This is a genomic window from Pseudomaricurvus hydrocarbonicus, from assembly GCF_011602365.1.
GTDB classification, from domain to species: domain Bacteria; phylum Pseudomonadota; class Gammaproteobacteria; order Pseudomonadales; family Cellvibrionaceae; genus Pseudomaricurvus; species Pseudomaricurvus hydrocarbonicus.
In genome coordinates this window covers 230,686-344,795 of sequence record NZ_JAAONZ010000002.1, presented here as the reverse complement: position 1 = coordinate 344,795, position 114,110 = coordinate 230,686, and the positions used below count along the sequence as shown (strand labels likewise).

Genomic DNA, 114,110 nt, shown 5'->3' with positions numbered 1-114,110 from the left:
AACTGAGTAGCACCAGCACCTGCACCGTCTGGATGATGACTTCTACCCACAAATTGCGTTTGACGTGACCGGCGGCAACCAGCGATAAGCTGTACAGCGAGTAAGGGGTGACCAGCATGGCGTAAAAGCAGATTAACATGGCCAGCGGGACTGAGCGCTGCCATTGCTCACCGAATAAAAACAGGATTAACGGTTCAGAAGTAATGGCCATCACTGCCAGGGCCGGACCCGTAATGGCGACCAAATAACACATAGAGCGGCTGTACAGCTTGGCTCCATCCGCGCCATTGCGAAGTTCATTGGCAAACGTAGGGAAATATACGCCACGTACCAGTGCTACGACCCGGGTCAGCAACATTTTGTTGAGGCCATTGGCACGACTCAGAAACGCCACCTCGGAAAACCCCAGGGTTCGCCCGAGAATTAAATCCGAGGAGCTGGTGCCCACTTCGCGGATGATGGAAGCCAAACTGGCCAGTGAGCCAAAGTGCAGGGTGCTTTTCAATCCCCGTAGCGTAGGCCAGATGAAAATTTCACCGGGACGCATGATGTTGAGCCAGACCAGTTTGGCCAGGTGAGCGGCCAGTGCACCCCAGGCCATACTCAAAAAGCTTTGGCCCGCGTAGGCGCAGGCAATGGTCACGGAGGTTTGCACCAGGGTAGAGAGGCCCAGGTTGAGAGCCAGAAAGTGAAATTGTAATTCCCGTTGCATCATGGACAGCAGCGGCGTACCAAAGGGCAGCACAATAAAGTTGATACAGAGGATACCCAGTACCTGTGACACGCCATCGTGTTGATAGAGAGTCGCCAGGGGTTCGCGCACCAAAAACAACACCAGAGCAATCAGCCAGGACGCGTACAGAGTGATGGAAAGGGCAGCGCGAAATTCGGTCTTGCCAACGGTTTGGGCCTGAACCAGATATTGCCCGACGCCAAAGTCACGGAAAATATGAGCCAGTCCCAGTATGGCAACCGACACCGAATAGATGCCAATTTCTTCGGGGGTTAACAACCGCGATACGACAATGACACTGGCAAAATTTAATACAAAGGCTATGAAGTGGGCCAGCCCCATCATGCTGAGATTCTTGCGCACCGCCATCAGTGCCGGCCTCGCTCACAGGGGTCGGGAAAGCCCCGTAAAGGCCGCGGGCTGGTGCGATTAATGGCCATGTGCCGCCGCTCTCCCTTTGGTGGCTAAAAGCCTCAGGAAATTGGGCAGGACGTGCAGGGCAAAGGCGGGATCGGCACGCAAGGTATCCCACAGACGTGACCACTCAATGGGCTTGCCGGCTTTCAGCAAATGCAGGCAACTGGCCAACATGGCATAGCGACTGTCGTTCAGCTGGCGGTTTACGTACTTGCGCTGGGCCTTGTTTAAACTCAGGTGCTTCAATATGTACTTGGACAGTTTGATGTAGTTTGGCAGGAGCACCAGTGCCTGCGGGCTACCCCACTGGGAATTGTCAAAGATGTTGATGCCACGTCCTTCTTCCACCAATACCGTCGGACAAAAGGCGATGTTTTGCACCGTCTGACACAGACTCAGCTTAAAGAGCCGGTCCTGACCGTTAAACAGGTGAGTATTGAAGCGCAAGTCCGGGTTACTTGCGCGTCGGTAAACCAGCGCCGAGGTGCTGATGATATTGCTGCGGTGGATGGCGTAGTCAAAAAAGTCTCCCTCAAAAGCATACAGGGATCGATGGGCATCAATGGCTCGATGGGCCTGCTCGTCGAGGTTGAGCTGCTCCTCGGACTGCCACTGAAAGCGGGAATGTTCAAAGCCACTGCGTTGACTGTTGGCAAAAAATACATCATGGCCGGCGTCGAGAGCTGCCTGGGCCTGAGCGAGAAACTGAGGGTGCCAGCTGTCATCGGAATCAACAAAGGCCACATAGGTGGTGTCGGCCGGCAGGGCATCCAGGCCGGCATTGCGGGCGGCTCCCGGTCCGGCATTGGCTTGACGCAAGATGTGTAGCCGGGGTTCCGAGACCAACAGATCCGCGAGTTCTTCTGTTGCGGGGACAGGTGAGGCGTCGTCAACAATCATGATCATGAAGTGACTGACGCCCTGCTGTTCCAGAATGGACTTGATGGTCCGCCTGAGGATACCCCGTTCTCTCTGGAAATACGGAATGACTATGCCGAACAAAAGTGGGTCTTTCATCGGTGTGTCGGCAATCGGCGTGATGGCTTTCACTGCTTGATGGTCCTCGGGTTGCAGACTGAGATCGGGAGGGCTGGCAGGGTCGGAAATTCAGCAAACAGCTGTTGTTGCATTCCCTTATTCACTGAATGTTCCTCACACATATCCCTCACACTTGCCTCGATGATGGTCGGTAGAAATTTTCAATACTTGCCTTGAGCGCTGGGTCTTTGGCAGATAAGGACAGAAAAAAATTGATTGACCACCAGACAACGAACGTGGAGCCCAGATCAACTGGCGCCAGTTTCCTCATCAATCAACAAAAATGTTATGTAACAGAAGTATTTTAGTTCATAAACAGATAAATAATTTCACGACACCCACTTTTTATGTTCCATTGTAGAATAGTCCATATTTTTTTTAATTCTCATTAGTTTTTAACTGGGCGATGTTTGTACAGCAGTGTTTTATCGTCCACAAACAGTATGACACCCAGCTCGGGAATGGCCGCCGGAACCGGCATTTCGTATTTCCCCCAGGGAGGGCGAAAGTCACTGACAGCCCGGTATTGATTGGTTTGACTGTCAAATTCATGCAGTGTGCCCTCATTAAAAATTAAATAGAGACCGGTGTCGGGGTCCACGACGACCTGTCCGTGTCTGACGGTCATATCGAAGGGCAGGTCGCTCTTGCGGGTCAGTGTGCCATCGCGACTCAGGGTGATCACCCGGCGATCATTGTTGCCGGCAATAAAGAGCATCTCATCCAGCCTGGGGTTGTAATGCACAATGGCGTGATGACCAGAAAATGGCAGGGTGGCAAACGGTTCCCAGGCGTTGATGTGGGGTTGTAACGGAGACTGATGCTTTAACAGAGTGAGGGGAAACTCATGTTTATTGCGACCCGGACGAGTGGCAAGCGACAGCAAGCCCAGCCCTGGGAAGTACTCAATGGTCATACGGCTGCCGCCGGGAGTGCGCGACCAGGTGCCGTCTTGCAGTTTGTAGGCGTAGGTGTAGCCACTCAATGAGACATAAAAGATTCCGTGCTCAATATCGAAGGCGTTGCGACCATACACATGCCCGAACTGGGTTTTACGCGTGTCTTTAAACTGACCCGGCTCCGGACTTTGCCAGCCAAATGGACCGGGCAGTATCTGCCATTGATTACTGTCTTCTGAGTAGGCAATAAACTTGTTTTGTATGCGGTAGCCCATATACAACCACTGTCGTGTTTTGGGGTCCCACTTGGCATCATCGGTCCAGCCGGCAATGTGGTGCCAAATTTCTTTGCCGGAATCCCGGCGACCGACAAAGACCCGCATCAATTTGTAAGGGCGTTTGGCGTTGAGCTCTTCCCACTCACCGGGCTCCATCGCAGTGGCCAGTTCGGCTAATTTGGAACGGGGTGAATCTTCGGCGGCCTCAACGGCCGACACGTGGGCAGTGACGCCAAACAAGCCGACCATCACCAGGGTGAGGGTCGCTCGGGCAAACAAAAACAAGGGTAGGCCTAAAGGGCTGTGCACACTGAATTCCTGTGTTGGTATTAATCTCTTGGCGTTGCTGGGCTGGCGGTGTGTTTGGACCACTGTGGCCAGAGCGTGAAGCGGTATAGCACCGGCCATGAGCCCGGTATTGAGTCAGGGCGAGGTGTCCGGTGTCGGGTTCAGGCCAGCGGCTTGACGATTGGTAAACATGGCATTGTTATGGGATTCCTCCTCGAGGGTGGTGTTGCCAATTTCCTCGTCCAACAGATTGTTGTTGCCGCGGTTGACAATAATGTTGTTGCTCAGGGACAGGTGGTTAACACCGGTTCGCCAGGTGAACAGGCGGTTCTTGTTGGCGGCGGGCGTGTCCCGATCAAACACGATGACGCTGTCCTGAATGTCGACATGGCCATCCAGCAAGCCCTGACGGCAATTTTGTGGCTGTTCGACACCGACCGAAATCATGTCCTGATTGTCGGTCAGGGAGCTGCTTTGCAAGACAGAATTCTTAACGCTCAGACTGCCACCGCAAGAGAGGTCAATGACCCGGCTGTGGCGGCTCTGCAGGCCCAGTAATTGGGTATTGCTGATGCTGGTGGATTTGGCGCGAGACTTGAGCAGATGCCCCAAATGTAACGCCCTCTGCATGCGGGAATTGGTGACGGTCAAAGAGTCGATGGCCCCGGCGTAAATAACGTGGCTCAAACCTTTGCGTTTGTAGTAGCCAATATCTTCAAACACACTGTCGTTGATGGACAGTTGACCGCCGCGATTGTCGGTCATGACGCCGATGGCTGTTTTGCGAATGGTGACGTTTTCCAGGCTGACGTTAAAGTTGACTCCGGTAATGCGAATGCCGGCCAGATTGCCGGATTGGGCCGCACCGGTTTCACCGCTGGCCTCAAAATTGCGGATGGTGACCGGCTCGCCACTGCTGAGGATGTTAAGGAACCCCTTGCTGCCAGAGACTTCCATCAGTTCTACGCCTTCGAGATCCAGCGTCAGCGGCTTGGCGATTCGCAGTCCGTAGGGATAAAGTCCGGCCGGGAGTTTTAAGGTTGAGTGTGGTTCGGCCCGGTCAATCATTTTTTGCAGATTTGTGTCCGAGAGTGTGCGCCCCAGATCGGGGGCCGTGGGGTGCTTGTAAATCCAGACACCGTGGCTGTAGCTGGAAATACCGGCAAAATAATTGTTGCCCAGGTGCACCCACTTGCCATACACGCGCCGTCTCATGCCGCCGTAGGGGCCGTCATCTACCCAGTTGATGGTGCGCCACTGAGGACTGGGCGCATCGGGATCCAGAGTGAAGATACGGGTGTTACCATCCCAAAGGACAATATTGCCATCCTTATCAAACGCCAGGGACTTGTCGGTTTTCATTGGCAATTTTAGGTCCAGCATGGACTTTCCGGAAGTGTCGACGGCAACCAGACTGTCCAGATAGATGCTCCAGACCCAGTCACGGTGTGCGTCATAGACTGCGTTACCGCCACGACTCTTGTGGTCATCGTAAAACAGTTTTGGATTTTGCAGTTGACCGTCACTCCCCTGGCTGACCTCGTATAACTGTTCATTGTTGCCCAGCAGCAGTTGGCCGTTGGGCAGCTGCACACTGCGAGCGGTGGGCCAGGGGAAATCGCCAATGCGTCGCCAGCTTAAGGGCGCGAGACCATGACGGGTTTCGGTCTCCGAGGGGTTAAATTCATATTGGTGTGGGTCGTTGCCGTCTTCCAGGTAGAGATCCGGTGAGGCTTTCTCGTCGTCCCTCACCTTGGCGCCGTTGGCTGGAGGGCTGGCCAGTAAAATGATGGTGCCGGTGTCGCGGTTGAAGACCAGCCCGTCATTGATGTATGACGCCGGCGGCACGGAGCGCACATCCGGAATCCAAAATTGACGTTGTTTAAAGCGGGTCCAGTGATCCAGTGGGCTGGGGCTGGTGAGTCGCGTCCACTTGCCGTCCTTTATTGAAAAACGGTACACCTCGTTGCCGGCGTAGTCGCGACCGCCGCCACCCATAAAATAGAAGGTTTGATTGTCGCTGTCCCAGGCAGCACTGCTCCAGGCAATGAGCACCGCCTTGGGCCCCACCGAATGTTGGATGCGAGGTTCTTTGGCTGGCCAGACACTGGCAATGCCGGGGGTGTCGGCGCTGACCCGGAGTTCGCACCAGCCACCGCGGGTATTTTTTAAGGCCGACATGCAATCTGCCAGGTTTTGACTGGTATACGCTTCGGTCGCCAGTACGGGCTGCGCAGAGGGGCCGGAAATGACATCGCTGCTCACCAGTTTCATGGCGAGCAGTACCATTACGATTAGGCCTCCGCCGAATAATGTGCTTCTCATACCTCGTGGACTCCAGGTGTGTCCTTTCGCTGGGTTTATGGCAGAGTGTAGTCGCCTCGACTAGAATTACCGCATCGTTGCCGAAAATTCTTAAGAGTCTATGCTGTGGGCTTCGCGTCGTTTTGTGGGTCAAAAAGTCGACGTGGGTCGAGACCGCTGGTTTTCGAGGCAATGACAAGAACTTCTCTTGGGGCGACAACATTTTTTCTGACCACCACTCAATCACAGCACCTTCTACGATAAACACAACCGCCGTTTTGGACGGATATGGGAGACAGCTCTTTGGCCACGGACGCAACCGCCGCACCGGCAGAAAATTTTAACTACCTTGGGCACATACTCTACCACCCGCTGTTTATTCCCCTGTGTATCGGTTTGGGGTTGTTGTTGCGCATAGCCGTGGCTCTGATGTTCCCGATTGAACCGGCATCAGATGCCGCCTGGTATGTCGCTCGTGCCCATGAGCTGCTGGCGGGCATGGGGTATCAGGAGGGGGGGCACCCCACCGCCTACTGGCCCATTGGCTGGCCGGCTATCCTGGCGGGAAGCCTGGCGATATTTGGATCTGTTCCCCTGTCGATTCTGGTGATTAATACGGTCTCCGCGGCGTTGGTCATGTGGCTGATTGTCTGGTTTGCCCGGACACTCACAGGCAGCGAATGGGTGGCGCGAGTGGCGCTGCTGGCCTATGCCATCTATCCCAATCACATTGCCTACCATGGGGCCGCCAATTGTGAAACCCTGTACCTGGCCATTGCCATGTTGGCGTTTATGCTGTTGATTAAAGGCAGGGATAATCTGTTGGGCCTGGTGGTGTGTGGGCTGATTTTTGGCGTGGCAACATTGGTTAAACCACAGACTTTGGCGTTTCCGTTGGGGGCCGTTATTGCCTTGGGTATTGTGTATCCCGCGTATTCCTGGTTAAAGGTGTTGCGCTCCGCAGTGATCGTCTATCTGTTTTTGCTGTTGCTGGTTTCGCCCTGGTCGCTGCGAAATTTTAATGTGTTTGGCGAGTGGATTCTGGTGTCAACCAATGGCGGCGTCGCCCTCTATACGGGGGCCAATGATGACACAACCGGAGATTATTACGACCATGAAAATCCGGACACCTTTGAATCGAACTATGGCATTCCCTGGGAGCAGCGGGTCGAGCGACAAGTCGAGCTGAATAAAAATTATAAAGCCCTGTCGCATGAGTGGATCGGCAGCCATAAACTGGAATGGTTGTCCTGGATGCCGAAAAAAGTGTTTATCCTGTGGCAGAAGGACACCGATGGATTTTGGAGCTTTCAGCGGGATTATCCCGCCTCGACGGGCACTATTTTTTACCTGCAACTGCTCAATCAGTTGTATTACCTGGCCATGTTGGCACTGGCTCTAATGGCGGCAGTGGCGATTGCCCGGGCTATTCTGGTGAGGGATGAACGCCTCATGCCGCTGGGGCTGTTATTGTGCATGCCACTGTTTGTCTCGCTCATCTCTGCCGTATTTACCGGTCAAATACGCTACCATCATCCAGCCATGCCGTTCGTGATGATCCTGGCGGCCTGGTGTCTGAACCGGATGATCGAATACAAATTTAACTTTTCGGGCAGAATAAAAAATGACTAAACCATCGCGGCGTCTCCGCTCTACCGGTTGGCCTGGCGTTCGGTTTGGCTCGCCCTCGGAGTCGCAGTGGCGGTGTCGAAACGGTTGTCGATCTGCTGTTCAAAACGGTCGGCCACCGGCGCTGTCTGATGATCGGCCTCGGGTTCTTCAATACGGCCCTGTTCTTCAATACTGTCTGCAATAAAGTACTTGGGCCGGCGTTTGGTTTCCAGATAAACTTTTGCGACATATTCACCGACCACGCCCATACCTAACAGTTGTAGCCCCCCCAGCAGATAGATGGGCAGGACGGAAGAGGCCCAGCCGGGAACGGCAGTGTCGGTAAACAGTCGCACCCACAGTGCCCAGAGAGAAATTAACATACTGAACGCAAACACCAGAATGCCCAGTATGGCAATGGCCCGCAAGGGCACCGCGGAAAAAGAGGTGATGCCATCAAACGCCAACGCGAGCATCTTTTTCAATGGGTATTTCGATTCTCCGGCGAAGCGTTCATTGCGTTTGTAGGTGACTTTGCAGGAGTTGAACCCCAGAGTGGGTACAATGCCACGTAAAAACAGATTGACTTCCTGGTGTTGATTGAGCGCTTGCAGCGCCCGTCGACTTAACAGACGATAGTCGGCGTGGTTGATGATAATATCAATGCCCATCAGCCGCAGCAGTCGGTAGAAGAGGATTGCGCTGTGGCGCTTGAAAAAGGTGTCTGTGCTGCGGTCGTCCCTGACGCCGTAGACGATATCGTTGCCTTCCTTAAAGCAGTTGACCATGTCTTCAATGACATTGATATCGTCCTGCAGGTCAGCATCAATGCTGACAACGGCATCTCCCCGGGTGTTGGCGAGCCCGGCCAGTAACGCATTTTGGTGGCCTCGGTTCCGGGAGAGTTGGATCCCCCGGATGTGTGGGTATTGCCTGGATAACTCGGAGATCAACTGCCAGGTGGTGTCGGCACTGCCGTCATCCACAAACAGGATGCAGCTGGTGGCGGCGACGGTTTTGTTGCGGATCATCTTGCACAACAGTTCGCTGATGCGACTGGCGGTTTCAGCGAGTACCTCTTCTTCGTTGTAACAGGGGATCACAATGTCCAGGGCGGGGCAGGTGTTGATCATTGCGGTTGCTCTTTTCTCGAGGGGTTGAAGGCGAAGTGTTTGCTTAAAAAGAAACCGGATAAGAAATAACTGACGTTGGCGATTATCTGGGCCAGATCCACCGGTGTTTGGGTGTGTGTCAACAACAGGTGCAGAGTCAACAGGTTGAGGCTATAGCTGATCAGCGCCACCGATAAAAACCGTAAGGCGGCGGTGCTGGTTTTTCCGCTGTAATTAAAGGTCCAGCGCGCATTGAGCGTGAAAGAAAGGCAAAATCCCACTAAATAGCCAATCGCGTTGGAGAGGTATTCGTTGAATCCCAAAATGTGGAAGCTGAAGAAAATCACAGACAGGCCAACTATGGTATTGGCTACACCCACGATGGAATATTTGGTGATGTTTAAATCAAGCAGTTTTCTTGGCAGCAAGATAATATTGCGCTCCCAGAGGCAGTTTGGTTAAAAACATTTCGGCAGGCCGAAGGCGTTTAAACAACGAAGGAAAAAATATTCGATAGCACAGCTTGATGTCCGAAAAGTGGGCGTGCGTTAACTTCTTTTTAATTCTCCCGGAGATAATCAGTTTGGCATTCTCATCAAATGGGCAGGTGTTGACAGCATGAACCGTTAACGGGTTGAGCGGGTTGTGTTCAAAAATCACAAACATTCCGCCGGGCTTGAGACATCGATAGATTTCTGTAAATAACGACTCGTGCTCCTCTTCGTCTATGTGATGGAACACGCAGGCGGTAAAAATAATGTCAAAGGATGCGTCTGGGTAGGGGATCTGTTGGCCATCAAAGTGCTGAAATTCAGCGATGGGGGCGTGATGGTGGCGGGCAATGTTCAGGCTTTTTTGAGAAACGTCGAGACCGGTTAGGTGGCTTTGGGGAAAATACTTGTGCATATAGGGGATGGACTTGCCCACACCGCAACCAAAATCCAGGATGTCGAGACTTCGGCTGTCGTGACCGTCGATCAATTTGGCCAGATCCTGTATTTTGTATTCCGAAAAGAAATCCGAGTTCTCGCCCGAAAGCCTGATGTTGGCATTGTGAATGTTCGAATATTCTTCCGCGAACTTGTCAAACTCTGCTTCTTCCATACCGGAGGCCTTTATGCTCTTTCTTAGCGTAGGTTTTTGGCGAACTTGTTTAGCGAGCTCTGTTGTAGAGAGTTTTGTTGTAGAGAACTTTGTTGTAGAGAACATTGTTGTAGCGAAATTGGTTGCAGTGAATTTTGTTTAGCATAAGTGCGCTGATGTTGAGGTTACACCACCAGTTCGATGGCCTCGGGGTGCCCCAAAAAATTCTGCGGGCTGGCACTGAAACCATAGGCACCGGATTGGTACAGCGCAATCAGGTCGCCGGGTTGAACCTTGGGCAGCGTCATTTTGCTGGCCAGAATATCCAGCGGAGTGCACAGCGGGCCGACCACCGAGACCGTCTCCATGCTGTCTGACGTCATCCGGTTGGCCACGCACACCGGGTAATTTTTGCGAATCACCTGGCCAAAATTGCCCGAGGCGGCCAAATGATGGTGCAGCCCGCCATTGGTAACGACAAAGGTTTCCCCCCGGGACGATTTCACGTCAATGACCTCGCACACGTACAATCCGGCTTCGGCGACTAAATAGCGCCCCAGCTCCATCACGACTTCGCTGTCGCATGTTATGTCACTGTAGTGTTCTAGCAGTGATTGCAGATTCTCGCCAATCGCGCCCAGCGCCAAACGCTGTTCACCGGGGAAGTAAGGAATGCCCAGGCCGCCGCCGATATTGAGCCAGCGCAACGGCATGGGGGCGGCGTCGGCGAGTTGACGGGCCAGGGCAAAGGTCTTGTTCTGCGCATCAATGATGGCGTCGCTCTTGAGGTTCTGCGAGCCGCAAAAAATGTGAAACCCCATAAAGTCCAGCTCGCGCTGGTGAATGTCCTGCAGCATGGCGGGCACCTGCTCGGCATCGACGCCAAACGGTTTGGGGCCGCCACTCATTTTCATGCCCGAGGTTTTCAGTTCAAAGTCCGGGTTCACCCGCACCGCCACTTTGGGTCGTATGCCCATCTGCAGCGCCAGCTCAGTGATGCGCTGCAATTCGCCGGAGGATTCCATGTTGATGATGACACCGGCTTCAATGGCGGCGCGCAGGTCGGCGCTGGATTTGCCGGGGCCGGCAAAGCTGATGCTGGCGGGGTCGATGCCGGTGCCGAGCGCAATGGCCAGTTCACCGTGCGAGGCGACATCCAGACCGTCGGTCTGCGCCGCCAGATGGCTCACCACCTCGGGCATGGGATTGGCCTTCATGGCGTAGTGCAGGTGGATACCGGCGGGCAGCTGCTCGCGCAGGGCCTGTACCTGGCGATTCATCACCTCGCGGTCGTAGACGTAGAACGGACGCTGCCCGTGGTGTTGCCGGACTTGCCGGGCAATGTCGGTGAGCGGCTGGCCGCCGACCTGCAGGATATTGCCGGCTACCGGAAATTGCGTCATGGGGGCGTGTTGCGGTGTGGCCGGTGTCACGATCTGATTCATGTGCGTGGCTCGGCAGGCGGGGTAAACAGGCTTTCAAAGGACTGTGACAGTGCTTTGCGGTCAATTTTACCGTTGGGGTTGCGGGGCAGGTTGTCCATGAAAATCACATCTCGGGGGATCATAAAATTGGGCAAGTGCTGGCGGCAATACTGCACGATGGCGTCTTTGTCCGGGGTGGCGCGGGCACTGGCCACCAATACAATGGCCTGGCCGAGATCCGGGTGGGGCACACCGATGGCCACCGCTTCTTTAATCAGTGGCGACAGAAACAACACTTCTTCCACTTCTGTGGGGCTGACTCGATAACCGGAGGTTTTGATCATTTCGTCTTTGCGGCTGACGAAATACAGAAAGCCGTCGTCATCGCGGTAGGCCTGATCGCCCGACCAGACTGCAATTTCGGTGAAGGGCAGTTCCGGGTGGGGATTGGGCGCCGGTTTAAACCGTTCTGCGGTTTTGACCGGATCGTTCCAGTAGCCCTGGGACACCAGCGGGCCGCGATGCACCAGTTCACCCACCTCATTGGCGTCGCATTCGGAGCCGTCCTCGCGCACGACCAGAATCTCGGCGTTGGGGATGGCCTTGCCCATGGAGGTGGGCCGAACGGCCACCTGATCGGGCGGCAAATAGGTGGAGCGGAAGGCTTCGGTCAGGCCGTACATCAGGTAAATGTCCGTGTGCGGCAGGGCGGACTGCAATTTCTCGGTGGTGGCCTGCGGCATGGCGCCGCCGCTGTTGGTGATGTAGCGCAACCGCTGGCTGACATCCTGTGGCCACTCCAGCGCCGCCAATTGATTCCACAGCGGCGGCACCGCCGCCAGCCCGGTAATGTCGAAGCGCGACAGCGCCCGGATCACATCGCGGGGCAGCAGGTAATCCATCAACACCACACTGGCGCCGACCCGAAACGCCGTGGTTAACTGGCTTAAGCCATAATCAAAACTGAAGGGCAGCACGGCCAGCAACCGGTCCTCGGCGGTGTTGCGCAAATAGGTCGACACGCTCTCTGCCCCGACCATCATGTTGCGATGCGACAGCACCACCCCTTTGGGCTGGCCGGTGCTGCCCGAGGTATACAGGATGGCGGCAATGTCGGAATCCAGCCCCGGGTGGTGTGTCGGTTTAGAGCCATTATTTGCCAACCCGTGCGTGCCGGAACCGGTTGCGCGAGGGCTGGCCGCTGGCGGTGATGAGGGATCGGGCACCAGCTGTTCCCAGGACAGAGTGCCAGTGGCAGGGGAGCTCGCAGGCGGCGGCTCTTTTAAGCCTGTCAGCACCGTGCAGGTCAGGCTTTCACAGTCCACCACGGCAGATTGCACCTGCGACCAGCGGTCTGTGCTGGTGACCAGCAGCCGGGCGTGGCAGTCGCGAATGATGTGGGCGACTTGCGGGGGCTTTAACAGCGGATTGATCGGCACAAATACCGCACCACACAGAGACGCTGCAAAAAAGCTGACCACGGTCTCAATTTGCTTGGGCAGATAGACCGCCACTCGCTGTCCCCGGCTCAGGCCGGCCGCGCTAAAACCGGCCGCTACCTGCTCAATGAGGCCGTACAGCTCCGAATAACTCCAGCGGTGGTCACCGTGGACGAGGGCCGTGCGATCAGGGGCAGAGAGTTGGTTCTGAATCAGCTCGTGGAGTAAAACTGGCATCTTTCACTTCCTGTGGTTGAGATATCAGTATAGACAATTCTTTCTGAGCTGAAGGCTAGCAGGAGATCGGGGAAATGCCATTTAACCGCCCATAAATGGGCAGAGCTTATTCACCAAGGCCTATACTAAAAGAAGGAGCTTTTTAAAGAAGGAACACCGTTGCACTGGCAAGGAGAAACGCTGGCAAGCTTTCTGGCAGGGATGAGCCAAGGCAGGGAGGAACGTGGTAGACCGTTCGAGCGGTAGATCGTCTTAACGTTAGGTCGTTGTAACAACCAATCATTCTTACATGAGGTGCCATATGTTAATGAAGCTGCAAAACACCGGAGCCCTGGTCGAATTAAGCGCCCCCGAAGGCTTGTGGGACCCTTACGTCACCGAGGTGATGGGGTGCCGGCTGGCCGGTGAAGAAATGCAGGAGCAGGAAGCGTTTAAAAAGTCTGAGTTGGCCTTCCTGTCCGGAGAGCACCTGCCACGCTGCTGGCTGAATGTGCACTATCGGGATCAGGAGTGGGAAACCTACAAGAGCGACCCGCTGGCCGCTGCCGCCGTGGCTGGACCTACGTCCTATTATGGCGCTTGAATTGAACCCAGGCGCTTGAATCGAAGCCAGGAGCTTGAGCCTAACCAGGGCGGTTGAATCCAACCATGGCACTTGCTGCGCAGCCCACATCCCGGCCCAGTAGGGCTGGGGGTGTCTGGCGGTAGTGAACAACGTATCTGAACTCTACACCTAGTAGCTAGAACCTAGTAACTAGTAACTAGAACCTAGTAACTAGTATCTAGAGCCTAGTATCTAGTAGCGATCGAATCGCAACTACCTGTCCCCCCGCCAAGTGCGTATAATCACCGGCTTTGATTTTCCGGTTTAGCACCTGCTACCTATTTCACCTGCTATGAGAATTCAACGTCGATGACTGTCCGTACCCGCATTGCCCCATCGCCCACCGGTGACCCGCACGTAGGCACCGCTTATATTGCCCTGTTCAACCTCTGCTTTGCCCGTCAGCATGGCGGACAGTTTATCCTGCGCATTGAAGATACCGATCAGGTGCGCTCGACCCCCGAGTCGGAACAGGCGATCCTCGACAGTCTGCGCTGGTTGGGGCTCGATTGGGACGAAGGTCCGGACAAGGGCGGCGATTTTGGCCCCTACCGTCAGAGTGAGCGCAAGGACATCTACGTCAAATACGCTCAACAGCTGATCGACAGCGGTCATGCGTTCCATTGCTACCGCACCCCCGAAGAGTTGGACGAGCTGCGCAACGCCCGTCGTGAAGCCGGTGGCTTTGCGGCCCTCAAGCCCAGTGAACTGAAGTTGTCCGATGACGAAGTGGCCAAGCGCAAAGCCGCCGGTATGCCCTATGTGATCCGCATGAACGTGCCGGAAGGCGAGGGCCCATGCCCGGTCGATGACATGCTGCGCGGTACCATTGAGTTGGACTGGGGCCAGGTCGACGCCCAGATTCTGCTCAAATCCGATGGCATGCCCACCTACCACCTGGCCAACGTGGTGGACGACCACCTGATGGGCATCACCCATGTGCTGCGCGGCGAAGAGTGGATCAACTCAGCGCCCAAGCACAAATTGCTGTACGAATACTTCGGTTGGGACATGCCACAGCTGTGCCACCTGCCGCTGTTGCGCAACCCGGACAAATCCAAGCTCAGCAAGCGCAAAAACCCGACCTCGATTCTGTATTACAAAAAAATGGGCTATCTGCCCGAGGCCCTGCTGAATTACCTGGGGCGCATGGGCTGGTCCATGCCGGACGAAAGCGAGAAGTTCTCGCTGCAACAAATGATGGACAACTTTGACGTACAGCGCGTGTCGCTGGGCGGTCCGATTTTTGATGTGGAAAAACTGTCCTGGCTCAACAGTCTGTGGATTCGCGAAGACCTGACCCAGGAACAACTGGCCGATCGTCTGCAGGAGTGGATGTTCAACCGCGACAGTCTGATGGCGGTGTTGCCGCACGCCCAGACCCGCATGCACACCCTCAGCGACTTTGCGCCGCTGACGTCTTTTCTGGCCTCGGGTCAGTTGCCCTTAACGGTCGCCAGTTTTGACGAAGTCAAACTCGACGCCGAACAGCTCAAGCAGGTACTTCAGTTTGCCCTGTGGCGTCTGGAAGCGTTGCGCAGCTGGACCCGCGATGACATCTTTGCCGAGCTGAAAACCCTGGCCGGGCAAATGGACATCAAACTGAAGGATTTCCTGGCGCCGCTGTTTATCGCCATTGCCGGCACCACCGCGTCCTTTTCGGTGATGGACTCCATGGTGTTACTGGGGCCGGACATGAGCCGTGCACGCTTGCGTCACGCGCTGCATGTGCAAGCCGGTGAGCTGGGCAAGAAGCAAATGAAAAAGCTGGAGAAAGCCTACGACGCACTGGGTCGGGGTGAGTGATTCACCGGACGTCGATGTTACCAACCTAAGTTGTTGACCCGCTGAAAAAGCGCCGCAAGGCGCTTTTTTTGTGCCCGAATCTTGTGACTTTCACCACGCTGCTCGCCTCGCTGGGCGAGGCGGACGTTATCGGAGATTCACCTAAAAAATGCTTATCAAAAAACTTGCTAATAACTAAAGTGAATCAATATGGGGGATATATAATTATTTTGAAACATGCGCCAACTTTTTAAGAACAAAAAGATTTAGAAAGTGATTGTTTTATGACTTGTTGAATGAAGTCTGCTTTCTATACTTGATGCGTAAGGGACTTGTTGGGCGCTTCAGACGGGAGTCTGATTGGGGGGAAGCCAGTAATTAGCCCACAGAAATCACTCGGCCATGATGGCAAGAAAATAACGATTCCACCGTCGCAGTGGTGTATACGCGTGTAACGACATCCTGTTTGTGTCATCTACTCAGCGTGCCTCTGCTGTGATAATCAATAGACGTTTTAACACAATCCCTCCTCTACAAGTCTCGCAAGCTAACTGATCAGAGTACAGAGGCATGCGGACAATGTTATTTCGTTTCTCAAGCGGTTTACGTTTTGCCATTGCAGGCTTTCCGACCCACTACCGTCACCTTTTGGTGTCAGTCAGTCGCGCCGCGTCTGTTGCGTCGTGGTGGGCGGCGAGTCGATCATGGACGAGGAGTCGGTCATGGATGAGGCGTGGGTCACTACCGGGACTGGCCAAACGGCTGGCGTCGAAAAAGCTCAGCAGCCTGCTCTTGATGGGGGGCGGCGTGCTGTTGATCGGCACCAGCCTAATCGCCGACAGAGCACTGGCCCTGAGTCTGGGGTTTGCCGATGTGACCTCGCAATTGGGGCAACCGTTACGTGCGACAATTCAGGTGATCGACGATCGACCGCAGGCCGACAGAGGGGATTTTCGGATTCGCACAGTCAGTCAGCAAGAAGCCGGGGCGCTGGGCTTTGAATTAATCTCTCCCGCCCGTGGTCTTCAGGTGATCCCCAAAGAGACCCGCGAAGGGTTGCTGCTCGAAGTCAACTCCGCCGACCCCGTCAAAGAACCTTTTATGAATTTCCTGGTGGAGCTGCAAAAACCTAACGGCAGTATTTATCGGGAATACACCGTGCTGCTGGATGTCCCGGCGGTTGATTCGGGGCCGTTTTTAAGCACGCCTTCAGCGGTATCTTCGGTGGCACCCTCAACCATATCTTCAAGAACGTCTTTAACAACATCTTCAAAAACGTCTTTAACAACATCTTCAAAAACGTCTTTAACAACATCTTCAACAACTTCTTCAAGAACACTCCCAACAACCGCCTCAGCAAAACCTTCAACAGCTCGCCTTGCGCCAGAACTCAAGACACCGTCTGACACCAACCGCTCGCGAAACAACGTCATTGTGCCTCACCGTCCGGTGGCCGAGGGGCACTACCTGGTTCAGCTGGGGGACAGTGTGTCCGCTATCGTGACGGGCTGGATGTCGGATTACGGCGACAAACGGCAAGCCGCCAGCCAGTGGGTTTTTGAGCATAACCCGCTGGCATTTTTGCGCGGTGACATCAACCAGCTGCAGGCCGGGACTGTGTTGGTGATGCCCCAACGCTCGGATTTATCTCAGCCGCTAAACGAGCCTCAAGAATCCGTTGCGGGACAAAACGGGAATGCGGTTGTCGCTTCGAAACCCTCGCAACGACCCGCTGATGTTCACACCAGCCTTAACCGCGCCAAACAGATTTTAACCGCGCAAACGGTAACGGATCTGGAGCAGAAAGCGGGCGGACTGCTGCGGGTGGCACAAACGCAATTGCTGACCGGTGCCGAGCAGGCCCAATTGACCGAGAGCGCCAGTCAGTCGCTGAAAGCACATCTGGTGGCGACCAACGAAGTCATCGATCAACTGCGTCGGGATAACACCGACCTCCGGCGTCAGGTTCACGCGCTTGAGAATTCGGATTACCTTGAGTTGTTGAACCAAATGATCACGCTTCAACAAGAGCAAATTGCCGCGCTTAAGGCTCAGTCAAACGCTCTGCAAGTTGCACGCGATGAGCCCGTGACAGACGCTGTTCAATCGCCCACTGCCTCTCAGACGTTCACTCCACCGCAAGTGACAGGCGACACCCGGCAGCGGCCTGCGTTCATGAACATCGCCGAGCCGGTCCCGGTTGGGCAAGCGTCGGCTTCGTGGTTCTCCCGGGACAATCTGTTGGGATGGCTCGCGGCGGGCCTGTTGTTGTGTGCCGGCCTGCTGGCGGCGGTTGTCGGGGTGGTGTGGGTCAAGCGCCGCGATAACGTGCGTGCCGCCGAAGCGGCTCAGGAGGCCATGATACCGACCTCCCTCCGACTGGTAAGGCTGGAGGATGGGCTGATTGCTCAGGTGGAAGCTGGCCCGGGCTTGCCAACTCCGAACCTCTCAGACCCGAACGCCTTACACCGCGAAGCATCGGTGCTGAGCGCAGCCCAGGATGTCCATGTCGAGACCGACCAGTTGGTGGTCGATCTGAATACGACCCACGTTGAGTGTCAACTGCAACCCAAGGCGGCCGATAAACCGGTTCAGCTGCTGGACTTTGCCAATATCAAACCCTTAAGCGAGATGGGTATCGAGCTCGAACTGGAGGACTGCTTTCCGGGTCGCGAGCAGGCAAGCCTGAGCGGTACCGAGGGCAGTGTGTGGGGCAATATGATCCCCCACGGGCCGTCACACCGCAGCGAGGAAGAGGTTAAAAAGAGCATTCAGGAGAAATCCCAGCGCTATCTATCAACCCACTCGGGCGCAGAGTATGGTCTGCGGGAAGGGTCTTATGGCGTGAATTCCTTTCTGAACCTGAGGCGCCACAGCCAATCGGCGATCAAAAAGGCGCAGCAGCCCGAAAAGCCGGTGGCACCGCAGCCAGAACCCCTGGCCAGAGACTAGGCGGGATGGGCTTTATGAACCGTTGGCCTATCCCCCCGGCAAATCAATCTAAGCCACTGATAAATAAACGGTTGACTCTTAAGAACGGGGTGATAGAATGCGCCCCGCTTTCAACGAAAAGCACTTGTTTGGGGCCTTAGCTCAGCTGGGAGAGCGCAACACTGGCAGTGTTGAGGTCAGCGGTTCGATCCCGCTAGGCTCCACCAATATCAAGGGTTTGCAGGTTTGCAAACACTATCCGGACAAGAACCGGACAAAAACAACGGACAAAAACTCCGTTGGCTTAAAAAGCGGCCTCCCAGCCGCTTTTTTTGTGCCTGTCTCATTTAGAAAAATCCCGCCCGATTTGATCAGCCGTCAGCTTCACCTGCACTTCTTCATAGGGCAGATCGTGGTTGCCCAGGTACATCAGTGACTGGGCGGCGTCTGAGTGGGCCATCGCCGATTGAATCGCTTTGATGTCGTAGCCTGCCTCTGCTGCCAGTTTGTCGGCCAGTGACCGGCACTCGTGGAATGTGGGCGGCTTTTTGCCGGCCGGCAAGTCTTTCCAGTAGCCGGTGTGGTCTCTGGCGTCATTCCACATGTCCTGCAGGCGCCGGGGTAGTACCTGGCAGATGTGCTCCTTTCCTTTGCCTTTGCGGCGCTGTGCCGGCATATGGCTGATTAAGTACGGGCAGCGCTGGTTGCGCAAGCTCAATTCGCGGGCGCGTTTGATCAGTTGGCGCAGTAGCTCGTAGTTGCCAACATCCCATTGCAGTCGGGCGGCCTTGCTTTGGCCCTTCTGTGCTGCGCTCTTGCCGATCACTCGCTTCAGCAGCTTGCCTTCCACGTGTTCATCCAGCCGAAGGGTCAGGATGTCGGTCTCACGCATGAACGTCGTCAAGGCGACGCCCATGGCGATCTGCAGGGCCTCATATCCCAGCTCTCCGGCTGAGTCATAGACTAGCCAGAAGCTTTCCCGGGTGAGTCGTTCTTTGCTTCTGGCGGGTGATTCCTTCGCGTAGAAGCGGGGGCGGTCGTCACTGGTGGTGAAGGGGTTGTACTCAAAGTTGGGCAGTACATTGCGCCCCATCAGGTAGTTGAAGAATTTGCGAAACTCCGCGTGCCTGGCTTTCTGCTGGTGATGTGTAAGCCCGCGCCACCAGTCTTCGATGTGGTGACGCTGCAGGCGGCTGAAAGGGGTGCTTATCTCGCGGCCAAACTTTTTGAGGGCATAACTGCGGTTTCGCCAGCTCGCTTTGTTCTTGAGCCCCGGGTTCTCGGCTTGACGCTCATCGATGAAGTCGCAGGCGTATGACTCCAGCATGGTCATCTGTGGGCGCGTCGGTTTTTTGGCCGTGTACTCGGCTCGGCGGCTATTGGCATCGGCGGCGAAGCTGTTGGCCTGGTGGACAGTTTCAGCGGTGAAGTGGCGAAACGTGCCGTCTGGCTTAAGGTACCGGTAGTGGCCGGTACGCTTTTTGTTATCCGGATACAGGTTTTCTTCCAGCTTGACGCCGTCAACCATTCTCTCTTTTTTGGGTCTTGCCATGGTCTTAATCCAACAGGTCCATCTTCGGTGCGTGTGGGTCATTGGCCGCGGTAAACTGGTCCCGTGACAGAAAATCGTCTAAATCAATATAGACCTTATTCTGCCCGGGCCATATCTTGCCATTGATCTCACCCTGAAGCACAGCGGTAGTCCACTCAGCTTTTGAGGGGCCTTGGCCTCTGGCAAAGTATCTGCGGTTGATTGTGCTCCAGGTGATCAATTGCATGGGTGGCCTATGATAAATATTTTTAGCAATAAGTGTTGATTTTGGGTTTGTGAGCAGTTTTTTTAGCAGCTACTTCTGATTTAAAAGTTTTGCTATATTGGCTGAGTAGCATTTTCTTTGGGCTGAATCGGCAAAGTCGCCGGTCACCTTCAGCTGAACATCATGGGTGAAATCTGCGCTTTCAATGATCATTCCGTCCGGCGTTACGCTCCACGGGCCTTTGTCGTGCTCTCCGTATTCTGGAGAAAGCATGTCCTCAACCACATTGTCAGAATCCGAGAGCATGTGCTCGATCATTTCGCGGGCCTGATCGGCAGTGAAGAGGTTGGTGCCAACGGGCCAGAAATGTTCCGGAGACCCGGTTTCTGGTGGAGTGAATTCAATTCCGCAGTCTGGGGCAAATTCCTTTGGAAGTTTCCAGCAAAGGAATTTGGTTACCATATTTTCAATTTTTGGATTGCTCATTTGTTGGTTTTCCTATGTTGTTAAAAGTACAGTTGGTTGATCAGTACAGATAGTCATATTGCTGACCATCTTTCTGAGCGGTGATGAGTACGCATACAGGTCCAAAGCTGTCACGCTCTGTGACCCTGTACCGCGCTTCGTAGCCGTGCTTTTTGAGCCAGTTAACTGCATTGATGACTTCTGTCATTGGGTTGTTGGCCCTGCAGGCGTCCCAGTCAATAATGCCTTCTAGTGACTTGATCATTTTCTATCTCGCGGAAAGTACAGTTATTCGCGTTAATCGGCCAAAGGGATTTGCTCGGCAACCAACGCCATCGCCTCTCTGAACGCTGCTTTCCGACCCTCTTCAACTCCGGCTTGATAGCCGTTCGTGTATTCATCTTCATCCGAGTCAGTTTGGTCTAAACACCTTTTTCTTTTCTCGTTTAGAGATTTTAGTATTGCTAATAGCTGGTCCATTTCTAAGTTCTCCTGATGTACAGTTAAGCGTTATATCTCGAAAAACAGGCCAATAAGAAAGCCTATAATCCACCACGAGAGTGGCAGGTTGTAGCTGAGGCCCGTGAAAAAACCGAATATCCAGTACATGTAGTCGCCGCTTGTTCTTTGTAGGAAATTAAGCAGCTTAAGCCGCTTCGCTCATTGAAAAATACCGGTTCAACTCCCGCCCAATCCATTCACCTACTGGTACGCTAACGCCGTTGCCGATCTGGCGGTAAGCTGCTGTATCAGACACTGGAAATTCAAACCAATCCGGCAGCCCCTGGAGTCGAGCATATTCCCGGACAGAGTAGGGGCGGACCCCCAGGGGGAAGCGTTTGTCGACCACAAGACGGGTGCTTTTATCTTTCGCGTAATGCGCAACACAAGTCGGAGCTATGTCGTCATTGGCTGGATCGCTGATGATTGGCAGATCACGGTAGCCACCGGTCATGCGCGTGTGCACGGCTTTTGGGATTGTGATTCGCGGATCAGATTCTAAGATCTGCGACAGCTTCACCCGTTTCTGGCTCTCTGGGGGACGTATCGCAAATGGGCGGCGTGTGCCGACAATAATCAGACGGTTCCGGCGTTGCGGTAGCCACGTCTCAGACTGAACAGGGCAGAACACCTGAACGTAATAATCGGGCAGTTGGCTCATGGCCTCCATAACGATAGGGAAAGCGCGCATACCGGGCACATTCTCAACCACATATCCCTCGGGCTTGGCCAGCGCCAAGTGGCGAAGGGCATGTAGGAACAGCTCATCACCTGTGCGGGTGCCGTGTATATCAGCAATGGTGCTGTATTTGGTGCAAGGGTAGGTGAAGACCATAAAGTCACAGCTGTCTTGCTCCAGCACCAGCTTTTCAGTTAAATCGCACTGGCTTACATGGGCGCCCAAGTTGTGGCGATAAGTCTTGCAGGCGTCAGCATCAAGTTCAAACGCTTGGCCAATCTCAATGCCTGCTTGCTTTAGCCCTACATCCATCAGGCCTGCACCGCAGAAATACGAATTCACGGTTATCATCCTTCCAACTCCCAGACTTCTTTCAATTCCACATCCAGTGCACGGCGTTCCAGTGCCTGGCTCAGGTACTTTTTGGCTCGGCGCTGTTTCAAAGTTTGTTCTTTATGTTTTTGCGCTCTGCTGGTACAGACGTGGCAAATATTGTTTTTAGCGGATTCCTGTGTGGTGCGTTCTCCGCATCTGAAGCACAGAATTACGGTGAAATCACCGAGGGCTGCTCGTAGTTTCTCGCCGGCCATGATGTCTCCTGTTATCGATTTAGGTGCAGGGCGTGTGTGCCCATGACAATGTCTGTCTTGCCTTTGACGCTGCTGGCGTCGATCCATTCAAACTCGAACGCAGTGGGTACCAGGCCGGTTTTGTGGTGCAGTTTGACCAGTGTGGCGACCATCTCTTGTTCGGCCTGGGCGATATGGGTTTGCAGCTCTGCTTTCAGATCCATGATGCGTCCTTATGCGGCTTCGTAGTCTTCGAAGTCTGCGTCGGTGGCTTGGCGGTCGCCCAGGCATTGCACAGTAAAGCGTGTTTCTTTGGGGTGCGCTCCGTGGCGCAGGGCTTCGGCAATGACTGGTTCGCATTGGTGTGCGATGTCCCAGAGCTTTGCCCGGGCGATCACACGGCGCTGTTCGAGTTGGTCGCGGCCGTTTGGGTAGCTGAACACAACAGTGATATCAATGCGCCATAGCATGGTTTGCCGGTTGGTGATCCAGTCGTGATAATCGCGCCAGATGCTCTTGCACTGCAGGCGTAGGACTGGGCTGGTGTGGCTGATGTTCTCGCTGTGGATGTCGGCGCTCTCGGTTAATGGCGCGTTGTCGGTCCACTGGATGATCAGGCCTGTCAGCAGCTTGCGGGCACGTTTGATTTGCTGAGTTTTTTTCATGATCAGGTGTTCTCGTACCGGCGTTTGTCTGCATTCCATCGTGGTGCGGGTGTTGCTCTGCGTACCCAGCGGTTCTTCTGGGTGAAGAGATCGGGCGTGGTTAGGTCGATCTCATCGAATTCGTGATACAGCGATGATGCAGCACGCCGTTGTTTCCTGGCTGCACTAATGGCCAGCGTTATGGCCGCAACAGTAATGAGTGCCAGAAACACGAGTATGGTAATGATTTGATTTTCCATGACTGCTGTCTCGCTGTGTTGTTAAAAAATCCCCACCCGTAGGTGGGGCAATAACCGTGATTGGGGGGCCGTCTTTCCGGCTGTCAGCACTGTAGGCGGTGCCGCAACGAACCAGGCAAAAGAGCCGGTTCGGATGGTGGTTTAGGCTTCGCCGATGTAAGTGGTCAAACTTGATTCGGTGAATTCAGAGACAAGGATGTCTTTGAATTCTTCAGCAATTTCTTCCTGTGTGGATTCCAGTTGTGTAATTCGGAAGACAATTTTGGGCTTGTCTTCACCGGTTAATATTCCAATCCGTAAGGTAAAGCAGCGCGTTTGAATTCCGCGATAAGGGACGCAGTCAAATTTAATGACTGATGGTATGGTGTCTTTGCCTTTAGCTTCGATGCGTTCCATAGCGCTCATTTCGTGGCCAAAGTCACTGACTTTGCTGTTCAGCTCTCTCGCGGCTTCAATGGTTAGATCACGGAGTTTTGCGGCGGCCTGATGAGGTGACATTTCCGCATTGCTCATGGTGGCTGCGTAACTGATATAGTCGCACCAGTCTTCGATAAATTCCGCCGCATCTTTTTGTGAGTGTTGCTGCCCATTAAATTTTGTGAGCGCAGTAAACGCGGCTGTTTTGGTGAGGCTGAGGCTCGCTGTGTGTTGTTTATGGCCTGGCTCGCAGGTGACGCCAAGATCAAAAATGGCTCGAGCTGTCATGGCTTCGGCGTTTACAAAACAAGTAGAACCTGCATATGCGTGCCCTTGGCTGTATTCAATAAAATCGTTAATGCTGGTGGTGGCATACTTCAGGCGAAAATGAGATGCGTGCGCCATGAATTTTTCGAGATCGTGCAACCTCACGTTTTCCGGTAGAGCAACAACAGGATTTTGAGTACCTGCTGCGTTCAGGTGTTCGATCAGCGCCGGGATATTTGCGCTAGTCTGGATCTGTTCAATAGCTTCTTTTTCCATGATTCTGTTAGTCCTGATTGGTGGTTTTGGGGTTCTGCTGATTAATTCAGTGACTTGCCGTCCGAGTCTTGCCGAAGAGCAAATTGCCCACGCAGTTCCTCTCTGGGTTGCGATACGGAAAGAACGCCGCCACGACCGACAAACATGGCAGTTTCAGTGGTGTCTTCTTCTGACTTCTTGCCGCGTTTGGTCGGCGTGATGTGCGCCAACTTGTGCGAGATTGAGACTTGGTCGTTTTCGCCAATTTGTTTAAATGTCAGCTCGATACTGACCTTGGCTTTTTTGGTGCCGTTGCCATGGATGATGGTGCCCAGTGCCGCTTCGCTAAGGGCGTGAGCGAGTTTTTCTTTAAATATTCCCGCGCCCAGCTCTTCAAGAAAGTCCATTACATTTGTTTCTGACATTGCTGCTTCCTCATTTTTTGTTGGTTAAATCTATCTCACAAGCCTCTTCAGCCTGTTCTCGCGTTTCAAACACGCCCAGTGTTGGTGTGTTAGGCTTCCTTGATGCCGACCATGCGGAGTAAACTATTCCTCTCAGCTGTAATGATTTGCTGATTCTGTGGCCGGTGTTGCTCTGGATGTACCAGGGTTCTATCTCGCCCGTTTCCGGATTCTTGACGCTGCTCCACTCCATCAATGAGTTCTCGTAAATAGCTGAGGCCTACGTTGGTGATCAGCGGTTTGATGTAGAAGTGGTCGCGGTCGTTGTAGTAGCAAACCCCTGTCACTGTGGTGAATAAACCGCGTTCGATGTAAGCCGCGCGCGGGGTGTTTTTGAGCGTGCCGTCACGATGGTAGATGCCGTTATCGCGCAGCAGTTTGTTGAGCTTGCGGGTGCCAATGCCCAGCACTTTGGCGGCGGCTTTGGCTTCCATGTACTGGGTGTTTGTCATTACGCGTTCTCGCTTCTTGTCAGTTCCAGAGCGTTTGTATTGGCCGATGTGATGGCCTTTGGCGTCTGCTGGTCCAGTGCCTCGGTGAGCAGTGCAACTTGCTCACGGGTGGCTTCTAATTTGTGATCCAGCGTGTAGAGCTGGTCTTTTAAATCCCCGACGATGTCGAGCAGGTCGCTAAAGCCGGGTTCACTCATTCGGTTTCTCAGGTTTTTTCAGATCGAGTTTCTTTTCACGGTAAATGGCCGCTTCAAATCGATTGCAGGAGGGGCACCACCAGCCGCGCGTCTCACGCTTTGATGCGTACCAAATCTGGCTCATCGCCTGACCACAACAATTCACGCAGCATCCCCACCGAAGGGCTTATCCATACCCTGTGAGTGCGTAGCCTTACGTGGGGTATAAGTGGCTTTGGCGGGTGATTTAAAGCTGCCAGGGTTAACCAGGCGCACACGATGGCCAGTGATTACCGCGCGCAAACCGGTCGCTTGCTGGATGCGTCCCACGTTGCCAATGGCGGGGATGGTCGGTATCAGGTAGATGCTCATGCTGTGCCTCCAAGTTCTCGGTTGAGTCTGACGATACGGGCGGTTTGGTTGATGCGGCTGCGTTGACGCATTGCGTGCTGGTCGCCCATGCCGGCGCCCATGAGTACGGCAACGAGGATAACGAAGTGGATAAGCCCCTGTTGCATTGCCTTGGCGACCGCCTCGGCGGCGTTACGGGCGTGCAACTTGAAGTAGCAGGCGCTCATTAGGTTGCGCACGTTGTCGATGCTGCATTGCATGATCTCGGCAATCTCGCGCTGCATGAGGCCTTTGGATGTGAGCTCAAGGGCTTCTTTTTGTCTTGGGGCTAGTTTCATGTGGATTTACCAAATAAGTAAACTTTACCAGAATGATAAATCACACAAAGGTAAAGTCAAGGCGTTTTTGGTAAATTAATTTGGATTGTTGGGGGATTTTGGCGCGAGAGTGTAATATAGGTGTGCCAATAAAGCTGACAAAAGGAGGTTGGTATGGATAGTTTATCGTTAGGAATGCTGATGGCGGTGTTACTGGTAGTGTGCGTGGTGATTTTGATAATCCGGGCGGTGTTGCGGATTGATCACTCTGTGCGGCAGCGGGATCGGATAATTGAGCTGTTGGAAGGGATGCAGAAGCCGGAGAAGGAGTAAGGGCATAAAAAAACCCGCTGGGTGCGGGTTTTTGGAGGGTTATATAAGGATTAGAAAATTGCGCTAATCGCTTGTCGGATTTTACCTGCCTGATCTCTTTCCAGGGGTTTTTTGTCCCATCGTGTGGCTAATTCGGTTAGCTCTCTAAAGAATGTAGTGGAGTTCTCGCCTCTGCGGGCCTTTTCTATTAGGGGGAGGCACATGGTTCTTACATTTTTAATGATGGTATGTTCTGCGCGTTTGACGATTTCTTCATCAAAAATGCCGTTATTCACGCCAACGCAGATGTTCTCATAGTGGTTTAGAAGGTACAGTAGTAGAGAGCGACCGTCCTTGTCCTCAACGTTTGCAAAATAGTATGTTTCCATGCTGATTGCGTCATTGGCGTCAATCTCGCGCATCTTCTTCATGGCCTCCTGAAGCTTATCATCGCGGCGTCCAGCCATGATTGCGTCGATTGCGTTTTTTCGGCGGGCAATATCTCTGGAAGACCGAATGGTAATAATAGCTGCTATGAATGCAACAGCCGCTGTTATCAGCACAGCGATCACATCGGGCGACAGGGTCGTTTGAGTAAGGGTTATTTGCGTGTTTGGCGCAAGCGGTTGTCCGTCTTGCGCCAATGTCGCTACTGAAAAGGTAATTGTTGAAAGGGTTGTTAGAAGCCTTCCCATCCATCTCGCATGAACATTGTACATCTCCTTGATCCGTTTTTCCGTGGTCAAAGTATAGACGGGTTTGATTTCCCGTGTACAACTTTGTGTTTTTCCTGTGGATATGTTGTTTTTATTGGTAGGCGTTGGATTATCCAATTTAGAGGGTATCCCTGTCAACGATCTTGTTTACGGTGGTTATGCTGTTATAGATAGTTTTTTTCAGAAGATATAGCTATCTAGTATATGTGCCGCTGCTGCCCCTTTTGATGATGCGATATGGTCGGGCGGGGTGAGGTGTTATAAATAAGGGCGGTCTTCTATTGGCCCTATTGATCCTCTATGCCGGCTATTTTCGAGTCTCTTTAATGCAGGCCAAGTACAGTTCGTTGGCGAACTTGCTAACTGCATTCTTTTGATTTTCAGGGGTAGAGTATTGAGGTTGGTCATAAGCCATTATGGCAACCTGTTCGATAAATTTGCTGTCATCAGCAATTTCCATCAGATTCGAAAGAGCAGCACCATTTTGCCGTGCTTTCATAATGGTGGTGGCTGTGCTTTCGACCATCTTACAGGTGGTCTTCCAGTCATCGGCGGCTATGGCAGCAGTGGGTAAACTGATGGCGCAGATAAGGGCGTATGGGCCTATTTTATTCATGGTGAGTTCCTTTCGTGGTTTCCTTATAGATGTGCTTTAAAGCCCGCCCCAGCTGGCATCGATGACTTTGCCGATAATCTGGAATTCGTCGCGGATGATGGGGTATTGGCCGTTGGTATTGAGGGGTTTTAGTACGGGGCGGCCTTCTTCGGTGCCGTATTGCTTAAACGTGACGTGGCCATGGCCATTGTGCCTGGCGACCACGTAATCGCCCGGGGATGCCTCCTGATCGGGGTCTATGTAGATAATCATGCCATGGGGGAAGCTGTGTCCTGCAGCGCCGGTAGGGGCTGTCATGGAGTCGCCATCAACGCGAAGGGCGAAGGTGTGTATGCCGTGATTGATGGTGGTGGGGTGTACGCTTTCGGCATCGCCAGGCTGATACAGATCGATCGCTTCTGCCCATGAGCCGGCTTGGACCCATGAAATCAGAGGTATGTAGCCTTTAATTTGTGGGCTTGGTGCAGTGTTGGCGTGGGTATGATAGTGGGGCCGGCCTTCCTCAGTTTGAAAGTATTCAGCTTGATGGCTTTGATCCATCCACCCCTGGGGCTTATTGAAAGCCTGTTCTGCTCGCCTTGCAATTTGGTGCCCGATGTTTTTCAGGCCGCTCCGAATCTGACTGATATATGACGGCTCAATGCCTATTTTCGCCGCGCAGGCTTTCACGCTATCGCATTCAGCGATAAGCGTTTCTAAGTTTTGAGCCCTGATGCGTTTGATGTCCATGGCGCAATAATTCCACTTTTTACCATTTTGATAAATGCCCAAAAAGATAAAATCTTTGCCATGGATTTATCTTTTAGGTAAGCTCTGTGTATGAAACTAAATTCTTGGATGAAAGAAGCGAGCCCTGAGCTCCGCAGCAAGTTGGCAGCAGAGGCGCGGACCTCTGTCGGTTATCTGTGGCAGTTGGCTGGAGAGCATCGAAAGCCGGGCGCTGTAATGGCGCGCAGGCTGGTTGATGCCTCTTTCGTGGTGACACCGGACAAGCCATTAAGGCTTGAGGATCTTCGGCCGGATATCTGGGATTTCAAAGCTGCATAACTTTTCATGGTGTGTCTCGCATTTTGTTGTTGTGAGGCACATTTTTCATCACTGGGCGATTTAAAAAAATCCGTTTGGTGGGATGTTTTTTTATACAGGGGTTTGGGTTTGGGTATGGCGAAAGGTACTGCAAAGGGGGCTGTAGCCCCCAAGGCAATTAGTGGGGCTGTCCTACTGGTGAATGGCCGTTCTTCTCAAGGTGATTTGCCGCGTCCAGTATTTTCTGCGCCAGTTGGCGAGCTTGCCCGACTGTCAGGCCGTACATTCGTCCCGTGTCAGATTTCGAAAGTGTTTGTGATGGATTTGAAATAAACCCAAGCCGCATTGCGATTATCCCGTAGTTATCGACTGCGCCGATGGTCCAGTCGGAAATGGGAAATAGTGGGATCTTATCCTGATCTGTCATTTTACGTCCTTGTTGTTGGTTTGTTAGCGCCGCCAGCTTACAAGATCCGGCGTCACCTGCCCAGTGGTGAGGTTTGCGGACTACCGCCTTATAACTTGATAAGAGAGGTTGCGAGATGGATGCAGTAGATGTTGCACAAATAGAGCTGGAGCGCGCCGCCGAGCGTGCTGCTCAGGCCCGCCAGCAGGCAGCCGCGCAACGTGCCGCGGTGGTATCTGCGGATGAGTGTGTGGAGTGTCTTAACCTGATTCCTTCTGCGCGTCAGTTGGCGATACCTGGCGTGCAGACCTGTGTGGATTGTCAGTCGTTGATTGAGCGCGGTGTTCTGTAGGGATTATCTATGACGAATTTTGAACGATGCACCCTGGATGAGGTGTCGGCCGCACTGTCTTTTATTGATGCCCATGATCGTGAGTTGTGGGTGTTCATGGGCATGGCGGTTAAGAACGAATTTGGCAGCGATGGGTTTGATGTGTGGGATACCTGGAGCCAGAGCGCTTCGAATTACAAGCCGGATTCGGCCCGTGATACGTGGAAAAGTTTTAAGTTGGGCGGTGGTATTACCATCGCTTCATTGTTTAAAGAGGCTATAAATTGTGACTATACGCCGGAAAAAAGAGAGCTCAGCACAGCGCAGAAAGCGGAACTTGACCGTGAGCGTGAACGCCGACAAGCAAAGCGCCAGCTCGAAGAGGCCGCCGAACAAGAACTGGTTGAGCGTTGGCACGGTGTAATCGCCCGGGCTGCTCAGCAGGTATGGGATTTATTGAGTCCAACGGGGAATTCACCGTACTTGGGTGCAAAAAAGATTAAACCATTCGGGGCCCGCTTTGTGCCCCATGGCATTGTTATCGAGTTTTGTGACGATGTGTCTGTGAATGTGATTACTGGGCGTGATGAGATTGCCGCATTTTTTAATCGCAAGACCGAAGAAACCTCTTTTCGTTATTTGAAGCCTGGTTGTCTGGTGTTGCCAATGGGCACGCTTGATACACGCATGATGAATTTGCAGGTCATCTATCCGTCTGGCAAGAAAGCGTTTTTAAAGCACGGCCGCAAATCAGGCTGTTTTTTTTGGTTGGCTCAGTCCGCTGATCGTGAAATTGAATATCTTGTCTTCGCCGAGGGTTTTGCGACAGCCGCCAGCATTTTAATGGCGCTGGATCAGCCAGTGGTGGTGGTGTTTGATTGTGGCAACATGCCAACAGTCGCCGCGGCGTTGCGCGAGTACTATCCGAGCATGCCTTTTGTATTCGCGGCTGATAACGATTTGGGCGCAGAGAAGGGTAACCCCGGCGTAGATAAAGCGCGCGAGTCTGCTGCGTTGGTGGGTGGGTCTGTGTGGATCCCGCATCCTGTGCAGGAGGCCGCTGCATGAGTGGTCAGTCGGTTGATTTCAATGATATCCATGTAGAGCGGGGGCTTGATGCGGTTGTGCGGAGTTGGGAGGGGTTTCTGTCTTCTTTGCAATCGCCGCAAAATCATTCTACCGAGGTGCGTCAGCCGATCTTGGGGGATGAGACCCTCTCTGAAAATCCAGCAATTAAGGTCAAAAGCGATCTGACACTTGAGACGGCATTGGGTCGCTTTCAGTTATTAGAGAGCGGCGCCGAGATTTGGGACGCCGAGCAGCACCGCAAACTCAAAAAGACCGGTTTGCGGGACTTGCTGGGTACCGACCTATTCAAGACCTGGTTGTCTCACGATGATCGAAAAAGCGTGGCTGATGGTCTGGTGAATGCCACCTTGCGTGAGCGGGCATTGGCAGCCCGCCGCAACCGTTTGGACGCACCCTGGCAAGAAGACTTCCAGTTAACCGACACAGGCAATATTAAAGCGGATATTGCCAACGCCAAGCTGGTGCTGGTGAATGATGAGCGCTGGGCGGGTGTGCTGGGCTATTGCGATTTCTCTTACCGCATTATGAAGCTGCGTAAGCCGCCATTTGCGCACAGTGATGTGGGCGAGTGGACCGATGCCGATACCGACCGCTTGCGGATCTGGCTGAGTGAGAACTTTGCTTTTACCCCAAAATCGGCTGACGCACTGGGGGCGGTTGTAGTGGCAGCAGAAGAAAACCGCTTTCACCCGGTGCGTGATTACCTGCAGGGTGTCGAGTGGGACGGCCAACGCCGTGTAGGTCACTGGTTGCATTCGTACCTGGGGGCGGATGATACGGAGTATCACGGGTTGGTCGGCACGATGTGGATGGTCAGTGCGATCGCACGAGTCATGCAGCCGCCAGTCAAGGTCGACAGTGTGATTATCTTCGAGGGCCTGCAGGGGCTGGGTAAATCAACGGCGCTGAGCATTTTGGGTGGCGATTGGTTTACCGATACGCCGCTGGTGCTGGGTGACAAAGATGGCTTTCAGCAAATGCAGGGCGTGTGGATTATTGAGTTGGCCGAGTTGGATTCACTCAATAAGGCGGAGTCGACCCGGGCCAAGCAGTTTTTTGGATCACAGGTTGACCGCTTCCGGCCCAGTTATGGCCGGATGGTGCAGACGTTCTCGCGGCAGTGTGTGTTTGCCGGTACCACCAACCAAGAATCTTATTTGAAAGACGCCACCGGTAACCGCCGTTATTGGCCGGCCATGTGTACCAAGATGGATGCCAGGGCATTAACACGTGATCGTGATCAGCTGTGGGCTGAGGCTTTTAGTTTGTATAAGGCAGGTGCCAGGTGGTGGCCGCAAGAGTCGGATAAGCATTTGTTCGAGGCCCAGCAGGAAGATCGCTTCGAATCCGATGTGTGGGAAGAGTTAATCGAGAAGTGGTTACGCAGTCATACCGCCGACCGGGTGTTAATCAGCGAAATCATGGATGAGGCATTAAAACTGCAGGCAGCGCAAATGAAACCGCCAGAGCAAAAGCGGGTGGGGCAGATTATGGCGCACTTGGGTTGGCACAAAGTGCGGGCGCGGGTGAATGGAAGCCGTGAGACGGGCTACGAGCGTCCGCAGAGCTGGAAAGGTTTTGTTCCGGATGCCCAGTCGCAAGGGGTGCCCGATGATTTTTAAGGTGTTATTGCGTTTAGAGTGGTCACCCTACCTTAAGGGTGACCACTACGGTGACCGGCTGTAGCCCAGTAACCACGCGGGGTGGTCAGGGCGGTCAGGGTGGTCACCCTGTTTTCGCGCACACATGCACGGGATTTTACTTTTTTATATTCTCTGTGTTTTTTTAAATTTCGGTGTGTATATACAAAACTACTATGACCACCCTGACCACTATGACCAGACCAGTAGTAGCAAGGGCTCCAGCCGGTCACCCTTATTTTTTGAAGGGTGACCACTATGACCACGGTGAAAAGAGGGGAATGACGATGATAGAGCGAGTGCATCAGCGGTTGTGTGATTGGGCAGACGAGGCGTTGGGTGGATATGGCAGTGGTGGTGCTGGTTGTGTTCTGGGGGCGCTGGTAGATAACCCTGTGGCGCTTACCAAGCTGCATCGTCGTAAGGCGCGGGTAATCAAACGGGACCGGTCAGGTAATATCGTAGAGCTGCATGTGGGAGGGCTAACGGCAGAAGGTACGCAAACACGAGTGAATGTATCGCGCCAGGTGCTAATCGATGATGCGGCGATGCAGGTGAGCGAGGCACTGCGTTTGTTGCCGGACCATCTGCGCGATTGTGTTGTGACGTTCTACGTGCGCGGTGATTTGCAAGTCAGAGTTAAGGCGCAAAGACTGGGCGTGTCGGTAAAAACGATGTACAACCGTCGTGATGCCGCGCATGTGATTTTGGATAGCGTGCTGTATGGTGCTGATCTACCAAGCGTTTGCGAGAGTTATCCACAGGTGGTTGGCCAGAACTGATTTGGCGTGTTTGACAGCTTACAATCGATAGCGCTATGTTTGGCATTCTCGCAAGAAATGTCTCTCTGACATTCACATTGAACCCAGCCATCGTGCTGGGTTTTTTTTCGCCTTGATTATTTATTTGGAGTGCAGGGTGGGGCAACAGCATGCAATAGAGCAAGTGGTCATAACCACAAGTGGTTACGTTACAAAAGGTTCGGGTGCCACGGCGCTAACATCGGGTGTTGCGCAAAAGGTTGCGGAGAATCCTGATGTTTTAGGCCTGGCTGATATTGGTGTTGTGGTTGGTATTATCGGGGTTGTATTGGGCGTTCTTGTGAATGGTATTTCACAATGGTTGCGCAATCGTCGGGAAGAAGAAATCCACCGTGCGCGAATGGAAGCTTTGCGCAATCAGTGCGCATACGAGGGTTGATAGTGAACAGGAATATGCTGGCGGCGTTGGCCTTGAGTGCGTCGGGGTTTGTTGGCATTGCTCTGTTTGAAGGTTTTAGCGCATCGACCTACATACCGCTGCCTGGCGACAAGCCAACGATTGGGTTTGGTACCACTGACGGTGTTGCTGTTGGCGATACTGTTACGCCAATGCAGGCACTGTCACGTGCGCTGGTGGATATCAGTGAGTATGAGGGCGCGATCAAGCATTGTGTGAAAGTGCCAATGCATCAGTACGAGTACGATGCGTTTGTTTCGTTGGCTTATAACATCGGCCCCGGTTCTTTCTGCCGTTCAACATTGGTTAAGAAGCTGAATTCCGGCGACTATACTGGCGCATGTGCCGAGATTAAGCGCTGGCACTTTGCAAACGGACAATCGGTGCAGGGTTTGATTAATCGCCGTGAGGCTGAGTACAAGCGCTGTATGGGGCTGCAATGATTCGAGTGGCAGTCTGTCTGGCTGGATTGCTTGCGTTGGTTTGTGGTGGGTTTTATCTCGACCACAGGGCGTTAACAGCATTGTTAGATGAATCCCGGGCCAAGGTGTCAGGATTAACCGAATCGCTGCAACTAAGCGAGCAGCGAGCAGAGCAGGCAAGGGTAGACTACCAGCGTTTGGATGCCGCCTTTGAAGATCTGCAGAAGGCTAAGCAACAGGTTCGTGTGGTTACGCAAACACACAAGGTTTACATCAAGGAGGCCGCACAACGTGATGCGTCTGTGGGGAGTTATCTTGCTGAGCCTTTGCCTACTGCTGTTGAGTGCGTGCTCACAGAATCCTGTGATCGTAACCAGAACGGTATACGTTAACCCGCCTGTAGCCTTTGCTGCTGATTGTGGTGAGCCTGTCATGCACGGTCAAGATAACGAAGCTCACCTCAACTACACCCTGGACCTACGCACCACATTGCGTGAATGCAATGAGGACAAGCGCCAGCTGCGTAAATGGCGTGGTGAGGTAACACAATGATTAACTGCTCAGGTTGCGCTAAACGACGTGAGCGACTCAAGAAGTGGAGGGCAGTCGCCCGTGAGCGAGCAAACAAAATTATTGCTGGTGTTAAAGTCAAGCAAAGTGCTGACACAAGAAACAAGGAAGCACTTGAGTGACTACTTGAATGTTATGGCCAAACGTCTTGGTGCTGAAGGTCTTGTTGTTGAAGACGGAATGGACGTTGAGCTGCATAGTGACTTTGGCCCCCTGATTGAAATGATGGCTGAGCAGACTGTTGCTATTCAGGCGCTGGCTGATAGCAACATGTTGCTGGTGCAGGCAATGGCTGAAGCTGATAGTGACGAGGTGTCAGGTACCGAGCTGGGTTTGAACGGTAAACCGCTGATCTAATGGCCACCAAGCCCAAGCGCTGGTGTCCAAGATGCCGCGCGGTACACGATGACAAATGCCCGGATGCACCTGTGTGGCAGAAGCCAGTGCACCAGAAATCGGGCCGCGGCGGTCGACCATGGCGCCGCAAACGCCACGAAACCTTTGAAGAAGACGGCTATCAATGCCGTGAATGTGGTCGAATTGTCACATTACATGGCGCTTTAGCCGGTATATGTGACCACATTGTGCCGCTCTGTGAGGGCGGTACAGACACGAAGAGCAACAGGCAGACCCTATGCAAGCCCTGCAGCGATCAAAAAACCCTGCTCGAATCACAGCGGGGGAGGGGTGGGCTGAAACCTTAGGGCACTTTGCGCGGACACCGCCCCCCCAGTCAGATTTTTACGCGCATTGAATTGAAACGAAAAAACCCACTTGGATGTTAAATCATGGCCGGTCGATATAAACAATCAGCCACGGTCTCACAACATCCGGCAGCAGCTGCTAACGAAAAAGCGGCAGCAGATAAAGAAAAGGAAATTGCCGAGCTGGTCAAACAGCTTTGTCCTCGAGGAATTTCCAAAGATGAACGCCGGGTGTGGAGTCGTGTTGCCCCGGATCTGGCCCGCGTGGGCAGATTAAAACCTCTGTTCGTTGACTACGTGCTGGAATACTGTCGCACGAAAGTCGAGATGGATGAGCTCCGCCAGTTCATTGTTGATAACGACCGGACCTACATTGTGGATGGTCGCAATGGCGAACAAATTAAAAACCGCCCTGAGGTCGGCCAGCTGAACGAAGTAAAACGCTTCTGGAACAGCATGGTCGCCCAGCTGGGTATGTCACCCGCTACCGAGCTGAGGTTCAACGACAAGCAAGGCAGCTTGTTTGATGATGATTTCGGCAGTATATGACCCAACACCTAACTGACATTGCCGCCTACATTGACGCGGTGGTGACGGGCAAACGACCTGCCTGTAAATGGGAGCGGTTAGCGGTAGAGCGTCACCTGAAAGACCTGGATCGTCAGGGTGACGCAGACTTCCCTTACGTGTTTGACGAAGCCGAAGGCCAGCGGATCATCAACTTTGGTGAGTTATTCCCTCATGTAAAAGGAAAGTGGGCCGCACAGGTCGGCAAAGAAAACAGAATCAAGCTGGAACCCTGGCAAAAATTCAACTTTGCCATGATCTTTGGCTGGGTCCACAAAGACACAGGCTTCCGTCGGTTTCGTATTGTCTACCTATGCGTGCCGCGTAAGAACGCCAAGAGCGTCAAGGCCGCCATCATCGGCTTGTACATGATGGTGGAAGACAGCGAATACGGTGCCGAAGTCTACTGCGGCGCGACCACCGAAAAGCAAGCCTGGGAAGTCTTTAGGCCAGCCAAAAAGATGGCCGAGAAGCAGCCGGCATTCCGCCGCCAGTACGGCGTTAACGCTCACGCCAAGCGCATGGAAGCCGATGTCTACGGGGCCAAACGCCTACGCAATGGCGAGCAGCGCAGGCCGGATGGTTCACGTTTTGAACCGGTCATTGGCAAGCCTGGTGATGGTGCCTCACCCAGCTGCGCCATTTTGGACGAAGTGCACGAGCACCAAGACGACGTGCTCTACGACACCATGCTCACCGGCATGGGCGCACGCGAACAACCTTTGTTGTTGATGATCACCACGGCCGGCTCAAACATCGCTGGCCCGTGTTACGCATCGCAGAAAGAAGTCGAGCGCATGCTTGAGGGTGAAAAAAACGACACCCTCTACGGGATGATCTACACCATTGATGATCCCGAAAACGAGTGGATGACCGAAGAGGGATTGATTAAAGCCAACCCCAACATTGGCATTTCGGTGTTTCGTGATTACCTGTTCGACCAGGTGGAGCGCGCCAAGCGCAGCCCGCGCAAACGCAGCACAGTGCTCACCAAGCACTTTAATGTATGGGTCACAGCCAAGAACGCATGGCTCAACATGCTCGACTGGGCAGCAGCAGGTGACCAGACCTTAAGCCCCGATGACTTCATTGGCGAAACGGCAACGCTGGGTTTGGATTTATCCGAATCAGACGACCTGACCGCTGCGGTGAAATGCTTCACCCGCAACATCGACGGCTTGCCGCATTACTACTTCTTCGGCCGGTACTATACCACCGAGGCCAAAGTGGTCGAGCACGACCACTACGACGGCTGGATAAACGAAGGCTACCTGTACGCCTGTGCAGGCAACCACATCGACACCGAAGACGTCGAAGAGGACATCGAGGCCGACACCGAGCTCTACAGCATGCCGCAGGCGTTTTACGACCCGCACGGCGCTGCTGATCTGGCGCAACGGCTAGCCAAGTATCACGAGTTTGAAGCGGTAAAAGTACAGCAGAATTACAGCAACTACTCAGCACCCATGCGGGATTTTGAACGGTTGCTCAAAGCCGGGCGCATCCACCACGACGGCAACCCCTGCTTAACGTGGATGTTTGGCAATGTCGTCGCACAAACCAGCCGTGACGGCAAAATGATGCGCCCGATTAAAGAGAGCAAAGACACCAAGATCGATGGCGCAGTAGCAGCGCTCATGGCCTTCATCGCGGCTTATCAGCCCGAAGACGATGATGGTGACCTGGAAGACTTCCTACTGGACCCAATTATCGTATGACCAAACAAGCAAAGAAGCCGGGCAAGGTAAAATCTGCGCTGCTGAACTGGCTCGGCGTGCCCATCGGTCTGACTGATGAAGCTTTCTGGTCTGCATGGAATACCAACGTCGCCGGCCAAACCGTCAACGAACAATCTGTACTGTCGTTGTCGGCCGCCTGGGCCTGTACGCGCTTGATCTCAGAATGCATCGGCACCTTGCCCGTTAAACTGTACGAACGCACCCCAAGCGGCCGCAAGGCGGCAACCAGCCACCCGCTGTACCCAATCATCAGCCGGTCGCCAAACTCAAAAGCGACAGCCTCGACATATTGGGAGGCCAAGACAGCCGCCATTCTGCTGCGTGGTAATGGCTTCAGTGAAAAGCAGTTCCTTGGCAATCGCCTGGTTGGCCTTAAGTTTCTGTCACCTTGCCGGCTATCTGCCAGTGAAAACAGCCGCGGTAACCTGCAGCTCAAGTACACCGAAAGCAACGGCATGCAGCGCGACGTTAATATGCAGCGTTTGTTTCACGTACCCGGCTTTTCGCTGGATGGTGAGTGGGGTATATCCACTATTAAATACGGCGCCGCCGTGTTTGGGTCTGCGCTGGCCGCCTCAGAAGCAGCCAACAGCACGTTTAAAAATGGATTGTCGCCCACGGTCGCGTTCACCCTGGACCGGGTTCTTAAAAAAGATCAGCGTGACGACTTCCGTGAAAGCCTGAAGTCAGTCTCAGGCGCGCTTAATGCGGGTAAGTCACCCCTGCTCGAAGGCGGCATGGATGCCAAAATCATCGGCATCACGCCCAGCGACGCCCAGCTGCTGGAATCTCGCGGCTACTCTGTCGAAGAGGTTTGCCGCTGGTTCCGTGTTGACCCGTCAATGGTGGGCCACGGTGGCAAGGACAGCAATTGGGGCACAGGGTTAGAGCAAAAGCTCATAGGCTTTCTCACCTTTACCCTGCGCCCATGGCTCACCCGTATTGAGCAATACATCAACAAAGAGCTGCTGTCCCCGGCAGACCAAGAGCGCTACTACGCCGAATTCTCAATTGAAGGCCTGTTAAGGGCCGACAGCGCAGGTCGTGCCGCGTTCTATTCCGTCATGGTCAACAACGGCATATTCACCCGCGACGAAGTCCGCAAGCTCGAAAACATGCCGCTCATGGGTGGCAACGCCGAAGTGCTCACCGTTCAAACGGCCATGGCGCCGCTGGACAGCCTGGGTATAACCAACGATGGCGATACCGCCCGCGCTGCGTTGGCGGCCTGGCTAAACAGCGGCCAGCCGCAAAATAAAGAGGATTGATTATGCGGATGAATAAACTGGCGTTAGCAATGGCGTCACGCCCCGCTGTAATGATTGGGCTTGGTGTATATGCGGCAATGCCCGCGGCACTTAGCGCCCGTCCATCCAGTCGCGTTCAAATGGATCTCGCGCCCAAAGCGTTCGAGCAATGGAATCCGGACATTCGGGCTGCCAGCACCGGTACCAATGACATCGGTATTTACGACGTTATCGGTGAAGACTTCTGGGGCGAGGGCGTTACCGCCAAACGCATCAGCGCCGCGCTGCGTTCTATTGGCAGCGATCAGCCTGTTACCGTCAACATCAATTCACCTGGTGGTGACCTGTTCGAAGGCCTCGCGATCTACAACCTGCTGCGTCAGCATCAGGGTGAAGTCACCGTGCGCATTGTCGGCATTGCCGCATCGGCGGCATCAGTGATCGCCATGGCCGGTACCCGGGTCGAAATCGCCCGTGCCGGCTTCTTGATGATCCACAACGCATGGGTATGTGCCTGCGGTAACCAAAACGACTTTCGCGAAATTGCCGACTACCTGGCCCCGTTCGACAGTTCCATGGCCGACATTTACAGCGCCCGCACCGGTCTGCCCGCAACAGAAATTGCCGAGCTCATGAACGCCGAATCTTACATTGGCGGTACCGACGCCATCGCCGATGGGTTCGCCGACGATTATCTGCCAGCCGATGTAATCACCGAAGCACAAGCTCGGGGCGGTCACATCGCCGCACGCAAGATGGATATCGCCCTGGCCAAGGCCGGCGTCCCGCGCAGTGAGCGTCGCAAGCTCGCGCACGATTTCAAGTCCAGCACGCAAACCGCTGCTGGCGGTGGTACGCATAACGCTACCACGCCCAACACGCCCAGCGCTGTTGTCCATGCAGACCCATTACCAACCATCCAATTTCCCTTGTAAGGATAAGTATTATGAAACTTAAATTTCAATTAACCCCGATGTTTATGATGGCCGTGCTGGTACTGGCCGCCTTTGCACCGTTTACCTTCGGTGCATCCATGGACACCCTCAGCGTCAGCCTGGGTGTTATTGTCGTTGCGGCCATGATGACAGAGCATGGCGTGAGCTTTAAGCGCGTTGCTTTTGGACAGTTGGGTGAAATTGGTAGTGATCCCGTCAATGTTGAGCAGGAATACAGACGTGTTTCAGCTGATCTGAAGAATGTCGGCGATCAACTCAAAGCCTTTGCGGAATCTTCCAAGGCGGAGCTGGCCAAACACCAAGGTTTAACGGAAGAAACCAAAGCCTCGGTCGATAAACTGCTGACTGAGCAGGGCGCACTCAACGCTCGCCTGCAGGCTGCTGAACAGGCGCTGGCCGATGGTATCGACAACATGCCTACGGGTGTTATGTCGCTGGGCCGCCGTGTGATCGAGTCCGAAGGATTCGAGGCCAATGCAAGCCGTATCCTTACGGCCAAAGGCGCATTCAGTGTACCGGTGCAGGCCGCTCTCACCACCACGCAATCGGATGGCGCCAACGGTTATCCTGTCGAGCCAATGCGTGTGCCTGGTGTTATTGCTGCGCCCGAACAACGTTTGACCATCCGCGATTTGCTGAGCTGGGGTCGCACTACATCAAACTCCATTGAATACGTGCGTGAAACCGGTTTCACCAATGGTGCCGATGTGGTGTCAGAAAACCCAGCGAGCAACAAGCCAGAATCCACTATCACCTTCGATTTGGCCTCGGCGCCGGTGGCCACCATTGCCCACTGGGTGCATGCCTCAAAGCAGGTATTGTCCGATGCTGGCATGCTGCAATCTTACATCGATGGCCGCCTGCGTTATGGCCTCAAACTGAAAGAGGAAGCTCAGTTGCTCAAGGGGTCTGGTGTTGGTCTTAACATCAGCGGTATCTACACCCAAGCTAGTGCCTACGCTAACCCCGGTGTTGATGTAACTGCTGATACGGGTATCGACCGCTTGCGTATTGCCATGCTGCAAGTGCAGCTGGCTGAATACAGCGCAGACGGCATCGTTCTTAACCCCATCGACTGGGCAGGTATCGAGCTCACTAAAGATACCCAGGGCAAATACATTTTTGCTAACCCGTTGGCTCTGGCTGGTCCTGTGTTGTGGGGGCTGCCAGTGGTATCCACTCAGTCGATGGATCAGGGCGATTTCTTGACCGGGGCCTTCCGTATGGGTGCACAAGGCTGGGATCGTGAAGATGCCAACGTCATGGTGTCCACCGAAGACCGCGACAACTTCGTCAAAAACATGGTCACAATCCTGTGTGAAGAGCGCGTTGCCCTTACGGTCTACCGCCCCGAGGCCTTCGTGAAAGGTGACTTCACCATCGGTTCTTCCGGCGCTTAATCGGTCGTAATAACCAACTATTAAAAGGCGCTCAGTTGGGCGCCTTTTTTATTCACCCAGGATAAGGACTTAGCATGACTGAAGTCATCGCGTTAACCAGTTTCGATCATGGCGGCAATCGCCGGCGCAATTCCAAGTTCGAAGTTTCCGATCTAGTTGCCAAAGAACTTGCTCAACAGGGTTTGGTGCGGATTGTCAAAGACAACCCCACCAAGCCCGCTGGCAAGAAGTCGTCTGCATCGCCAGCGGGCCAAGCCTCACGCCAGAAGACTGCGAAAAAGTCAGGGGCTGGCGACAAGGAAGAGCCGACAGGGGCGTAATTGTCACCAACACCACCTATCAGCTGTGTCCATGGGCCGACGTCCTCTACGCCATGGATCGCACCTGGTGGAAACGATACTGCTTCGACGTGCAGCAAAAGTTCAAAGGCGAACGCATTACCCTTAACCAGCGTATCTCGGCCGTTAAAACGATTCGGTTCACACACCCGAAAAATTCCGGTGCAGGGGCGATGGTATTGGCGGAGAACTTCGGTGCGCGCCGCATCATATTGCTGGGCTTCGATTGTCAATACAGCGCAGATGGCATCCGTCACTGGCATGGTGATCACCCCAAAGGGTTGGGCAACGCAGTATCCATGCCCAAGTGGTACCCGCAATTTCGTGAAACCGCTGGCCTGCTGGGCCACTGCGACATCATCAACGCCACACGATCCACCGCGCTGGATTTTTGGCCAAAACAACCATTGGAGCAGGCGCTTGCAGATACACGGCATTCACTTGATCGAACAGGATGACATGGTCATCCGGCACCAAAAAAAGACCGGTCAACCGTTCGAATCAGAATCGGTAGACGCCTGGCAGCTGGCCTGCCTATCTGGCGGTATTGTTTTTGATGTCGGCGCCTACACCGGGCTTTACGCATTGCTGGCCGCAAAGCAGGGTGCTTGTGTGTTTGCCTTCGAGCCAAACCCCGCTGTATTTGCTCGGCTCAATGAAAACATCGACAACAACCAGTTTGAAGGCTGCGGTCAAATTTTTGCAAAACAAATGGCCGTGTCCGACGTGGTTGGCCAGTGCGCGCTGGTGGTTAACCCTCGGGTTCAGTTGACCAGCGGCGGGGCGGTGGTGGCCGGTACCGGCATCACCACCGTGACCATCGACATGCTCGAAGTTCAAGACCAAATCGCGGCTATTAAGATCGATGTGGAAGGGCACGAATGCGCGGTCATCCGCGGGGCCCTGGCTACCTTGCGCCGCTGCATGCCGCTGATCATTACCGAGGCGCTGAATGATGCGGCCCTACGTGATCAATGCAGCCTACTGGAACCACTGGGCTACACCCATACCAAAGCCGACCAGTGGAACATCATCTGGCGGCCAGAGTTGCATTAATACAGCTTTAAAATAATACCACCCGAATTATGGCCGCGTGAGTACTCCCAAGCTGAAAAGCGGCGGATGTGTATGCAAGTGCACATAGGGTTCTGCTGATGAACTACGCAAAAGAGATCAGCCACGGGCCGCCCTATAAAGCAATTCATTAAGGAACATGAGCATGTCAGTACGAGCAAAGTTTAAAGTTCAATCCGTCACCAAAGATGCGAACGGCCACAGCGTGAAGCTGGAGCCTGTCACCTGTGGAAGCGTTGAGAATGAGCGGTTTTTCAAGTGGACTCCGTGTGGCTCAATCCAGATCGGGACCCTCAACGAAGAGGCAGCCAATCAGTTTGAGCCCGGTAAAGAATTCTACGTTGATTTCACCCAAGCTGAGCCAGCCGAATAGAGCTTATGATCAGCCGTAACCATGGCGTTACACCAGTCTGCGTGCTCAAAACCAGCGACGAATACACCATTAAGCACGCCCAGTGGCTTGCAGCGCAAATGCCGTGGATAGTTTGTCTGTCTGATGTACCTGTTCCGGGGGTCGAAACAATCCGTCTGCGTTACGACTGGCCGGGCTGGTGGAGCAAAATGGAGCTGTTCAGGCCAGACCTTAAAGGCGATCTCCTGTATTTCGATATCGATACCGTCATCACCGGTGATATCAGCGCGCTGTTTAACGTGGGTAAAACCACCATGCTCAGCGATTTTTACAAACCCCATATGCCGGCCAGCGGCTTGATGTACATCGCTCAGCAAGACAAGGCAATCGCATGGCATCACTGGATGAAAAAACCAGAAGCCAACATGCGCCAATGCCGCACCCGCGAACACTGGGGTGATCAAGGCTTCTTGCGCAAACACCTGCCGCACCAGCGGTGGGACGACGTCTTGCCCGGGCAAATCGTTAGCTACAAAGTGCACTGCCAGCGGGGCCTACCGGCCACGGCCAAAGTGGTGTGCTTTCACGGCCAGCCCCGGCCATGGGACGTTAAAAAACATTGGATCCCGCCCTACGGCGGCAAACTGCAGGCAAACACATGAGCGTTACCTTGCTGGCCACAGCCAAAACGTTTCTCAACGTCATCCACAGTGCCGACGATGTGCTGTTGCAGCAGCTGCTGGACAGTGCCGAAGCCGAAGCGCTTAATTTTATGGACCGCGACGACTTCGGTGATGTCTGTTCCTGTGATTCGTCCAGCTATGACGTCAGTTCAGACGTCAGCTCAGAAACAATCGTCATGCCCGCCGACGTGCAGACGGGGGTGCTGATTTTATTACAGGCGACTTACCAGGCATCACCCGACGAAATGCAGCAATTGCGTGATGTGGCCGAAGTCAAACTCATGCCGTATCGCTGCCGCCTGGGGGTTTAAATGCTCAGCTATCGCCTGCGCCATGTGGTCACCCTGCAAAAGCCGGTTGAATCACAAGACCCCACCACTGGTGCCGTCACCATTGCATGGGAAACCGCCACCGACGACAGCGGTACCCAACTGGTCGACGTGCCAGCCGAAGTGCTCACCGGGCCCGGGCGCGAGTTTCGTGAATCGGGCACCACCCAAAGCGAAACCACCGCTCGCATCAACCTGCGCTGGTTTCCGGTGGATAGGTTAGAGCTGTATCAATGGCGCATCCTGTGGGATGGCCGCGTGTACAACATTGGCAGCGCCGAAACAGACCGCACCGCCCGCCGCGAGTGGCGGCTTAAATGCACCGATGGATTGAATGATGGCGAATAATGAAGGAAAAGTTTTTACAGCACCTGACCCGTCAACTGGGGAAATCGGTGTATATCTCAAAAGGCATGAGTGCGGTGCGATGATTCCATGTAATCGCGATGGTCAGCACTTTGGCAATGTGTGTTCGGTTAATTATGAGGCTGCGACAGATCAGATGCAGTACGTCACGGTCAAGTTTGCAATTTGTGGGATTTTGTCTGACTCCGAGGGTTGATCCTTGGTCAACGTTTTCCTCAACTGTTGGCGGCAAAGCGTTATTTGTTGTAGCCCGCCCGACGGGTACGTATTTCATAAGGCTAGAGCTCGTTGACGCTATTGGAATTTTGTACTGTCGTGTCGAAGAATGACCCTAAACCCCTCGGAGAATAACGCCTTGGCAGACGGTATCGATTTCAGCCTAATCGGCATCGACGAACTCCGCGGCCGGATGGAAGAGGTCAAACAAGATGTACGCCTAAAAGGTGGCCGATTCGCCCTGCGCAAAGCTGCCAACCTGGTGCGCGATCAGGCCAAGGCCAACGCCCTAAAGCTCAACGACCCGCGCACGGGCCGCAGCATCGCCGACAACATGGCCGTGCGCTTTTCCAGCCGGCGTTTTAAGCGCACCGGTGATGTCATGTTCAGGGTAGGGGTTGCCCAGGGCGCGCAACTGCCAACTAAAGGCGATCAGCCCGGTACCGGCCAGGGTGGCCCAACACCACATTGGCGTTTACTCGAGTTCGGTACCGAGCACATGCGCGCGCAGCCCTTCATGCGCAAAGCACTGGCCGATCACATCAACGACGCCACCAACGAATTTATCAACCAGTACGACAAGGCGCTCACTAGAGCATTAAAACGGGCCCGCAAAAAGACGACCTGATATGTACCCACCTATATTTGCCATTTGCAGTGTCGATGCTGGCGTGCAAGCGCAGCTGGGCAGCGACCAATGTCGACTGTACCCCTTTGGCCTTGCGCCCCAGGGTGTGACCAAGCCCTATGCTGTGTGGCAGCAGGTAAGCGGCGGACCAGAAAACTACATCAACCAGCGGCCAGATATGGACCTGTTCAGCATTCAGGTCGATTGCTGGGCAACCAGCGCCGATGAGGCGCGAGCAGTCGCCCAGGCCCTGCGTGACGCCATCGAGCCACATGCCCACATCACGGCATGGTATGGCGACCGGCGCGACCCCGAGACCAAAAATTACAGCTATGCATTCGCGGTGGACTGGTTCACACCGCGATAACCAGTTTCGCCCGGTAGGCTCGCCGCGAGGCGCCCAACGACCGGGCACTTTATTGATGCGATATCAATACGCCAAACCACTGCCGCGAGGCAGCAATATCCCGCAGGAGGAAACCCATGTCTGTCTTAACCCAAGGCACTCAGATTTATTTCATCGACGACAGTGGCAGTGCACCCGTAATTGTCGAAGTAGGCTGCGTCACAACATTCACCCCGGGTGGTAACCCATCCGACCAACTCGACGACACCTGTCTGTCTGCAACCACCCGCAGCTATAAGCCCGGCTTGCGGACCCCGGCTGCGGCCACCATCGGCCTTCGTCCGGATCCTACAGATGAAAGCCACATTTTGTTACACGCATTGTCTGAGACCGACCCCAGCCCCACGCTCAAATGGGCAGTTGGCTGGTCAGACGGTATCGACATTGTCCCAACCTTAAACAGCGCCGGTGACGATTTCGAGCTGCCAGACACTCGTACCTGGTTTATTTTCGATGGGTATATTTCCGACTTCCCCTTCGATTTCTCAGGTAACACCTTGGTATCGGGTGATATGGCAGTTCAGCGTTCTGGCGGCTCCGAATGGATCGCGAAAGTATGAATCTAACGCTTGAAACCCTCCATCAATCGGGCGCCTTTACCGGCGCCCCGGTTAAAAAAGACATTGAATGGATGCAGGGCGAGACCCCGCTGAAAGGGGTCGTCTATGTCCGTCGTTTGTCTTACGTCTCAGTTGTCGAAGATTTTAAAGCAAAGGCGGGCGCACAAGATGCGGTTGCCGGTCGCATGGCTGCGAGCATCTGTGACGCAGATGGCAAGCCGATCTTTACCGCGGCAGACATCACCGGCGACGCCGATCCAACGCGCGGCCCGCTGGACCCCAATTTGACCATGGCATTCCTGGCTGTAATTGGCGAGGTGAATGGCCTGGGAAAGACGAAGCCTTCCCCGAAGAAGAAGAAATCTGGCACGAACTCGTCCTCAACGGCATCGGTGGAAGAACCATTGCCGAAGCCAAGCGAAACCTGAGCTACCCAGAGTTCTGTCGTTGGGCCCAGTTCCGTAAACGCCGCGGCTCTCTGCACACGGGCATGCGGTTAGAGGAATCCTTTGGCCGCTGGATGGCCAATTACTTCAACTTCAACAGCAAAAACAGCAGCAAGAAACCGACGGATTTCATGCCGCACTACATCGAGCCGCCCATCACGTTAGACCAGGCAATGGAGCAATGGAGATAACATGGCCACAAAATCACTGGGTACCTTAACGCTGGATCTGGTTGCCAAGGTCGGCGGGTTTGTTCAGGGGATGGACAAGGCCGAGCGTGAGTCGGCGAAATGGCGCAAACAGGTTGAGAAGGATATCAAAACCGTCGGCAAAACCTTTGCCGGGCTTTCTGTTGCATCTGCTGCTGGGCTGGCTTATGTCGCCAAGGATTTGGCCGACTCGAGTAAAGAGCTTAAAAACTTCTCAGCATTGGCTAACACAACCACACAAGATTTTCAGAAACTCTCTTTCGGTGCTGGCCGGTATGGTGTCGAGCAGGATAAAGTTGCCGATATCCTGAAAGATACCAATGACAAAATTGGTGATTTCTTACAAACTGGCGGCGGCCCACTGGCCGATTTTTTCGACAATATCGCGCCAGCTATAGGCATCACGGCTGATGAGTTTGCCAGAATGAGCGGCCCTCAGGCTTTGCAGGCTTATGTCAATGGCCTCGAAAAAGCGAACCTGTCTCAATCTGAAATGACCTTCTACATGGAGGCCATTGCCAGCGACTCTACTTTACTGCTGCCTCTACTGCGCAATAACGGCAAAGAAATGCGGGCCTTTGGGGATGAGGCAGAGCGCACCGGTAACGTACTATCTGATCTTGAAATTGCTCAGCTGGACGATATTACAAAGGGTGTTGATGACTTAACCGCTCAGTTTACCGGCATGAAAAACGAAGTCGCACTGGCAGCGCTGCCTGCTGTCAGCGACCTGATCGATTTACTGAGCGATGAATCCACAATTAATGCCGCCGAATCGCTTGGCAAAGCTGTTGTCACATCTATGACCGCTGCTGCTAATGCTGTTAGCGGTGTGATTAATGTTACAAAATTCCTTGGTGAAGAACTTGCAGCGGTTACCCAAGGTATCGCCGCTGACGATATTGCCCGGTTGGAGCGAGACTCACAGAAAATCCAGAATATTTTAGATGGTGGTTTTTTTGACCAGGCAGAGCGTGTTCGATTTTTCGGGCCTGATGGTGTTGTTTCATTTCTCACCGATGAAGAGCTGAAGGCTAAGCTCGAAGAAAACAAGCGTGCAATTCAAGCTTATTATGACAGCGAAAACAACAAGCCAAAAGTAGACTTGCAGATAGATTCGGCGGTCGGTACAGCGTCGACTATTGACCCAACAGTAACCCGTAAAAGCTCACGTGATGATGCTGACGAAATCGCCAAACAAACCGCTGCCATAGACAAACAAATAGCGGCACTAAAACTGCAAGCCGAAACTTTGGGCTTCACGAATAAAGAGGCAGCCATCTACAGGCTGACTCTCGATGGCGCTACTGAGGCACAGCTGGCCAATGCGCAAGCGGCATATGCCACAATCGAAGCGTTTGAGGCAGAGAAAGACGCCAACGACCAAAAAGCCGAGGCCATCAAGCTGATTACTGAATTGCTGCCGGAGCAAGAACGGGCGCTACAACGCATTGTTGAACAGGAGAAATTCCTCAACGATGCCGTAGCGGCAAGCCCGGAGCTGGCAGAACAGGCGGCGGCTGCATTTAAAGCCTTAGATGATCAGCGCAAAGAAGTGATCGAAGGTGTCAACGAGTTCAGCGTTTTTGCCGATGAGGCCGCCCGCAACATGCAGGGGCTGTTGGCAGATGCCCTGTCTTCCGGCTTCGATGATGGAGCAGGGAATCTACTTAAAAAGTTTGGTGACCTGCTTTTAGATATGGCCGCTCAGGCCGCAGCGGCTCAGATATTTGAATCACTGGGCTTTGCTGGTTCATCCAAATCATCTGGCAGCAGCTCTTCAAGTTTCGACTGGGGGCAGGTGGCCTCATTTGTCGGCGGCTTCTTCGCCGATGGTGGCCGTCCACCCTCAAACAAAATCTCAGTCGTTGGCGAGCGGGGCCCAGAGCTGTTCATCCCCGATGGTGTCACTGGCGAGGTTATCTCCAACGACAACATCAACATGGCTGCCATGCGCGAAGACCGCATCAACCCGACCCGTATCAGCATCGGCAACATGAACTTCCCGGGGGTGACAAACCCTCGTGACGCTGAGTTGGCATCCGGAGCGGCAAGCCGCCGCTTGCTGGCCACAATCGCCAGTGCCGACCGCTTCAGATAATCAAACCACGGACCCACTATGGCCAGACCCTTCTTTGAGGCAAGTATCCTCGAATGCGCCCGCATGGGCAGCGATTACTCAGAGCACTACAGCGTCACCGAATCGCAGACCAGCAGCGGCGATACCTATGCCAAGCTCGACCACCCATACCCCGTGCTGCGCATGACGTTCGACCTCAGCAACACCCACCGCGACAAATACCGCGAAGACGTCACCACTCTGTACCACAAGTGCCAGGGCCAGTTTGGCGGTTTCCGGTTACGCCACGATCAGGACTACTCAACCAACAACTACGTCGACGTGCCTACAGCCACCGATCAAATCTGCCTGGCCACCGCCACCGCCAATGTTTTCCAAATGGTGCGCTGGTACGGCACGCAGGGTGATCCCACCCAGGCGCACCGACGCTTGCGCAAGCCAGTGGTGGGTACCGGGTTGGTATCGATTGAAGGCGTCACCATCGCGAGTGGTTACAGCATCGACTACACCACCGGCGAAATTACGTTCACCAACAAAACCGACACCATTACCGGCATCAACAAGGGTATTACGACCACCATCAATACCATTGCCCACCCGTATGCCATCGGCGATTTTGTTCATGTCTCTGGCGTTGTCGGCATGACCGAAATCAATGGCCTGCGCGGTACCGTGCTGTCTGTCCCTGATGTCGACAACATCATCATTGATATTGATTCATCGGCGTTCACCGATTACGTCAGCGACGGCACCTTAAACACTACCCCGCAAACTGGTGAAACCGTCCGCACCGGCGCCTACTTCGATATTCCCGTTCACTTCATGGACGCTCTCAATGGTAATTACAACAACGCCAACGTCGTCAGCGGCTCGTTTGCGCTTGAGGAGCTTTTAAACCCATGACAGCAGTAGCAGAACGTAGAACCCTGATGATGCGCATAGAGGCGCTGGACGGCACCATAGAACGGATTGCAGCCCAGTACCCACATGACCTGTTGGTCAGCCAGGGTGGTGGCGCATACGTCAATTATTTCGGCGGTCTTCACACGACCACCAGCAACATTCAGTCACAGGCGGAGGGCGGTGGGGCCGTCATTGACTTCGGCTTTGTCGAAGACCTGAACCACATCGACCGCGAGCAGGTCCACAGCGGTAAGTGGGATGGTGCTCAGGTTTATGTATTCGCCACAGACTGGTCATTACCGGTAGAAGACGAAGAGCCCATAGCCCGATTCACCGTCGGTAAAATCATGGATCAAGACGGACGCTATACCACTCAGCTCATGGGCCAGCGCGATCGGCTTAACCAAAATAATCAGGACATCTATTCAGCACAGTGCATCTACACATTTTGTGACTACCACTTGGATACTGGCGTGGTCCCGTATCGCGAGTCTAAATGCCAGCTGGATAAAGACGATTTTATCGTCACAGGCACCATCACATCGGTTGACGACAGCGCTAACTTTTACGACAGCACCCGACCAGAAGCCGATGATTGGTTTGGCAATGGCGAAATCATTTTCACTACCGGTCAAAACGCAGGCCAGCCGCGCCAGAACGTCAGGTCTTTCACGCAGTCAGGCGGCAAGATCGTCACATCATCCCCGTTCTATTACCCGCCACAAGTTGGTGACGCATACCAAATGATCGCCGGTTGCCGCAAGCGGGGCAAAGAAGATTGCACCGGCAAACACTCAAACCGCGTTCATTTCGGCGGTTATAGCTATGTTCCCGTTACCTCACAGGTGGCCAAGTTTGAAGCCAATTAAATTATCAGATCACGCCCGCGAGCTTATGGGTGTGCCGTTTCTACACCAGGGCCGTAACCCAGCAGTGGGCATTGATTGCGCCGGTATGGTATCCATCGCGATGCAGCGTTTTGGCGTTGAGCACACCGATGTGAAGGGCTACAACCGAAATCCAGATGGAAAGACACTCAAAAACCATCTGGACTCGCAAGTCAATCTGCGTCAAATCCCATTCCCAGTGGCTGAGTGCATCATCCTGTTTCGTATAAAACGCGATCCCCAGCACGTCGCCATCTATGACGGCAACGAAATCATTCACGCCTACTCGACGGCCAAAAAAGTCACCTCAAATCCTCTCGATGAGTGGTGGATGAGCCGCATCGTTGCCTGTTATGAGGTCATTCAATGAGTGATATGTCTGCTGGCCAGATTGTCGGCGGTATTGTCGGTGCGGTAGTTGGGTTTTTTGGTGGGGGGTATAACCCCGCCACGGCTGCTCAGGGATTTGTTATCGGTGCTGGTATTGGTGGTGTCATTGATCCGCAAGAAGGGCCAAAGATCAAAGCCCCGCCAGACAATCAGCTTGAATTTCAAACCTCGACCTACGGTATAGAAAAGCCGGACTTTTACGGCTCCCCAATTGTGTCCGGCAATATCATCTATTTCGAAAACGGCAAGCTCAAGCGCGTTGTCACTGAAGAAGAGTCCGGTGGGAAAGGGGGTGGTGGTGGGTCAACCGTCGAGGTTGTCGACTATTACGGCACATGGGCAGTTGCACTGGGCAATGCACGCCCGGGGGCAAAGCTGCGGCGCCTGTGGCTGGGTAACCGGCTGTTTTATGATGCGACTGCAACCCCAGACCTGGCACCTTACTACAGTTCTGGTGCCATTATGGGGGCAGTTATTCAGGCTACTAAAAACAGCAATAAATTTGCTTTTTACGATGGCACCCAAACCACGCCTAACGCACGCATAGCCTCAATTGTGGGTGCTGCAAATGCAGAGTCATACGAAGGCACCATGTACCTGATGATGTATGACGTGCACATGGCAGATTATGGCAATAGTCTGACTGGTGCTGCTTTGCGGGCGGAGATTGTGTGCGTTCCTGAAATCGACCCTCAAATAATTGAATCCAATTCAATCTCGACATCCCCTGGCAATACATTTGACCCGGTCATCCACAAGCTAACAATCAACTCATCAGCGGCTATGCTGGCTAACTGGACAAACTCATACCCTGAGGAGTCGAGTTATGAGCAATATTATCAATCATTTGTTGGTTTTCCGTATCAATCTAAAATTACCGTTAGTGATGGAACGTGGATCCCGCAAACGGGACTGAATATTGATTTTGGCGGCGAAACCAATTTAGAGAATTTATGGCCTGATCTTGTTGGTATTGCAAATTTAAGATATTCATCAGGAGGCTATCAAAAGCGTAATGGTCATCTTGTTGGCTATTATATTGACAACCTCTACCGGCAAACTCTTTCTGGGCTTCGTAGTATTACCCCATCACTGCAGCCGTTGGCAGTTTGCGTGTCCTCATCTGGAATCATGTATTCTATTGATAGTGCCCAAATTCACATTTGGGATGATGACTTAAATTCACCATTACTCAGTGTGAATCATGGAATATCTGGAGGTCATTTTGTATCAGGATTTGTAAGGATGTGGCATGACACTGGGCTGCTTTATGTTGGTCATGGAGAACTAACAAGTCAGCAACTTAGTAGGTTCAATGTTTTTAATGCGCTAACTCTAGATCTTGATGATTCATTCACAATAGATCCGGCATTGGTTGGGTTTGGTTATGCTGAGTTCGCTATTGAGCAGGGTGTTTTATTGAGAGGGTATTATTCAACCATAGATGATAATTTAACGTTCGAAAAATGGCAGTTATACTCGGTCGTCATAGGCGCCGAGCAGCTTTCAGATGTGGTTGAATCTATCGTTGAGCGGGCGAATATTTCTGCGGCTGATATAGATACTAGTGAGCTAGTTGATACCGTTGACGGCTTTGCTGCAACGGGTGGCACGCGTGGTGCTCTTGGTGTGCTTCAGGCTGCATTCCTGTTTGATATTATCGAAGATGGCTATGGTTTAACCTGCGTCAATCGTGGTGGCGCTGCATCTGAAACTATTCCCTATCAAGATTTGGGTGCAGTAGATATTGGTGGCGATAGCAGCAACCAACTATTAATTGATCGCGAGATGGACCAACAGCTGCCACGCAAGATGACCATAACATTCAAAGATCAAGACAGGGAGCAAAATAAAGGCACTGCAGAATCAACATATCCTGTTCAGTCTGCCGTTGAAGAGGTGGTCGATTTCCCGCTGGCCATGACGCAAGAGAAAGCCAATAAAATTGTCGACATTCTGATGCGTGCCCGGCATACAGAGCGGATGTCAATGAGCTTTACGCTGCCGCAAGAATATTTGCACCTCAAGCCTTCGGATGTCGTTAATATCGAAACTCCTGATAGAACCTATCAAGTGCGTATTGCTAGCAGGGCGGAATCCAGCTCTCAGGTGTTGAGTATTTCTGGCAAGTTATCAGCGCCATCGCTTTGGACATCTGATGCAGTAGCCGGTGAAAATAACTACATACCGCCAGGGTTGGATTTAGTTTCGGACGCTACGGCTGTTCTGCTTGATGTCCCCATGATTTTAGATGAGCAGGATACAGCCTCATTTTTGATGGCGATGTACGGTGTTGGTAGTTGGCCAGGTGGATCGCTCCTGCGCTCTACAGATAGCGGTCAAACATATTCGGCTACAACAGGTTTGGCCGCAAACTCAACCAGTGGTGTTGCTGTCGATATTTTGCCTGCTGATGACGGCTTTGTTATCAATCGCACCGATGAATTAAATATTGTCACGCTATCTGGTGAGTTCACATCGGTGACTGAGGCGCAAATGATGACTGGGCAAAATTTTGTTGCCTATGGTGACGATGGCCGCTGGGAGTTAATGCGCTACATCGATGCGGCAGCCAATGCAGATGGTACGGTCACGCTGTCTGGATTACTCAGAGGTTTGCGCGATACGGTGCAGTACACTGGCACACATGAGGCTGGTGACAGAATCATTAAAATTTCTGGTAATAGTGCGGCATTGGTCGGAGCAAACATACAACGCCTAGGTGTTCAGAGCCTTTACAAGGCCGTGACTTTTGGGCAGGAAATAGATGACGCTGAGCCATTTCCCTTTACATATCGTGGCGTTAATTTTAGACCCTATGCTCCTATTTTCCCTGAAGGCGAGCTTGACGGTGACGACTGGATTTTTGGGGCTCAGGAAAGAACTCGCTATCCAGCATCATGGTGGTCTACGGGAATTCAGCCAATTTCCGAATCTATATTGTCATTTGAGGCAGAAATTTTAGACGGGCCTGGGGGCGGGGTAAAAAGGATATTAACGGCTGATACTATTTCTAGTCCAAATTTCTCGTTTGTTTACCCAGAGCTTGATCAAATATCCGATTTTGGAGTGGTGCAAAATACTATTTACGTTAATATTTATCAGATAAGCAGCATAATTGGCAGGGGTAATGTCCTTGAGTCATCATTTACTCTTCCTGGAACAGATAAATATTTTAATAACGTTAGCTTGCTTCTTCATTTTGACGGTGACTTCTCTGACTCATCCAATTCGGCCAATGTGCTGACTGCAAATGGAAATGTTACCACCTCTGCAACTGGTGCTTTATATGTTCAGTCTGGTTCATTTGATGGGGCTGGAGACTTCTTAACAATACCAAGAGCAAACAGTCTTACTATCTCAGAAAATCAATTATTTACTTTAGAATGCTGGATTAAGGTTCTTGAGCCTGGACGAATCCAATCAATTTATAATGATCGACCAACTGTTAGTTCAAGAGGAATGGCTCTTGTTGTTTCAAGCACTGGAGAGCTAGCATTGGTGTGTTTCACAAATACAGGTACAGTTGCCGTAAATATATCATCGTCTTCATTGGTTGACGATGGGCTAGGGCATAGGGTCGCAATAACTAGAAATAATGATGATGTTTATCTTTTTGTAGATGGAAATCTAGAGGCGTTTTCTTCGGGAGGCAGCAGTATTGGTTCATCAACAAACAATATTTACATTGGCCGAGACCCGACCAATACAGGGCGGGATCTAAATGGACTTATCGATGAGCTTCGCGTTACGGCTGGAATTTGTAGGTATACCGATGACTATACATATCCAAATCAACCCTTTCCGGACTTATAAAAATGACAACACCAATTTTAGGAATTACAGAGCTGGCTGACGGTCAGATTGATCAATTCGCTACAGCCAACGCCGCCTTCAGGGCTTTGGAGGCCGCGGCAAACGATTGGACTGCAGTTAATGTATCCGCTGGTGATGCCGCAGTATCCGATGCGGATATGAAAACCTACCAAGTATTTTCAGTGTCCGGGCATACAGCCAACCAGGCGGTAACGTTCGGCGCCAATAAGCGCGTCTTTCAGGTCTACAATGCCAGCGACACCTATACGACGAATGTCACCATAGGTGCGACAGTCATCAGCGTGCCTGCCGAGACCCTGTATAAATTCTGGGCCGACGGCACAACGGATGGGCTGGTGCGGGCGTTATGATCAAGGCCAACGGCTGCGGTCCCGGTTGGTTGCCTCGCTGGCTAAAAGCCATGCTTTTTGACTGGTTCTTCGAGGCCAGCTGCAACAAGCACGATGAAGGCTACGAGCAGGGCGGGGACGAAATACGACGGTTTGAGTGCGATTGGAAATTCTTCCAAGCCATGCGCCGCGACACCCTGCGGTTTAGGGGGCTCGCCCGGTTAATCCGGTGGTGCCAGGCGCTGTTCTATTTTGCCATGGTCCGGATGTTTGGCTGGATCCAGTTCAACTACACCAAGGATGGCCAGAACTGACCCTTGGCAAGTAGAAAAATCTCAAGCTATACTGTTTAAATATACAGTATAGGTAGATTATGAAACTAGTCCCTTACCAATCCGATGACACCGATCCTGAGACATCAGAGCTCCTGTTGAGCCTTGATGAACACTTGATCAAAAATATTGCCGCCACATACCTGGCCAGAGCCTCGGGTGACTCCATGCAAGGCCTGGGTATCTTCGATCAGGATCTGCTCATCGTGGATAGGGCAGTAGATCCAGTCCATGGCGACATCGTCATAGCAGCCCTCAACGGCGAACTCACCTGCAAAGTGATCGATACTAGGGAGTCACGCCTACTGTCTGCCAACGACAAATACCCGCCAATCAACATCAGCGGGTATGAGGACCTGTTGCTTGAGGGGGTGGTGATCGCCTCTGTTAGGTATCACAGGGCGCTATAGCTGCTTTGGCGCCCTGGGTTGGTTGATTTTAGGGTAGGTTATAGCGTGTCAGATACCGCAAAGTTTGAACCATGGATGTGATCGTTTAATTTGTCTCTTTTTAACCGCCAATTTTCGAGCATGTCTGAGTAAATATTCGCTTGGTTTGTGAAAAATAAGACTGCATCATCATCGATTAATAAAAGCGACCATAAGGCAATCACAAAATCTTTCATGTAGGCCTTATGATATTCGACCGCATAACAGTGCTGATCGCCATGAGCTAATGCCCATGCTTCTAGTCCGCCTTTAATAGATTGGACTTTGTATGATATATCTTTCAATTCCTCCAGGTTTTCATCTCGAAACTCTTTTCTTAGCTTAAGTATAATTTCCTTGGAGTAGAGTATGCAATTATTGGGTAATGACCCGTTATAACCTGATGCAATGAGCTTTGACTCAAAAGCCATTTTCGTCATTGACTCAACATATACCCTACAGTCTTCGATTTTTTTCATGTCTTCATAATGTATAGCCGTTCGTAACTGAGCTTGAGCAGCTTCTTTAAGTTCTTTTCTGGTGGCCTGTAGTTCTATTCTTTGAATCCGCACAGATTTGACAAGCCACATTAAGGCAAAAAAAGCGATCAATGGATTTATAATACCGCCTAAATAGTCCCCAAAGGTGCCCCAATCAGAGGGGTTTTCAGACAGTCCCTTTCCGTTGATGGCATAAAACCAGATAAAGTAAACGAGGATAAGGAGTACTGGTATTACTACAACTCCCCATGACGTTGACTCAAGTAAATCGTTATCTACAGAGGTGGGGTTGTTTTTTGGTTCTTCCATGAAGTTCCGATGTCCTTTGTTGTTTATAATTGAAAAAATTAATAGATGGTTTGTTGTTCCAGCCTATAAATGGGTGCAACGAAGCCTGCCACCATAAGGCCGCATATAAAAGTTTGAAAAGTGGCCCAGAGCTTAGCTGGGCCAAGACTTAATTATTAAAAACGAATTTTTTTGACGAGGTCACGTAACCATCTTATTAGATGGCGTAGTGCACCGAAGAACAATATCAGATCTTTAAGATCATCAACGTCATATGGCATACCTTTCTCCTTAGGAGTGGTAGCCCAGCGGAATGACAAGAAAAATGTAAATTTAATGGTTTACAAAGCAATCTATATAGATTACTTTATTTCTGTAGCCCAAATAGTTTACACCTATTAAGGTGTTTAGTTACATAAGTCTTTAATCAAAGCTGAGCTTGTTAATGACTTGAATGCCGTTACTGTGTACGAGACAGTAACGGCAATCTCCAGGCTTTTAATAAGCCACATCCCAATGTCGCATTTAGTCTCTCTGCTTGTCAAATTTTTTTTTCATAAAGCTATTGCTTTTTATTCGTTTATGTAGTTCATTTGGTTTACACGTTAATGCTCTTAACAGTTTCTGGCTATTAAGCCGAATGGAGCCATAGACTGGCACAATCAAGTTAATGCTCTACTTCTTGCAAAGCTGATACTGGTCGGTGGTCATTGTGTCCAGGTCATATACTGTCGTTAAAGCCATGCCTAGGCATATTATTCGCCAAGTCATTGGCCACCCTTCCCGGGGTAGCAACAATCTTCCTCAGTGCCCGCAAATTCGTTGTTAGATTAGGTCATTTTGGTTATTCGCATCTGCCTTGCAATGCCATAATTGACGAAAAAGCGGTTTCCTATAAAACCCCATAAAAATCAATTGCTTACTTTTTTGTCCGTGTATTACTGGCAGTGTAGAGGTCAGCGGTTCGATCCGGCTAGGCTCCACCAAATAACGTTGTTAAATCAACGACTTAGAAGCCCGCTTAATCGCGGGCTTTTTTGTGCCTGTTATTTGGGTTTCGGCGACCTTATTGGGGTGCAAAGTGGCAGTGAAGGGCTTTGACACCTTTAGTCCTCGAGAATAAACAGCAAAACCCGCTCTGTTCTGGTCGAGCCAAGAATAGCTTCAAACATATACAAACCTACAATTAAGGTTAAAAAAACCTAGTTTGTAGGTTTGTATGCTTATGAAGTAGGTTTATCCAGTTTTCTCAGCCGGGAAGCAATTGCCTGAAATGAGGGCCACGTTTTCCGATATCAGATCATGCGGGACTCGAGTTAAGGGCTCTGGCCCCTTTATTTCTTAATCTGTTTAACGCCTTGATACATAATCTCCGGCAGATTGTTCATGGTCTCTACGTATTTATTGGATTTTTCTTTAGCAGTGTGAAAGGCGTGTAAAGGCTGAACTTTACGCGGAGTAGTGGACTGCCGGATAATTCCACAAAGGTTTTTCAGTCGCCAGAGTCTTCGGTCATGATCAGAGCTGCGAGTTGATCGTTATTTATACGACTTAACGTGGCGTCAACTTACTCACTGTGGGCAAGCTGACGAGCTCCCGCCAGGGGGGAGTACTACTTCAGTCTATCTTTTTTGGCGTGTAAATCCACCAGTTATTCATTGAGTGTTATAGTGGGCAGCACTGCCTTTAATGGGCTTTTGGTTGAGAAGTGTTCAGGGCGCGGGGTGCATGGATAAATAGCTACCCATCGAAGTTGAAAGTATCAGCCAATACATCTTTTCCGTCTTAATCAGTGCAGGTTGGGATAACGTGGTCGAATTTATACTCGTGTGGTCTCGGGGGAATGTGCGAAAGATAAATCGAGGTTTCGAGTTTTATGCCGAAATAGCCGATTTATGAAGGATTATCTCCAGAGCTATTTGATTCGAGTGTGAAACGGCGTGTCTTAGTTATTTTTTATAGAGGTTGGTTACTGTGCAATATCTTGATGAGCTGCGTCAGCGTATGCGTGATTTTACAGATACCCGCGATTGGGAACAGTTTCACTCTCCCAAGAATCTGTCAATGGCTTTGAGTGTTGAAGCCAGTGAATTAGTGGAGTGTTTTCAGTGGTTGACTGAAGAACAATCGAATTCATTGTCTGCGGATCAGCTGGCAGCTGTCGCTGACGAAATTGCCGATGTGCAGATGTATCTGGTTCGTTTGGCAGATAAAGTTGGTGTCGATATCGTTTCAGCAGTTGATCAAAAGATTGTAAAGAATGAAAAAAAATACCCAGTTGAGAAAGTTAAGGGTAGTTCAAAAAAATACAATGAATACGAATAAGTAAAGGGAAGGCTTGATGATTGTTTATTCCGCCACCAAAAGGGAATTTATTGATGATGTTCGGTCAAATAGAATTTCAGAAATAATTGAGAACGAAGTGCGGCGTAAGCTGAATCGTAACTCACCAAGAAATGAAAAGCTTTCATGGGAAAATTCTTTGCAGTATATGTCGCAGGTGCTCTGGGATGAAGGGGTTCCGGCTTCGGCCGGCGTGGCTGTTGAGTACAATCTTCCGATGACCAATCGAAGGGTCGATTTTATTCTTACTGGTAAGGATCACGAGCGTAATGATACCGCCGTTATCATTGAGCTTAAGCAGTGGCAAGAAGTAAAAAAAACGAACAAGGATGCCATTGTTAAAACGCGTTTTCAGTACGGCGAAAAAGAAACCAACCATCCCTCTTATCAGGCATGGTCTTATTCGGCGTTGATTGAAGATTACAATGAAACGGTTCGAAGAGAATCGATTCGACTTCAGCCGTGTGCCTATCTCCACAATATGAAGTCTCGCGAAGTGATTAATGATCCATTTTATGCCTATCACACAGATAAAGCCCCGGTGTTTATTTCACCGGATGCCCTAAAACTTTCAGAGTTTCTAAAGAAGTATGTCAGATTTGGCGATAGCGATAATATCATGTACAGGATTGAGCATGGTGTAATTAAACCGTCAAAAAATCTGGCTGACTCATTGGTTTCCATGCTGGATGGAAATTCTGAATTTCTGATGATTGATGAACAGAAGCTGGTTTATGAAACTGCTTTGGATCTGGCCCATAAAGCACAGCAAGGAGAGAAGCATACGCTGATCGTGAAAGGCGGCCCTGGTACAGGTAAGTCGGTAGTAGCCATTAACCTTTTGGCGGAACTCACTAAGCGGGAAATGCTGGTGCAGTATGTTTCTAAAAATTCAGCTCCTCGTGAAGTATTTAAGAAGAAACTGACAGGCAGTAGAAAGAAAACCCATATTGACCAAATGTTTAAAGGATCAGGAGCTTACACTGAGGTCGAAGCCAATAAGTTCGGGGCATTGTTAGTAGATGAAGCTCACCGGTTGAATGAAAAGTCGGGTTTGTACGGCAATCTGGGTGAAAATCAGATTAAAGAGCTAATATTCGGGTCTTCTTTTAACATCTTTTTTATCGATGAGGCACAGCGTGTGACTCTTCAGGATATTGGTACTGTCGAGGCTGTTAAAGGCTGGGCACATGAGCTGAAGTCTTCAGTGACGGAGCTGGAGTTGGCTTCGCAATTTCGTTGCAATGGTTCAGATGGATATTTGGCTTGGGTGGATGGTAGTCTACAAGTCCGAGAAACAGCCAATACAACCCTCGATGATGTGGATTATGAAGTTAAAGTATTCGATGATCCTCGTCAGCTTCGTGCTGAAATTATTGAAAAAAATCGGAATACAAACAAGGCTCGCTTGGTGGCAGGTTACTGTTGGGATTGGGCGAGCAAGAATGATAAATCTGTCTTTGACATCGTAATTCCAGAATATGACTTTAAAGCCCAGTGGAATTTAACCGAAGATGGCAGCTTGTGGATGATCGCTGAAAATTCCGTTGAACAGGTGGGGTGCATTCACACTTGTCAGGGATTGGAGCTGGATTATATTGGGGTGATTATTGGGGAGGATTTTGTTATCCGCGATGGAGTTGCTGTCACAGATGCGGCCAGACGTTCTTCTAATGATCGATCCATTCGTGGATTTAAAACCATGCTGAAAAATGATCCGGAGATGGCGCGAAAAACGACGTCTGAGATCATTAAAAATACTTACCGTACGTTAATGACCCGAGGGCAGAAAGGCTGTTATATCTTTTGTACAGACCCAGAAACCCGAGACTATTTCAAGGCTATATCTCGTTGTGATGAGACCTCTGTTCATACAGCCACTAGCCCTTATCAGGGTTTGGACTTACCCATTGTATCCATTGAAGATGCAGGCCCTTATGTAACCCATGTCCCTATTTATGATTTACATGCGGCAGCAGGTGATTTTAGTGAGTCGCAAACCGTAGAAGGTTTTCAGTGGGTAGAGTTGCCAGAGCATATCAAGGTCAGTGAGGGGATGTTTGTAATGCGCGTAGTTGGTGAATCTATGAATCGACGTATTCCCAATGGATCTTGGTGCCTATTTAAAGCCAATCCGGGGGGGACTCGCAATGGGAAGGTGGTATTGGTACAGCATCGCGATATTGAAGATCCCGACCACGGTGGTCGCTATACAGTCAAAATCTACCAAAGTGAAAAAGTCATAGTTGAAAACGAAATGGTAAATAAAAAGATAATCTTGAAGCCTGATACCAATGCTTTTGGTTATTCACCTCTAGAGTTGGATGTTGTAGAAGAAGATCAGGTGGTGGTTGGTGAGTATTTAACAGTTATTGATGGGTGAGGCATTGTAGTATTTTATGGCCCGTATTGATGTGAATACAAAAAAATAGTTTATTCGCTTGCTTAAATGAGCTGACCGCACTGTTAAGCATCCTTGAGAGTTAAGGGTAAAATGGAAAGAAAAATAACAATCTTGGGTATTTTTGTCGGTATAGTTGGTATTGCTACGACTGTTTATGGATATTTGATACCTAATAAAACGGTCTCTAGTGCTGTTGTAGTTAGTAACTCACCTGCTATAGCCACTCACCCTCATAGCCTTTCTGTTACAGAAAGGCCTATCCCAGCTCCCAATCCTGTTAGAAGCTTTCTTACTCCAAGTATAAAAATATCGGGTGGTACAGCCACTCTAGCAATATCTTCTGTGGGGGCTAATGTGACAATCAAAGAAAGCACTAATGGCATCCCTTATGCGGGCGGCGTCATCTCATCAACGGGTGTTAAGCAAACAGTTTTTGTTCCAGTTGGGCAGCAGTTGGTCGTGAATTTAACAGGAACGGGAGTTGATTTAGAAATATCGCGGCATGTTGCAGAGCAAATAACTGTTAATAACACAGGTACTGGCTCCAATGTGTCAATTTTCTAAAATGCTTAACAAGGCAAAGCTGCGGAGCACAAGCAAAAAGCGCTTTTGTGGGATCTCACTAGCCTTCGTCCGCTGTTTGCGTTGATAGATAGCTCTGAGTGTTGGTGTTATGGCAACATCAACCCGCTGGTTCAACCGCCCCCAATCGACGCCACATACTCTTCAAAAATCTCAATAAACGCCTGTGCTGCCGGTGATCTCGATCGACCCTGTAGTTCAATCACGCTCAGTGTGCTCACCAGTCCTGCATTATTCACATCCAGCTTACACAGCTGCCCTTGGGCAATCTCTTGGGTAAAGTAGAGTTCCGGGGCCAGCAGCCAGGAGTGGTTTTGCAGGACGATGGCTTTGAGTGTCGGGAAGTCACTGCAGATCACCGCGGGTATAGGCTCGTGTTTGTTTCTGGCCTGGGCGATAACGGTTAGCAGCGGGTGGCTTTGGCTCAGGGTCGTGGGGGCAATGAGCGGGTAGTCCGCCAGTTGTTCGAGTTGGATGTTTTTCTGCTGGCTGAGCGGGTGATCAGCGCTGGTCATCACGGCCAGGGGGATGTCTTTCAGGTGTTGGTGGTTGATGCCCTCGATGTCCATGTAGCTGCCGCTGCCGGCCAGTAACAGATCCACCTCGCGATTTTTGATGCGGAAGACCAGGTCGTCGGGTGTGCCTTCGCTGACGGTGACGGATACCTTGGGGTAGCGGGCGACAAATTCCGGCAGGGTATTGCGGGCGATCAGTCCACCGATGGCGCGGCCCACGGCAATGTGCAGTTTACCGCCGTCGAGGTTGCGGTAGATGTCCGCTTCGCGCTGTATGTCGTCCATCTTTAGCAGAACATCTTCGCAGCTCTCGGCAATTTGCAGGCAGAAGGCCGTGGGTGTCATGCCGGACTTGGCGCGGTCAAACAGCTTGACCCCGAGGGAGTCCTCCAGCGCCAGTAGGCTGCGGGTCATTGCGGATTGCGTCAGATGCAGGGCTTCGGCGGCCCCGAGTATGGTGCGGTGCTGGATGATGGCGCGCAGGTGATGCAGGTGCTTGAGGGTAATCATGGCGATCCCATGGTGTCGTGAATATGCATGTATGAGTAAAATGCAATGTGGGTCGAATATTATGCATTATTAATCATACATTCAAGCTGGCAGTATGAGTCTTTCCAAAAGCCCTAATAATAATTATCTGGAGAGACAGCATGAAAACCCATCACGTCAGCCCTTTGGCGGCCGCAGTGTCGCTGGTTATCGGTCTTGCGGCCAACCCGTTAAGTGCCGCGAATTTCGGCATTGAGGAGGTCATCGTCACCGCCACCAAACGCGCCGAAAGCATTCAGGATGTCCCCATTTCCGTGTCCGCCTTCAGTGGCGATTTTCTCGAGCGCTCGGGTCTGGAAGATCTGCAAGACATGAGCAATATCGCTCCGAATCTGTACATCAACAAGAGCAGTCAGGCGGTGAACCAGCGCATTTCTATCCGCGGGGTCGGCACCGTCGGCAACAACGCGATGGACCCCAGCGTAGCGGTTTATATTGATGGCGTTTACATGCCGCGTCCCGGCGCGGTTATGGGTAACCTGAAGGACATTGAAATGGCCGAAGTGTTGCGCGGCCCGCAAGGTACCTTATTCGGGCGCAACGCGGCCATGGGTGCGTTAAACCTGCGTACCCGCGATCCGGTCATTGCCGAAGACACGTTAAAAGTGGATGCGGGCGTGGGCAGTTACGGCGCCTATGACTCCACGTTGATCGGTAACAAGAGCCTTACCGCTAACAGCGCCGCGCGCGTGGTGGCCAATTTCTCGACCAAAGACGGTTTTGGCGAGAACCGCTACGACGGCAGCGATGAGGTTGGGGCCCATCAGTCCGAAAGCGTGAAGGTGTCTTTGTTGTTTGAGCCCACCGAGGAGGTGCGGGCGCTGTGGCGAGTGGATTATCAGGAGCTGACGGGCGAAGGTGGCGTGATCGAGGTTCTGCCCGAATCCGTTACGCCGGAGCGCTTGCAGGTGCTGGAGGCATTAGGGGCACTGCCGGATGTCTCCGGGCTGGACCATGAAATCAATCAGGTTCACGAGGATGACATGACGGATCGCCAGTGGGGCACGGTGCTGGATGTGACCTGGGACGATGCTTTTGCCGGCCACACCTTGCGTTCGATCACGTCCTATCGCGATTGGCAGAATGACACGCTGGAATATTCCGTGTTTCGCTTGCCGCTGGATGATTTACAGCGCGAGAGCCACTTTAACAGTGAATCCTATTCCCAGGAGTTGCAGTTGATTTCGCCCACCGGCGAGCGCTTTGACTATGTGGCGGGGCTTTACTATTTCAAGGAGGATTACGACATCAACACGACCATGAACCTGGGCGAGGACTTTTGTCCGCTCACGGCGATGGTCAATCCGGTGTATGGCGTCATCTGTGCCGCCGGCGCGCAAACCAATGCCACACCTGCGGCGTTCAGCCAGCAGGCGGAGTCTGTGGCGGTGTTCTTGCAGGGCACTTACCACGTGACGGAGCGTTTTGATTTAACCGCCGGCGTGCGTTACTCCGACGACGATAAAGAAGGCACCTTTGTGGTGGAGTCCAACAACGCCATTGCCTCGGGACTGCTGGGCGGCGTCGAGGATCATGAGCTGGCCTTTGCTGACGAGCAGGTCACCTGGCTGGCGAATGCCAAGTACTTTATCACCGATGACATCATGACCTTTGCGACGGTGTCCACCGGTTATAAATCCGGCGGCTTGAATTCAGTGATGACCCGCGGCGGCCTAACGGCTGAACAGCGCTTGTTTGATTCCGAAGAAGTGATGAGTTACGAGCTGGGTCTCAAGAGTACGCTGCTGGATAACCGCTTGATGCTGAATGCCACGGCGTATCGCACCGACATCGATAACTTTCAGGATCGGTCCTTCCAGGATTTGACCTTTGTGATTGCCAACGCCGGCGAGCTGCGTCAACAGGGGCTGGAAGTCGATCTGCAATATTATCCGCTGGAGCAGCTGTTCATCTCCGTCGGTTATGCCTATCTGGATTCAGAGTTTTTGTCGTTTGACAACGGCAGTGTTTTGCCCGGGGGGACTGGGACTCAGGATCTGTCTGGTACTGGCTATCGCTACTCGCCCGAGCATCAAGTCAACCTGGCCTCACAGTGGACTCAAGCCCTGGCCGACACCGGTATGGATTGGTTTGTGCGCGGCGAAGTCATGTGGACCGATGACGCCAACCTTGGCACCACCACCAATAACAATCCGCAAACCATACAAGAGGCTTACTCTTTGGTGAATCTGCGGGTGGGGCTCACCTCCGAGGACGACAGCTGGTCGGTGAGTGCCTATGTGGAAAACCTCGCCGATGAGGACTACTGCACGGGCATGTACGAGCAGCCCAACGGCCGTGCTTTTGGCACTGTCTCCAACAGTGGCACCTTGATCCGTTGTCTGCAGGGCGATCCCCGCACTGTGGGTGTACGCGGCAGTTACTATTTTTAGCGGCTTGTTCCTGTCCAGATAAGTCGTCCCCGGTAATCGGTTTTTGCCGGTGCAACCATGACAAACACGACCGCTGCGTTCTTATCGGAGGTTGGTGTGCGTTAATCGGAATTGAGGTTTTATTGATGAAAAATAATATCAGCAGAAGAAATTTTTTGGCTCTGGGTATGGGGGTGTCGGCGCTGAGTATCACCGGCTGCGCCAGTGATTATGAGTCGCGTGATACTTGGCAGCGCGGCGATTTGCAGCACATTTTGCCACTGGTGTCTCATCAGGCTTTTAATATTAAGGTGTCTTTTTTGCACCCGCGCAGCGAGCCGCCCGTGCTTAAGGTGGGCAACCGTGAGCTGACAGGCGGTCGTGAACTGCTAAACAGCCGTGAACAAACCGGCAGCCAACAGGATTCCAACGGCCGCTTCTGGGCGTTTCGCGTGGCAGATTTGTCGCCGGACACGGAGTTTCAATTGCAGCTAGTGGATTCGTCGGGTCAGGCGCTGTGTGACCCCTGGCCGTTAAAAACCTATCCCGCACCGACCGACAAGCCAGAAAAGCTGCGCATCATCGGCTACACCTGTGCCGGCGGTCCGGATCTGCCGGTATTGCCGGGTAACCGTGACGCCTTTAAACCGGTCGCGTATCGGCAAAAATTGTACGAACGGTTGTTGGCCCAACAACCGGATTTGGTGGTGGCCAACGGCGACCACATCTACTGGGATTATCGCTCCTGGGCCGCCAATCGTGACGGCACGCTCAGCCGGATGGCGATGGAGTGGTATCTGGGCAGTTACGGTACCTTTGACAAAACCCTGCCGGTAAAAGGCACCTCCAACGAAGAGACGCTGAAGAAGATCGCCGATGAACAAATCGGCCGAACCTATGGGGTGCAGTTTCGCTCGACGCCGGTGTATTTTGTCACCGACGACCATGACTATTTTGACAACGACGACGCCACGCCGGAGCTGGTGACTTTCCCGCCGGATCACTTTCATCAGGATTTGCGTCAGCTGCTGCAGTCGCTGTATTTTCCGGAATACATTGTGGATGCAGATATGCCGGCGGGCTTTCCCGGTTTGGTTAAGCGCGAGGCGGTGGAGTTGTCTACGCACTTTGGTGAAGTTCGCTACGGTGATTTGTTCTCCGGCGTCTTCTACGATTGCGGTGGTATGTTAAGTCTGGCGGGCGAATCGGCGGGCTTGATCCCAGCGTCGGTGGAGTCCTGGCTGATCGATAAAACCCGCGACGAGTCGACGCATCAGTTTGCGCATTTTCCGTCGCATCCGATGGGCTGGACGGCCGGCAAGTGGCGCGAGTGGTATCCGGATCTGTTAGAGAGCCAGGGGTCACTGGTGGCCAGTATCGAGCGTGATGAGGTGGGCAACAAATATCTGTGGCAGCAAGGTTGGTTTCAGCAACATCAGCGCTTGCTGGGCGCTATGACTTCACAGCGCACGCGCAAACCGTTGGTGGTGTCCGGAGACCTGCATTTGCTGGGGGCCGGCGCCATCACGCAAAGTGGCGAGTTAAACCTCGAAACGAACCCTGTGTATACGGTGCTCAGTGGCCCTGTGGGGGTTGGTGGCCTGGGGTGGTTGTCGAAAGCTCGCGGTCTGGCAGCAACAACACCGTCGGGGTTAGCGGTGGAAGAACTCATGCCGCCGGCAGAGCGCAACGGTTTCACTGTATTGGATGTGACCCGTGAAGGCATTAGCGTAGAACTGGTATGGTGCCCGCCCGGGTATGTCGCCCCCGAGTACCTGACGCTGGAAACTGCCAAGCAGTTCGTCATTGGGTAGCGGGGCTATTCATGTCTGAGGTGATGTTATGTCTGAGGTTATGTCCGAGGCATATTAGGTATGAGGCAGATATGCCTCATACGGTCTCAACTTGCCGGCAGGGGCTGCGCTACTCCTCCTTCCCCGATGGCCGCGCATAGCTGTCATTCAAGGCCTGCACAAACCCGTCCGCTTCTGCCAATACCTGTTCCAGTTTGTGCTTGCGCCAGCGTCCCCAACCGCGCGGGGTGCTGGACGCCAGTGAGCTCCACCAGGCGCGCAGGTTCCATTTAAACGCCCGCAGGATGGGTTCGCGATCGCGCCCCAGGGTTTTGTCGCGTTCCAGTTTGCGCAGCACGGTGCGACCGGCGAGGTTGCGGAGTTTGTGGTGAATGAACAGCGCCACTATGGCGGTGATGACTGCCACAGCAATCTGGGTGGGAATGTCGAGTCGTACAAACGGGGTCAAGTTGAAGCCGTTCCAGAGCCCCCGGCTGAGTGTCCACCAGAAGAACAGTCCGATCAGCAGTGCGAACACCGGCAGGCTGAACCACAGAGTGCGTTTGCGCCAGTCACGACGCGCCTGGGCCAGTCGCGGGATCTGTACGTCGCGGATGTGATGGGCGGTTTTTTCCAGCAGGCCCACCACCCGGTAGGAGCGTTCGACTTCGACCTGCAGAATGCGCGCTTCAATTTCGGCCAGGTCCTCGTCGCGTTTGCGTTCCAGTCGGGCCCGTACCGGATCGTCGACAATGCCCAGCGAGGCCTGTCGGGCGTAGATGCGATAGAAGCGTCCGGCGGTCAGGCCGCTCTGTGCCAAGGCGCGCTGCCAGGCGGCAAACACTTCCTCGGGATTGTCCTCTTTGGCGGTGTTGTCGATCTGGTTGAGGATGTACAAAAACTTGTTGGCGTCCGAGCGGTGAACGGTATCGGCCACCAGGTGTTTGAGGGAATCGGCCATGGCCCGGGGTTCGGGGTGACGCGCGTCGAAAAACACCAGCACCAGATCGGACAGGTTGATGATGTGGTCGGTGATCAGCAGCGTGGAGGTGCGCTGCTGGTCGGCATCGAAGCCGGGGGAGTCGATAAAAATCTTGCCCAGCAGCGATTCCGCCTGCACGGTCTTGAGCTGTAAATAAGAATCCACCCGCCGGCCTTCTCCTTCTGCCACGCCCTCGATGGCATCGCTGATCTGGTAGAACGGGAAGCGCGGGTCGCTGTCGAGCGCCAGCCCGGGCAAAGAGGTGCTGGCGGTGTCGGAGCCGTAACAGAGGATGGTGAACTTATCGTCCACCGCCTGATTGCCGGTGCGTTGCAGATCCTGCCCCACATACTGGTTAATGAAGGTGGATTTGCCCGCAGAGTAGGTGCCCAGCACCGAGATCACCGGCCACCAGGAAACGTGGGAGGTGTAGGTGTCGCCCTTGCCCATCAGTCCTACATGGCGGGCGATTTTGTCCAGCTTCTGAAAGCTCTGCACACAGCTGGCAAGCGTCGGGTTTTCCTGCTTGAGGTGGTTTTTAAGCCGTTCAATGCGTTGATGGGTCGTATTTTTGGCCACGAAATCATTCCATTTTGTTGTACGTTCACTCGTTTTACTGTTTTTTCACGATAGTTTGAGGTCTATTCACTAATCGTTTTACCGTCTGTTCACTATAGAAGTCATTTGCGACTCTGGCCAAAGTGCGGCGGTCGATTGTCCTCAATGTTTAACCAGCAGTTGAAGATTCGTCCCTCTACTGGCGTGGCAGACCATGGGCTGAGGTTGGGTTTATGAGGGGTTTATGGGGCGGTTGACCGCAGTATGGCCGCGCAGGTTCAGCGCATCTAACTTGGTCTAGACTGTGGTTAATCAGTAGGACATCAACAAAAGGTATTCAGTATATTGCCAGGAATCGGGTGCAGGGACCTCACAATGCCGGGCCAGCGAGTATTTTGGCGCCAATCCAACAGAACCTTGAGGTGGCGCGAAGGGCGGCGGCGCTGGCGAGCGGCGGGCTTGCCCTTATTGTGGCTGTTGGTGGCTTTCGGGTGGCTACCCCCGCTGGCACAGGCAGAAATTTTCCGGCTGGGGCCGGTGGACGGTCAACTGGATTTGAATCTCACCTACGGCGCCCTTTACCGGACCCGCGAACGCAACCCCGATAGCGTGGCTTATGCCAATGGCGGCAACAGCTCCGCCATCAATACCGATGACGGTACGCTCAACTATGACACCGGTTTGGTCTCCAACATGTTCTCCGGCTCGGCGGAGGTGGATCTGCGTTGGGGGCCGTTCAATCTGGTGATGCGGGGCATCGCTTTTTACGATTTTGAGCAGGAAGACGAGCCGCGAGAGCATCGCCCCTTTGAGCGGCGAGACCTTGAGGTGATTGGCTCCGACGTCACCTTGCGCGACTTCTATCTGGGTGCCCGCTTCAGCCCGGGTGGCATGCCCATCGCGGTGCGCATTGGTGACCAGGTCATCAACTGGGGGGAAAGCAATTTTGTCCGCGACGGGGTGGATACGATCAACCCGCTGGATATTGTGGGCAGCATGCTGCCGGCGCGATCGCCTCGGGATGTGCGTATCCCTCAGGGCATGGTGTGGACGGGTATTAACATCACCGAAAGCTTTGCGATTGAAGCGTTTTATCAGTACGACTGGCAGCCGGTGGCGATTCCTCCGGCGGGCTATTATCTCTCCACCAGTGATGTCACGGGAGAAGGCCGACGCAAGTTTGCGCAATTGGGTGGCGGCAACTTCTCGGATCTCGGCACCGACCTGGACGGCGCTTTCGGGTTGCCGGAGGGCACCTTGGGCTTTGATCCTGTGTTCCTGCAGTTGCCGCAGCTTGCCGATGAGCGGCCCAGCGATGGCGGCCAGTATGGACTTTCTTTAACGCGGATATCCCAGCAGGCCACGGCGGTGAAGTGGGGGGTTCACTATTTGCGCTATCACAGCCGGTTGCCGTTGCTCAGCGGGGTCAGCGGCAGTCAGGAGGCGGCCGATCTCACCTCATCTGCCGCGCTGGCACAGGCGCAGGCTGAATTGTTCCCGCTCTACCGTCAGCAGGGCTTGTCGGCACCGGACGCAGAGGTGGCGAGTGTGTCCACATCTGAGTTGCTGTCCTTGAACGCTTACGCCCGTCAGGCCGGGTATTTTCTGGAGTACCCCGAAGACATCAGTATGTTCGCCGTCACCTTTAATACGGCGACGCTGCGCACGGGGACGCTGGTGGCGGCGGAATTGTCTCATCACCGCGATGTCCCTTTGCAGCTGAACCTTGATGATGTGATATCCGCCGCGCTGTCGCCGGTGCAGTACACCCCCGATTTCGCCAACGGATCACTGGGGCGCTATGACGTTAACACGCGCATTCCGGGGTATGTGCGGCTGGATCGCAGTCAGTTTGCGCTGACCCTGACCCAGCTTTTGGGGCGCCGCTTGGGCGCGGCGCAATCGCTGGTTGGCCTGGATACGGCGTGGGTTCATATTCACCATTTCCCTGCGGCGGGCGAACCGCAACTGCAAGGTCAGGGTGGGGGTGACGCCAATTCCTGGGGTTATCGGTTGTTGGCACAGCTGCAATACAGCAATGTCTTCGGGGCTGCGAACCTCGCGCCCCGGGTTGTCTTTATTCACGATGTCGAGGGCTATACCCCAGCGCCTTTTGCGTCTTTCTGGGAGGGCCGCAAGGCGTTGTCGGTTGGCGTTGGGGGCGATTACCTCAATCGCTGGACGGCGGACCTCAGCTACACCGCTTTCTTCGGTGGCGGCAAGGTTGATCCGCTGAAGGATCGCGATTTCATTCGTTTTAACCTCAGTTTCTGGTTCTGATCCTATGCGTAACCCGAATTTCGCTGTACTGGTGTTGTTGGCAGGACTTGTCGGGTGGACAGCCGCGGCATGCGCGGAGGTTCTGGTTCGTGACTGGCCCAGGGCAACCCTTGATGAGCTCGGCGGGCCTGACTTTACGCCATTGGGGGCCGAGCGTGCCGGCAATGCCGACGGCAGTATTCCCGCCTGGGAGGGCGGCCTCACCCGGCCACCGGCCAATTACCAGAGCGGTCGTCAGGAACGCGATCCCTGGCCACAGGACCCTATCCTGCACACCGTCACCGCCGACAATGTCGGGCAATATGTCGACCTGCTGAGCCCGGGGCAGCGGGCCCTGTTGAAGGCTTACCCCGCTACTTGGCGTGTGCCTGTTTATCGCAGTCGGCGCTCGGCGGCTTTTCCGGAATGGGTCTATCAAGGCGTTTTGGCCAATGCCCGCCGCTTCGCCGAGGCGGGGGCGGAGGCAACCTATGAGCAGGCCCGCATCAGCTCGCCGTTTCCCATCCCTCGTCGCGGGGAGGAAGTGATGTGGAACCACAATTTACGCTGGCGCGGGTTGCGCATTCAGCGCCCTTTGGCGCGCGCGGCCGTGACTCCGCTGGGCCGCTTCACGTTGATCGTCGGTGATGAAGACATCGGTATTCCCTATGCTGCGCCGCAGCAGAGTCGGTTTTCCAAAGAGTATCCCAATGTCCTGTTGGCGATTAAAAGCAAATTTACGGGACCGTCCCTGTTGGCGAATGATGCCTCGCTGGTGCTGGAGCCCATCGACCATCGCGTCAGCAAAAGGAAAGCCTGGTCTTACCTGGAATCGTTGCGCAGGGTGGTTCGTCAGCCGTTTCTGGCCTATCACCAGCCGGCGTTAAACTCAGACGCGTTGAGGACCGTCGACGATTATGAGTTGTTTAACGGTGGCACCGACCGTTTTGAGTGGCAGTTGTTGGGCAAGCGGGAAATGCTGATCCCCTACAATGCGTACCGTCTGCATTCGGACCAGCTGGCACCCGAAGACATCATTCGCCGTGGCCACATCAATCCGGCCCACACGCGCTACGAGCGACACCGGGTGTGGGTCGTCGAGGGCAGGCTTAAAGCCGATAAGCAGCATGTGTACTCTCGACGAGTGTTTTATCTGGACGAGGACAGCTGGCAGGTGGTGGTCAGTGAGAGTTACGATCTGGAGGGCCAGCTGTGGCGCGTCGCCGAGGCCCACATTGTTAATTTCTACACGGTGCCGGTGCCACTGGCGACACTGTATGTCTACCACGACCTGAAACAGCGTCGCTATTTGGTGGATGGGCTGGACAATCAAATGACGCCTTACCGGTTTCTGGAGAGCGCCGATCCGCGGGAGTTCAGCCCCAATGCTCTGCTTTACTATGTGCGCTAGAGGATTTAGAGATTGGCAAGAAAGTTAGTCGCCTGTTTGTCAGCGTCGATCAGGCGTCCGGACCGGTCAGGGGGACAAACGCCACCGGCAGTATGGTGCGACTGTTCACCTCGCCATCCTCTTCTTTAGTGATTAACAGCAACTTTTGTCCGAAAAGTCGGTCACCCACCGGGATGGCCATACGACCACCGGGGCGCAATTGCTCAATCAGGGGAGGGGGGATGTGTTCGGCACCGGCGGTGACAATGATCGAGTCGAACGGGCCCATTTCGGGCCAGCCCTGGTAACCGTCCCCGCAGCGCACCGTAATGTTATCGTAACCCAGGGCCTGCAACCGCTGTTTGGCTTCTGCCGCCAGCTCGGGAATGATTTCCAGGCTGTAGACCTGTTTGACCAGCCGCGATAAGACCGCCGCCTGATAGCCACAACCGGTGCCCACTTCGAGGCAGATATGGTGCGGTTCCGGGTCCAGCAGATCGGTCATCAGGGCGACCATGTAGGGTTGCGAGATGGTCTGGCCGTAGCCAATGGAGAGTGCGTGGTTGACATAGGCCGATGCCCTGCGGCGCTCGGGGACGAACTGATCCCGTGGCACCTGACTGAATTTGCTGAGGACCCGTTCGTTCAGCTGTGCCCGGCCCGTGTAGCTGGCGGTCTCAGCGACTTCTTCACGAATTTCGCGCAACAGCTCTTTAAGTTCTGGCTTCATTGGCTGTACCCGCCTGTGTGGGGGGCGCGACTGGCGAGGAGCGCGCCTGGATCTTTTGCAGACTGTCGAGCCAAACCCGGCGGGCGCCTTCGGTGTGCAGGCAGACCACGACGCGCTCGAACAGGTCGCAGCGGCTGTTGAGCACATCCAGGCCAACACTGGCGGCGATACTGTGTGGGAAGCGGTTGCTGCCGGCCCCCAGGGCGGGAAAGGCGATACGTTTGAGCTGGTGGTCGAGTGCCAGTTGAATGCAGCTGTGGTAACACTGGCGCAATTGCTGAATGGCGGTCGCCCCCCATTGGTCGCCGCTGCTCCACTGCGGGGTGACCGTATGAATGATGTGGCGGGCGGGCAGGTGATCGGCGTGGGTCAGGCGAGCTTCGCCGATGCGGCAATCTTCCAGCCGGTGGCACTCTTGCTCCAGTTGGGCACCGGCCTGGTCGTGTATCTGGGCGGACAGGCCCTGTCCCCGGCTCAGGTATTTGTGGGCCGGGCAGACCAGTGCATCCACTGTCAGTTGGGTAATGTCCCCCGAGATGATTTCAATTTCACTCATCAGCGCTTCTCCTAAGCGACAGGCAGGTTGCCTCCGCTGCGATAACTCTAGTGTTTGCCGCTGGGGTCGAGTTTGTTAACCCCCACGTCGCCTTTCACTTCAACTGCCTTTTGCTTTAATGGTCTCTTACTGCAATGGTTTCTTACTACAACTATAGCCATTACTGCGCTGTTTGTTGGTAAGGCAGGGGGTAGGGGACAGATGCGAGATAACAGGAGACAGATGCGAGATGTGAGATAACAGGAGACAGATGCGAGATGCGAGATTAGAGATGCGAGATGCGAGATAATAGGAGACAGATGCGAGATAACAGGGGACGGGTGAGAGGGACGGGTGAGAGGGACGGGTGAGAGGGACGGGTGAGAGGGACGGGTGAGAGGGACGGGTGAGAGGGACGGGTGAGAGGGGACAGGTGAAATTAGTGTCTGAGATTGTCAGGTAGTTGACTGTCTGGTTGGGTTGCGGGTGTTACTGTAGTCTGTTTGGTATTAGGTTTTTAATGGATTGTGTGTGGGTGGGGCATTAGGATTGAGGTCTCTCTAAAAAAGGTGAGGCCTCCCGAGCACGATTGAAAGCCTTGTACCGCATGGATGACAAGACAAATAAGCAGCGCAGCAGAGAGGTAATATGAGCAATTCTTACGGCCCAACCGATTTTAAAATGACGGGCATTGACGCCCTCCAGCAACTGGAAGCGACACCTTGGGGGGATTATCCATTGCCCGCCAGCACTTATGCCATGCTACAGGGGGCCGCTGAGTCCTTTGGCGATGGCATCGCGTTGCGCTTTTTGGCGCAGGGAACGCCAGAGGAAGATTGCCAGGCCTACACTTTTAAAGAATTGCTGAGTTGCGTGACCCAGACGGCCAACGCGTTGCACGGCTTGGGGGTTGGCGCTACCGATTGTGTGTCCATGCTGTTGCCCAATTTGCCGCAGACCGTGTTCGCCATTTGGGGCAGTGAAGCTGCGGGCATCTTTAACCCCATCAATCCCCTGCTCGAAACAGAGCACGTTGCCGCTCTGCTCAACGAAGTCCATTGCCCAGTGCTGATCACGCTGGCGCCGCTGCCGGGCAACGATATTTGGCAAAAGGCCCAGGCCCTGATCGAGTCGGTACCCAGTCTGCACACACTGATTACGGTGGATATGGCGCCTCTGCTGCCGGCTGAGGCCCAGCAGGCGGTCCGTTCACAGCGCCCCGATTACTTGCAGCCGTTGCACCGGGCCGACGGCTCGGCAGTCAAGGTTCTGGACTTTGATGCGCTGATAGCGTCTCAGGTTGACAGTGAACTTGTGAGTGGCCGTCAGATTGGCAGCGATGACATTGCTTCTTATTTTCATACCGGTGGCACCACCGGTACCCCCAAGCTGGCACCACATACCCACGCCAATGAAGTGGCCTGTGCCTTTCAGATCAATACCGCACTGGATACCGAAGCGGGTAATGTTACTTTGGTGGGGTTGCCGCTGTTTCACGTCAACGCGGTGTTTACCACCTTGTCGGCCTGGCTTAGTGGTGCCGGTATTTTGTTGGGAACCCCACAGGGGTATCGCAGCCCCTTGCTGATGGAAAACTTTTGGCCGCTGGTGGAAAAATATCAGGTGACGGCGTTCAGTGCGGTGCCGACCATTCTGTCCGGTTTGCTCAACTTTCCAACCGAAGGGCATGACTTGTCGTCGCTGAAATACGCCCTGTGCGGAGCGGCCCCGCTGGCTTCTGAGCTTGCCAATCAATTTGAAAAGAAAACCGGCTTAACGCTGCTTGAAGGCTACGGGCAGACCGAGGGCACTTGCGCTACGACCATCAGCCCGCGTTACGGCGATCACCGCATCGGCTCGGTAGGGTGTCGTATGCCGTATATGGGGCTGCGCATTGTGGAGATCGATGAAAAGACCGGCCAGTGGGTTCGCGATTGTGATGTGGGTGAGGCCGGTGTGGTGGCGATCAGCGGTCCCAATGTGTTCGCTGGCTACAAGCAGCCCGAGCACAATGTGGGTCAGTGGGTGGAAGCGGGTTGGTTTAACACCGGTGACCTTGGGCGCCTGGATGAAGACGGCTTTCTATGGCTGACCGGTCGCAGCAAGGATGTGATCATTCGCGGTGGGCATAACATCGATCCGCAAATGATCGAGGAGGTCTATTTTAAACACGAAGCTGTGGCCGACGTGGCCGCCATCGGCAAACCCGATGCCCGCGTGGGTGAACTGCCCGTTGCCTTCATTCAACTGAAGAAAGGGTGTACGGCTTCCGAGGCAGAACTGTTGGCGTTTGGTCAGGAGCATATCCACGAACGAGCGGCAGTGCCCAAAGAAATTTTTATTGTAGAGGCGCTGCCGTGCACCGCGGTGGGCAAAATCTTCAAGCCTGACTTGCGCAATGCGGTGGTGGATCAGCTGGTGCGCGAAGAGCTGACGGCTATTGGTGTGGAGGCGTTTGAACTGAATGTCCAGATTGATAAGAAATTCGGACAATGGGTCACGGTAAACCTGCCATCCGAGCAAAACGCGGAAACGGTTCGGGAAACCCTGGGTCGTTACGCCTTCAAAACCACCGTCAACGTTTAATTCTTTAAACGCCTGCCACGCTGCAGTCCATCCATAAAGGTAGGGTGGATTGCAGCGCGGCTATCTTTTCTTTAAGGTTTTTCTTTTGACGGGCCTTATCCTTTTATAATTATCTCGCATCTCGCATCTCGCATCTCGCATCTCGCATCTCGCATCTCGCATCTCGCATCTCGCATCTCGCATCTCGCATCTCGCATCTCGCATCTCGCATCTCGCATCTCGCATCTCGCATCTCATTACAAACCGTCACTCTGACCTTACCTATTGAAAATTCAGTCTAAAGTGCAATTGGTTGCGCTTGCGTTACCTCGTACAATTTCAACTTTCTTTCCCGCGAGATCAAGGATGATCAGTGATGGATGCCCACCTTCAAACAATTACCCATTTAGTACTTGCGCATGGTGATCCACAGGTTTCGCCACAGGAGGTTCTGTTTCTGAATCAAAGGCCGATGATTGTTTTTAGTCATAACTTGGATCCTTCATCAGAAGTCAGTGGTTATAAGGTACTTTTGAGCGGCTATGCTCAACATGTTTCGGATAACGAGAGAGGGCGGCGGGAATCTGGAGACTTGAATGATGCATTATTGATGTTGCGGGCCACTCCGTATGCTATCAACGGAAAGAAGCTTAAAGGAAGTGTTTCTACCTATAGTGTGTTAGTTAAGAATACCTTTCGGATTGATTATCAGGTTCATAGTGGACAAGTCGTGGTCTTCAATATTCAGCCCGTACCGCACTTACAGCGATTGCGTGATGCCGCAGAGCAGCCGGGGCTGTATCTTGTGGCACGCAACTCTTATGGCAGTTGGCGGGTAATGGGTAAAACCGATACAGTGATGACCACCCATGCAGCGGTCAATGGCCAAGCCAATAACCTGACCAAAGCGCAATGGCTGATGGGCAGTCATCTGTCGGTTGAGTTTGGCGATGGCGTACAGGAGTTCTCGCTGTTTCATAATCCTACTGTGGGGGGCTATGGCGATACCTGGGAATCGGTGCAGGATAAACTGGGTTTTACCACGCTGGTAACACGGCAATTTGCGGCGGTGCTGAAGAGCACCCAAGATGGGGGCAAAGAAACCTACTGGGTTGTGCACAGCCAGGGCGGTTTGATTTTTGTGGAGGGGGTGCGGTATTTACTCAACAACCACAGCCGCTCGGCGTTACGTCATCGTACTTTTAATGGCATAAAAAACGAACAGAAGGGGCTGCTGGATAAGCAAAGAGTGGCTTTTCATGGCAATGCCAATAATAATTGGCGTTCCAGGCGATTGCTGGATCGAGCCGGGGTCGAGCTGATTGCGATCCGGGCCCACGATTACGATTTTGTCACCAATATCTTAGGGGCAAATACCGCAAATCCACGCAAATTGTTGGGGTCTGTACTCTACACGAATCACGTCACTCGGGGCTCCATCGTCCAGAGCCCCCATACGCTGGTACAAAGCCAGCAACAATGGGAGCAGAATATGATCACTGGGCCAGGGAAGGGGCGCAATCTTATGCAGCAAGGGTTTCACCGTTCCGGGAAAGTCGTCACTCAGACGGTTAAAGTGATTAAAAACTACCTGCCATGAAGCGCAATCATCCACGATTATTTCTGGGAATTATTTCTATGTTATCCATCCTGAGCAGCCTGCTGCCGTTTTCCGCTTCGGCGAAAGAGTCTGTCGTATCCCAGCGTCGGGTGAATATCGGCGGTTATCCGTTCAGCTTTGATCTGCCAGAGGGTTTTAGTAAGGATTTGCCGGCCGAGAATTTGGTGGAGCAGCTGGAGATCAATCAAGTGGATCTGTTTGATGATTTAACCGCGGGCCATTTGCTGCGCCGCTGGTGGGATATTAAGGAACCCGGTTGGTTCGGTGCTGAGCTCGGTACTGTCATGCTGGAAATGAGCGTGCAAAGAATCCATCCCAACTCTCTGAAACGAATTCATTCCCAGCCTTATGATGTGACAGATCGTCTGGATTTTATGTTTGCCATTGAAGAGCTTTTATTGCGTCGTTATAAAGCGCATAACGAAGAGGTTCGGCATCGGGATGGTAGTTGGAATTTTGAGTTGGCATACAACGTGGCGGGAATAGCTACTATGTTGGGGGGTAGGGTGGATGCACGTTATTGGAATCATATATCTGAAAGCCAAAACTGGCTTCGCTACAGCATTTCAGCACCATTCGATGCAATAGTGACAAGCTATGCTCTTCCGGTTAATAGAAATTTTATGATCGAATTGGCTTTCACTTACAGCGTGAATCATGACATCGCGCTAAAAGGGGGGAAACGTGACTTCTTACGGGTGTCAGAAGAACAAATTACCGACCCGATCATCAACAGCCTGTATCTCCAATACCCGGGCGACAGCCCCATAAAATCCGCGGTAGAAGGCGAGTGGGTAACCGAAACCACCGATGAGGTGGTCCGCCGCAACTGGCAGAGGCTTGTGAAGCCCCTGTTTGGGGAAGAGGCGTATCAGATGGCGTTAGAAGAACACAAAAAGCGTGAAGCGTTGGAAGATCGTTCTGGCCTTTGAGCGTTCGGCGGGTATTGCCGGCGTTGCCTCAGGTCTTGTCCCTGATCGACTTCGAATTTGAGTCTGGCGAAGAATTATTTCTTATCGCTATAGCCAGTACCCAATTAAGATCTTACTCGAAACAAATACTGGCGCGTATTCAATCATATTCAGTCCACTCTCTGTATCGCTACCCCTCCTTTAGCAATCCTTGTGCTATCTTCAAAAGCAACCCTTCGTCGAGAGGGCTGCTCGGGAAACAGCCTGCTTTGCCCATTAAAAGACTCATATAGCCAATAAAAATCTCGCCGATAGAGGAATTTAATTACCTTAAACGCCAGCCGTCACCTATATAACTATTTGATTATAAAAACGTAAAGTAACCGTGTCGTTGTTTCGAAAGTAGCTTTAGTCGCCGTTTCGAAGTAGCTCTAGTCTCCGTTTCGAAAGTCACTCTAGTCGCTGTATTGAATGTTTACCTCAGGGAGCTCATAAACATGTTTAAACAGTCCGTACCTATCGTTGCCGCACTGGCATTGGCAGTGTCTTCTGCCCTGTCTTCAGGTCCTGCGTTTGCCGCAGGCGAACCCAAGCCCAATCAATTTTGGTGGCCAGATCAATTAAATCTGAGTCCTCTGCGCCAGCACTCTCCGCAATCCAATCCTTATGACGAGTCCTTTGATTACGCGGAGGCTTTTAAGACGCTGGATCTCAATGCGGTGAAAGCCGACATTAAATCCGTGATGATGACGTCACAGGATTGGTGGCCTTCAGATTATGGGCATTATGGCCCGTTCTTTATTCGCATGGCCTGGCACAGCGCGGGCACCTACCGGGTACAGGATGGCCGCGGTGGCGCGGGTGGTGGTCAGCAGCGATTTGACCCTTTGAACAGCTGGCCCGATAACGTCAGCCTTGATAAGGCGCGGCGGTTGCTGTGGCCGGTGAAACAGAAGTACGGCAAGAAACTGTCCTGGGCTGATTTGATGGTGCTGACGGGTAACGTGGCACTGGAGTCCATGGGCTTTAAGACCTTTGGCTTCGCTGGTGGCCGCGTGGATGACTGGGAGCCCGACCTGGTGTACTGGGGCCCGGAAAAAACCTGGCTGGCCACCAGTGACAAACCCAACAGTCGTTACTCCGGCGATCGCGTGCTCGAAAATCCGCTGGCGGCGGTGCAGATGGGCTTGATCTATGTGAACCCGGAAGGGCCGGATGGTGTTCCCGATCCTATGGCCGCGGCCAAAGACATTCGCACGACGTTTGGCAATATGGCCATGAACGATGAAGAAACGGTGGCGCTGATTGCCGGTGGTCATACTTTTGGTAAAGCTCATGGTGCCGTATCGAACGATTGTATTGGTCCTGAGCCCGCTGCCGCAGGCCTTGAAGAGCAGGGTTTCGGCTGGAAAAATAAATGTGGCACCGGCAAGGGCGCCGACACCTTTACCAGTGGGCTGGAGGGTGCCTGGTCGGCAACACCCACCGCGTGGTCTTCGCAGTATCTGGACAATCTGTTTAACTTTGAGTGGGTGCAAACCAAAAGCCCAGCGGGTGCGACCCAGTGGGTTCCCAAAAACGCGGACGATGTGAAGGTGGTGCCGGATGCGCACGACCCCAGTAAACGCCACGCGCCTATCATGTTCACGACGGATCTTTCTCTGAAGGTCGATCCCAGTTATCGCAAAATCGCCAAACGTTTCCAGGAAAATCCTGACGAGTTCCAGCTGGCGTTTGCCAAAGCGTGGTTCAAGCTCACTCACCGCGATCTGGGACCGCGCAGCCGCTACTTGGGCGCCGAAGTGCCTGCCGAAGAATTGATGTGGCAAGACCCGGTTCCCGCGGTGGATTACGATCTGATTGGCGATGGCGACATTGCCAAACTGAAGTCGGCGCTGCTGGATTCCGGTCTGAGTGACCAGCAATTGATCCGAACCGCCTGGGCTTCAGCGGCAACCTTCCGCGGCACTGATATGCGGGGCGGGGCCAATGGCGCGCGCATTCGTTTGGCGCCACAAAAAGATTGGGCGGTGAATGATCCGAAGGAACTGAAAAAATCGCTCAAGCGCTATGAAAAAGTGCAGAGCAAATTCAATAAATCCCAAGGCAAGTATGTCTCCCTCGCGGATTTGATTGTGCTGGGTGGCAATGCTGCGGTTGAGCGGGCTGCGAAAAAAGCCGGCTACGACGTGAGCATTCCTTTCGCACCGGGTCGCACGGATGCCTCTCAGGAGCAAACCGATGTGCAGTCTGTCGCAGCACTGGAGCCAAAGGCCGATGGTTTCCGCAATTATTACAGTCAAGGCAAAAGCTATGGCAAGGGCAACAGCCTGTCACCGGCAGAGATGTTGGTTGATCGCGCGGATATGTTGACCCTCACGGTGCCTGAAATGACCGTGTTGGTTGGCGGCATGCGTGCGCTTAGCGCCAATGTCGGCGGCACCAGGCACGGTGTGTTCACCGATAAACCCGGCACCCTCACCAATGATTTCTTTGTGAATCTGCTGGACATGTCCACCCAGTGGTCCAAGTCCAAAACGGATGGCATTTACGAAGGTCGTGATCGCAGCTCGGGTAAATTGAAGTGGACGGCCACTCCGGTTGATCTGGTGTTTGGTTCAAACTCCGAACTGCGTGCCGTGGCGGAAGCCTATGCCACCGACGACGCCAAAGAAATGTTTGTGAATGACTTTGTCGACGCCTGGAGCAAGGTGATGCAACTGGATCGCTTCGATTTGTAAGGTTTGGGTTTAATTGCCGGCCCCCAGGATCAGCGTTAATCATGAGGTCGGCGTTAACCATGAAACAGGCGTTAACCATGAGACCGGCGTTAACCATTGGACTCAGGTTAACAACGGATTCATATCCCACAGCGGCGTAGCGATACGCCGCTTTTTTTGTGCGCTACTCGCGGGCTCATGACTTGATGACGGGCAATTCCTGCCAGCGCGTGGTGTAGGCGGGTGAGGTGTAATGTTGCCGCATCTTCCATTTTTTTGTGACACCTTCCGCCCCCAGAAACAGCGTTCCCCGGCCGTAGTTGCGATTGATCGTGTCGATCACCTGCATGAGCTGATCCGTTTTGGGCGACTGGCCGGGGTGAAAGAAGTCCTGTTGCTGGTAGTGCTCTTTACTGATCAATTCCAGTAGCCCCACGCCGGCCTTGAGAAAGCGGTGGTGGGGTTTGTACAAACCCCGGAGAGTTTCTTTGGCGCAGTGGGCAATCAGGCGACTGTCATCGGTGGCGTAGGGGAGCTGGACGACGGTGCTGTTGCTGAAGTACCCGGGTTCGAACGGAGAGGTGTGCAGGAACACGTGCATCGATTGCGCCAGGGATTGCTGTTGGCGCAGTTTCTCGGTCGCCCGGCAGGCGTATACGGTGATGGCTTGCAGTATGGGTTCGAGTTCACCGAGCTTTTCGCCAAAAGAGCGTGTGCAATAGATTTGCCGTTTCGCCGGTGGCTGACTGTCCATAGGAATACAGGGAGTGCCGTTGAGTTCTTCAATGGTTCTTTCGATGTTGATGCTGAGCCGGCGGCGGAGGATTTTGGGGTTGGCGCGGGCCAGGTCGTAAGCGGTGTGAATGTCGCATTCGGCCAGCCTGCGGGCGAGGCGTTTGGCAATCCCCCAGATTTTGGTGACCGGGGTTCGCTGTTGCAGCCACTGCCATTTGTGGGGCTCGTCGAGCACGCAGACCCCCGCGCACTGGGGGATGTTCTTGGCGGCACGGTTGGCCAGCTTGGTGAGGGTTTTGCTGGGGGCGATGCCGACCCCGACGGGCATGCGCACATCGCGCCACAGGGTTTCGCGGATGGTCTGCCCATAGCGTTTCCAGTCTTCGTTCATGCCATCAAACTGAAGGAACATTTCATCGATGGAATAGACTTCGACCTGAGGCGCGAAGTGGCGCAGTGTCATCATTACTCGATTACTGATGTCGCCATACAGGGGGTAATTGCTGCTGAATATCGCCACGCCGTGCTGGCGTAACAGGTGCTCGACCTTGAAAAAAGCCTGCAGGTCGCCAATGCCCAGGGCCTTGGCTTCTTTGGAACGGGCCACCACAAAGCCGTCGTTGTTCGACAGGACCACCACCGGTTTGCCCCGCAGGTCGGGCCTGAAGACCTGTTCACAGCTGGCGTAGCAGCTGTTGCAATCCACCAGCGCCAGCATCAGCGGGGCCTGTGGTAGCGGATGGAGGCCATGACCACTCCCTCAATGAGGATGTCCTGGTCTTCGCGAATGGCAATTGGAGGGTAGTGACGATTGGCGGATCGCAGGCAGTGGTGGTTCTTGTCGAGCTGCTTGCAACAGAGCTCGCCATCGATGGCCACGACCACCACATCGTTCTGTAGCGGCTCCAGGGAGCGGTCGACAATCAGCAGGTCCCGATCAAAAATCCCCACCCCCTGCATGGAATCGCCGCTGGCCCTGGCCAGATAGGTGGCCGCCGGATGGGTAATTAAATGCTCATCCAGACTCAACGAGCCCTCTTTGTAATCGTCCGCCGGGGAGGGGAAGCCGGCCTGCACGGCGTGGCTGTACAAGATCAATTTCATGCATTTAACTCAAAATACTGTATATGTGTACAGTATATATTCCGGGCTTACAGTTTGCCAAGGGAAAGCGTTGTGGTGTGTATTACGACAATTCTGGTTTACTATATTTGCATGAACACTTCAGCCAAAACCAAGACTCAAACCCCTATCAAGACTCAAGCCAACATCAGCCGTGCGGATACCCACCTCGATAAGGACCTGGGGCTCACCAGTCAGGGGCTGGTGGCGCATTTGATCGCGGTGACGCACTTTGTCCAGAAGAGCACCCAGGACAGGCTGATGGCCAGCCAGCGCTACGAAAAGCTGAGTTTGTCCTATGAGGGGTATATCTCCTTGTTGGCGGAACAGGATCACTCCCCCGGTGAACTGGCGGCCAAGCTGGGGATCAGCAAGCAGGCGTGCAGTAAGGTCATTCGCGAGCTGGAGACGCTGGACTACATCGAGCGTCGAAAACACCCGCAAGACAGCCGTTCCAGTTTGTTGTCACTGTCGGCCAAGGGGCGGCAGCTGTTGCAGGACGGGGTTCAGCACATGGTTGAACTGCAGCACGAATTTGCCAGCAAAGTGGGTGAAGAGCGTCTGCAAGAGTTAATCGGTCTGCTGGAGGCGCTGTGTCGCATTCGCAAGATTGAACTGCCGGAGTTGCGGGTGCTGGAGTCCACGATGGATGGCGAACACGCTGGCAGTGACGCCTTCAAGAGCGGGTCTACCCGTTTGAATCAGTTGTCGTCCGTGCTGAACCGGGAGTTTCGCCGGGCACTGTTCACGTCCTTGAGTGATAAAGGGTTTCAGGGGTTGCGCGCCAACCTTGGCCAGGTGCTCGGTTTGATCAGCCAGGAAGGCCAAAAAATTCAGTACATCGCGTCGGTGACGGGTGTCAGCAAACAAGCCGTTGCCGTGACGGCAGCAGAGCTTGAGCAACAGGGGTACATTGTTCGCGAGCCGGATCCGACCGATAAGCGACAAGTGATTTTACGATTGTCACCGCTGGGTTCGGAACTGCTGGTGGAGATTTTGGCCAGTGTGCGGGAGTTGGAGGCATCCATTCACAAGGCGCTCGGGGATGACAAGTATCGGGCGCTGGAGGAAACCCTGGCGACCTTGTATTTGGAGGTGGCGGCTCAACACGGCAGCATGGGGGCTCTGCCGGGAAAAATCCGACAGTTGTCAGAAGAGCTATTGGCAGAGTTGGGCGCGGCAGGTGCTTATGCGTTGGCCCAACGGTTAATGACGATAACGCGCGGCAAGATGTAAAGGCTATATTCGTTTTCTCGTCCGTTATGCAACATTAGCCATTCGAGTTTACAGACTCTTTGCCGCCAGGGCTCCGGTGTACTCTTTTAGATGGCCTTAGATTAGGCGGCCTCAAATTAGACGGCCTCAGACGCTTCCCACTGCTCGGGCAGGGCCGCAGCTTTGCGGGTGGTCATGTCAAAGCCGACACTGGTGACAGAGCCCTTTGCCCGCAGCGTGCCATTAGCGTAGATCTCATTGCGCAGTGTCATGCTTTTGGTGCCCACCCGTGAACACCAGGTCACCACCTCAATGTGATCGCCGTAAACACATTCCTGGATGTAATCCAGATTGATGTTGGCCACCACCATGCCAACCGCCATGGGCGTCAGCTTTTCGAGCTCGTCAAAGAAGTCGAGCCGGCCCACTTCCATAAAGGTGACGTAGGAGCCGGAAGAAATATGCCCCATGGCATCGGTGTCGGAATAGCGGGTTTGTACTGTGGTTCGGGTGACGGGGAGCTTCATAGTCAGGCAATTGCTTCAAGTGGGATTAATGATGTTATTGGCTGACCAGTTTACCCGCCAAAGCTGGTCAGCGTCACCGCCCCAGTGGGTCTGTGGCTCAATGTCGACATATTCTTTCCTTTAAAGCGTATCGTCGAACTGTTCTACATGCTTCTTGTGATGGCGGGATCGTTTTTTCTTATAGGGGAAGTAGCTGAAAACCAGTATCAGAATGGCGGGTAACAGCAGCAAATCGAAGACCAGCGCGGCGATCAAGCCAATGCTGGAGAGCAAGCCAAAATAGCCCATGGGGACGAAGGCGCTGGCGAGCAGCAATAAAAACTGGCTGCAGAGGATAAACGTGGTGACCATCACGGCGCGGCCGGCGGTTTGATAGGCGCGCACCAGGGCGGTGACCGGCGACCTGCCAGCTTTGATACGGTGGATAAAGCCGTGATACACGTGAATGGTGTCGTCAATGGCGATGCCGACGGCAACGCTGGCGATCATGGCGGTGGCCATGTCGAGGTTGATGCGCAGCAGGCCCATGACAATAAAAATCAACAGGATGGGCGACAGGTTTGGAATCATACACAGGGCGGCGTCGCGCAGTGAGCGCCAGGATGCCAACAGAAGCAGAAAAATCAATACCAGGGCACCGCCCAGACTTTTGCCCTGGCCTTCGATCAGCAACGCTTCCTGATCGGCAAACAGCCGACCCGCTCCGGAAATTTCCCATTTAATGTCTGCGCCCAGTAAGCCGGGGCGCTTGCGCAGCTGTTCGCGCACATCCTGAATCAGTTGCCGAATTTCTTCGGCGCCGTGCACGTTGGCACTGATGGCCACGCGAGCGTTGAGGTAATCGCTGTCGATAAAATCAAACAGGTCTTCGCCGTCGTAGACAAACAGGTATTGGCTGATCAGCTGGGCGTCGTCGGGAATGGTGCGGTATTTAGGGTCTTCAGCGTGAAAGCCCCAGTTCATTTCTTCGATAAAGTCGGCCACCGAGAGGGTTTTATCGACGGATGTGAGGCTTTCCAGTCCGGTCTGGAGCTGCCTGATTTGTTGCAATATCGCGGGTTTCAGCAGCCAGTCAGGGTCGGTCGCGGTAAAGACAATCTCCAGCGGCAGGGTCCCGGCGAGTTTGTTTTCGATGTGGGCAGTGTCCACTCTCAGCGGGTGATCGGCGTGGAAAAACTCCAGCAGATTGGTTTCTACCTTGATGCGGGCGATCAGTGGCGCCGAGGCCGCCAGCGACAGGACAACCACCGCGATGACGGTCACCGGATGGCGAATACCGGTGCGTACCAGCACATTCACCAGTTGATCCAGAAATTGCAGTCCGTGCTGACGCCTGGGCCAGGGTTTGCGGTCAAACTGAACCAGAATGGGGGGCAGCAGGTGTATGACAATCAGGTAAACCAGACAGACCCCGAGCGCGGCGGAGAGTCCAAACATGCGGATGGGCGGAATCGAGCTGAACCCGAGGGATGCCAGCCCGATGGCGGTCGTGAGGGCGCTGAACAGTGCCGGGCGTTTGACTTCCTGCATGGCCGCATTGACCCGTTCGCGGCCGTTTAGACCCCGCAGCGAGGTGTATTGCAGCGCGTTGTAAACATGCACCAGTGCCGCCATGGTGAGTGCCGACAGCAGCGGCGGCAGGATACTGGAAATGGAATTGAAGGGTTGATCAAACAGCACGAACAGGGAGGTGGTGCTATTCACCACCGCACCGGTCACCACGCCGGTAATGACCACGGCCAGCATGCGGTGAAACAGCAGCCAGGTGAGTAGCAGGCCGGTCGCTACCGTGAGGGGAATGAACGTCATGTTGTCCTGCAGAATCATCCGCATTTGGGCAACGTCGGTGGTAATTTCTCCGCTGACAGCACGTAGATAACCGTCCAGTTGCTGCTCTTTAACCCGCTGGAGGATCGACTCTTCCAGCTTGAGGTTGAGTATGCTGTTATCCAGATTGACGGGAATCACCACCATGGCAATGGCCGAGCCATCGGCGGCCACCAGAGAGTTGCGGGCAAAGCGGTCGCCGATGGCTCGCTGCAGACGCTCCTGAGGGCGGGTCTCGTCGAGCTGCTCGATATCCACTAACGGGCTGATCAGGAAGCCTTCGTCAGTCCCTTCAATGTGGTCCTGACTGGTGATGGCAATGACATCGTCCACATCCTCCAGGTTACCGATCTCAAACCCCAGCTGATCGTAAGCCTGCAAGAATCCATCGGAGAAGAGGGCAACCCCTTCAAACAGCAAAATGATGACTTCATCGTCGGGAAAAATCGTTCGCACGTGATCGTAAAATTGGCGGCTCAGTGCGTCGGGTGGTAAAAACGTGGTGGGCGCGTTGTTGATGTTCAGCTTGGGTAAGATGGCGTTGGGGAGAACGGTAATCGCCAGCAAACAGATCAGGCACAGGTACAACCGCCAGGGCAGGTTGCGCACACGGTTAGCGAGCTTGCGGTCCTCCTCGGTCACCATTTGTATTTCAATGACATCCTTGCCCTCGAGATGGGTGCAGTAACCGGACAGTTCTGCAGCAAAGATGTGCCCGTCGGCGGAGCGAAAGTTCACGCTGAGTTGAGGCAAGTGCTTTTGGATCGCGTCGGAATGGGAAGCCTGGGTTAAAAATTCACGCAGGGCGGCTTTGTCCAGCTCCACGGTATGGTCGAGCAGGTTGGAAGACTCCAGCTGCTCGAAGTGGTCGTACCCCAGCTTTTCGACAAAGCGGTGATTGGCCAGCACAAAAATGCCGTAGTCCATGACGGCAATGGCATGGCGTTGGCTGGCAAGACGCTGTTGGTATTCCTTTTTGTCCGTGATGGTCGTACTCCCACTTCGCGTTTTCCATTCGACAGCGTGCCAGCAAGCAGAACTACGACGGGATGTTCCTGTGGGCGTTGCTTTGTCTGCACCAGTCCTGTCAGCGCGGGGCTACCCTGTCAGAGGTCGATGCGCCAACCCAGGCTGATCAGGGAGTTATCTTCATAGAATCCGCCCACGCTGCCCTTGTCTCCGTCGTAACTGTGTAATTCCAGATAGAGCTCCTGACTGCTGAACCCGGTATAGGTCAGTTCTGGGTTGAAGTATAGGTCGTTCATGTCCAGTCCGACATTGAAACGCATACGGGCACGCCAGTTGTTGTCGGCAAAAGGCCATTCCAGCGAGCCGTTGAAAGAGACGGCCTTGTCCCGATCGAGAACACTGGGCGCATCAATCAGGTAATTGCCGACCAGTTGCAGGTTGAGGCGGGTATCGCCGTCGCCGGGGAACATTTCCAGGGCCACACCCCAGGCGAGGCTTTCGGTACTGTCGAAGCGACCGTTCGTGCGGGTGATCGGGGTGTCGCTGTTCCAGGCGGCTTCGAGCTTGAGGGTGCCGCCGAGGGCTTCAAAGCCGAGGTCACCAGAGACCGTCGTGGAGCGCAGGTGTTTCGCTTCCACCAGATTGCGTGCCGGGTTGTAGGTGAAGTAGGGCAGGGTCGCGACACCACGCTGGATGCTCAGCGCATAGTCATAGCCGCTGCCCTGTTGGTTAAAGCGTACACCCAAGCCACCGTCAGTGTCGGGGGCGCTGTCGTCGATGGCGGCGGTGCGCACGACGGCTTCAATGGCTGCGGTGGTGTCGAGTCCGATGATGGTGCCCTTGTCTTGATTTATCGGGTACCAGATGCCGCGGTTGTCGGGCAGTTCGGCTTCGCGCAGCCGAGGGACATACAGGAAGTCCAGCTTTTGACGGCCGCCGTCCATAAAATGTTCATAACGCACGGCGGCAGAGGCCAGGCGTCGGTCTTCCAGGTCGTCCAGCAGGCCACGGCGCAGATCGGGAGTGCTGAGGCGATCGCTGGGCGGCAATTCGTCGATGCGCCCCCAAATGACTCTTTGGGCACCAAGCGTGAGTATGCCGCTCTTGCTTCGGTAGCGTATGAACGTTTCATCGTAGTCCAGGTCGGTGTCGTCCCAGCCGCCGGGGTGTTCATCGTAGAGATCCACTCTGGCGGCCGCCTGAGCTTCCCATGGCCCCTGTTGCCAGTGAATTTTGGCCCTGGCGTGTCCGTAGAGTTGGTAGTCGGCTGGGTTGTCGCTTTCAAGAAAGCCGGTTTCAAACCAGGCCCGATCCAGGGAGACGCTTACCCCCTGGTCTGCCTGGCTGGGCGGCTGATCCGCAATGCCCAGTTCGTCACCAAGATTCAGCTCGTCATCAGTGCCCGCTTCGTCACCAATGTTCAGGTCGTCATCAATGTTCAGGTCTTCGTCAATGCTCAGTTCATCATCGGTACTGAGTCCATCGTCAATGCTCAGTTCGTCATCAATGATCAAATCGTCCCCATCCAGACCGTCATCAATGCTCAGGCTCTCGCCATCCCCACTCTCAATGATCAATTGCTCATCGTCCGAGTCTTCAATAAACAGCCGGTCGGAGTCAGCGTTTGCGTAACTGCTGGAGAGCGAAGCGCTCAGGCTCAGCAATAATGCCGCCAGCAAGGGCTGGGGTGTGTGGTTCATGGTGTGTTCCTTATGGTTTGGGGCTGTCACTATGCGTTGGTGTGCAGTTGATCGGCTGCCAAAATTAGTCTTTGTCTTTGTCTTTGTCGCCGGTCGCTTGCGGGGCGGATTTCCGGGGACGGAAAGGTTTTTCCAGATTCTCATCCGCCAGGCCGCGCTGGGTAAACAAGTTGTCTGGCAGCTGCTGATCGTAGATGACATCGGTGGTGATCAGGTGGGTTTTGTGATTCTTTTTCAGGTCGGTCATGGTGCTTTGATACACCGTCCAGTACCCCTGCACCTTGCGAATTTTACTGGCCTGCAAGCGTTTCACCGGCTTGTCACCACGGGTGTAAAAATCAACCCGGAGGGGAATCAGCAGGCGATCGTGAATGCAGCTGACGCGTTTGGAATACACCGAGTTGGATTTCTCCACCGGGGTGCTCTCGAGCAAGGTGCAGCTGACGCCACCGACTTCATCGCTTCCCAGCAGGCGGTGGTTATCCATGCTGACCTCGCGGTCACTGAGGTCTTCGTAAAAAAAGTCCGAGCCCACAAACCGGCCGCCTTTGCGGCTGGAGGCAATGCGGCGCACGCGATCCAGTGAGGGCAGATAAAGCCACTGGTCCGATTCGTCGCCGGGGTGATCAATGGAGAGCAGGCCGGTGCCGGCGATGTCTTTGGGGGTGATAAAGCGCATCAGGCCCCAGCGCTCGCCTTTGCCCTTGTCGGCGCCGTAACTGTAAAGCAGGCGTTTTTTCTGAACTTTGCCTTTGCTTTCGAGAGCCATAATCACCCGGGAGCTGATATTGTCGCCGGAGGGACGATCGTAGACCGCCTGGGCCAGCGCTTTGGCTTTGGCGCTACTGTCGTTCAGGTTCTTCTCATCGCCGGATGGGCTGTCCTTTGCGGCAACGCTGGCCGTGGCGGACAGCGACAGCAACGCGATCAGCATTAAGGTAAAGCGGCTCAGTGGCTGAGCGGCTTTAACAGTAACAAGGCGGCGGTGGGGAAATCTCATGAGTGTCTGTCCTGTGTCAACACGCTGTGCGTCAAGGTGGGCGTAGCCTACAAACCTTTTCGCAAGCCTGCCAGTGGGGAGTGATCAAAGGAAAAAGTAATCGAGGTTTTTTGTTCTATTCCGTTGAATTGAGCGACATTGGCGGCAGAAAACGCAAATTTTCAGGTTTTTCATGGGAGAAAAACCCTGCCATTGGGGGTGATTATAGTTAAGGACATACACTTAGGAGCCAAACGGCTAAGTGGGACTATTCACAATTAAGAGGGGCTGCTCACAGTTAAGAGGGACTGCTCTCAGTTAAGAAGGGCTATTCTAAGAGCAGGTTATTTGTGTGAGGTCGGTATGAGGCGTTTTTGAGGCGCGCCGGTTGGGTGGTCTGTTGATTTTTTACGGTGCAGTTCGTCACGGCAGGTCGTCACAAATGCCCTATGGCATCCTGTGCAAAAACCGGCTAGTCTGTCACGGAAGATAATAGTACATTTGTACAAAATATGGCGGCACCCAGCCTTTGATCCTTTTTACACAGCCGCGGTACGCAAAAATAAAGTCTTTAAGGAAAGAATAAAGTCTTCAACGAAAGAATAAAGACACCACAAAAACAATTAAAACTCATCAGCATCGGAGAAATTTCATGCCTTCAGCACTTCAGATTCAATCGACGTTATTGGAAAACGGCACACTGCAGGTGGCCCTGGCCGATGTGGGAATACCCACGCCAGAGGCTAATGAGGTGGTGGTGAAAATTGAGGCTGTGCCCATTAACCCTTCAGACTTGGGGACTTTGTTTGGCCCGGCGGACATCAGTCAGGCAGAATCCCGGGGTGAGGGGGCCGCGACCGTGTTGTCGGCGCCCTTTCCCGCCGAATTGATGGAGCGCTTCGAGGGACGGGTTGGACAGGCATTAACGATAGGCAACGAAGGCGCCGGGGTTGTGGTTGCCGCGGGCAGCAGTGATGAAGCCCAGGCCCTGTTGGGTAAAACCGTCGCCCTGTTTGGTGGCAGCATTTTTGCCCAGTACCGGGCGGTGCCGGTGGCCATGTGTTTGCCGCTGTCTGAGGGAACTTCCGCCAAAGAGGGCGCTTCCTCCTTTGTGAACCCGCTGACGTCTTTGGCCATGGTGGAAACCATGAAAATGGAAGGCCACAAGGCCCTGGTGCACACGGCGGCGGCGTCGAACCTCGGTCAGATGTTGAACAAGATTTGTCTGGCCGATGGCATCGAGCTGGTGAATATCGTCCGCAAACAGGAGCAGGTGGATATCCTCAAGGCGCTGGGGGCCAAGTACATCTGCAACAGCAGCTCTGACACCTTTATGGCGGATTTGACCGATGCTCTGCATGAAACAGGCGCCACTATTGCCTTTGATGCGACCGGTGGCGGGCAGTTGGCGGATCAGATTTTAACCGCCATGGAAGCCGCAGCGGCGCGCACACCAGCGCCATACAGTATGTACGGCACGGATGTCTTTAAGCAGGTGTATCTCTACGGCAACCTCGATCTCACGCCGACCATCCTGACCCGCGCTTATGGACGTGCCTGGAGTCTCACTGGCTGGCTGTTGACGTACTTTCTGGCGAAAATTGGGCCTGACAAGTGGAATGAAATGTGCGGCCGGGTGGCCCGTGAATTGAAAACCACCTTTGCCAGCCAATACACCCAGGAGGTGTCACTGGTCGAAATGCTGGATGCGGACATTGCCCGCCAGTACAACCAGAAAACCACGGGTGAGAAGTATTTGCTCTGTCCACAAAAGGGGCTCTGATCACAGGCTAACGCTCTGATTTTGGGGCAAAGCTCGGACCTTGGGCAAAGTTCTGATTTTGGGGCAAAGCTCGGAAGTAGGGGTAAAGTTCTAAATCGGGTTAAAGCCCGAGGCTGGCAGGTAAACACAGATGTCATGTGCATGAGGGCTCCGCTATACTGTCCTCATACACACAGGGCTCGCGGGATGGCCTTTCCAGACCGTCCTGCGTATCCTGCTTTTAGAGCTTACATCAGGTTTAAGAACTTACTTCAGACGGCCTTTGGTTGACGACACATTATGATTGAAGAACAGAAAAACAACCCACTACACGGTGTGAAGCTGGAAGCTTTACTGACAGATCTGGTGGATCACTATGGTTGGGACGCACTGGCCAGTGCGATCAACATCAATTGTTTCAAGAGCAATCCCAGCATCAAGTCGAGCCTGAAGTTTCTGCGAAAAACGCCGTGGGCGAGAGAAAAAGTCGAAGGCTTTTACCTGTATAAATTCAAACGTCTGCCCAAGCCTGATGACGAGCAATACGAATTGCCACCCAGGGATCGAACAATTCCCTTGCACCAGAAGCCCCGGGATCCGGTCGTGATTGAGGTGGATAAGTCGGAGCGTCCCAAACGTTCCAAGCCACAGCCCAAGGCGACGGGGGATGCGTCATTTCGATCCAGCCCCGGACACTCTGACGCGAAGCCCGCGGCAAACAAGTCCTCAGCGTCGAGCGGCAAGTCGGACGACCCCTGGGCCAAATGGAAAAGCAAGCATTCCAAATAGCCCTTCACGGGTGGTCTAGCGTTCACGGCGGTTATTCTTTGGCTTTCGCCGCGGCTATATAAGCCATAAATTCTTTGTGGTTGGCTTCCCGGTCAGCGTCAATCTTTTGCGCGATGGGGGTGCTGGCCATCAACTCGCTCCACTCCGACAACCCCGGAATGTCCGTCGCCAGATCCCAGTGCAACAGGGTGGTGGCGACTTGTTTGGCGACGTTCAGGACGTAGCGTAGATAAATGTCAGCCGCGCTCAGCTCGTCGCCCAGCACGTAAGGCGAGAATTTGGCCAGCGTATTGAGGCTGTTGATGCCACGGGTCAGCATGGCGCGAACTTCCTTCAGGGTGTCTTCATCCGCGGGGGCATTGACCAGCAGCGAGGGCAACAGGCGTCGGGCGGGCAACTCGATATACAATTCCGAAATTTTCATCAGCTGGCGAACCTGGGCGCGTGCGTCCGCATCGGCCGGGTAGAGGGGGTTGTCAGGGTACGCATCTTCCAGATAATCCACCAGTACGGTGCTTTCCGAGAGGTGTGTGCCGGATTCGGTGGTCATGGATGGGGCTTTGCCCATCGGGTTCACCGCCAGCATTTCCGGGGTTTGGGGGTACACAATGTGCTCTTCAAAGGGAATGCCTTTCTGCAGCAGAGCATGCTTAACAATGTTGTGGTAGTTGGAGGAGGGGAAACCGTGGAGCGTCAGCATGGTATTCAGGCCTTTATGGTCGGGATGAGTGAAGTGGTCTCAGATGTCATACCCGGGGTCAGGTGCCGCGGGAGTATGGTGTTCAGACCGTGATCTTGCCCAACAGTATAGTGAACTGTGGCCGGTTGCCAGAAAGAGGGGGCAACTTTGCCCGGTGCCCACGCCATGTCACAATGGCATCTATTATGGCCAAGGCTGTGGGTGGTTCATAAAAAGCGAATAATGACTAAGGAAAGAGACAATAATGAAAAAGCTACTGATCGCGGTGTTTATCCTGCATGTTCTGGTCGAAGGGCTGGTCGGGCTGTTGCTTATTGTGGCGCCGGCAAAAGTGGTCCCCACGCAAGACCCGGCTTTGTTGATGTTTGCGGTGAACTACGGTTTTGCCGCTGTGACCATGGCCAGCGTGGTCTTCTGGACCTGGTCACAGCGGGATAACTTTCGCACCATGGGGGTGTCACTGGGCGTACTGGCGACCTTCCACACCGCGCTGGCGATGGCGTCGGTGCAGATGCTGGCCGCGGGAGGCTCCCTGGCGGTATTACTGATTCATACAGCCCTGGCCGTCCTGTTCTGGGTGTTGTTTTTCAATCGCCGCCAGTGGTGTGTGGAATAAGGCACGAAAATGGAAACCTTATCCGGCGCTCAGATCAGGTATCGGCGCCGGGCGCTCAACCATCACATTATTCTCAACCATCACATTATTTAGGACGCGTTATGTCTACCACCGTTGTCACCTTTGAATACGAAAAAGAAACCAAGAACAGCGTGCGCTACAAAGAAGTGCCGGAAGAGGGCAAGGCCCCGATCGTCGGCACGCTCTATGTCCAAAAGTGGTTTGCCGGTGACGCCAAAACCCTGGCGGTCTCGATTGAGAAAAAATAAGCTTGCATGGAAGCTTGGCGGTAACGCTTGAGCGTCCAGGTGGTGACTGCCAACTTAGCCCTTTACGCCAACTTAGCCCTTTGCGCCAACTTTTCGTACAATAGCTGTCATATGATTTATTACCGGAAGCGACCATGTTAAAAGCCCTGTTCCTCGATATGGATGAAACCCTGTGTGACACGAAAAAGGCAAACGCTGAAGCTCAGCAATTGCTGGGTGAAGCCGCCCAGCAGGCCTATGGTGCAGAGCATGACGGCTTTGATGGCCAGATCTTCAGTGCGGCCTATGTCAAAGGGATCTATCGTGAGTGGAGTGAGGCTCAACGTGCCCGCTATATGCCGATCATTGAGCAGCGCAGCGAAGGGGCTTATCGGGTCCAGCTGATTCGGGATTTACTGGCCGAACAGGGCATTAGCGACGTGCCGGAGGAGGACGCCCAGGCCCTGCAGGATAAGTTTGATCACGATCGCATCACCGCCTTTAACTTCTACCCCGGCATTATGGAGTTTCTGACAGAAGCGCGTCAGTTGTTAACGTTGGTCGTGATCACCAATGGCCCGGAGTATTCCCAAATCCCCAAGGTGGAAGCCATTAAGTTGGCCGAACACGTTGATCACATCATTATTGGTGGACAGGAGCCGGAGCAGAAGCCGGCGCGCTCGATTTTCGAAAAGGCCTTGAAACTGGCCAATTGTGAGGCTCATGAAGCCATTCATGTGGGCGACAGTCTGGCGGCTGACATCGCCGGTGCCCACAACAGCCACATCACTTCGGTCTGGATTCAGCACCAGCAACCACTGGATGCCGAGCTGGGCATCGAGCCCAGTCACACGGTTATGCACCCCGATGAGATCCCGGAGCTGATTTGGCAATTGCACGGGCAATAAGGCCTGGTTGAGCGCTTAGTAACCAGTTTGTCTCGACTTTACCCCTCTAACTCTCTATAGTGCGCAGCTTTTGGGCTCGCGCCCTACGCCTGTATTTTTGTGACGCTTTCTTCCGGGAAAGGTCAGCATCTGTGTCTTAGCACACCGTTATTCGCCGTTACATTAGCAACCACATTAGCCTTTACCCTTTAGGAAGTATCCCTTGATCTCCACCGCGAACATCACCATGCAGTTTGGCGCAGAGCCATTGTTTGAAAATATCTCCGCCAAATTTGGTAACGGCAATCGCTACGGTTTGATTGGCGCCAATGGCTGTGGCAAGTCCACGTTCATGAAAATTCTCAGCGGGGCTCTCACGCCGACTGCGGGTAATGTCTCCATCACTCCGGGTTACACCGTCGGGACGCTGAGCCAGGACCAGTTCGCGTTTGAAGACTACAGCGTGGTGGATGCGGTGATCATGGGCGATGTGAACTTGTGGAAGGTGAAGCAGGAGCGCGATCGTATTTACAGCCTGCCTGAAATGTCGGATGAAGATGGCATGAAGGTCGCGGATCTGGAAGTTGAATTCGCAGAAATGGATGGCTACAGTGCCGAAAGCCGTGCCGGCGAGATCTTGTTGTCTGCCGGTATCGACGAAGAGTTGCACTTTGGTCCCATGTCGCAGGTCGCGCCAGGTTGGAAACTGCGGGTGTTGTTGGCACAAGCCCTGTTCGCCAATCCGGACATTTTGCTGTTGGATGAACCGACCAACAACCTCGACATTCACACCATCAACTGGCTGGCGACCGTGCTCAATGAGCGCAAGTGCACCATGATCATTATTTCCCACGATCGTCATTTCTTAAATTCTGTCTGTACTCATATGGCCGACATTGATTACGGTGAGCTGCGCATCTACCCCGGTAACTACGAAGCCTTTATGGCCGCGTCGTCTCTGATCCGCGAGCAGTTGCTGACGGAAAACGCCAAGAAAAGCGCCGAGATCGATGAGTTGCAGGCGTTTGTGAACCGTTTTTCGGCCAATGCGTCCAAGGCCAAGCAGGCCAGTTCCCGCGCCAAGAAAATGGACAAGATCAAGCTCGACGAAGTGAAGTCATCCAGCCGCATGACACCGTCCATCAGCTTTAAACAGTCGAAAAAGCTGCACCGTCAGGCGTTGGTGCTGGAAGATTTGGGGCACGGCTTTGAGGGAGAAACCCTATTTGCCGGTGGTGATTTGATTCTGGAGGCGGGCGCCCGGCTGGCGGTGATCGGTGAAAACGGCGCCGGCAAAACCACCTTGCTGCGCTGCCTGATGAAGCAGCTGCAGGCCAATGCGGGGGAGATCAAATGGGCAGAAAATGCCGAAATCGGTTACTGCCCGCAGGACAGTACGGCCGACTTTGACAGCGACCTGAGTTTGTTTGAGTGGATGTCTCAATGGCGCACCGCCAAACACGACGATTTGATGGTGCGCGGTATGCTGGGACGTTTGCTGTTTACGGCCGACGACGCCAACAAAAAAGCCAAGGTGTGTTCCGGTGGTGAAAAGAACCGCCTGTTGTTTGGCAAATTGATGATGATGGACAACAATGTATTGATCCTGGATGAACCGACGAACCACATGGATATGGAGTCCATTGAGGCGCTGAATCAGGCGCTGAAGAAATACGAAGGGACCATTATTTTCGTCAGCCACGACCGTGAATTCGTCACGTCACTGGCCACCCGGGTCATTGAAATCAAAGATCAGGAGATGATCGATTTTCAGGGAACCTACGATGAATATTTGGCCAGTCAGGAACTGTCAAGGGCGGTCGCGTAATGACTAACAACGATATCCTGCGCCGCTTGCGTTACGTGTTCGATTTGCACGATACTAAAATCGTCAACATGTTTACCTCCGTGGGCGAAGAGGTGGCGCTGGAGCAGGTGAACCGCTGGCTGAAGAAAGACGATGACCCCTACTTTAAACGCTGCAAGGACCAGCAGCTGGCGATTTTCCTGAATGCCCTGATTATTCTTCGCCGCGGCCGGCGCGAAGGCGTGATGGTCGAGCATGAGCGCAAAATCACCAACAACCTCGTGCTGCGCAAGCTCAAGATAGCGATGGACTTTAAAAGCGATGATGTTCTGGCGACCCTGGCGCTGGCGGGAATGACCATCAGTGACCACGAGCTCAGTTCCTTTTTTCGCAAGCCGGGCAACAAGCATTACCGCGAGTGTAAGGACCAGATTTTGCGTAATTTTATCGATGGCTTGCGCATCAAGCTGCGCGGTGAGGGCAATCCTGACCCTGCAGCTACAAAGGCCATGACTTCGGAAGCCACTGCACCGAAAACCACTGCACCGAAAACCACTGCACCGAAAACCCCCATTCCGAAAACAACAGCCGCAAAACCCGCAGACTCTCAATAGGCTCGACCGCAATTAATAGGCACGACCGCATTCAATTGGCACAAGCGCAATGGCACGGGGATGATACAAATCGTCCCCGATACCGGAGTGGTGATTCACTTAAGAATTAACCAACTCTTTTTATAGTCTTACCGGTTCTTTCCAGAAGCCTTCATCCCTGGTGTGGCAGGCTTTGCGCTGGCTTGCGTTCATTTCACAATGGCGTGTTTTATCCATCAGATTTAGCCTCTGACCCCGCACAACTTGCAACCCCGGTTATTCCCTTCCATAGTGATAGACAAGATTCATTAATGTGTTTGTGCGCCTGCACAAGGCATCAGCCATGAAGAGTTTGACGGGTTTATTGCAACCTGGATTGATCGTTTTGCTGCTCTGGTGTTGGATTCCTGCCGCCAACGCCGAAGGCGATGTGTGGCTGGTGGATATCCAAGATGCGATCGGCCCTGCCACCGCAGACCATATGGTTCGGGGCCTGGAGCAGGCACAGCAAGCGAACGCGGCCATGGTGATCTTGCTGATAGACACCCCCGGCGGGCTGGACGTGGCCATGCGCGGCATGATCAAGGCGATTCTCGCGGCCGAGATCCCGGTCGTGGGCTATGTGACCCCTCAGGGAGCCCGGGCGGCCAGCGCCGGCACCTACATTCTTTACGCCAGTCATGTGGCGGCGATGTCGCCAGCCACCAATCTCGGGGCCGCCACGCCAGTCCAGATGGGGGCGCCGTCTTTGCCCGGCCAAGCGGATAAAGACCCCGATCAAACCTCGAACCCCTCCCCGAATCCATCGCAAAAACCGTCGCCGAAGCCGTCATCGGAGGGGAGCGACACCTCCGAAGGTACTGATGAGGGCGCTGACACCCAGGCCTCCCCCGCAAAAGCCAGGACGCCAGTGCCTCAGCCTGGCTCGGCCATGGAGCGCAAAATAATCAATGACGCCGTGGCGTACATTCAGGGGTTAGCCACTCTGCGTGGTCGCAATGCGGAGTGGGCCGAGCGAGCGGTACGCGAGGGTGTGAGTTTGCCCGCAGAACAAGCGCTGGAGATGGGTGTGGTGGATCTTGTGGCGACCAGTGTCGAGGATTTGCTCGAACAGCTGGATGGCCGTCAGATCAGCCTGCAGGGGGCAGACTATACCTTTGCGACTCAGGAAATCGCCATACATTATCATCCGGTGGATTGGCGCAGTGCGTTCCTCTCTGTCATTACCAACCCCAATGTGGCTTATATGCTGATGTTGATTGGGGTATACGGGTTAATTTTTGAATTTTCCAACCCCGGCGTTGGCTTGCCGGGCGTACTGGGCGCGGTGTGTCTGTTGCTTGCCATGTATGCGTTTCAGGTGTTGCCCGTTAGCTACGCGGGGCTGGGTCTCATTTTTCTGGGGATCGGGCTGATGACCGCCGAGGCGTTCGCACCGAGCTTTGGCATTTTGGGGGTGGGCGGCATCATCGCCTTTGTGATGGGCTCGATCATCCTTATGGATACCCGTCTGCCGGGTTATCAAATTGCCATGCCGCTCATCGTGGGTTTTGCCGCTTTCAGTGCCTGCGTGCTGATCTTCGCTCTGGGGTTGGTGCTCAGGGCGCGTAGACAGAAAGTGGTGACAGGGTTGAGCCATATGCTGGGGGCGCAGGCAGAAGTAGAGGCTCTTCATGGTGACACCGCCATGGTGAGGCTGGACGGCGAGCTGTGGCAGGTGCGCAGTGACGAACCCTTGCAGGTGAATGACAAGGTCACAGTAAAAGATGTGGATGGAGTGTTTTTACAGGTACAGAAAACCCTGGAGCATCAGGCCCATTCCTAAGCACATGGATGGACCGTCGCAATGACCAGGCCAGCACTGTGGACGACCGGTTAGCGCTGGCTAGCCTGGCGGGTACATCAAATCGCTTTGACCGGTAAACCCAATGCCCTCAAGGGTACGCTTAAGGAGAGTCGGTATGTTCCTCATTGACCTGCAAGTTGTCAGCTTGGTTTTAATCATGCTCACACTGTTGTTTCTGATCTCGATGTTTCGGATCTTACGGGAGTATGAACGGGGTGTGGTTTTCATGCTGGGGCGCTTTTATAGAGTCAAAGGCCCCGGGCTGATCATCTTGATACCCATCTTGCAGCAAATGGTGAGGGTGGATTTGCGCACGGTGGTGATGGACGTTCCAACCCAGGACGTGATCTCCCGGGACAATGTGTCGGTGAAGGTCAATGCCGTCATTTACTTCCGCGTGGTGGACCCGCAGAAGGCGATCATCCAGGTGGAAAACTTCTTCGAGGCGACCAGTCAACTGTCGCAAACGACCCTGCGCTCGGTGTTAGGTCAGCATGAACTGGACGACATGCTGGCGGAGCGAGACCGTTTGAATGCGGACGTGCAGGCCATCCTGGATAAACAGACCGACGCCTGGGGGATCAAAGTGGCCAACGTGGAAATCAAACACGTTGATCTGGATGAAAGCATGATTCGTGCGATTGCCAAGCAGGCGGAAGCGGAACGGGAGCGTCGTGCCAAAGTCATCCACGCTCAGGGGGAATATGAGGCGTCGCAAAAATTGTTGGATGCCGCGAATGTCCTGTCTCAGCAAGAGCAGGCGTTGCAGCTCCGGTATTTGCAAACGCTGGTGGAACTGGCGGGGGATAAAAGCTCTACCATTGTGTTTCCGGTTCCGATCGATCTGATCAATACCCTGAAAAAGTCCTGAAGCCGCCGCTGCATATGCGGCAGCCCGCGGCTTTGACCCAAGGTCAGAGCCGCTTGGGAACTCAATCCGGCAGGGTCACATTGAGCTCAAGAATCGAGCAATCGCCGTTGTTCTCGAGCTGGACATCAATGTGTTCCTGATCAATATTCACGTACTTGCGGATCACTTCCAAAATTTCCTGCTGCAGGGCGGGCAGGTAGTCCGGCTGATTGCGCTTGTTGCGCTCGTGGGCCACGATGACTTGCAAGCGCTCTTTGGCAATGGAAGCCGTATTCTTTTTGGTGTTTTTAAAGTAGTCAAAAATACTCACGCAGACCTCCTGAACAGGCGCTGGAAGAAGCCCTTGCTCTCTACCGACAGGAAGCGGTGATCAACTTCTTCGCCCAGCAGTCGAGCCACCGCATCTGCGTAAGCTTGTCCGGCATCGCTTTCTTTGTCGTGAATGATGGGCAGCCCCTGGTTGGAGGCTTTGAGCACGGATTCAGAATCCGGAATCACGCCGAGCAGGGTGGTCGACAGGATTTCCTGAACGTCATCGACGCCCAGCATGTCGCCACTTTCTACACGACCGGGATTGTAGCGTGTCACCAGCAGGTATTCTTTAACGGTCAGGCCTTGTTCTGCTCGACGGGATTTGCTTTGCAGGATGCCCAGAATACGATCCGAGTCGCGCACGGAAGACACTTCCGGATTGGACACCACAATCGCCGTGTCGGCAAAGTAGAGCGCCATAAAGGCGCCGTGCTCAATACCGGCCGGCGAGTCACAGATAATGTACTCAAAGCCGTGCTCAATCAGTTCATTCAGGACTCGCTCAACACCCTCTTTGGTGAGGGCGTCTTTGTCGCGGGTCTGGGAGGCCGGCAGAATGTACAACTGTTCGCAGCGCTTGTCTTTGATCAGCGCTTGCTTGAGGGTCGCCTCACCGTTGATGACATTGACAAAGTCATACACGACGCGACGCTCACAATTCATGATTAAATCGAGATTACGCAGGCCAATATCAAAATCAATGACCGCAGTTTTATGTCCGCGCATGGCAAGACCGCTGCTGATCGCTGCGCTGGTGGTGGTTTTGCCCACGCCACCCTTTCCGGAGGTTACTACAATTATCTTGGCCAAGAGTCTTCACCTGTAGTTGTGGATAAATTAAGTTGAGGAGAATTAAGCGTTGATGATTATTGTTCGTTCACTTAATTCCGGTTTAAGCGTTTTTTGGATTGTTCACAATTCAGTCGTTCAAAATTCAACGCAGTGGTTCAATGTTCAGGGTTTCATCGGTCAACGATGCCTGAACGGATTTCTTCCAATGCTTGTCACGCAAGTCTTCATTAACTCGAAAGTAACCGGCAATCGAAATCAGTTCCGCTTCCAGGCTCTGGCAAAACACCCGAGCCTCTGTATTCCCGTTTACGCCAGCTAATGCCCGGCCCCGCAGAGGGCCATAGACGTGAATGTTGCCGTCGGCTAATAACTCAGCGCCGGCGGATACGGGAGCCAGCACAATCAGGTCGCCACCGGCGGCGTAAATTTGTTGACCGGAGCGCACTGGGGTGGTGATGACCTTGGTTGGCACAGGCGCAGAGCGGGCGGCCCCGGTCGAGTCAGTCGCTGGTTGACCCGTTTCAAGAGCTGGAGCGCCAACGGGTGAAAACAAGTCGTCAGTGACAGACTCTTCGCTATCGTCAGAGGAACCTTGCGCTGCTGAAGACTGTTCTTGGGTCGAGGGCTCCTTTGCCGCTGATGGCTCTTCTTGAGCTGAGGGCTCCTTTTCCGCTGAGGGCTCCAGAGCCACCACCGGCTTTGTACGGCTGTTGGCCAATATGGCTAAATTCAGCTCTTTGGCGGTCGCTTGCAGGGCTTCATCGGCACCTCGTAAGGCGACAATGATCAAACCGAATTCGAGACACAGTTGTTGGATCGCCTGCAAATCGAGAGCCTGAGCGTCGTCTTCAAAAAGTTCTAAACTGAGTACTGCCGGTGCTTGCTGAAAAAAGCTGGGTGCTTCAGCGACCTTGAGTGTGAGGTCGGTACGCAAGCGTTGTAAATCACCGTTGGCGAGTTCTATCAATGTTAAAGGGAATAGCCCCCCTTTAAGGCGAAAGCTGGGAGCTGACGACGGCTGATCCATCGCTACACAGGAATCTACACTCATGAAAAACACATTACCTATTAGTCGTCGGTTAGCTTTACCGAACGAAGACTCAGGGTTTATACCGCGTCGGTTTGCGCTAAGCAAGGTTCCAGCTACTCTATTTTTTGAGTGGGGATAATGCGGTGCGCTTAATGATTATCTTTCGATCGATTCGAATAAAATGCAACCGAAACAGTTGTGTTTTGGGATGTGACGCACACTCATCACTTGATACACTTGCGGCCCAATGTAAGCTGTCACCAACGCTGCAGCAACCGTCGGTAAACAGCCACCCTTAACAAGGCCTTGCCAAGCGAGTCACGCATGGTACACGGCCCAATGAGTAGCCTGTTGAATGACGAGGAGTCGTCTGTTTAATAGCGAGTAGTGGTCTGTTTAATAACGAGTAGTGGTCTGTTTAATAAACAGCCAAGGCGGTCGGTGATCCAGTGCCGAAGAACAGCTAGTGCTCAAGAACGGCGAGTGTTTCAGAACAACTGAAGACGTGATGAAAAAATCGAAAGTCGCAAGCAAACCTGATTGAAGAGATTCATATGACAACCACGAATGTGACCTGCCCAAAATGCAACGCCAAAAACCGTCTGCCCAGTGATCGCCTGGGCGATGGGCCCAAGTGCGGTAAATGTAAGCAGCCTATCTTTGCCGGCAAACCGGTGGAGTTGTCGTCAGCCAATGTGGCCGCGGTACTGAACCACAACGATCTGCCGGTGTTGGTGGATTGTTGGGCGCCCTGGTGTGGCCCCTGCAAAAGTTTCGCGCCGGTGTTTGAGCAGGCGGCTCGCGAGCTGGAACCGCGTTTGCGTTTGGCCAAATTGAATACGGAGGCTCAGCAGGGCATTGCCGGACGTTGGCAGATTCGTTCCATCCCAACGCTGATTTTGTTCAAAGCCGGTAAAGAGGTGGCGCGTATGTCCGGGGCTATGCCGCTGGGGCAGTTAAAGCAATGGCTGGCTCAGCAGGGCGTTGTCTAAGCGGCTTGCAGAGAGTTGTTGCCAGCCTTCCGTACAGTCCGGGGTCTGCGAACAGTCCGGGGTCTGTGAGGAAGGCCTAATCCGGGGTGCCCGCTAACCCAGGCGCTCCTTCAGCCAGCGAGAAATTTCCTGAATCTGCGGCATGCACACTTCGTGTTGCATGGGGTAGGTGGAATAGAGTGGCTGGTAGCCCTTGGTTTGCAGCTGTTCGACCGCGCGCTGCCCCAGCAGCTCGGGTACCACCGGATCCTGAGTGCCGTGAGAGACAAAGATGGACAGATCCTCATTGGCGGTGCTGGGTTCGACGGTGGCGTGGGTAGCAAAATAGGTGGACATGGCCATCAAACCGGCGAGGGCTTTGGGATAGCTGAGCGCCGTCTGATACGCCACCGCACCGCCTTGAGAAAAACCGGCGATCACAATGTTGCGGCTATCAATGCCGCGTTCAATTTCGCGATCGATCAGCGCTTTGATGGCTTCTGCCGATTGTAAAATCTGTGCTTCGTCGATCTTGCGATCGATGTCCATGCTCAAAATGTCATACCAGGCCGGCATCACCATGCCGCCATTGACCGTCACCGGAATACTGGGGGCGTGCGGAAAGATAAACCGCACACCGAGAGATTCCGGCAGTTTTAGTTCGGGCACGATGGGGGCGAAATCGTTGCCGCTGGCGCCCAGGCCGTGTAACCAGATGACCGCCGCGGTGGCGGGCGCAGTCGGTTCAATTTCAATACAGGGTAGGTAACTCATAGGGCGGGCATCTCATGCTTTCGTCGGTGTGGGGTAATTTTTTTGCTGGCCGCACAGCTTACCTTTGCGTCCGTGGCTTGTCGATCCGGGCAAAATACGTATACTGATTAAATGTACAGTATTTTCAGATTTGCTTGCCACTTCATTAAATTTGCACGCCTATGATTTTATACATCGCCGAAAAGCCCAGTCTCGGGCGCGCTATCGCCAGCGCCATACCGGGCTCTCACAAAAACGCCGAAGGTCACATTCAGTTGGCCACTGGTGATGTGGTGAGCTGGTGCATTGGTCATCTGCTGGAACAAGCTGAGCCGGACGCTTACGACCCGAAATACAAAAAGTGGTCTCACGATACCCTGCCGATTGTGCCGCAGGAGTGGAAGCTGATTCCCAAGCCCAAAACCCGCAAACAGCTGACGGTGTTGCGCCAGTTGATCAAGCAGGCCGACCAGCTGGTGCACGCCGGGGACCCCGACCGCGAGGGGCAATTGCTGGTGGATCAGGTGATCGATTATCTTGGCGCCAGCGCGGCCAAAAAACAGCAGGCCCAGCGCTGCCTGATTAACGACCTCAACCGGCCGGCGGTACAGCAGGCGCTGTCACAATTGCGCAGCAATCAGGATTTTGTACCTTTATCCACCTCGGCCCTGGCAAGATCCCGGGCCGACTGGCTCTATGGCCTCAACATGACTCGTGCCTATACCCTGCAGGGCAAGCAGGCCGGGTATCAGGGCGTGTTGTCGGTGGGGCGGGTACAAACCCCGGTATTGGGTCTGGTGGTCAGGCGCGATCACGAGATTGCTCAGTTTGTCCCGCACGATTATTACGATGTCTGGGCGCACTTGTGGACGTCAGCGGGAGCAAAGGGCAGCGATAAGGAAGGCTTTAAAGCGAAATGGGTGCCCAGCGACAGCTGTGCGGATTTTCTCGACGAACAGGGCCGCAACCGCTCTAAACCGCTGGCAGATAATGTGGCGACCCGGATCACGGGTCAACCGGCCGAAGTGGTCAGTTACAAACGCCAGCAAAAGCAGCGCCCGGCGCCTTTGCCGCACAGCTTGTCGAGCTTGCAAATAGACGCCAACAAGGCGTTTGGCTTGAGCGCGCAGCAGGTGTTGGATTGCTGCCAGGCGTTGTATGAAAAGCACAAATTAATTACCTACCCCCGATCGGACAGCCGGTACTTGCCGCAGGCGCACTTCGCCCAGGGGCAAGCTGTGGCCCAAACGGCGGTGAGCAACATGGAGACTCTGCAGCAGCCCCAGTTCCGGGAGGCCATGACGCAGGCGGTGTTTACCCGCAAAAGCCGGGCCTGGAACGATAAAAAAGTCGATGCCCACCACGCCATCATCCCGACGCAAAAGCAACTGACCCGACTCAGCGAGGCCGAGGCAAAGGTCTACCAGCTGGTGTGCCGAAACTATTTAGCGCAATTTTTGTTGCCGGAAAGCTACGCCGAAGTCCGCACGGAAATTCGCATCCTCACCGGCTTATTTGTCGCCAGGGCCAAGCAGATTACCGAGCCCGGCTGGACCTGTCTGTTCCCCAAAAAGAATCAGCCGGTGTCGCCAGAGGCAGAAGATGAGGTGACAGTCGCCAGCTTGCCGGTGTTGGCCGTTGGCGATCGCTTACATTGCGAGCGGGGCGAGGTCGTGACCAAGCAAACCACGCCGCCGAAACCGTTTACCGATGCGACACTGTTGTCGGCCATGACCGGCATTGGGCGTTTCGTGTCCGACCCGCAATTGCGCAAGATCCTTAAAGACACCGACGGCCTGGGCACCGAAGCCACGCGGGCCGGGATCATAGAGCTGTTGTTCAAGCGGGGCTTTTTAGTGCGTAAGGGCAAGGCCATTCACTCCACGCCTGCGGGGCAGGGATTGATCGCCGCCTTGCCTGACAGTGCTACCTGGCCGGACATGACAGCCCGCTGGGAATCTGAGCTGGAGTCGATCAGCCAGCGGGAGACAAAATACAGCCAATTTATGACCCCGATGGTGGATAGCTTGTATGGTCTGCTTGAGCAGGCGAAGACCTCATCATTCCATTCCCTCAAAGGCTTGGGGGATGGCAAATCGCAGTGGAAAAAGTCGCAGAGCAACAAGTCGCAATGGAAGAAGCCGGGGCGGCGTCGCTCCGGCAAGTCAGGCAGCAAGACAACAGCGAAAACCTGATGTTGTCCGCTTGTGGATCTATCATTGCAAACCCGTTGGTGCGGTAAGTTGGTGCCACCCGCGGAGCTAGTGCAACAACTGGGCAGCCGCCAACTCCGCCGCCTGATCGGTTTCGCTGATCACCTTGTACAACTGGTCCACCTTGCCCTCCAGGCCAAGCAGGCTGGTGATGGAAAAGAGGGAGTTGTCCAACGCCCCCAATGCCGTCACCCGGATGCCGCGTGAAATGGACGGTGCCAAACATAATTGAATCAGAGAGGCGTGCAGCTCTTCCAACACATGGCGGGCCTGAGTCAGTTTGCCCAGCGCCGAGAAGGACGCTGACAAGTTGTGGGACGCCGCAATCTTGAGTGGCAAGTAGTTGTGATTACCTTGCAGTGGCCTCAAATCAATCAGCAGTTGTGAGATGCCCAGTGCTTGAGAGAAATGGTGGCACGCCTGAGTAAAATCCCGGTTGTTGTGGTACAGCTTGCCGGTGTGCATGCATTGCTGAATGAGTGACAGGGCCTTTTCTGGCGAGCGGGCTATCTGCTGACGATGTTCGGGGCACAGCGTGGGCATACAAAACATCCTTTTATAAATGATAATCATTATCGTTAATTGTCTGGCGCGAACCGGAATTTGTCAACCGTGAATGATCAGCTGAAGATAGGGAACAGGGAACAGGGAACAGGGAACAGGGAACAGGGAGCAGGGAACAGGGAACAGTAAACAGGGAACAGGGGGTTGCGGGTGAGCGGAATGATGGCTCAAGGTCATCCTCGCCCCAGGGGGCGGGGCAGCGAAAAAGTGCCTGGCTGAAGTGCGGGCTCTACGGGTCACTTAACGCAAGTAAGCCAGGCAGCTGATCAAGAAGCCCCGTAACGCGGACGATGTGACGGGGTGGTTAGAGCTGCAGCAGACCTTTGAGTCCAGCCAGCAGGACACTCAGGCCTGACAGCATCAGCAATCCCATCGCCCCGCGACGCAGGGTTAATTCACGGATGGGGGGCGTAAAGCGCTTGCTGAGCCAGGTGCAGACAACAATCCAGGGGACGCCGGCGGCAATCAGCCAAAACACGTCGGCAGGCACGTCTGACATACTGGAGACGATGGCGATGCGCAACACGGCCGTCGCCCAGAACACGGCCAGCAGGGTGGTCAAAATGGTTTTGATGGGCAGCGGTTGGCGGTAGGCCAGATACGCGATGGGTGGCCCAAAAGCGGCGAACAGCCCGCCGGTGATGCCGGCGATGGTACCGGTACCCACTACCACACCGTTGGAAGAACGCTGTTCCAGCGGCTGGGGTTTTTGCAGCATCAACAGGCCGCACAGAATAATCGTGATGCCAAAGGCAATTCTTAAACCGTCCTGGGAGTGGGTGCTGAGACTGTCCAGTAGCCACACACCGAAGATGGCACCGGGAATACAGCTCACCAGCATCCAGCCCAGCAACTGCCGGTCGACATGCTGTAAAGCACCTCGCAGGGCGGTGGTGGAATTCACCAGGCTCAGAAAACTGACGGAGTAGGCCAGTACACTCAGTGGCAGCACATTAAAAGCGCCGCCCAGGCTCATCACGATCAAGGCAAAGGCAAAACCGGTATTGGTTTGGATGTAACAGGCCAGAGCAAAGATGGCGAAGGTCAACGCCAGTGTGCTGTAAGTGAGTTCCAAAGTTCAGCCCCTGAAAGAAAGTGAAAGCGCGAAAGCATAGCAGGCTATTGTAAGGGATACTCTTGCGCGAACACTCCGGCCAGGTGAGGGCAGAGAATCAGTCCAGTGTCAGGGGTTAACACAGCGCCGATTGTTGTCAGGCAAAGGCAAGCGCCAAATAAGTGACTGATAAAAGTACGCTTTTCTCAAAAAATGGCTTGACTCATCTAAGACCCATCCCTATTATACGCGCCTCAACAGCAACGCATCCGTAGCTCAGCTGGATAGAGTACTCGGCTACGAACCGAGCGGTCGGAGGTTCGAATCCTCCCGGATGCGCCATGTTAAACAAAAAAGCCCGGCCTTGTGCCGGGCTTTTTTGTTTAACCGGCTCATGCCGGTCGGGTGAGAACCTCCTCAGGTTCGACCGATTGCCCAGCAATCGGGACTTCGCGTAGCGAACCCGCAGGGTGTTAAAAGCCCCAAGGCTTTTAACAGTCCATCCTCCCGGCTCGGTGGCACAATCTCACTCTCTATCCCCGAATTTATTTCAGCGTGCATCCGGCCGGCCTTGTGCCGGGCTTTTTTGTTTAACCGGCTCATGCCGGTCGGGTGAGAACCTCCCCAGGTTGATTCGGTGCGTCCTGCACATCACCCTTCGGGCTTCTTCGAAGTCCAAATTTGATCCCGTCAAATTGGTCGATTGATTGCAAAGCAATCAAGACCGCCAAAGGCGCCCGCAGGGTGTTAAAAGCCCTCAAGGCTTTTAACAGTCCATCCTCCCGGCTCGGTGGCACAATCCAGTTACTGAACTATCCCGAATCTATATCAGAGAGCATCTAGCTGGACTTGTGCCGGGCTTTTTTGTTTAACTCTGTCGTGTTTGGTCGGCAAGAACTTCAGTTGGCTCGGTCGCATAACCCTGCTGCTCTATTCTCAAGTCTATTTAACAGCCCATCCACCGATCTCGCTGTTACCAACCAGCTATCCAATCATTATCTGGTCTGCGCCGTAAGCCGATTTGTTCCGTGGTTGCGGGCGCAATGACGGGGTGCGTCCAGGGTGTCATCATGTTGGTTAACGATGCCAAACACGTTGCCATTGACGAAACGCCCGGACTCGATATCCTCAATAAAGTATTGGCACGAAGCGGGTGCCTGTTCGGGGAACAGCTGAAGCTGTATGGTGCCTTGGGGCAGGGAAAATTCAACGTACATACACACAACCATTGATGACGGATGGAGAAAATACTTCATGTTGGGCAGCAACAAAGAATTGTATTACGACGCGCATTTCAGTGCTATCAAACAGCGCTATACGCACGTGCTGGAGCGTTTTGAGGTCGAGCAATTGCTGATCTTCAGTGGCGCCGTGTCGTATTATTTTCTCGACGACATTGATTATCCCTTTCGCGCCAGTCCGCAATTTAAATTTGCCTGTCCCGTCGGCAATGTGCCCAATTCCTGGGTGATTTGGCGGTTGCACGCCAAGCCGCTGTTGTTGCTCTACCGTCCCGTTGACTACTGGCACAGTGTCACCCCGATGCCGAGTGAGTATTGGACTGAACATTTCGACATCGAAACCCTGCAGACACCGGAGCAGGCCAAGGCGTATGTTGACCCGGCCTGCAAAACGGCGTTTGTGGGTGAGGCTGCGTCCTGGATGGGGGACTGGGAGTTGGGCGTGCGCAATCCGCTCGAGTTGATGGCACGCCTGGATTGGCAGCGGGCGGCAAAAACCGACTACGAGCAGGCCTGTATGGCCGAGGCTAACCGCATTGCGGCCGGTGCGCACGTTGCCGCGCAGCAGGCGTTCTTGTCCGGCAGCAGCGAATTCGACACCCATCTGGCCTACTTGAAGGCGGCAGGGCAGGGCGAGCAGCAGCTGCCCTATGGCAATATCATTGCCTTTAACCGCAGCGCGGCGATTCTGCATTACACCACTCTCAATACGGAGCGTCCGTCACAGACCCAAGCCAACAGTTTCCTGATTGATGCCGGCGCTAGTTGTCAGGGCTACGCAGCGGATGTCTCCCGCACCCACCTGTCGCCCGGTGCGATGACCGGTTCACGCGCCAAGGCGGCGGAGCAATTTGCCCACTTGATTGAGGCGATGGACTCCATGCAGCTTAAGCTGGTGTCGCAGATTGAGGTTGGCGTTTCCTACGTCGACCTGCATCTCAAGGCTCATCGGTATCTGGCGGAGATTTTGGCACAGTTCAAACTGATTACCGTGAGTGCGGAGGCGGCCTTCGAGCTGGGCATTACCCGCAGCTTCTTCCCCCACGGCCTCGGTCACTTCCTGGGCATTCAGGTGCACGATGTGGGCGGGCAGCAACTTAACGACCGAGGCGGAAAGGTACCGCCACCCGAAGGCCACGAAGCGCTGCGCACCACCCGGCGTATCGAAGTCGATCAGGTGTTCACTATTGAACCCGGCCTCTATTTTATCGATATCCTGCTGGACGCCTTGCGCAGGAGTGACCACAGCCGTGCGGTAAACTGGACGCAGGTAGAGGCTCTCAGACCGTTTGGTGGAATCCGCATTGAGGACAATGTGGTGGTCAAACCCGACCGGGTGATCAATCTGACTCGTGACGCGTTCGCCAGCCTGGATTGCTGACTGGATTACTGGCAGGCACCGCCGAAGGGGCGAGGTACAGGCTGCTGTGAAGAAAAAAAAGGACTGGAAGGCATGAACAAAAGGGGCAGCATGGATACCGCCCCAATCACTTACAGCGGCTGACAGCCCTGCACGGCCAAACCAATATTGACGTAAGTCAGGGCTTGCTCGTAGCGCTCTGCGGCACTGGTGTTGTTGGCCACCGCACTGACATCCAGTTCTGGATTGATCATTTCGACCATCTGTACCCAGGCGTCGACCGAATTGCGATCCTGTTTGTAGGCGTTAAAGGCGGCGTAAATTTGGTCACAAGACAGTCCGTTCATGCCGGACATGGACATGTGGCCCAGCTGGCCCGCAGTCTGACAGCCCGTCAGCAGCAGTACGCTAAAAATCAGTTTTTTCATGGTTTCCCCAAAGTGGTCTTACAAAGTTTTTAAGTGGTACAGGCAGCATCAACAGCTCGATATCAGCAATAGCCCATGGATCTGTCGGTCGCGGCGGGGGCTATTATTTGGGTTTTGCGGGTTCAGTGCCAGCATTCAATGCAGGTTTCGTGCGGTGGGGCGGCAAGATTGAGATCAATGCACGCATTCAGGCGGTGAGCCAACAAACCAGTACCTCGGGTAGGATTCAATGGCCAAGTCCTGAAATGTCCCCTAGCTGACAGACTTTTCGGTCTATCTTGTAGATTGTTGACCTTGGTTGTATTGCATGAGATGACCAAAAATTATGGCTGTGACACTGCGCCACAGTCTCAGATAATCATAGTTTAGGAGTACTTTACACATGGCCGCGTATGCGATTTTTGATGTTGAAATTTACAATATGGAGCGCTATCAGGAATTTATGGCCAAAGCCAAGCCGGTCGTTGAATCCGTAGGGGGTAAGTACTTGACCCGGGGTGGCCCACACAAAGTCTACGAAGGAGATTGGGAGCCACGCCGAATCGTTATCGCTGAGTTTCCTTCAGTCGAGGCCTTTGAAGAATTCTACTATGGTGATGTTTACCGCGAGCTGAAGCCAATTCGGGATGAGTGCAGTTCGGCACGTCTTGTGAGTGTTGAAGGGATTTAATCTCAGTTGCTGACAAGCTGCTTCTGGAGGTGGGTAAAATGTTACCCGCCTCAAGATATGTTCTTGGCCATTTCTTTATAACGTTATTGTCACTTCTTTACCAGCTTGCCCATCAGGGGAATCAGTGTTGTGGCAGATGTTCCAGAGTCATGATGGAATAGGCAAAGGCGGTCTGCAAGGAAACGCTATTGAATGGATCTTAACCTCATAGCCACCCGCTGAAAAACTGGCAACTATCAGGCAGGGTATGAATAGATGCTGATTATCGATAAGTAGGGGGTTAATTTTTCCTGGTTATTTTAGATTTGAGTATCAAAAAAATATACAGGAAAAGCTGCCGGTTATGAGGTTTATGCATCGCCCTGACCGGGCAATCGGGATCAAAGTTGAACATTTCGGGTTCTTACTTTGACCTCAAGCACCGCCCCCAAAAACACCGCTATGTGCGGCGTAAAATCGTCATACCGAGTAGGCCCGCGAGCAGCAACAGCAAGCTGCTGGGTACGGGCACTGTACCGTTGTTGTCTGTCACTGCTGAAGCCACGGCATAGATGTATTCGCGGGAAAAGCAGTCGGAGTCGGAGCAGCCATTGGTGAAGCCCTCCTGCGCCCAGGCGAGGCTTTGGAATATGTCGACCTGACCATTGGGAAAAGTTGTGATGGCTTGGCCCCAGCTGAACAGAAAGAGCGGGCCAGGATCACCCAGCGAGGTGCCTGCTGCAGTGGAAAACTCCAGAGCCAGATTGCCATTGTTCATCCAGATGTTGCTGTTGAGGGTGCCGCTGAGGTCGGAATAGGTACCCGTGACAGTACTCACGTTATAGTCACCAACGCTGGTATTAATCAGCAGAGCCTGGGATTGCAGTGGCAATAGTATTAACAGGGCAAACAGGTATTTATTCATTGTGGCTGGGTCCAATAAGTGTCGGGAATTAACGATGATGTTATGGGTGGTTAAGTCCTGGCGTGGTGTCCAGCAGCTCTTCCATGGAGTTGTCGCGTTTGTTTAAAGCCAAAGAAACCTTATAAGCAGGTTTTGTACCAATAATTTAAAGGCCAGAGATATCAGTGGGTTGCAGTATCAATGGGACTCGCTGCGCGTGAGATTGTAAATTTTTTTGACAGTTATGGCGGATGTCCCGCTATTAATAGCTCGTCCGGTACAGTCGACCAGTTGCAAGTAATCACTCATCGAGTAAGGCCGGCCGTGTTGTTCTGTGGGGTTGAAGGTATCTTGAAAGGGCAATAATAGAGGTTGAATTGAGGTTCAATGCGCGGCGCGCTCCACACACCATGGCCCATCTGACATTGCGCGATACACACTGATAATAGAATGTTTCAGACGGAGAGTTTGGTTGCTCGTGAGGTCTGTGCATGACAATCAGCACGATAATATCGGCATCAATAAAGTAAGTTCTGAAGCTATTAAGCGAGGGGTTAAATGGCAGGCACAGATTGTGCGGGTTGTTCATAATTTGAGCAGAGATGCGAGGCTATTGCATACAGCGCTCGGATTTTGAGGGGCTTGCCTGGTGAATTTTCCTTATGTTAAGAACCACTCTATCTGTACTTGACTCCAGAGCCTGGCTTCCTTAATATGCGCGCCCTGACAACGCATCCGTAGCTCAGCTGGATAGAGTACTCGGCTACGAACCGAGCGGTCGGAGGTTCGAATCCTCCCGGATGCGCCATATTAAACAAAAAAGCCCGGCCTTGCGCCGGGCTTTTTTGTTTAACCGGTTCACTCCGGTCGGGTGAGGAACTCCCCAGGTTCGACCGATTGCACAGCAATCGGGACTTCGCGCAGCGAACCCGCAGGGTGTTAAAAGCCCCTAGGCTTTTAACAGTCCATCCTCCCGGCTCGGTGGCACAATCCAGTTACTGAACTACCCCGAATCTATATCCGAGCGCATCCAGTCGGCCTTGCGCCGGGCTTTTTTGTTTAACTCTGTCGAATGTGGTCGGCAAGAACCTCCCCAGGTTGATTCGGTGCGTCCTGCACCTCACCCTTCGGGCTTCTTCGAAGTCCAAATTTGATCCAGTCAAATTGGTCGATTGATTGCAAAGCAATCAAGACCGCCAAGGGCGCCCGCAGGGTGTTAAAAGCCCCTAGGCTTTTAACAGTCCATCCTCCCGGATCGGTGGCACAATCCAGCTACTGAACTACCCCGAATCTATATCCGAGCGCATCCAGTCGGCCCTGTGCCGGGCTTTTTTGTTTAACTCTGTCGTATTTGGTCGGCAAGAACCTCCTCAGGTTGATTCGGTGCGTCCTGCACCTCACCCTTCGGGCTTCGTCGAAGTCCAAATTTGATCCCGTCAAATTGGTCGATTGATTGCAAGGCAATCAAGACCGCCAAGGGCGCCCGCAGGGTGTTAAAAGCCCCTAGGCTTTTAACAGTC

At 53.6% G+C, this 114,110-nt stretch carries 115 protein-coding genes and 3 tRNA genes (1 of these 118 running past the window's edge); 70 read left to right on the top strand and 48 right to left on the bottom strand.

What is annotated here, in order from left to right:
- The 4 genes from G8770_RS03845 to G8770_RS03830 form a co-directional block, all read right to left on the bottom strand.
- Positions 1 to 1,102: the 5' portion of an oligosaccharide flippase family protein gene (locus G8770_RS03845; protein WP_167181928.1), read on the bottom strand. The gene continues 353 nt to the left of window position 1, outside the view; 1,102 of the gene's 1,455 nt are visible here — the first part of the coding sequence; it begins with the start codon at positions 1,100 to 1,102; its stop codon lies off the left edge, out of view.
- A 60-nt stretch (positions 1,103 to 1,162) separates the two neighbouring features.
- Positions 1,163 to 2,200, bottom strand: a complete 1,038-nt coding sequence (locus G8770_RS03840) for a glycosyltransferase (protein WP_167181926.1) — start codon at positions 2,198 to 2,200, stop codon at positions 1,163 to 1,165.
- Positions 2,201 to 2,576: 376 nt separating this feature from the next.
- Entirely contained in the window at positions 2,577 to 3,674 is a 1,098-nt protein-coding gene (locus tag G8770_RS03835; RefSeq protein ID WP_167181924.1) for a hypothetical protein, read from the bottom strand.
- A 114-nt stretch (positions 3,675 to 3,788) separates the two neighbouring features.
- A complete protein-coding gene (locus tag G8770_RS03830) occupies positions 3,789 to 5,978 on the bottom strand; it encodes a right-handed parallel beta-helix repeat-containing protein (protein ID WP_167181922.1) in 2,190 nt (729 codons plus the stop codon).
- A 282-nt stretch (positions 5,979 to 6,260) separates the two neighbouring features.
- Between G8770_RS03830 and G8770_RS03825 the strand changes: the two genes are divergently transcribed.
- A complete protein-coding gene (locus G8770_RS03825) occupies positions 6,261 to 7,589 on the top strand; it encodes an ArnT family glycosyltransferase (RefSeq protein ID WP_167181920.1) in 1,329 nt (442 codons plus the stop codon).
- Positions 7,590 to 7,609: 20 nt separating this feature from the next.
- Here the strand turns inward: G8770_RS03825 and G8770_RS03820 are convergent, their stop codons facing one another.
- The 5 genes from G8770_RS03820 to G8770_RS03800 form a co-directional block, all read right to left on the bottom strand.
- Entirely contained in the window at positions 7,610 to 8,701 is a 1,092-nt protein-coding gene (locus tag G8770_RS03820) for a glycosyltransferase family 2 protein (RefSeq protein ID WP_167181918.1), read from the bottom strand.
- Positions 8,698 to 9,108 carry a GtrA family protein gene (locus G8770_RS03815; protein ID WP_167181916.1) on the bottom strand — a complete coding sequence of 137 codons (411 nt, stop codon included), beginning with the start codon at positions 9,106 to 9,108 and terminating at the stop codon, positions 8,698 to 8,700. The genes G8770_RS03820 and G8770_RS03815 overlap by 4 nt, the downstream gene beginning before the upstream one ends.
- Positions 9,086 to 9,784 carry a class I SAM-dependent methyltransferase gene (locus G8770_RS03810; protein ID WP_167181914.1) on the bottom strand — a complete coding sequence of 233 codons (699 nt, stop codon included), beginning with the start codon at positions 9,782 to 9,784 and terminating at the stop codon, positions 9,086 to 9,088. Before G8770_RS03810 ends, G8770_RS03815 begins: the two co-directional genes overlap by 23 nt.
- Positions 9,785 to 9,948: 164 nt before the next feature.
- Positions 9,949 to 11,208 (bottom strand): pyridoxal-dependent decarboxylase, exosortase A system-associated, encoded by a 1,260-nt coding sequence (locus G8770_RS03805; protein ID WP_167181912.1) that lies wholly within the window; start codon positions 11,206 to 11,208, stop codon positions 9,949 to 9,951.
- Positions 11,205 to 12,863: an acyl-CoA ligase (AMP-forming), exosortase A system-associated gene (locus G8770_RS03800; protein WP_167181910.1), complete on the bottom strand. Its 1,659-nt coding sequence runs from the start codon at positions 12,861 to 12,863 to the stop codon at positions 11,205 to 11,207. Before G8770_RS03800 ends, G8770_RS03805 begins: the two co-directional genes overlap by 4 nt.
- Positions 12,864 to 13,164: 301 nt before the next feature.
- Here G8770_RS03800 and G8770_RS03795 point away from each other — a divergent pair, with 301 nt between their 5' ends.
- From G8770_RS03795 to G8770_RS03780, 4 genes are all read left to right on the top strand, one after another.
- Positions 13,165 to 13,446, top strand: coding sequence for an acetyltransferase (locus G8770_RS03795; RefSeq protein ID WP_208022028.1), 282 nt, complete (start codon positions 13,165 to 13,167; stop codon positions 13,444 to 13,446).
- A 330-nt stretch (positions 13,447 to 13,776) separates the two neighbouring features.
- On the top strand, positions 13,777 to 15,273 hold the full coding sequence (gene gltX, locus G8770_RS03790) for a glutamate--tRNA ligase (protein ID WP_167181908.1): 1,497 nt from the start codon (positions 13,777 to 13,779) through the stop codon (positions 15,271 to 15,273).
- Positions 15,274 to 15,978: 705 nt separating this feature from the next.
- Positions 15,979 to 18,204 carry a type IV pilus assembly protein FimV gene (locus tag G8770_RS03785; protein WP_167181906.1) on the top strand — a complete coding sequence of 742 codons (2,226 nt, stop codon included), beginning with the start codon at positions 15,979 to 15,981 and terminating at the stop codon, positions 18,202 to 18,204.
- A gap of 130 nt (positions 18,205 to 18,334) precedes the next feature.
- Positions 18,335 to 18,410 (top strand) — tRNA-Ala (locus tag G8770_RS03780).
- A gap of 116 nt (positions 18,411 to 18,526) precedes the next feature.
- On the opposite strand, the gene G8770_RS03775 is transcribed toward G8770_RS03780, so the two are convergent.
- The 15 genes from G8770_RS03775 to G8770_RS03705 form a co-directional block, all read right to left on the bottom strand.
- A complete protein-coding gene (locus G8770_RS03775) occupies positions 18,527 to 19,735 on the bottom strand; it encodes a tyrosine-type recombinase/integrase (RefSeq protein ID WP_167181904.1) in 1,209 nt (402 codons plus the stop codon).
- Positions 19,736 to 20,030: 295 nt separating this feature from the next.
- Positions 20,031 to 20,426 (bottom strand): hypothetical protein, encoded by a 396-nt coding sequence (locus G8770_RS23835; protein WP_208022027.1) that lies wholly within the window; start codon positions 20,424 to 20,426, stop codon positions 20,031 to 20,033.
- 40 nt (positions 20,427 to 20,466) lie between these two features.
- On the bottom strand, positions 20,467 to 20,670 hold the full coding sequence (locus G8770_RS03765) for a hypothetical protein (RefSeq protein WP_167181903.1): 204 nt from the start codon (positions 20,668 to 20,670) through the stop codon (positions 20,467 to 20,469).
- Positions 20,671 to 20,702: 32 nt separating this feature from the next.
- Complete coding sequence (locus tag G8770_RS03760) at positions 20,703 to 20,885, bottom strand: hypothetical protein (RefSeq protein ID WP_167181901.1); 183 nt, start codon at positions 20,883 to 20,885, stop codon at positions 20,703 to 20,705.
- A 166-nt stretch (positions 20,886 to 21,051) separates the two neighbouring features.
- Positions 21,052 to 21,927 carry a DNA cytosine methyltransferase gene (locus tag G8770_RS03755; RefSeq protein ID WP_208022026.1) on the bottom strand — a complete coding sequence of 292 codons (876 nt, stop codon included), beginning with the start codon at positions 21,925 to 21,927 and terminating at the stop codon, positions 21,052 to 21,054.
- 5 nt (positions 21,928 to 21,932) lie between these two features.
- Positions 21,933 to 22,175 carry a hypothetical protein gene (locus G8770_RS03750; protein WP_167181897.1) on the bottom strand — a complete coding sequence of 81 codons (243 nt, stop codon included), beginning with the start codon at positions 22,173 to 22,175 and terminating at the stop codon, positions 21,933 to 21,935.
- Positions 22,176 to 22,186: 11 nt separating this feature from the next.
- A complete protein-coding gene (locus G8770_RS03745) occupies positions 22,187 to 22,378 on the bottom strand; it encodes a hypothetical protein (protein WP_167181895.1) in 192 nt (63 codons plus the stop codon).
- 9 nt (positions 22,379 to 22,387) lie between these two features.
- A complete protein-coding gene (locus G8770_RS03740) occupies positions 22,388 to 22,819 on the bottom strand; it encodes a hypothetical protein (RefSeq protein WP_167181893.1) in 432 nt (143 codons plus the stop codon).
- A 2-nt stretch (positions 22,820 to 22,821) separates the two neighbouring features.
- Complete coding sequence (locus G8770_RS03735) at positions 22,822 to 23,058, bottom strand: hypothetical protein (protein ID WP_167181891.1); 237 nt, start codon at positions 23,056 to 23,058, stop codon at positions 22,822 to 22,824.
- A 141-nt stretch (positions 23,059 to 23,199) separates the two neighbouring features.
- The gene (locus tag G8770_RS03730; protein ID WP_167181889.1) at positions 23,200 to 24,018 is read right to left on the bottom strand and encodes a DUF2303 family protein; all 819 of its coding nucleotides are present in this window, start codon (positions 24,016 to 24,018) and stop codon (positions 23,200 to 23,202) included.
- Between the two features lie 41 nt (positions 24,019 to 24,059).
- Complete coding sequence (locus G8770_RS03725; protein ID WP_167181888.1) at positions 24,060 to 24,422, bottom strand: hypothetical protein; 363 nt, start codon at positions 24,420 to 24,422, stop codon at positions 24,060 to 24,062.
- Positions 24,423 to 24,511: 89 nt separating this feature from the next.
- The gene (locus G8770_RS03720) at positions 24,512 to 24,913 is read right to left on the bottom strand and encodes a phage antirepressor KilAC domain-containing protein (protein WP_167181886.1); all 402 of its coding nucleotides are present in this window, start codon (positions 24,911 to 24,913) and stop codon (positions 24,512 to 24,514) included.
- Positions 24,913 to 25,110 (bottom strand): hypothetical protein, encoded by a 198-nt coding sequence (locus tag G8770_RS03715; RefSeq protein ID WP_167181884.1) that lies wholly within the window; start codon positions 25,108 to 25,110, stop codon positions 24,913 to 24,915. Before G8770_RS03715 ends, G8770_RS03720 begins: the two co-directional genes overlap by 1 nt.
- Before the next feature lie 141 nt (positions 25,111 to 25,251).
- The gene (locus tag G8770_RS03710; protein WP_167181882.1) at positions 25,252 to 25,461 is read right to left on the bottom strand and encodes a hypothetical protein; all 210 of its coding nucleotides are present in this window, start codon (positions 25,459 to 25,461) and stop codon (positions 25,252 to 25,254) included.
- The gene (locus G8770_RS03705; RefSeq protein ID WP_167181880.1) at positions 25,458 to 25,778 is read right to left on the bottom strand and encodes a response regulator transcription factor; all 321 of its coding nucleotides are present in this window, start codon (positions 25,776 to 25,778) and stop codon (positions 25,458 to 25,460) included. Before G8770_RS03705 ends, G8770_RS03710 begins: the two co-directional genes overlap by 4 nt.
- Before the next feature lie 153 nt (positions 25,779 to 25,931).
- On the opposite strand from G8770_RS03705, the gene G8770_RS03700 reads away from it, so the two are divergent.
- A complete protein-coding gene (locus tag G8770_RS03700) occupies positions 25,932 to 26,090 on the top strand; it encodes a hypothetical protein (RefSeq protein WP_167181878.1) in 159 nt (52 codons plus the stop codon).
- A gap of 50 nt (positions 26,091 to 26,140) precedes the next feature.
- Here G8770_RS03700 and G8770_RS03695 read toward each other — a convergent pair whose 3' ends face one another.
- The 3 genes from G8770_RS03695 to G8770_RS03685 form a co-directional block, all read right to left on the bottom strand.
- Entirely contained in the window at positions 26,141 to 26,902 is a 762-nt protein-coding gene (locus G8770_RS03695; RefSeq protein WP_167181876.1) for a DUF4760 domain-containing protein, read from the bottom strand.
- A 190-nt stretch (positions 26,903 to 27,092) separates the two neighbouring features.
- Complete coding sequence (locus tag G8770_RS03690) at positions 27,093 to 27,401, bottom strand: hypothetical protein (protein ID WP_167181874.1); 309 nt, start codon at positions 27,399 to 27,401, stop codon at positions 27,093 to 27,095.
- Positions 27,402 to 27,437: 36 nt separating this feature from the next.
- Positions 27,438 to 28,172: a S24 family peptidase gene (locus tag G8770_RS03685; RefSeq protein ID WP_167181872.1), complete on the bottom strand. Its 735-nt coding sequence runs from the start codon at positions 28,170 to 28,172 to the stop codon at positions 27,438 to 27,440.
- Positions 28,173 to 28,220: 48 nt separating this feature from the next.
- On the opposite strand from G8770_RS03685, the gene G8770_RS03680 reads away from it, so the two are divergent.
- Positions 28,221 to 28,448 carry a hypothetical protein gene (locus G8770_RS03680; RefSeq protein ID WP_167181870.1) on the top strand — a complete coding sequence of 76 codons (228 nt, stop codon included), beginning with the start codon at positions 28,221 to 28,223 and terminating at the stop codon, positions 28,446 to 28,448.
- Between the two features lie 157 nt (positions 28,449 to 28,605).
- Here the strand turns inward: G8770_RS03680 and G8770_RS03675 are convergent, their stop codons facing one another.
- Positions 28,606 to 28,854: a hypothetical protein gene (locus G8770_RS03675; RefSeq protein WP_167181868.1), complete on the bottom strand. Its 249-nt coding sequence runs from the start codon at positions 28,852 to 28,854 to the stop codon at positions 28,606 to 28,608.
- Positions 28,855 to 28,969: 115 nt separating this feature from the next.
- Between G8770_RS03675 and G8770_RS03670 the strand changes: the two genes are divergently transcribed.
- From G8770_RS03670 to G8770_RS03505, 35 genes are all read left to right on the top strand, one after another.
- On the top strand, positions 28,970 to 29,185 hold the full coding sequence (locus tag G8770_RS03670) for a TraR/DksA C4-type zinc finger protein (protein ID WP_167181866.1): 216 nt from the start codon (positions 28,970 to 28,972) through the stop codon (positions 29,183 to 29,185).
- Positions 29,186 to 29,194: 9 nt separating this feature from the next.
- A complete protein-coding gene (locus G8770_RS03665) occupies positions 29,195 to 30,232 on the top strand; it encodes a PriCT-2 domain-containing protein (protein ID WP_167181864.1) in 1,038 nt (345 codons plus the stop codon).
- Positions 30,229 to 31,875 (top strand): virulence-associated E family protein, encoded by a 1,647-nt coding sequence (locus G8770_RS03660; RefSeq protein WP_167181862.1) that lies wholly within the window; start codon positions 30,229 to 30,231, stop codon positions 31,873 to 31,875. The genes G8770_RS03665 and G8770_RS03660 overlap by 4 nt, the downstream gene beginning before the upstream one ends.
- 299 nt (positions 31,876 to 32,174) lie before the next feature.
- Positions 32,175 to 32,675 (top strand): hypothetical protein, encoded by a 501-nt coding sequence (locus G8770_RS03655; protein WP_167181860.1) that lies wholly within the window; start codon positions 32,175 to 32,177, stop codon positions 32,673 to 32,675.
- 136 nt (positions 32,676 to 32,811) lie between these two features.
- Positions 32,812 to 33,093: a hypothetical protein gene (locus G8770_RS03650; RefSeq protein ID WP_167181858.1), complete on the top strand. Its 282-nt coding sequence runs from the start codon at positions 32,812 to 32,814 to the stop codon at positions 33,091 to 33,093.
- Positions 33,094 to 33,095: 2 nt separating this feature from the next.
- Entirely contained in the window at positions 33,096 to 33,554 is a 459-nt protein-coding gene (locus G8770_RS24045; protein WP_208022025.1) for a glycoside hydrolase family protein, read from the top strand.
- Positions 33,551 to 33,925: a hypothetical protein gene (locus tag G8770_RS03640; protein WP_167181856.1), complete on the top strand. Its 375-nt coding sequence runs from the start codon at positions 33,551 to 33,553 to the stop codon at positions 33,923 to 33,925. Before G8770_RS24045 ends, G8770_RS03640 begins: the two co-directional genes overlap by 4 nt.
- The gene (lysC, locus tag G8770_RS24605) at positions 33,828 to 34,085 is read left to right on the top strand and encodes an Rz1-like lysis system protein LysC (protein ID WP_425049907.1); all 258 of its coding nucleotides are present in this window, start codon (positions 33,828 to 33,830) and stop codon (positions 34,083 to 34,085) included. The genes G8770_RS03640 and lysC overlap by 98 nt, the downstream gene beginning before the upstream one ends.
- Positions 34,086 to 34,145: 60 nt before the next feature.
- Positions 34,146 to 34,460, top strand: coding sequence for a hypothetical protein (locus G8770_RS03635; protein ID WP_167181854.1), 315 nt, complete (start codon positions 34,146 to 34,148; stop codon positions 34,458 to 34,460).
- Positions 34,460 to 34,807, top strand: a complete 348-nt coding sequence (locus tag G8770_RS24600) for an HNH endonuclease (protein WP_167181852.1) — start codon at positions 34,460 to 34,462, stop codon at positions 34,805 to 34,807. The genes G8770_RS03635 and G8770_RS24600 overlap by 1 nt, the downstream gene beginning before the upstream one ends.
- Positions 34,808 to 34,891: 84 nt before the next feature.
- Entirely contained in the window at positions 34,892 to 35,356 is a 465-nt protein-coding gene (locus G8770_RS03625) for a P27 family phage terminase small subunit (protein WP_167181850.1), read from the top strand.
- A complete protein-coding gene (locus G8770_RS03620) occupies positions 35,353 to 37,092 on the top strand; it encodes a terminase large subunit (protein WP_167181849.1) in 1,740 nt (579 codons plus the stop codon). Before G8770_RS03625 ends, G8770_RS03620 begins: the two co-directional genes overlap by 4 nt.
- Positions 37,089 to 38,381: a phage portal protein gene (locus tag G8770_RS03615; protein WP_167181847.1), complete on the top strand. Its 1,293-nt coding sequence runs from the start codon at positions 37,089 to 37,091 to the stop codon at positions 38,379 to 38,381. Before G8770_RS03620 ends, G8770_RS03615 begins: the two co-directional genes overlap by 4 nt.
- Positions 38,382 to 38,383: 2 nt before the next feature.
- A complete protein-coding gene (locus G8770_RS03610; protein ID WP_243760247.1) occupies positions 38,384 to 39,295 on the top strand; it encodes a head maturation protease, ClpP-related in 912 nt (303 codons plus the stop codon).
- Between the two features lie 11 nt (positions 39,296 to 39,306).
- On the top strand, positions 39,307 to 40,716 hold the full coding sequence (locus G8770_RS03605; protein WP_243760246.1) for a phage major capsid protein: 1,410 nt from the start codon (positions 39,307 to 39,309) through the stop codon (positions 40,714 to 40,716).
- Positions 40,717 to 40,790: 74 nt separating this feature from the next.
- On the top strand, positions 40,791 to 41,036 hold the full coding sequence (locus G8770_RS03600; protein ID WP_167181845.1) for a hypothetical protein: 246 nt from the start codon (positions 40,791 to 40,793) through the stop codon (positions 41,034 to 41,036).
- A gap of 53 nt (positions 41,037 to 41,089) precedes the next feature.
- Positions 41,090 to 41,512, top strand: coding sequence for a hypothetical protein (locus tag G8770_RS03595; protein WP_167181843.1), 423 nt, complete (start codon positions 41,090 to 41,092; stop codon positions 41,510 to 41,512).
- Positions 41,475 to 42,110 carry an FkbM family methyltransferase gene (locus tag G8770_RS03590; RefSeq protein WP_167181841.1) on the top strand — a complete coding sequence of 212 codons (636 nt, stop codon included), beginning with the start codon at positions 41,475 to 41,477 and terminating at the stop codon, positions 42,108 to 42,110. The genes G8770_RS03595 and G8770_RS03590 overlap by 38 nt, the downstream gene beginning before the upstream one ends.
- A 163-nt stretch (positions 42,111 to 42,273) precedes the next feature.
- Complete coding sequence (locus tag G8770_RS03585; RefSeq protein WP_167181839.1) at positions 42,274 to 42,501, top strand: hypothetical protein; 228 nt, start codon at positions 42,274 to 42,276, stop codon at positions 42,499 to 42,501.
- Between the two features lie 5 nt (positions 42,502 to 42,506).
- Positions 42,507 to 43,142 (top strand): glycosyltransferase family protein, encoded by a 636-nt coding sequence (locus tag G8770_RS03580; protein ID WP_167181837.1) that lies wholly within the window; start codon positions 42,507 to 42,509, stop codon positions 43,140 to 43,142.
- Positions 43,139 to 43,474, top strand: a complete 336-nt coding sequence (locus tag G8770_RS03575) for a head-tail connector protein (RefSeq protein WP_167181835.1) — start codon at positions 43,139 to 43,141, stop codon at positions 43,472 to 43,474. The genes G8770_RS03580 and G8770_RS03575 overlap by 4 nt, the downstream gene beginning before the upstream one ends.
- Positions 43,475 to 43,840, top strand: coding sequence for a head-tail adaptor protein (locus G8770_RS03570; RefSeq protein WP_167181833.1), 366 nt, complete (start codon positions 43,475 to 43,477; stop codon positions 43,838 to 43,840). It begins immediately after the preceding gene.
- Between the two features lie 373 nt (positions 43,841 to 44,213).
- Entirely contained in the window at positions 44,214 to 44,702 is a 489-nt protein-coding gene (locus tag G8770_RS03565) for an HK97-gp10 family putative phage morphogenesis protein (protein WP_167181831.1), read from the top strand.
- A gap of 1 nt (position 44,703) precedes the next feature.
- Entirely contained in the window at positions 44,704 to 45,069 is a 366-nt protein-coding gene (locus G8770_RS03560) for a DUF3168 domain-containing protein (protein WP_167181829.1), read from the top strand.
- A gap of 116 nt (positions 45,070 to 45,185) precedes the next feature.
- Positions 45,186 to 45,668, top strand: a complete 483-nt coding sequence (locus tag G8770_RS03555; protein ID WP_167181827.1) for a phage tail tube protein — start codon at positions 45,186 to 45,188, stop codon at positions 45,666 to 45,668.
- On the top strand, positions 45,665 to 46,096 hold the full coding sequence (locus G8770_RS03550; protein ID WP_167181825.1) for a phage tail assembly chaperone family protein, TAC: 432 nt from the start codon (positions 45,665 to 45,667) through the stop codon (positions 46,094 to 46,096). Before G8770_RS03555 ends, G8770_RS03550 begins: the two co-directional genes overlap by 4 nt.
- Complete coding sequence (locus G8770_RS24595; RefSeq protein WP_167182337.1) at positions 46,030 to 46,305, top strand: phage tail assembly protein T; 276 nt, start codon at positions 46,030 to 46,032, stop codon at positions 46,303 to 46,305. The genes G8770_RS03550 and G8770_RS24595 overlap by 67 nt, the downstream gene beginning before the upstream one ends.
- A 1-nt stretch (position 46,306) precedes the next feature.
- Positions 46,307 to 48,424, top strand: a complete 2,118-nt coding sequence (locus G8770_RS03540) for a hypothetical protein (RefSeq protein WP_167181823.1) — start codon at positions 46,307 to 46,309, stop codon at positions 48,422 to 48,424.
- An 18-nt stretch (positions 48,425 to 48,442) separates the two neighbouring features.
- Entirely contained in the window at positions 48,443 to 49,306 is an 864-nt protein-coding gene (locus tag G8770_RS03535) for a DUF2460 domain-containing protein (RefSeq protein WP_167181821.1), read from the top strand.
- Complete coding sequence (locus G8770_RS03530; RefSeq protein ID WP_167181819.1) at positions 49,303 to 50,175, top strand: DUF2163 domain-containing protein; 873 nt, start codon at positions 49,303 to 49,305, stop codon at positions 50,173 to 50,175. Before G8770_RS03535 ends, G8770_RS03530 begins: the two co-directional genes overlap by 4 nt.
- Positions 50,162 to 50,563 carry a C40 family peptidase gene (locus tag G8770_RS03525; RefSeq protein WP_167181817.1) on the top strand — a complete coding sequence of 134 codons (402 nt, stop codon included), beginning with the start codon at positions 50,162 to 50,164 and terminating at the stop codon, positions 50,561 to 50,563. Before G8770_RS03530 ends, G8770_RS03525 begins: the two co-directional genes overlap by 14 nt.
- Positions 50,560 to 54,399 (top strand): phage tail protein, encoded by a 3,840-nt coding sequence (locus G8770_RS03520; RefSeq protein ID WP_167181815.1) that lies wholly within the window; start codon positions 50,560 to 50,562, stop codon positions 54,397 to 54,399. The genes G8770_RS03525 and G8770_RS03520 overlap by 4 nt, the downstream gene beginning before the upstream one ends.
- Before the next feature lie 2 nt (positions 54,400 to 54,401).
- A complete protein-coding gene (locus tag G8770_RS03515; RefSeq protein WP_167181813.1) occupies positions 54,402 to 54,770 on the top strand; it encodes a hypothetical protein in 369 nt (122 codons plus the stop codon).
- The gene (locus G8770_RS03510; RefSeq protein WP_167181811.1) at positions 54,767 to 55,063 is read left to right on the top strand and encodes a hypothetical protein; all 297 of its coding nucleotides are present in this window, start codon (positions 54,767 to 54,769) and stop codon (positions 55,061 to 55,063) included. The genes G8770_RS03515 and G8770_RS03510 overlap by 4 nt, the downstream gene beginning before the upstream one ends.
- Positions 55,064 to 55,122: 59 nt before the next feature.
- Positions 55,123 to 55,491, top strand: coding sequence for a LexA family protein (locus G8770_RS03505; RefSeq protein ID WP_167181809.1), 369 nt, complete (start codon positions 55,123 to 55,125; stop codon positions 55,489 to 55,491).
- A gap of 38 nt (positions 55,492 to 55,529) precedes the next feature.
- Here the strand turns inward: G8770_RS03505 and G8770_RS03500 are convergent, their stop codons facing one another.
- Positions 55,530 to 56,318, bottom strand: coding sequence for a hypothetical protein (locus G8770_RS03500; protein WP_167181807.1), 789 nt, complete (start codon positions 56,316 to 56,318; stop codon positions 55,530 to 55,532).
- A 1,953-nt stretch (positions 56,319 to 58,271) separates the two neighbouring features.
- On the opposite strand from G8770_RS03500, the gene G8770_RS03495 reads away from it, so the two are divergent.
- From G8770_RS03495 to G8770_RS03485, 3 genes are all read left to right on the top strand, one after another.
- Positions 58,272 to 58,622: a nucleotide pyrophosphohydrolase gene (locus G8770_RS03495; RefSeq protein ID WP_425049843.1), complete on the top strand. Its 351-nt coding sequence runs from the start codon at positions 58,272 to 58,274 to the stop codon at positions 58,620 to 58,622.
- A 16-nt stretch (positions 58,623 to 58,638) separates the two neighbouring features.
- Complete coding sequence (locus G8770_RS03490; RefSeq protein WP_167181805.1) at positions 58,639 to 61,023, top strand: DNA/RNA helicase domain-containing protein; 2,385 nt, start codon at positions 58,639 to 58,641, stop codon at positions 61,021 to 61,023.
- A gap of 111 nt (positions 61,024 to 61,134) precedes the next feature.
- On the top strand, positions 61,135 to 61,608 hold the full coding sequence (locus tag G8770_RS03485; RefSeq protein ID WP_167181803.1) for a hypothetical protein: 474 nt from the start codon (positions 61,135 to 61,137) through the stop codon (positions 61,606 to 61,608).
- 131 nt (positions 61,609 to 61,739) lie between these two features.
- Here the strand turns inward: G8770_RS03485 and G8770_RS03480 are convergent, their stop codons facing one another.
- Positions 61,740 to 62,651, bottom strand: a complete 912-nt coding sequence (locus G8770_RS03480) for a LysR family transcriptional regulator (protein ID WP_167181801.1) — start codon at positions 62,649 to 62,651, stop codon at positions 61,740 to 61,742.
- A 140-nt stretch (positions 62,652 to 62,791) separates the two neighbouring features.
- Here G8770_RS03480 and G8770_RS03475 point away from each other — a divergent pair, with 140 nt between their 5' ends.
- Together G8770_RS03475 and G8770_RS03470 are read left to right on the top strand one after the other, a co-directional pair.
- Positions 62,792 to 65,083 carry a TonB-dependent receptor gene (locus G8770_RS03475; protein ID WP_167181799.1) on the top strand — a complete coding sequence of 764 codons (2,292 nt, stop codon included), beginning with the start codon at positions 62,792 to 62,794 and terminating at the stop codon, positions 65,081 to 65,083.
- Positions 65,084 to 65,208: 125 nt separating this feature from the next.
- Positions 65,209 to 66,876 (top strand): hypothetical protein, encoded by a 1,668-nt coding sequence (locus G8770_RS03470; protein ID WP_167181797.1) that lies wholly within the window; start codon positions 65,209 to 65,211, stop codon positions 66,874 to 66,876.
- Positions 66,877 to 66,985: 109 nt separating this feature from the next.
- On the opposite strand, the gene G8770_RS03465 is transcribed toward G8770_RS03470, so the two are convergent.
- Positions 66,986 to 68,416: a dynamin family protein gene (locus tag G8770_RS03465; RefSeq protein WP_167181795.1), complete on the bottom strand. Its 1,431-nt coding sequence runs from the start codon at positions 68,414 to 68,416 to the stop codon at positions 66,986 to 66,988.
- Between the two features lie 354 nt (positions 68,417 to 68,770).
- Here G8770_RS03465 and G8770_RS03460 point away from each other — a divergent pair, with 354 nt between their 5' ends.
- Positions 68,771 to 70,675 (top strand): DUF1302 domain-containing protein, encoded by a 1,905-nt coding sequence (locus G8770_RS03460; RefSeq protein WP_167181793.1) that lies wholly within the window; start codon positions 68,771 to 68,773, stop codon positions 70,673 to 70,675.
- A gap of 4 nt (positions 70,676 to 70,679) precedes the next feature.
- Positions 70,680 to 72,065: a DUF1329 domain-containing protein gene (locus tag G8770_RS03455; RefSeq protein ID WP_167181791.1), complete on the top strand. Its 1,386-nt coding sequence runs from the start codon at positions 70,680 to 70,682 to the stop codon at positions 72,063 to 72,065.
- A gap of 49 nt (positions 72,066 to 72,114) precedes the next feature.
- On the opposite strand, the gene G8770_RS03450 is transcribed toward G8770_RS03455, so the two are convergent.
- Both G8770_RS03450 and G8770_RS03445 read right to left on the bottom strand, forming a co-directional pair.
- The gene (locus tag G8770_RS03450) at positions 72,115 to 72,774 is read right to left on the bottom strand and encodes a protein-L-isoaspartate(D-aspartate) O-methyltransferase (RefSeq protein ID WP_167181789.1); all 660 of its coding nucleotides are present in this window, start codon (positions 72,772 to 72,774) and stop codon (positions 72,115 to 72,117) included.
- A complete protein-coding gene (locus tag G8770_RS03445; RefSeq protein WP_167181787.1) occupies positions 72,758 to 73,330 on the bottom strand; it encodes a macro domain-containing protein in 573 nt (190 codons plus the stop codon). The genes G8770_RS03450 and G8770_RS03445 overlap by 17 nt, the downstream gene beginning before the upstream one ends.
- Before the next feature lie 627 nt (positions 73,331 to 73,957).
- On the opposite strand from G8770_RS03445, the gene G8770_RS03440 reads away from it, so the two are divergent.
- The 4 genes from G8770_RS03440 to katG all read left to right on the top strand — a co-directional run bounded on the left by G8770_RS03440 (position 73,958) and on the right by katG (position 81,147).
- A complete protein-coding gene (locus tag G8770_RS03440; protein WP_167181785.1) occupies positions 73,958 to 75,895 on the top strand; it encodes an acyl-CoA synthetase in 1,938 nt (645 codons plus the stop codon).
- 355 nt (positions 75,896 to 76,250) lie between these two features.
- Positions 76,251 to 77,474: a hypothetical protein gene (locus tag G8770_RS03435; protein ID WP_167181783.1), complete on the top strand. Its 1,224-nt coding sequence runs from the start codon at positions 76,251 to 76,253 to the stop codon at positions 77,472 to 77,474.
- 38 nt (positions 77,475 to 77,512) lie between these two features.
- Entirely contained in the window at positions 77,513 to 78,427 is a 915-nt protein-coding gene (locus G8770_RS03430; RefSeq protein ID WP_167181781.1) for a hypothetical protein, read from the top strand.
- A 476-nt stretch (positions 78,428 to 78,903) separates the two neighbouring features.
- Positions 78,904 to 81,147 carry a catalase/peroxidase HPI gene (katG, locus tag G8770_RS03425; RefSeq protein ID WP_167181779.1) on the top strand — a complete coding sequence of 748 codons (2,244 nt, stop codon included), beginning with the start codon at positions 78,904 to 78,906 and terminating at the stop codon, positions 81,145 to 81,147.
- A gap of 175 nt (positions 81,148 to 81,322) precedes the next feature.
- On the opposite strand, the gene G8770_RS03420 is transcribed toward katG, so the two are convergent.
- The gene (locus G8770_RS03420) at positions 81,323 to 82,579 is read right to left on the bottom strand and encodes a Y-family DNA polymerase (RefSeq protein ID WP_167181777.1); all 1,257 of its coding nucleotides are present in this window, start codon (positions 82,577 to 82,579) and stop codon (positions 81,323 to 81,325) included.
- Positions 82,579 to 82,965, bottom strand: coding sequence for a LexA family protein (locus tag G8770_RS03415; RefSeq protein ID WP_167181775.1), 387 nt, complete (start codon positions 82,963 to 82,965; stop codon positions 82,579 to 82,581). The genes G8770_RS03420 and G8770_RS03415 overlap by 1 nt, the downstream gene beginning before the upstream one ends.
- Before the next feature lie 111 nt (positions 82,966 to 83,076).
- On the opposite strand from G8770_RS03415, the gene G8770_RS03410 reads away from it, so the two are divergent.
- Positions 83,077 to 84,219, top strand: coding sequence for a MarR family winged helix-turn-helix transcriptional regulator (locus G8770_RS03410; RefSeq protein ID WP_167181773.1), 1,143 nt, complete (start codon positions 83,077 to 83,079; stop codon positions 84,217 to 84,219).
- Between the two features lie 116 nt (positions 84,220 to 84,335).
- On the opposite strand, the gene G8770_RS03405 is transcribed toward G8770_RS03410, so the two are convergent.
- From G8770_RS03405 to G8770_RS03390, 4 genes are all read right to left on the bottom strand, one after another.
- Complete coding sequence (locus G8770_RS03405) at positions 84,336 to 84,725, bottom strand: acyl-CoA thioesterase (RefSeq protein WP_167181771.1); 390 nt, start codon at positions 84,723 to 84,725, stop codon at positions 84,336 to 84,338.
- A gap of 120 nt (positions 84,726 to 84,845) precedes the next feature.
- Positions 84,846 to 87,479: an efflux RND transporter permease subunit gene (locus tag G8770_RS03400; RefSeq protein WP_167181770.1), complete on the bottom strand. Its 2,634-nt coding sequence runs from the start codon at positions 87,477 to 87,479 to the stop codon at positions 84,846 to 84,848.
- A gap of 179 nt (positions 87,480 to 87,658) precedes the next feature.
- The gene (locus G8770_RS03395; RefSeq protein ID WP_167181768.1) at positions 87,659 to 89,221 is read right to left on the bottom strand and encodes a hypothetical protein; all 1,563 of its coding nucleotides are present in this window, start codon (positions 89,219 to 89,221) and stop codon (positions 87,659 to 87,661) included.
- Between the two features lie 64 nt (positions 89,222 to 89,285).
- The gene (locus G8770_RS03390; RefSeq protein WP_208022021.1) at positions 89,286 to 90,221 is read right to left on the bottom strand and encodes an outer membrane lipoprotein-sorting protein; all 936 of its coding nucleotides are present in this window, start codon (positions 90,219 to 90,221) and stop codon (positions 89,286 to 89,288) included.
- Between the two features lie 631 nt (positions 90,222 to 90,852).
- On the opposite strand from G8770_RS03390, the gene G8770_RS03385 reads away from it, so the two are divergent.
- Complete coding sequence (locus G8770_RS03385) at positions 90,853 to 91,983, top strand: zinc-binding dehydrogenase (protein ID WP_167181766.1); 1,131 nt, start codon at positions 90,853 to 90,855, stop codon at positions 91,981 to 91,983.
- A 279-nt stretch (positions 91,984 to 92,262) separates the two neighbouring features.
- Positions 92,263 to 92,751 (top strand): VF530 family protein, encoded by a 489-nt coding sequence (locus G8770_RS24775; protein WP_167181764.1) that lies wholly within the window; start codon positions 92,263 to 92,265, stop codon positions 92,749 to 92,751.
- Between the two features lie 31 nt (positions 92,752 to 92,782).
- Here the strand turns inward: G8770_RS24775 and G8770_RS03375 are convergent, their stop codons facing one another.
- Positions 92,783 to 93,451 carry a glutathione S-transferase family protein gene (locus tag G8770_RS03375; protein ID WP_167181763.1) on the bottom strand — a complete coding sequence of 223 codons (669 nt, stop codon included), beginning with the start codon at positions 93,449 to 93,451 and terminating at the stop codon, positions 92,783 to 92,785.
- A gap of 244 nt (positions 93,452 to 93,695) precedes the next feature.
- Here G8770_RS03375 and G8770_RS03370 point away from each other — a divergent pair, with 244 nt between their 5' ends.
- The 7 genes from G8770_RS03370 (at position 93,696) to G8770_RS03340 (ending at position 100,319) form a co-directional block, all read left to right on the top strand.
- A complete protein-coding gene (locus tag G8770_RS03370; protein WP_167181761.1) occupies positions 93,696 to 94,067 on the top strand; it encodes a hypothetical protein in 372 nt (123 codons plus the stop codon).
- Positions 94,068 to 94,168: 101 nt separating this feature from the next.
- On the top strand, positions 94,169 to 94,336 hold the full coding sequence (locus tag G8770_RS03365) for a hypothetical protein (protein ID WP_167181759.1): 168 nt from the start codon (positions 94,169 to 94,171) through the stop codon (positions 94,334 to 94,336).
- A gap of 134 nt (positions 94,337 to 94,470) precedes the next feature.
- Positions 94,471 to 95,223, top strand: coding sequence for an HAD family hydrolase (locus tag G8770_RS03360; protein WP_167181757.1), 753 nt, complete (start codon positions 94,471 to 94,473; stop codon positions 95,221 to 95,223).
- A 202-nt stretch (positions 95,224 to 95,425) separates the two neighbouring features.
- A complete protein-coding gene (locus tag G8770_RS03355) occupies positions 95,426 to 97,030 on the top strand; it encodes an ABC-F family ATPase (protein ID WP_167181755.1) in 1,605 nt (534 codons plus the stop codon).
- Positions 97,030 to 97,623 carry a YehS family protein gene (locus G8770_RS03350; protein ID WP_167181753.1) on the top strand — a complete coding sequence of 198 codons (594 nt, stop codon included), beginning with the start codon at positions 97,030 to 97,032 and terminating at the stop codon, positions 97,621 to 97,623. Before G8770_RS03355 ends, G8770_RS03350 begins: the two co-directional genes overlap by 1 nt.
- A 322-nt stretch (positions 97,624 to 97,945) precedes the next feature.
- Positions 97,946 to 99,427 carry an NfeD family protein gene (locus G8770_RS03345; RefSeq protein WP_167181751.1) on the top strand — a complete coding sequence of 494 codons (1,482 nt, stop codon included), beginning with the start codon at positions 97,946 to 97,948 and terminating at the stop codon, positions 99,425 to 99,427.
- Positions 99,428 to 99,563: 136 nt separating this feature from the next.
- Positions 99,564 to 100,319 carry a slipin family protein gene (locus G8770_RS03340; protein WP_167181749.1) on the top strand — a complete coding sequence of 252 codons (756 nt, stop codon included), beginning with the start codon at positions 99,564 to 99,566 and terminating at the stop codon, positions 100,317 to 100,319.
- A 61-nt stretch (positions 100,320 to 100,380) separates the two neighbouring features.
- Here G8770_RS03340 and minE read toward each other — a convergent pair whose 3' ends face one another.
- The 3 genes from minE to minC all read right to left on the bottom strand — a co-directional run bounded on the left by minE (position 100,381) and on the right by minC (position 102,474).
- Positions 100,381 to 100,629, bottom strand: a complete 249-nt coding sequence (gene minE / locus G8770_RS03335; protein ID WP_167181747.1) for a cell division topological specificity factor MinE — start codon at positions 100,627 to 100,629, stop codon at positions 100,381 to 100,383.
- The gene (minD, locus tag G8770_RS03330) at positions 100,626 to 101,441 is read right to left on the bottom strand and encodes a septum site-determining protein MinD (protein ID WP_167181745.1); all 816 of its coding nucleotides are present in this window, start codon (positions 101,439 to 101,441) and stop codon (positions 100,626 to 100,628) included. The genes minE and minD overlap by 4 nt, the downstream gene beginning before the upstream one ends.
- Before the next feature lie 124 nt (positions 101,442 to 101,565).
- Positions 101,566 to 102,474 (bottom strand): septum site-determining protein MinC, encoded by a 909-nt coding sequence (minC, locus tag G8770_RS03325; protein WP_208022020.1) that lies wholly within the window; start codon positions 102,472 to 102,474, stop codon positions 101,566 to 101,568.
- 533 nt (positions 102,475 to 103,007) lie between these two features.
- Here minC and trxC point away from each other — a divergent pair.
- Positions 103,008 to 103,445: a thioredoxin TrxC gene (trxC, locus tag G8770_RS03320; protein ID WP_167181743.1), complete on the top strand. Its 438-nt coding sequence runs from the start codon at positions 103,008 to 103,010 to the stop codon at positions 103,443 to 103,445.
- A 93-nt stretch (positions 103,446 to 103,538) separates the two neighbouring features.
- Here the strand turns inward: trxC and G8770_RS03315 are convergent, their stop codons facing one another.
- Positions 103,539 to 104,198 carry an alpha/beta hydrolase gene (locus tag G8770_RS03315; protein WP_167181741.1) on the bottom strand — a complete coding sequence of 220 codons (660 nt, stop codon included), beginning with the start codon at positions 104,196 to 104,198 and terminating at the stop codon, positions 103,539 to 103,541.
- Between the two features lie 161 nt (positions 104,199 to 104,359).
- Here G8770_RS03315 and G8770_RS03310 point away from each other — a divergent pair, with 161 nt between their 5' ends.
- Positions 104,360 to 106,372 (top strand): DNA topoisomerase III, encoded by a 2,013-nt coding sequence (locus G8770_RS03310; protein ID WP_167181739.1) that lies wholly within the window; start codon positions 104,360 to 104,362, stop codon positions 106,370 to 106,372.
- 66 nt (positions 106,373 to 106,438) lie between these two features.
- Here the strand turns inward: G8770_RS03310 and G8770_RS03305 are convergent, their stop codons facing one another.
- On the bottom strand, positions 106,439 to 106,933 hold the full coding sequence (locus G8770_RS03305; RefSeq protein WP_167181737.1) for a hypothetical protein: 495 nt from the start codon (positions 106,931 to 106,933) through the stop codon (positions 106,439 to 106,441).
- Positions 106,934 to 107,258: 325 nt separating this feature from the next.
- Positions 107,259 to 108,029: a sulfite exporter TauE/SafE family protein gene (locus G8770_RS03295; RefSeq protein ID WP_167181735.1), complete on the bottom strand. Its 771-nt coding sequence runs from the start codon at positions 108,027 to 108,029 to the stop codon at positions 107,259 to 107,261.
- Positions 108,030 to 108,273: 244 nt separating this feature from the next.
- Here G8770_RS03295 and G8770_RS03290 point away from each other — a divergent pair.
- The 3 genes from G8770_RS03290 (at position 108,274) to pepQ (ending at position 110,630) form a co-directional block, all read left to right on the top strand.
- A tRNA-Arg gene (locus tag G8770_RS03290) sits at positions 108,274 to 108,350 on the top strand.
- Between the two features lie 728 nt (positions 108,351 to 109,078).
- The gene (locus tag G8770_RS03285) at positions 109,079 to 109,240 is read left to right on the top strand and encodes a hypothetical protein (protein WP_167181733.1); all 162 of its coding nucleotides are present in this window, start codon (positions 109,079 to 109,081) and stop codon (positions 109,238 to 109,240) included.
- A 22-nt stretch (positions 109,241 to 109,262) separates the two neighbouring features.
- Positions 109,263 to 110,630 carry a Xaa-Pro dipeptidase gene (gene pepQ / locus G8770_RS03280; RefSeq protein ID WP_167181731.1) on the top strand — a complete coding sequence of 456 codons (1,368 nt, stop codon included), beginning with the start codon at positions 109,263 to 109,265 and terminating at the stop codon, positions 110,628 to 110,630.
- Positions 110,631 to 110,740: 110 nt separating this feature from the next.
- On the opposite strand, the gene G8770_RS03275 is transcribed toward pepQ, so the two are convergent.
- Positions 110,741 to 111,037 (bottom strand): hypothetical protein, encoded by a 297-nt coding sequence (locus tag G8770_RS03275; RefSeq protein WP_167181729.1) that lies wholly within the window; start codon positions 111,035 to 111,037, stop codon positions 110,741 to 110,743.
- Positions 111,038 to 111,419: 382 nt separating this feature from the next.
- Here G8770_RS03275 and G8770_RS03270 point away from each other — a divergent pair, with 382 nt between their 5' ends.
- Positions 111,420 to 111,707: a DUF1330 domain-containing protein gene (locus G8770_RS03270; protein WP_167181727.1), complete on the top strand. Its 288-nt coding sequence runs from the start codon at positions 111,420 to 111,422 to the stop codon at positions 111,705 to 111,707.
- Between the two features lie 439 nt (positions 111,708 to 112,146).
- Here the strand turns inward: G8770_RS03270 and G8770_RS03265 are convergent, their stop codons facing one another.
- A complete protein-coding gene (locus tag G8770_RS03265; RefSeq protein WP_167181725.1) occupies positions 112,147 to 112,611 on the bottom strand; it encodes a PEP-CTERM sorting domain-containing protein in 465 nt (154 codons plus the stop codon).
- A 710-nt stretch (positions 112,612 to 113,321) separates the two neighbouring features.
- Between G8770_RS03265 and G8770_RS03260 the strand changes: the two genes are divergently transcribed.
- Positions 113,322 to 113,398: transfer RNA gene (locus tag G8770_RS03260), tRNA-Arg, on the top strand.
- Positions 113,399 to 114,110 lie beyond the last annotated feature (712 nt).

Bases quoted from the DNA above. Each gene is read 5' to 3' on its own strand.
- G8770_RS03830 (WP_167181922.1), bottom strand. From the start codon at position 5,978: ATGAGAAGCACATTATTCGGCGGAGGCCTAATCGTAATGGTACTGCTC.
- G8770_RS03820 (WP_167181918.1), bottom strand. From the start codon at position 8,701: ATGATCAACACCTGCCCCGCCCTGGACATTGTGATCCCCTGTTACAAC.
- G8770_RS03810 (WP_167181914.1), bottom strand. From the start codon at position 9,784: ATGGAAGAAGCAGAGTTTGACAAGTTCGCGGAAGAATATTCGAACATT.
- G8770_RS03805 (WP_167181912.1), bottom strand. From the start codon at position 11,208: ATGAATCAGATCGTGACACCGGCCACACCGCAACACGCCCCCATGACG.
- G8770_RS03800 (WP_167181910.1), bottom strand. From the start codon at position 12,863: ATGCCAGTTTTACTCCACGAGCTGATTCAGAACCAACTCTCTGCCCCT.
- G8770_RS03795 (WP_208022028.1), top strand. From the start codon at position 13,165: ATGTTAATGAAGCTGCAAAACACCGGAGCCCTGGTCGAATTAAGCGCC.
- gltX (WP_167181908.1), top strand. From the start codon at position 13,777: ATGACTGTCCGTACCCGCATTGCCCCATCGCCCACCGGTGACCCGCAC.
- G8770_RS03785 (WP_167181906.1), top strand. From the start codon at position 15,979: ATGAGGCGTGGGTCACTACCGGGACTGGCCAAACGGCTGGCGTCGAAA.
- G8770_RS03775 (WP_167181904.1), bottom strand. From the start codon at position 19,735: ATGGCAAGACCCAAAAAAGAGAGAATGGTTGACGGCGTCAAGCTGGAA.
- G8770_RS23835 (WP_208022027.1), bottom strand. From the start codon at position 20,426: ATGAGCAATCCAAAAATTGAAAATATGGTAACCAAATTCCTTTGCTGG.
- G8770_RS03765 (WP_167181903.1), bottom strand. From the start codon at position 20,670: ATGATCAAGTCACTAGAAGGCATTATTGACTGGGACGCCTGCAGGGCC.
- G8770_RS03760 (WP_167181901.1), bottom strand. From the start codon at position 20,885: ATGGACCAGCTATTAGCAATACTAAAATCTCTAAACGAGAAAAGAAAA.
- G8770_RS03750 (WP_167181897.1), bottom strand. From the start codon at position 22,175: ATGGCCGGCGAGAAACTACGAGCAGCCCTCGGTGATTTCACCGTAATT.
- G8770_RS03745 (WP_167181895.1), bottom strand. From the start codon at position 22,378: ATGGATCTGAAAGCAGAGCTGCAAACCCATATCGCCCAGGCCGAACAA.
- G8770_RS03740 (WP_167181893.1), bottom strand. From the start codon at position 22,819: ATGAAAAAAACTCAGCAAATCAAACGTGCCCGCAAGCTGCTGACAGGC.
- G8770_RS03735 (WP_167181891.1), bottom strand. From the start codon at position 23,058: ATGGAAAATCAAATCATTACCATACTCGTGTTTCTGGCACTCATTACT.
- G8770_RS03730 (WP_167181889.1), bottom strand. From the start codon at position 24,018: ATGGAAAAAGAAGCTATTGAACAGATCCAGACTAGCGCAAATATCCCG.
- G8770_RS03725 (WP_167181888.1), bottom strand. From the start codon at position 24,422: ATGTCAGAAACAAATGTAATGGACTTTCTTGAAGAGCTGGGCGCGGGA.
- G8770_RS03720 (WP_167181886.1), bottom strand. From the start codon at position 24,913: ATGACAAACACCCAGTACATGGAAGCCAAAGCCGCCGCCAAAGTGCTG.
- G8770_RS03715 (WP_167181884.1), bottom strand. From the start codon at position 25,110: ATGAGTGAACCCGGCTTTAGCGACCTGCTCGACATCGTCGGGGATTTA.
- G8770_RS03710 (WP_167181882.1), bottom strand. From the start codon at position 25,461: ATGAGCATCTACCTGATACCGACCATCCCCGCCATTGGCAACGTGGGA.
- G8770_RS03705 (WP_167181880.1), bottom strand. From the start codon at position 25,778: ATGAAACTAGCCCCAAGACAAAAAGAAGCCCTTGAGCTCACATCCAAA.
- G8770_RS03700 (WP_167181878.1), top strand. From the start codon at position 25,932: ATGGATAGTTTATCGTTAGGAATGCTGATGGCGGTGTTACTGGTAGTG.
- G8770_RS03690 (WP_167181874.1), bottom strand. From the start codon at position 27,401: ATGAATAAAATAGGCCCATACGCCCTTATCTGCGCCATCAGTTTACCC.
- G8770_RS03680 (WP_167181870.1), top strand. From the start codon at position 28,221: ATGAAACTAAATTCTTGGATGAAAGAAGCGAGCCCTGAGCTCCGCAGC.
- G8770_RS03675 (WP_167181868.1), bottom strand. From the start codon at position 28,854: ATGACAGATCAGGATAAGATCCCACTATTTCCCATTTCCGACTGGACC.
- G8770_RS03670 (WP_167181866.1), top strand. From the start codon at position 28,970: ATGGATGCAGTAGATGTTGCACAAATAGAGCTGGAGCGCGCCGCCGAG.
- G8770_RS03665 (WP_167181864.1), top strand. From the start codon at position 29,195: ATGACGAATTTTGAACGATGCACCCTGGATGAGGTGTCGGCCGCACTG.
- G8770_RS03660 (WP_167181862.1), top strand. From the start codon at position 30,229: ATGAGTGGTCAGTCGGTTGATTTCAATGATATCCATGTAGAGCGGGGG.
- G8770_RS03655 (WP_167181860.1), top strand. From the start codon at position 32,175: ATGACGATGATAGAGCGAGTGCATCAGCGGTTGTGTGATTGGGCAGAC.
- G8770_RS03640 (WP_167181856.1), top strand. From the start codon at position 33,551: ATGATTCGAGTGGCAGTCTGTCTGGCTGGATTGCTTGCGTTGGTTTGT.
- lysC (WP_425049907.1), top strand. From the start codon at position 33,828: ATGCGTCTGTGGGGAGTTATCTTGCTGAGCCTTTGCCTACTGCTGTTG.
- G8770_RS24600 (WP_167181852.1), top strand. From the start codon at position 34,460: ATGGCCACCAAGCCCAAGCGCTGGTGTCCAAGATGCCGCGCGGTACAC.
- G8770_RS03625 (WP_167181850.1), top strand. From the start codon at position 34,892: ATGGCCGGTCGATATAAACAATCAGCCACGGTCTCACAACATCCGGCA.
- G8770_RS03620 (WP_167181849.1), top strand. From the start codon at position 35,353: ATGACCCAACACCTAACTGACATTGCCGCCTACATTGACGCGGTGGTG.
- G8770_RS03615 (WP_167181847.1), top strand. From the start codon at position 37,089: ATGACCAAACAAGCAAAGAAGCCGGGCAAGGTAAAATCTGCGCTGCTG.
- G8770_RS03610 (WP_243760247.1), top strand. From the start codon at position 38,384: ATGCGGATGAATAAACTGGCGTTAGCAATGGCGTCACGCCCCGCTGTA.
- G8770_RS03605 (WP_243760246.1), top strand. From the start codon at position 39,307: ATGAAACTTAAATTTCAATTAACCCCGATGTTTATGATGGCCGTGCTG.
- G8770_RS03600 (WP_167181845.1), top strand. From the start codon at position 40,791: ATGACTGAAGTCATCGCGTTAACCAGTTTCGATCATGGCGGCAATCGC.
- G8770_RS03595 (WP_167181843.1), top strand. From the start codon at position 41,090: ATGGATCGCACCTGGTGGAAACGATACTGCTTCGACGTGCAGCAAAAG.
- G8770_RS03585 (WP_167181839.1), top strand. From the start codon at position 42,274: ATGTCAGTACGAGCAAAGTTTAAAGTTCAATCCGTCACCAAAGATGCG.
- G8770_RS03580 (WP_167181837.1), top strand. From the start codon at position 42,507: ATGATCAGCCGTAACCATGGCGTTACACCAGTCTGCGTGCTCAAAACC.
- G8770_RS03575 (WP_167181835.1), top strand. From the start codon at position 43,139: ATGAGCGTTACCTTGCTGGCCACAGCCAAAACGTTTCTCAACGTCATC.
- G8770_RS03570 (WP_167181833.1), top strand. From the start codon at position 43,475: ATGCTCAGCTATCGCCTGCGCCATGTGGTCACCCTGCAAAAGCCGGTT.
- G8770_RS03560 (WP_167181829.1), top strand. From the start codon at position 44,704: ATGTACCCACCTATATTTGCCATTTGCAGTGTCGATGCTGGCGTGCAA.
- G8770_RS03555 (WP_167181827.1), top strand. From the start codon at position 45,186: ATGTCTGTCTTAACCCAAGGCACTCAGATTTATTTCATCGACGACAGT.
- G8770_RS03550 (WP_167181825.1), top strand. From the start codon at position 45,665: ATGAATCTAACGCTTGAAACCCTCCATCAATCGGGCGCCTTTACCGGC.
- G8770_RS03540 (WP_167181823.1), top strand. From the start codon at position 46,307: ATGGCCACAAAATCACTGGGTACCTTAACGCTGGATCTGGTTGCCAAG.
- G8770_RS03535 (WP_167181821.1), top strand. From the start codon at position 48,443: ATGGCCAGACCCTTCTTTGAGGCAAGTATCCTCGAATGCGCCCGCATG.
- G8770_RS03530 (WP_167181819.1), top strand. From the start codon at position 49,303: ATGACAGCAGTAGCAGAACGTAGAACCCTGATGATGCGCATAGAGGCG.
- G8770_RS03520 (WP_167181815.1), top strand. From the start codon at position 50,560: ATGAGTGATATGTCTGCTGGCCAGATTGTCGGCGGTATTGTCGGTGCG.
- G8770_RS03515 (WP_167181813.1), top strand. From the start codon at position 54,402: ATGACAACACCAATTTTAGGAATTACAGAGCTGGCTGACGGTCAGATT.
- G8770_RS03510 (WP_167181811.1), top strand. From the start codon at position 54,767: ATGATCAAGGCCAACGGCTGCGGTCCCGGTTGGTTGCCTCGCTGGCTA.
- G8770_RS03505 (WP_167181809.1), top strand. From the start codon at position 55,123: ATGAAACTAGTCCCTTACCAATCCGATGACACCGATCCTGAGACATCA.
- G8770_RS03500 (WP_167181807.1), bottom strand. From the start codon at position 56,318: ATGGAAGAACCAAAAAACAACCCCACCTCTGTAGATAACGATTTACTT.
- G8770_RS03490 (WP_167181805.1), top strand. From the start codon at position 58,639: ATGATTGTTTATTCCGCCACCAAAAGGGAATTTATTGATGATGTTCGG.
- G8770_RS03485 (WP_167181803.1), top strand. From the start codon at position 61,135: ATGGAAAGAAAAATAACAATCTTGGGTATTTTTGTCGGTATAGTTGGT.
- G8770_RS03480 (WP_167181801.1), bottom strand. From the start codon at position 62,651: ATGATTACCCTCAAGCACCTGCATCACCTGCGCGCCATCATCCAGCAC.
- G8770_RS03475 (WP_167181799.1), top strand. From the start codon at position 62,792: ATGAAAACCCATCACGTCAGCCCTTTGGCGGCCGCAGTGTCGCTGGTT.
- G8770_RS03470 (WP_167181797.1), top strand. From the start codon at position 65,209: ATGAAAAATAATATCAGCAGAAGAAATTTTTTGGCTCTGGGTATGGGG.
- G8770_RS03460 (WP_167181793.1), top strand. From the start codon at position 68,771: ATGCCGGGCCAGCGAGTATTTTGGCGCCAATCCAACAGAACCTTGAGG.
- G8770_RS03455 (WP_167181791.1), top strand. From the start codon at position 70,680: ATGCGTAACCCGAATTTCGCTGTACTGGTGTTGTTGGCAGGACTTGTC.
- G8770_RS03450 (WP_167181789.1), bottom strand. From the start codon at position 72,774: ATGAAGCCAGAACTTAAAGAGCTGTTGCGCGAAATTCGTGAAGAAGTC.
- G8770_RS03445 (WP_167181787.1), bottom strand. From the start codon at position 73,330: ATGAGTGAAATTGAAATCATCTCGGGGGACATTACCCAACTGACAGTG.
- G8770_RS03440 (WP_167181785.1), top strand. From the start codon at position 73,958: ATGAGCAATTCTTACGGCCCAACCGATTTTAAAATGACGGGCATTGAC.
- G8770_RS03435 (WP_167181783.1), top strand. From the start codon at position 76,251: ATGGATGCCCACCTTCAAACAATTACCCATTTAGTACTTGCGCATGGT.
- G8770_RS03430 (WP_167181781.1), top strand. From the start codon at position 77,513: ATGTTATCCATCCTGAGCAGCCTGCTGCCGTTTTCCGCTTCGGCGAAA.
- katG (WP_167181779.1), top strand. From the start codon at position 78,904: ATGTTTAAACAGTCCGTACCTATCGTTGCCGCACTGGCATTGGCAGTG.
- G8770_RS03420 (WP_167181777.1), bottom strand. From the start codon at position 82,579: ATGCTGGCGCTGGTGGATTGCAACAGCTGCTACGCCAGCTGTGAACAG.
- G8770_RS03415 (WP_167181775.1), bottom strand. From the start codon at position 82,965: ATGAAATTGATCTTGTACAGCCACGCCGTGCAGGCCGGCTTCCCCTCC.
- G8770_RS03410 (WP_167181773.1), top strand. From the start codon at position 83,077: ATGAACACTTCAGCCAAAACCAAGACTCAAACCCCTATCAAGACTCAA.
- G8770_RS03405 (WP_167181771.1), bottom strand. From the start codon at position 84,725: ATGAAGCTCCCCGTCACCCGAACCACAGTACAAACCCGCTATTCCGAC.
- G8770_RS03400 (WP_167181770.1), bottom strand. From the start codon at position 87,479: ATGGACTACGGCATTTTTGTGCTGGCCAATCACCGCTTTGTCGAAAAG.
- G8770_RS03395 (WP_167181768.1), bottom strand. From the start codon at position 89,221: ATGAACCACACACCCCAGCCCTTGCTGGCGGCATTATTGCTGAGCCTG.
- G8770_RS03390 (WP_208022021.1), bottom strand. From the start codon at position 90,221: ATGAGATTTCCCCACCGCCGCCTTGTTACTGTTAAAGCCGCTCAGCCA.
- G8770_RS03385 (WP_167181766.1), top strand. From the start codon at position 90,853: ATGCCTTCAGCACTTCAGATTCAATCGACGTTATTGGAAAACGGCACA.
- G8770_RS24775 (WP_167181764.1), top strand. From the start codon at position 92,263: ATGATTGAAGAACAGAAAAACAACCCACTACACGGTGTGAAGCTGGAA.
- G8770_RS03375 (WP_167181763.1), bottom strand. From the start codon at position 93,451: ATGCTGACGCTCCACGGTTTCCCCTCCTCCAACTACCACAACATTGTT.
- G8770_RS03370 (WP_167181761.1), top strand. From the start codon at position 93,696: ATGAAAAAGCTACTGATCGCGGTGTTTATCCTGCATGTTCTGGTCGAA.
- G8770_RS03365 (WP_167181759.1), top strand. From the start codon at position 94,169: ATGTCTACCACCGTTGTCACCTTTGAATACGAAAAAGAAACCAAGAAC.
- G8770_RS03360 (WP_167181757.1), top strand. From the start codon at position 94,471: ATGTTAAAAGCCCTGTTCCTCGATATGGATGAAACCCTGTGTGACACG.
- G8770_RS03350 (WP_167181753.1), top strand. From the start codon at position 97,030: ATGACTAACAACGATATCCTGCGCCGCTTGCGTTACGTGTTCGATTTG.
- G8770_RS03345 (WP_167181751.1), top strand. From the start codon at position 97,946: ATGAAGAGTTTGACGGGTTTATTGCAACCTGGATTGATCGTTTTGCTG.
- G8770_RS03340 (WP_167181749.1), top strand. From the start codon at position 99,564: ATGTTCCTCATTGACCTGCAAGTTGTCAGCTTGGTTTTAATCATGCTC.
- minC (WP_208022020.1), bottom strand. From the start codon at position 102,474: ATGAGTGTAGATTCCTGTGTAGCGATGGATCAGCCGTCGTCAGCTCCC.
- trxC (WP_167181743.1), top strand. From the start codon at position 103,008: ATGACAACCACGAATGTGACCTGCCCAAAATGCAACGCCAAAAACCGT.
- G8770_RS03315 (WP_167181741.1), bottom strand. From the start codon at position 104,198: ATGAGTTACCTACCCTGTATTGAAATTGAACCGACTGCGCCCGCCACC.
- G8770_RS03310 (WP_167181739.1), top strand. From the start codon at position 104,360: ATGATTTTATACATCGCCGAAAAGCCCAGTCTCGGGCGCGCTATCGCC.
- G8770_RS03305 (WP_167181737.1), bottom strand. From the start codon at position 106,933: ATGCCCACGCTGTGCCCCGAACATCGTCAGCAGATAGCCCGCTCGCCA.
- G8770_RS03285 (WP_167181733.1), top strand. From the start codon at position 109,079: ATGTTGGTTAACGATGCCAAACACGTTGCCATTGACGAAACGCCCGGA.
- pepQ (WP_167181731.1), top strand. From the start codon at position 109,263: ATGTTGGGCAGCAACAAAGAATTGTATTACGACGCGCATTTCAGTGCT.
- G8770_RS03275 (WP_167181729.1), bottom strand. From the start codon at position 111,037: ATGAAAAAACTGATTTTTAGCGTACTGCTGCTGACGGGCTGTCAGACT.
- G8770_RS03270 (WP_167181727.1), top strand. From the start codon at position 111,420: ATGGCCGCGTATGCGATTTTTGATGTTGAAATTTACAATATGGAGCGC.
- G8770_RS03265 (WP_167181725.1), bottom strand. From the start codon at position 112,611: ATGAATAAATACCTGTTTGCCCTGTTAATACTATTGCCACTGCAATCC.